This window comes from Streptomyces sp. NPDC001848 (genome assembly GCF_042891915.1).
In the GTDB taxonomy this organism is placed as follows: Bacteria; Actinomycetota; Actinomycetes; order Streptomycetales; family Streptomycetaceae; genus Streptomyces.
The window spans coordinates 222,728-332,567 of record NZ_JBIATP010000008.1; the positions used below are offsets into that span (position 1 = coordinate 222,728).

The 109,840-nt window shown below is 72.6% G+C and carries 110 protein-coding genes and 2 pseudogenes (2 of these 112 cut by a window edge); 58 read left to right on the top strand and 54 right to left on the bottom strand.

Annotated elements, in window-relative coordinates:
- The 3 genes in view from ACFYZJ_RS18600 to ACFYZJ_RS18610 are tightly spaced (at most 47 nt apart) and all read left to right on the top strand, a layout consistent with a single transcriptional unit that may run on beyond the window.
- Positions 1-415 carry the 3' portion of a cyclase family protein gene (locus tag ACFYZJ_RS18600; protein ID WP_388569071.1) on the top strand. It extends 524 nt beyond the left edge of the window, so only the last 415 of its 939 coding nucleotides appear in the window; its start codon lies beyond the left edge, outside the window; the stop codon is at positions 413-415.
- A 47-nt stretch (positions 416-462) separates the two neighbouring features.
- The gene (locus ACFYZJ_RS18605) at positions 463-1,449 is read left to right on the top strand and encodes a DMT family transporter (protein ID WP_388569074.1); all 987 of its coding nucleotides are present in this window, start codon (positions 463-465) and stop codon (positions 1,447-1,449) included.
- Positions 1,450-1,480: 31 nt separating this feature from the next.
- On the top strand, positions 1,481-1,972 hold the full coding sequence (locus ACFYZJ_RS18610; protein ID WP_388569076.1) for a DUF1360 domain-containing protein: 492 nt from the start codon (positions 1,481-1,483) through the stop codon (positions 1,970-1,972).
- A gap of 20 nt (positions 1,973-1,992) precedes the next feature.
- Here the strand turns inward: ACFYZJ_RS18610 and ACFYZJ_RS18615 are convergent, their stop codons facing one another.
- Positions 1,993-3,744, bottom strand: a complete 1,752-nt coding sequence (locus ACFYZJ_RS18615; protein ID WP_388569079.1) for a glycoside hydrolase family 15 protein — start codon at positions 3,742-3,744, stop codon at positions 1,993-1,995.
- Between the two features lie 447 nt (positions 3,745-4,191).
- On the opposite strand from ACFYZJ_RS18615, the gene ACFYZJ_RS18620 reads away from it, so the two are divergent.
- The 10 genes from ACFYZJ_RS18620 to ACFYZJ_RS18665 all read left to right on the top strand — a co-directional run bounded on the left by ACFYZJ_RS18620 (position 4,192) and on the right by ACFYZJ_RS18665 (position 15,319).
- Complete coding sequence (locus tag ACFYZJ_RS18620) at positions 4,192-5,154, top strand: UDP-glucuronic acid decarboxylase family protein (protein ID WP_388569081.1); 963 nt, start codon at positions 4,192-4,194, stop codon at positions 5,152-5,154.
- Between the two features lie 95 nt (positions 5,155-5,249).
- A complete protein-coding gene (locus tag ACFYZJ_RS18625; RefSeq protein ID WP_388569084.1) occupies positions 5,250-6,911 on the top strand; it encodes a carbamoyltransferase in 1,662 nt (553 codons plus the stop codon).
- Positions 6,911-7,999, top strand: a complete 1,089-nt coding sequence (locus ACFYZJ_RS18630; protein ID WP_388569087.1) for a glycosyltransferase family 2 protein — start codon at positions 6,911-6,913, stop codon at positions 7,997-7,999. The genes ACFYZJ_RS18625 and ACFYZJ_RS18630 overlap by 1 nt, the downstream gene beginning before the upstream one ends.
- Positions 7,996-8,673, top strand: a complete 678-nt coding sequence (locus ACFYZJ_RS18635; RefSeq protein ID WP_388569089.1) for a D-glycero-alpha-D-manno-heptose-1,7-bisphosphate 7-phosphatase — start codon at positions 7,996-7,998, stop codon at positions 8,671-8,673. Before ACFYZJ_RS18630 ends, ACFYZJ_RS18635 begins: the two co-directional genes overlap by 4 nt.
- On the top strand, positions 8,670-9,893 hold the full coding sequence (locus ACFYZJ_RS18640) for a glycosyltransferase family 9 protein (RefSeq protein WP_388569092.1): 1,224 nt from the start codon (positions 8,670-8,672) through the stop codon (positions 9,891-9,893). The genes ACFYZJ_RS18635 and ACFYZJ_RS18640 overlap by 4 nt, the downstream gene beginning before the upstream one ends.
- Positions 9,890-10,855, top strand: a complete 966-nt coding sequence (locus tag ACFYZJ_RS18645; RefSeq protein ID WP_388569095.1) for a glycosyltransferase — start codon at positions 9,890-9,892, stop codon at positions 10,853-10,855. Before ACFYZJ_RS18640 ends, ACFYZJ_RS18645 begins: the two co-directional genes overlap by 4 nt.
- Positions 10,852-12,123, top strand: coding sequence for a glycosyltransferase (locus ACFYZJ_RS18650; RefSeq protein ID WP_388569097.1), 1,272 nt, complete (start codon positions 10,852-10,854; stop codon positions 12,121-12,123). Before ACFYZJ_RS18645 ends, ACFYZJ_RS18650 begins: the two co-directional genes overlap by 4 nt.
- Positions 12,124-12,237: 114 nt before the next feature.
- Entirely contained in the window at positions 12,238-12,882 is a 645-nt protein-coding gene (locus ACFYZJ_RS18655; protein WP_388569099.1) for an SIS domain-containing protein, read from the top strand.
- Positions 12,879-14,273, top strand: coding sequence for a D-glycero-beta-D-manno-heptose 1-phosphate adenylyltransferase (gene rfaE2, locus ACFYZJ_RS18660; RefSeq protein WP_388569102.1), 1,395 nt, complete (start codon positions 12,879-12,881; stop codon positions 14,271-14,273). The genes ACFYZJ_RS18655 and rfaE2 overlap by 4 nt, the downstream gene beginning before the upstream one ends.
- A complete protein-coding gene (locus tag ACFYZJ_RS18665) occupies positions 14,270-15,319 on the top strand; it encodes a glycosyltransferase family 9 protein (protein WP_388569105.1) in 1,050 nt (349 codons plus the stop codon). Before rfaE2 ends, ACFYZJ_RS18665 begins: the two co-directional genes overlap by 4 nt.
- Positions 15,320-15,480: 161 nt before the next feature.
- On the opposite strand, the gene ACFYZJ_RS18670 is transcribed toward ACFYZJ_RS18665, so the two are convergent.
- From ACFYZJ_RS18670 to ACFYZJ_RS18680, 3 genes are all read right to left on the bottom strand, one after another.
- Positions 15,481-16,743 carry an MFS transporter gene (locus ACFYZJ_RS18670; protein WP_388569468.1) on the bottom strand — a complete coding sequence of 421 codons (1,263 nt, stop codon included), beginning with the start codon at positions 16,741-16,743 and terminating at the stop codon, positions 15,481-15,483.
- Between the two features lie 416 nt (positions 16,744-17,159).
- Positions 17,160-17,477: a DUF2795 domain-containing protein gene (locus tag ACFYZJ_RS18675; protein WP_388569107.1), complete on the bottom strand. Its 318-nt coding sequence runs from the start codon at positions 17,475-17,477 to the stop codon at positions 17,160-17,162.
- Positions 17,478-17,490: 13 nt separating this feature from the next.
- On the bottom strand, positions 17,491-17,661 hold the full coding sequence (locus ACFYZJ_RS18680) for a hypothetical protein (RefSeq protein ID WP_388569110.1): 171 nt from the start codon (positions 17,659-17,661) through the stop codon (positions 17,491-17,493).
- Between the two features lie 246 nt (positions 17,662-17,907).
- Between ACFYZJ_RS18680 and ACFYZJ_RS18685 the strand changes: the two genes are divergently transcribed.
- From ACFYZJ_RS18685 to ACFYZJ_RS18695, 3 genes are all read left to right on the top strand, one after another.
- Complete coding sequence (locus tag ACFYZJ_RS18685; protein ID WP_388569113.1) at positions 17,908-19,320, top strand: cytochrome ubiquinol oxidase subunit I; 1,413 nt, start codon at positions 17,908-17,910, stop codon at positions 19,318-19,320.
- Positions 19,321-19,368: 48 nt separating this feature from the next.
- On the top strand, positions 19,369-20,391 hold the full coding sequence (locus ACFYZJ_RS18690) for a cytochrome d ubiquinol oxidase subunit II (RefSeq protein ID WP_388569116.1): 1,023 nt from the start codon (positions 19,369-19,371) through the stop codon (positions 20,389-20,391).
- A 141-nt stretch (positions 20,392-20,532) separates the two neighbouring features.
- Positions 20,533-20,727, top strand: a complete 195-nt coding sequence (locus ACFYZJ_RS18695) for a DUF2795 domain-containing protein (RefSeq protein ID WP_200422965.1) — start codon at positions 20,533-20,535, stop codon at positions 20,725-20,727.
- 62 nt (positions 20,728-20,789) lie between these two features.
- Here the strand turns inward: ACFYZJ_RS18695 and ACFYZJ_RS18700 are convergent, their stop codons facing one another.
- Genes ACFYZJ_RS18700 through ACFYZJ_RS18715 form a run of 4 tightly spaced genes read right to left on the bottom strand, consistent with a single transcriptional unit; the run spans position 20,790 to position 23,843 of the window.
- Positions 20,790-21,761 carry a glycosyltransferase family 2 protein gene (locus ACFYZJ_RS18700; RefSeq protein WP_388569118.1) on the bottom strand — a complete coding sequence of 324 codons (972 nt, stop codon included), beginning with the start codon at positions 21,759-21,761 and terminating at the stop codon, positions 20,790-20,792.
- Between the two features lie 26 nt (positions 21,762-21,787).
- Complete coding sequence (locus ACFYZJ_RS18705) at positions 21,788-22,684, bottom strand: glycosyltransferase family 2 protein (RefSeq protein WP_388569121.1); 897 nt, start codon at positions 22,682-22,684, stop codon at positions 21,788-21,790.
- Positions 22,681-22,818 carry a hypothetical protein gene (locus ACFYZJ_RS18710; RefSeq protein ID WP_388569123.1) on the bottom strand — a complete coding sequence of 46 codons (138 nt, stop codon included), beginning with the start codon at positions 22,816-22,818 and terminating at the stop codon, positions 22,681-22,683. Before ACFYZJ_RS18710 ends, ACFYZJ_RS18705 begins: the two co-directional genes overlap by 4 nt.
- The gene (locus tag ACFYZJ_RS18715; RefSeq protein WP_388569126.1) at positions 22,815-23,843 is read right to left on the bottom strand and encodes an NAD-dependent epimerase/dehydratase family protein; all 1,029 of its coding nucleotides are present in this window, start codon (positions 23,841-23,843) and stop codon (positions 22,815-22,817) included. The genes ACFYZJ_RS18710 and ACFYZJ_RS18715 overlap by 4 nt, the downstream gene beginning before the upstream one ends.
- A 278-nt stretch (positions 23,844-24,121) precedes the next feature.
- On the opposite strand from ACFYZJ_RS18715, the gene ACFYZJ_RS18720 reads away from it, so the two are divergent.
- Complete coding sequence (locus ACFYZJ_RS18720; protein ID WP_388569128.1) at positions 24,122-25,132, top strand: Ppx/GppA family phosphatase; 1,011 nt, start codon at positions 24,122-24,124, stop codon at positions 25,130-25,132.
- Between the two features lie 206 nt (positions 25,133-25,338).
- On the opposite strand, the gene ACFYZJ_RS18725 is transcribed toward ACFYZJ_RS18720, so the two are convergent.
- Positions 25,339-26,271 (bottom strand): polysaccharide pyruvyl transferase family protein, encoded by a 933-nt coding sequence (locus tag ACFYZJ_RS18725; protein WP_388569130.1) that lies wholly within the window; start codon positions 26,269-26,271, stop codon positions 25,339-25,341.
- Between the two features lie 199 nt (positions 26,272-26,470).
- Here ACFYZJ_RS18725 and ACFYZJ_RS18730 point away from each other — a divergent pair, with 199 nt between their 5' ends.
- The 4 genes from ACFYZJ_RS18730 (at position 26,471) to ACFYZJ_RS18745 (ending at position 30,351) form a co-directional block, all read left to right on the top strand.
- The gene (locus ACFYZJ_RS18730; protein ID WP_388569132.1) at positions 26,471-27,370 is read left to right on the top strand and encodes a fructosamine kinase family protein; all 900 of its coding nucleotides are present in this window, start codon (positions 26,471-26,473) and stop codon (positions 27,368-27,370) included.
- A gap of 65 nt (positions 27,371-27,435) precedes the next feature.
- Entirely contained in the window at positions 27,436-28,233 is a 798-nt protein-coding gene (locus ACFYZJ_RS18735) for an N-formylglutamate amidohydrolase (RefSeq protein ID WP_388569134.1), read from the top strand.
- A gap of 275 nt (positions 28,234-28,508) precedes the next feature.
- A complete protein-coding gene (locus tag ACFYZJ_RS18740) occupies positions 28,509-29,960 on the top strand; it encodes an alginate lyase family protein (RefSeq protein WP_388569471.1) in 1,452 nt (483 codons plus the stop codon).
- A gap of 184 nt (positions 29,961-30,144) precedes the next feature.
- Positions 30,145-30,351, top strand: a complete 207-nt coding sequence (locus ACFYZJ_RS18745; protein ID WP_388569137.1) for a hypothetical protein — start codon at positions 30,145-30,147, stop codon at positions 30,349-30,351.
- Here ACFYZJ_RS18745 and ACFYZJ_RS18750 read toward each other — a convergent pair.
- The gene (locus tag ACFYZJ_RS18750; protein ID WP_388569140.1) at positions 30,340-30,642 is read right to left on the bottom strand and encodes a DUF5133 domain-containing protein; all 303 of its coding nucleotides are present in this window, start codon (positions 30,640-30,642) and stop codon (positions 30,340-30,342) included. The genes ACFYZJ_RS18745 and ACFYZJ_RS18750 overlap by 12 nt on opposite strands.
- A 239-nt stretch (positions 30,643-30,881) precedes the next feature.
- Here ACFYZJ_RS18750 and ACFYZJ_RS18755 point away from each other — a divergent pair, with 239 nt between their 5' ends.
- The 8 genes from ACFYZJ_RS18755 to ACFYZJ_RS18790 all read left to right on the top strand — a co-directional run bounded on the left by ACFYZJ_RS18755 (position 30,882) and on the right by ACFYZJ_RS18790 (position 38,359).
- Entirely contained in the window at positions 30,882-32,069 is a 1,188-nt protein-coding gene (locus tag ACFYZJ_RS18755) for a hypothetical protein (RefSeq protein ID WP_388569143.1), read from the top strand.
- A gap of 352 nt (positions 32,070-32,421) precedes the next feature.
- Positions 32,422-32,817: an anti-sigma factor antagonist gene (locus tag ACFYZJ_RS18760; protein ID WP_388569145.1), complete on the top strand. Its 396-nt coding sequence runs from the start codon at positions 32,422-32,424 to the stop codon at positions 32,815-32,817.
- 415 nt (positions 32,818-33,232) lie between these two features.
- Positions 33,233-34,132 carry an STAS domain-containing protein gene (locus ACFYZJ_RS18765; RefSeq protein ID WP_388569148.1) on the top strand — a complete coding sequence of 300 codons (900 nt, stop codon included), beginning with the start codon at positions 33,233-33,235 and terminating at the stop codon, positions 34,130-34,132.
- On the top strand, positions 34,129-34,548 hold the full coding sequence (locus ACFYZJ_RS18770) for an STAS domain-containing protein (protein ID WP_388569151.1): 420 nt from the start codon (positions 34,129-34,131) through the stop codon (positions 34,546-34,548). The genes ACFYZJ_RS18765 and ACFYZJ_RS18770 overlap by 4 nt, the downstream gene beginning before the upstream one ends.
- Positions 34,549-34,595: 47 nt before the next feature.
- On the top strand, positions 34,596-34,991 hold the full coding sequence (locus ACFYZJ_RS18775) for an anti-sigma regulatory factor (RefSeq protein WP_388569474.1): 396 nt from the start codon (positions 34,596-34,598) through the stop codon (positions 34,989-34,991).
- Complete coding sequence (locus tag ACFYZJ_RS18780) at positions 34,988-36,073, top strand: SpoIIE family protein phosphatase (RefSeq protein ID WP_388569152.1); 1,086 nt, start codon at positions 34,988-34,990, stop codon at positions 36,071-36,073. The genes ACFYZJ_RS18775 and ACFYZJ_RS18780 overlap by 4 nt, the downstream gene beginning before the upstream one ends.
- Positions 36,070-37,818 carry a PP2C family protein-serine/threonine phosphatase gene (locus ACFYZJ_RS18785; RefSeq protein WP_388569155.1) on the top strand — a complete coding sequence of 583 codons (1,749 nt, stop codon included), beginning with the start codon at positions 36,070-36,072 and terminating at the stop codon, positions 37,816-37,818. Before ACFYZJ_RS18780 ends, ACFYZJ_RS18785 begins: the two co-directional genes overlap by 4 nt.
- Positions 37,819-37,927: 109 nt before the next feature.
- The gene (locus tag ACFYZJ_RS18790; RefSeq protein WP_388569157.1) at positions 37,928-38,359 is read left to right on the top strand and encodes an ATP-binding protein; all 432 of its coding nucleotides are present in this window, start codon (positions 37,928-37,930) and stop codon (positions 38,357-38,359) included.
- 93 nt (positions 38,360-38,452) lie between these two features.
- On the opposite strand, the gene ACFYZJ_RS18795 is transcribed toward ACFYZJ_RS18790, so the two are convergent.
- From ACFYZJ_RS18795 to ACFYZJ_RS18805, 3 genes are all read right to left on the bottom strand, one after another.
- Positions 38,453-38,734: a hypothetical protein gene (locus ACFYZJ_RS18795; protein WP_388569159.1), complete on the bottom strand. Its 282-nt coding sequence runs from the start codon at positions 38,732-38,734 to the stop codon at positions 38,453-38,455.
- A gap of 60 nt (positions 38,735-38,794) precedes the next feature.
- A complete protein-coding gene (locus ACFYZJ_RS18800) occupies positions 38,795-39,313 on the bottom strand; it encodes an ATP-binding protein (RefSeq protein WP_388569162.1) in 519 nt (172 codons plus the stop codon).
- Between the two features lie 260 nt (positions 39,314-39,573).
- Entirely contained in the window at positions 39,574-40,047 is a 474-nt protein-coding gene (locus ACFYZJ_RS18805) for a hypothetical protein (protein WP_388569165.1), read from the bottom strand.
- 187 nt (positions 40,048-40,234) lie between these two features.
- Here ACFYZJ_RS18805 and ACFYZJ_RS18810 point away from each other — a divergent pair, with 187 nt between their 5' ends.
- Both ACFYZJ_RS18810 and ACFYZJ_RS18815 read left to right on the top strand, forming a co-directional pair.
- Complete coding sequence (locus tag ACFYZJ_RS18810; protein ID WP_388569167.1) at positions 40,235-40,465, top strand: DUF397 domain-containing protein; 231 nt, start codon at positions 40,235-40,237, stop codon at positions 40,463-40,465.
- 96 nt (positions 40,466-40,561) lie between these two features.
- Positions 40,562-41,482, top strand: a complete 921-nt coding sequence (locus tag ACFYZJ_RS18815) for a helix-turn-helix domain-containing protein (RefSeq protein WP_388569169.1) — start codon at positions 40,562-40,564, stop codon at positions 41,480-41,482.
- Positions 41,483-41,528: 46 nt separating this feature from the next.
- Here the strand turns inward: ACFYZJ_RS18815 and ACFYZJ_RS18820 are convergent, their stop codons facing one another.
- Positions 41,529-42,347, bottom strand: coding sequence for an SAM-dependent methyltransferase (locus ACFYZJ_RS18820; protein ID WP_388569172.1), 819 nt, complete (start codon positions 42,345-42,347; stop codon positions 41,529-41,531).
- 279 nt (positions 42,348-42,626) lie between these two features.
- On the opposite strand from ACFYZJ_RS18820, the gene ACFYZJ_RS18825 reads away from it, so the two are divergent.
- Positions 42,627-43,094, top strand: a complete 468-nt coding sequence (locus tag ACFYZJ_RS18825; RefSeq protein ID WP_388569174.1) for a peroxiredoxin — start codon at positions 42,627-42,629, stop codon at positions 43,092-43,094.
- 304 nt (positions 43,095-43,398) lie between these two features.
- On the opposite strand, the gene ACFYZJ_RS18830 is transcribed toward ACFYZJ_RS18825, so the two are convergent.
- From ACFYZJ_RS18830 to ACFYZJ_RS18845, 4 genes are all read right to left on the bottom strand, one after another.
- On the bottom strand, positions 43,399-44,073 hold the full coding sequence (locus ACFYZJ_RS18830; protein WP_388569177.1) for a hypothetical protein: 675 nt from the start codon (positions 44,071-44,073) through the stop codon (positions 43,399-43,401).
- A gap of 52 nt (positions 44,074-44,125) precedes the next feature.
- Positions 44,126-46,015 (bottom strand): hypothetical protein, encoded by a 1,890-nt coding sequence (locus tag ACFYZJ_RS18835; RefSeq protein ID WP_388569180.1) that lies wholly within the window; start codon positions 46,013-46,015, stop codon positions 44,126-44,128.
- A 77-nt stretch (positions 46,016-46,092) separates the two neighbouring features.
- The gene (locus ACFYZJ_RS18840; RefSeq protein ID WP_388569182.1) at positions 46,093-46,311 is read right to left on the bottom strand and encodes a hypothetical protein; all 219 of its coding nucleotides are present in this window, start codon (positions 46,309-46,311) and stop codon (positions 46,093-46,095) included.
- 207 nt (positions 46,312-46,518) lie between these two features.
- The gene (locus ACFYZJ_RS18845; RefSeq protein WP_388569184.1) at positions 46,519-46,734 is read right to left on the bottom strand and encodes a hypothetical protein; all 216 of its coding nucleotides are present in this window, start codon (positions 46,732-46,734) and stop codon (positions 46,519-46,521) included.
- Between the two features lie 231 nt (positions 46,735-46,965).
- On the opposite strand from ACFYZJ_RS18845, the gene ACFYZJ_RS18850 reads away from it, so the two are divergent.
- Positions 46,966-47,358, top strand: a complete 393-nt coding sequence (locus ACFYZJ_RS18850) for a helix-turn-helix domain-containing protein (protein ID WP_388569187.1) — start codon at positions 46,966-46,968, stop codon at positions 47,356-47,358.
- A 160-nt stretch (positions 47,359-47,518) separates the two neighbouring features.
- A complete protein-coding gene (locus ACFYZJ_RS18855; RefSeq protein ID WP_388569190.1) occupies positions 47,519-47,779 on the top strand; it encodes a hypothetical protein in 261 nt (86 codons plus the stop codon).
- A gap of 333 nt (positions 47,780-48,112) precedes the next feature.
- Here ACFYZJ_RS18855 and ACFYZJ_RS18860 read toward each other — a convergent pair whose 3' ends face one another.
- Positions 48,113-48,571 (bottom strand): MarR family winged helix-turn-helix transcriptional regulator, encoded by a 459-nt coding sequence (locus ACFYZJ_RS18860; RefSeq protein WP_388569193.1) that lies wholly within the window; start codon positions 48,569-48,571, stop codon positions 48,113-48,115.
- Between the two features lie 89 nt (positions 48,572-48,660).
- Here ACFYZJ_RS18860 and ACFYZJ_RS18865 point away from each other — a divergent pair, with 89 nt between their 5' ends.
- Both ACFYZJ_RS18865 and ACFYZJ_RS18870 read left to right on the top strand, forming a co-directional pair.
- Positions 48,661-49,527, top strand: a complete 867-nt coding sequence (locus tag ACFYZJ_RS18865) for an alpha/beta fold hydrolase (protein ID WP_388569196.1) — start codon at positions 48,661-48,663, stop codon at positions 49,525-49,527.
- Positions 49,528-49,583: 56 nt separating this feature from the next.
- Entirely contained in the window at positions 49,584-50,039 is a 456-nt protein-coding gene (locus ACFYZJ_RS18870) for a hypothetical protein (protein WP_388569199.1), read from the top strand.
- Positions 50,040-50,069: 30 nt separating this feature from the next.
- Here the strand turns inward: ACFYZJ_RS18870 and ACFYZJ_RS18875 are convergent, their stop codons facing one another.
- Positions 50,070-50,600 (bottom strand): hypothetical protein, encoded by a 531-nt coding sequence (locus tag ACFYZJ_RS18875; RefSeq protein ID WP_388569202.1) that lies wholly within the window; start codon positions 50,598-50,600, stop codon positions 50,070-50,072.
- A 227-nt stretch (positions 50,601-50,827) separates the two neighbouring features.
- Between ACFYZJ_RS18875 and ACFYZJ_RS18880 the strand changes: the two genes are divergently transcribed.
- From ACFYZJ_RS18880 to ACFYZJ_RS18890, 3 genes are all read left to right on the top strand, one after another.
- Entirely contained in the window at positions 50,828-51,328 is a 501-nt protein-coding gene (locus ACFYZJ_RS18880; protein ID WP_388569204.1) for a hypothetical protein, read from the top strand.
- Positions 51,329-51,450: 122 nt separating this feature from the next.
- Positions 51,451-53,172, top strand: coding sequence for a phospholipid carrier-dependent glycosyltransferase (locus ACFYZJ_RS18885; RefSeq protein ID WP_388569477.1), 1,722 nt, complete (start codon positions 51,451-51,453; stop codon positions 53,170-53,172).
- A 97-nt stretch (positions 53,173-53,269) separates the two neighbouring features.
- The gene (locus ACFYZJ_RS18890; RefSeq protein WP_388569206.1) at positions 53,270-54,241 is read left to right on the top strand and encodes an ATP-dependent DNA ligase; all 972 of its coding nucleotides are present in this window, start codon (positions 53,270-53,272) and stop codon (positions 54,239-54,241) included.
- 33 nt (positions 54,242-54,274) lie between these two features.
- Here ACFYZJ_RS18890 and ACFYZJ_RS18895 read toward each other — a convergent pair whose 3' ends face one another.
- From ACFYZJ_RS18895 to ACFYZJ_RS18905, 3 genes are all read right to left on the bottom strand, one after another.
- Positions 54,275-54,646 (bottom strand): DUF6479 family protein, encoded by a 372-nt coding sequence (locus ACFYZJ_RS18895; protein ID WP_388569208.1) that lies wholly within the window; start codon positions 54,644-54,646, stop codon positions 54,275-54,277.
- A 333-nt stretch (positions 54,647-54,979) separates the two neighbouring features.
- A complete protein-coding gene (locus ACFYZJ_RS18900) occupies positions 54,980-56,287 on the bottom strand; it encodes an MFS transporter (protein WP_388569210.1) in 1,308 nt (435 codons plus the stop codon).
- Positions 56,288-56,483: 196 nt separating this feature from the next.
- Positions 56,484-57,344: a cache domain-containing protein gene (locus tag ACFYZJ_RS18905; RefSeq protein WP_388569212.1), complete on the bottom strand. Its 861-nt coding sequence runs from the start codon at positions 57,342-57,344 to the stop codon at positions 56,484-56,486.
- A gap of 390 nt (positions 57,345-57,734) precedes the next feature.
- Here ACFYZJ_RS18905 and ACFYZJ_RS18910 point away from each other — a divergent pair, with 390 nt between their 5' ends.
- Entirely contained in the window at positions 57,735-58,937 is a 1,203-nt protein-coding gene (locus ACFYZJ_RS18910; RefSeq protein WP_388569214.1) for an ABC transporter substrate-binding protein, read from the top strand.
- A 49-nt stretch (positions 58,938-58,986) separates the two neighbouring features.
- Here the strand turns inward: ACFYZJ_RS18910 and ACFYZJ_RS18915 are convergent, their stop codons facing one another.
- Positions 58,987-60,474: an FGGY-family carbohydrate kinase gene (locus ACFYZJ_RS18915; RefSeq protein WP_388569216.1), complete on the bottom strand. Its 1,488-nt coding sequence runs from the start codon at positions 60,472-60,474 to the stop codon at positions 58,987-58,989.
- 333 nt (positions 60,475-60,807) lie between these two features.
- A complete protein-coding gene (locus tag ACFYZJ_RS18920) occupies positions 60,808-61,560 on the bottom strand; it encodes a L,D-transpeptidase family protein (RefSeq protein ID WP_388569218.1) in 753 nt (250 codons plus the stop codon).
- A gap of 146 nt (positions 61,561-61,706) precedes the next feature.
- On the opposite strand from ACFYZJ_RS18920, the gene ACFYZJ_RS18925 reads away from it, so the two are divergent.
- Positions 61,707-62,378: an AIM24 family protein gene (locus ACFYZJ_RS18925; protein ID WP_388569220.1), complete on the top strand. Its 672-nt coding sequence runs from the start codon at positions 61,707-61,709 to the stop codon at positions 62,376-62,378.
- Positions 62,379-62,420: 42 nt separating this feature from the next.
- Here ACFYZJ_RS18925 and ACFYZJ_RS18930 read toward each other — a convergent pair whose 3' ends face one another.
- On the bottom strand, positions 62,421-64,196 hold the full coding sequence (locus ACFYZJ_RS18930; RefSeq protein WP_388569222.1) for a M4 family metallopeptidase: 1,776 nt from the start codon (positions 64,194-64,196) through the stop codon (positions 62,421-62,423).
- A gap of 335 nt (positions 64,197-64,531) precedes the next feature.
- Here ACFYZJ_RS18930 and ACFYZJ_RS18935 point away from each other — a divergent pair, with 335 nt between their 5' ends.
- On the top strand, positions 64,532-65,158 hold the full coding sequence (locus ACFYZJ_RS18935; protein WP_388569224.1) for an alpha-ketoglutarate-dependent dioxygenase AlkB: 627 nt from the start codon (positions 64,532-64,534) through the stop codon (positions 65,156-65,158).
- Positions 65,159-65,164: 6 nt separating this feature from the next.
- On the opposite strand, the gene ACFYZJ_RS18940 is transcribed toward ACFYZJ_RS18935, so the two are convergent.
- Positions 65,165-65,746, bottom strand: a complete 582-nt coding sequence (locus tag ACFYZJ_RS18940; RefSeq protein WP_388569480.1) for a TetR family transcriptional regulator — start codon at positions 65,744-65,746, stop codon at positions 65,165-65,167.
- The gene (locus ACFYZJ_RS18945; RefSeq protein WP_388569226.1) at positions 65,743-67,209 is read right to left on the bottom strand and encodes an MFS transporter; all 1,467 of its coding nucleotides are present in this window, start codon (positions 67,207-67,209) and stop codon (positions 65,743-65,745) included. Before ACFYZJ_RS18945 ends, ACFYZJ_RS18940 begins: the two co-directional genes overlap by 4 nt.
- A gap of 403 nt (positions 67,210-67,612) precedes the next feature.
- Here ACFYZJ_RS18945 and ACFYZJ_RS18950 point away from each other — a divergent pair, with 403 nt between their 5' ends.
- Both ACFYZJ_RS18950 and ACFYZJ_RS18955 read left to right on the top strand, forming a co-directional pair.
- On the top strand, positions 67,613-68,059 hold the full coding sequence (locus ACFYZJ_RS18950; RefSeq protein ID WP_388569228.1) for a tyrosinase family oxidase copper chaperone: 447 nt from the start codon (positions 67,613-67,615) through the stop codon (positions 68,057-68,059).
- A 35-nt stretch (positions 68,060-68,094) separates the two neighbouring features.
- Positions 68,095-68,919 (top strand): tyrosinase family protein, encoded by an 825-nt coding sequence (locus ACFYZJ_RS18955; protein WP_388569230.1) that lies wholly within the window; start codon positions 68,095-68,097, stop codon positions 68,917-68,919.
- A gap of 22 nt (positions 68,920-68,941) precedes the next feature.
- Here ACFYZJ_RS18955 and ACFYZJ_RS18960 read toward each other — a convergent pair whose 3' ends face one another.
- Positions 68,942-69,376, bottom strand: a complete 435-nt coding sequence (locus ACFYZJ_RS18960; RefSeq protein ID WP_388569233.1) for a PPOX class F420-dependent oxidoreductase — start codon at positions 69,374-69,376, stop codon at positions 68,942-68,944.
- A 57-nt stretch (positions 69,377-69,433) separates the two neighbouring features.
- Positions 69,434-70,123, bottom strand: a complete 690-nt coding sequence (locus ACFYZJ_RS18965) for a ribonuclease H (RefSeq protein ID WP_388569235.1) — start codon at positions 70,121-70,123, stop codon at positions 69,434-69,436.
- A 204-nt stretch (positions 70,124-70,327) separates the two neighbouring features.
- Between ACFYZJ_RS18965 and ACFYZJ_RS18970 the strand changes: the two genes are divergently transcribed.
- Positions 70,328-71,332, top strand: coding sequence for a zinc-binding alcohol dehydrogenase family protein (locus ACFYZJ_RS18970; protein WP_388569482.1), 1,005 nt, complete (start codon positions 70,328-70,330; stop codon positions 71,330-71,332).
- A 3-nt stretch (positions 71,333-71,335) separates the two neighbouring features.
- Here ACFYZJ_RS18970 and ACFYZJ_RS18975 read toward each other — a convergent pair whose 3' ends face one another.
- The gene (locus ACFYZJ_RS18975) at positions 71,336-72,199 is read right to left on the bottom strand and encodes a Cof-type HAD-IIB family hydrolase (protein ID WP_388569237.1); all 864 of its coding nucleotides are present in this window, start codon (positions 72,197-72,199) and stop codon (positions 71,336-71,338) included.
- Between the two features lie 266 nt (positions 72,200-72,465).
- On the opposite strand from ACFYZJ_RS18975, the gene ACFYZJ_RS18980 reads away from it, so the two are divergent.
- Positions 72,466-73,518, top strand: a complete 1,053-nt coding sequence (locus ACFYZJ_RS18980; RefSeq protein ID WP_388569239.1) for a LacI family DNA-binding transcriptional regulator — start codon at positions 72,466-72,468, stop codon at positions 73,516-73,518.
- 42 nt (positions 73,519-73,560) lie between these two features.
- Here ACFYZJ_RS18980 and ACFYZJ_RS18985 read toward each other — a convergent pair whose 3' ends face one another.
- The 5 genes from ACFYZJ_RS18985 to ACFYZJ_RS19005 form a co-directional block, all read right to left on the bottom strand.
- Positions 73,561-74,079: a DUF1203 domain-containing protein gene (locus ACFYZJ_RS18985; protein WP_388569241.1), complete on the bottom strand. Its 519-nt coding sequence runs from the start codon at positions 74,077-74,079 to the stop codon at positions 73,561-73,563.
- Positions 74,080-74,357: 278 nt separating this feature from the next.
- The gene (locus ACFYZJ_RS18990) at positions 74,358-75,422 is read right to left on the bottom strand and encodes an endo-1,4-beta-xylanase (RefSeq protein WP_388569243.1); all 1,065 of its coding nucleotides are present in this window, start codon (positions 75,420-75,422) and stop codon (positions 74,358-74,360) included.
- A gap of 58 nt (positions 75,423-75,480) precedes the next feature.
- Positions 75,481-76,353: a carbohydrate ABC transporter permease gene (locus ACFYZJ_RS18995; protein WP_388569246.1), complete on the bottom strand. Its 873-nt coding sequence runs from the start codon at positions 76,351-76,353 to the stop codon at positions 75,481-75,483.
- A complete protein-coding gene (locus tag ACFYZJ_RS19000; RefSeq protein WP_388569249.1) occupies positions 76,350-77,348 on the bottom strand; it encodes a carbohydrate ABC transporter permease in 999 nt (332 codons plus the stop codon). Before ACFYZJ_RS19000 ends, ACFYZJ_RS18995 begins: the two co-directional genes overlap by 4 nt.
- A 6-nt stretch (positions 77,349-77,354) precedes the next feature.
- Positions 77,355-78,647, bottom strand: coding sequence for an extracellular solute-binding protein (locus ACFYZJ_RS19005; RefSeq protein WP_388569485.1), 1,293 nt, complete (start codon positions 78,645-78,647; stop codon positions 77,355-77,357).
- 283 nt (positions 78,648-78,930) lie between these two features.
- On the opposite strand from ACFYZJ_RS19005, the gene ACFYZJ_RS19010 reads away from it, so the two are divergent.
- Together ACFYZJ_RS19010 and ACFYZJ_RS19015 are read left to right on the top strand one after the other, a co-directional pair.
- Positions 78,931-81,168 carry a glycoside hydrolase family 3 N-terminal domain-containing protein gene (locus tag ACFYZJ_RS19010; RefSeq protein WP_388569251.1) on the top strand — a complete coding sequence of 746 codons (2,238 nt, stop codon included), beginning with the start codon at positions 78,931-78,933 and terminating at the stop codon, positions 81,166-81,168.
- A gap of 74 nt (positions 81,169-81,242) precedes the next feature.
- Positions 81,243-81,431: a hypothetical protein gene (locus tag ACFYZJ_RS19015; protein ID WP_388569253.1), complete on the top strand. Its 189-nt coding sequence runs from the start codon at positions 81,243-81,245 to the stop codon at positions 81,429-81,431.
- Between the two features lie 138 nt (positions 81,432-81,569).
- On the opposite strand, the gene ACFYZJ_RS19020 is transcribed toward ACFYZJ_RS19015, so the two are convergent.
- From ACFYZJ_RS19020 to ACFYZJ_RS19035, 4 genes are all read right to left on the bottom strand, one after another.
- The gene (locus tag ACFYZJ_RS19020; protein ID WP_388569255.1) at positions 81,570-82,004 is read right to left on the bottom strand and encodes a protease inhibitor; all 435 of its coding nucleotides are present in this window, start codon (positions 82,002-82,004) and stop codon (positions 81,570-81,572) included.
- 378 nt (positions 82,005-82,382) lie between these two features.
- A complete protein-coding gene (grpE, locus tag ACFYZJ_RS19025; RefSeq protein ID WP_388569257.1) occupies positions 82,383-82,907 on the bottom strand; it encodes a nucleotide exchange factor GrpE in 525 nt (174 codons plus the stop codon).
- A gap of 2 nt (positions 82,908-82,909) precedes the next feature.
- Positions 82,910-84,775, bottom strand: coding sequence for a molecular chaperone DnaK (gene dnaK, locus ACFYZJ_RS19030; RefSeq protein ID WP_388569259.1), 1,866 nt, complete (start codon positions 84,773-84,775; stop codon positions 82,910-82,912).
- A gap of 38 nt (positions 84,776-84,813) precedes the next feature.
- Positions 84,814-85,167, bottom strand: a complete 354-nt coding sequence (locus ACFYZJ_RS19035) for a J domain-containing protein (protein WP_388569487.1) — start codon at positions 85,165-85,167, stop codon at positions 84,814-84,816.
- A gap of 208 nt (positions 85,168-85,375) precedes the next feature.
- Between ACFYZJ_RS19035 and ACFYZJ_RS19040 the strand changes: the two are divergent.
- Positions 85,376-85,477 (top strand): annotated as a pseudogene (locus ACFYZJ_RS19040) (Hsp20 family protein); the annotation flags it as partial.
- 108 nt (positions 85,478-85,585) lie between these two features.
- Positions 85,586-85,957, top strand: coding sequence for a hypothetical protein (locus ACFYZJ_RS19045; RefSeq protein ID WP_388569261.1), 372 nt, complete (start codon positions 85,586-85,588; stop codon positions 85,955-85,957).
- On the opposite strand, the gene ACFYZJ_RS19050 is transcribed toward ACFYZJ_RS19045, so the two are convergent.
- Complete coding sequence (locus ACFYZJ_RS19050) at positions 85,921-86,283, bottom strand: MerR family transcriptional regulator (RefSeq protein ID WP_388569264.1); 363 nt, start codon at positions 86,281-86,283, stop codon at positions 85,921-85,923. The two genes, ACFYZJ_RS19045 and ACFYZJ_RS19050, sit on opposite strands and share 37 nt — an antisense overlap.
- A 295-nt stretch (positions 86,284-86,578) precedes the next feature.
- Here ACFYZJ_RS19050 and ACFYZJ_RS19055 point away from each other — a divergent pair, with 295 nt between their 5' ends.
- Entirely contained in the window at positions 86,579-88,174 is a 1,596-nt protein-coding gene (locus ACFYZJ_RS19055; protein WP_388569267.1) for a purine-cytosine permease family protein, read from the top strand.
- A complete protein-coding gene (locus ACFYZJ_RS19060; protein WP_388569269.1) occupies positions 88,174-88,851 on the top strand; it encodes a cyclase family protein in 678 nt (225 codons plus the stop codon). Before ACFYZJ_RS19055 ends, ACFYZJ_RS19060 begins: the two co-directional genes overlap by 1 nt.
- Positions 88,852-88,857: 6 nt before the next feature.
- On the opposite strand, the gene ACFYZJ_RS19065 is transcribed toward ACFYZJ_RS19060, so the two are convergent.
- Entirely contained in the window at positions 88,858-90,027 is a 1,170-nt protein-coding gene (locus ACFYZJ_RS19065) for a PucR family transcriptional regulator (RefSeq protein WP_388569272.1), read from the bottom strand.
- 128 nt (positions 90,028-90,155) lie between these two features.
- Here ACFYZJ_RS19065 and ACFYZJ_RS19070 point away from each other — a divergent pair, with 128 nt between their 5' ends.
- Together ACFYZJ_RS19070 and ACFYZJ_RS19075 are read left to right on the top strand one after the other, a co-directional pair.
- Positions 90,156-91,325: a lactate 2-monooxygenase gene (locus tag ACFYZJ_RS19070; protein ID WP_388569275.1), complete on the top strand. Its 1,170-nt coding sequence runs from the start codon at positions 90,156-90,158 to the stop codon at positions 91,323-91,325.
- Positions 91,322-92,332, top strand: coding sequence for a 2-hydroxyacid dehydrogenase (locus ACFYZJ_RS19075; RefSeq protein WP_388569277.1), 1,011 nt, complete (start codon positions 91,322-91,324; stop codon positions 92,330-92,332). Before ACFYZJ_RS19070 ends, ACFYZJ_RS19075 begins: the two co-directional genes overlap by 4 nt.
- A gap of 68 nt (positions 92,333-92,400) precedes the next feature.
- Here ACFYZJ_RS19075 and ACFYZJ_RS19080 read toward each other — a convergent pair whose 3' ends face one another.
- The 5 genes from ACFYZJ_RS19080 to ACFYZJ_RS19100 form a co-directional block, all read right to left on the bottom strand.
- On the bottom strand, positions 92,401-93,501 hold the full coding sequence (locus ACFYZJ_RS19080) for a glutamate--cysteine ligase (RefSeq protein ID WP_388569280.1): 1,101 nt from the start codon (positions 93,499-93,501) through the stop codon (positions 92,401-92,403).
- A gap of 181 nt (positions 93,502-93,682) precedes the next feature.
- Positions 93,683-95,362 carry an RICIN domain-containing protein gene (locus ACFYZJ_RS19085; protein WP_388569283.1) on the bottom strand — a complete coding sequence of 560 codons (1,680 nt, stop codon included), beginning with the start codon at positions 95,360-95,362 and terminating at the stop codon, positions 93,683-93,685.
- A 532-nt stretch (positions 95,363-95,894) separates the two neighbouring features.
- The gene (locus tag ACFYZJ_RS19090; protein ID WP_200423029.1) at positions 95,895-96,272 is read right to left on the bottom strand and encodes a toxin Doc; all 378 of its coding nucleotides are present in this window, start codon (positions 96,270-96,272) and stop codon (positions 95,895-95,897) included.
- Between the two features lie 3 nt (positions 96,273-96,275).
- Positions 96,276-96,521, bottom strand: a complete 246-nt coding sequence (locus ACFYZJ_RS19095; protein WP_200423030.1) for a hypothetical protein — start codon at positions 96,519-96,521, stop codon at positions 96,276-96,278.
- 113 nt (positions 96,522-96,634) lie between these two features.
- The gene (locus ACFYZJ_RS19100) at positions 96,635-99,730 is read right to left on the bottom strand and encodes a glycoside hydrolase family 2 TIM barrel-domain containing protein (protein WP_388569286.1); all 3,096 of its coding nucleotides are present in this window, start codon (positions 99,728-99,730) and stop codon (positions 96,635-96,637) included.
- Positions 99,731-100,135: 405 nt separating this feature from the next.
- Between ACFYZJ_RS19100 and ACFYZJ_RS19105 the strand changes: the two are divergent.
- A pseudogene (locus ACFYZJ_RS19105) lies at positions 100,136-100,336 on the top strand (ATP-binding protein); the annotation flags it as partial.
- Positions 100,337-100,488: 152 nt separating this feature from the next.
- Here the strand turns inward: ACFYZJ_RS19105 and ACFYZJ_RS19110 are convergent.
- The gene (locus tag ACFYZJ_RS19110) at positions 100,489-102,369 is read right to left on the bottom strand and encodes a ricin-type beta-trefoil lectin domain protein (RefSeq protein ID WP_388569289.1); all 1,881 of its coding nucleotides are present in this window, start codon (positions 102,367-102,369) and stop codon (positions 100,489-100,491) included.
- Positions 102,370-102,719: 350 nt separating this feature from the next.
- Positions 102,720-103,622: a helix-turn-helix domain-containing protein gene (locus ACFYZJ_RS19115; protein WP_388569292.1), complete on the bottom strand. Its 903-nt coding sequence runs from the start codon at positions 103,620-103,622 to the stop codon at positions 102,720-102,722.
- 64 nt (positions 103,623-103,686) lie between these two features.
- Here ACFYZJ_RS19115 and ACFYZJ_RS19120 point away from each other — a divergent pair, with 64 nt between their 5' ends.
- Positions 103,687-104,481, top strand: a complete 795-nt coding sequence (locus ACFYZJ_RS19120; RefSeq protein WP_388569295.1) for a phytanoyl-CoA dioxygenase family protein — start codon at positions 103,687-103,689, stop codon at positions 104,479-104,481.
- Positions 104,482-104,499: 18 nt separating this feature from the next.
- Here ACFYZJ_RS19120 and ACFYZJ_RS19125 read toward each other — a convergent pair whose 3' ends face one another.
- Genes ACFYZJ_RS19125 through ACFYZJ_RS19135 form a run of 3 tightly spaced genes read right to left on the bottom strand, consistent with a single transcriptional unit; the run spans position 104,500 to position 106,690 of the window.
- Positions 104,500-105,387 (bottom strand): alpha/beta fold hydrolase, encoded by an 888-nt coding sequence (locus ACFYZJ_RS19125; protein WP_388569298.1) that lies wholly within the window; start codon positions 105,385-105,387, stop codon positions 104,500-104,502.
- A gap of 53 nt (positions 105,388-105,440) precedes the next feature.
- On the bottom strand, positions 105,441-105,974 hold the full coding sequence (locus tag ACFYZJ_RS19130; RefSeq protein ID WP_388569301.1) for a flavoprotein: 534 nt from the start codon (positions 105,972-105,974) through the stop codon (positions 105,441-105,443).
- A complete protein-coding gene (locus tag ACFYZJ_RS19135) occupies positions 105,971-106,690 on the bottom strand; it encodes an FMN-dependent NADH-azoreductase (protein ID WP_388569303.1) in 720 nt (239 codons plus the stop codon). The genes ACFYZJ_RS19130 and ACFYZJ_RS19135 overlap by 4 nt, the downstream gene beginning before the upstream one ends.
- Before the next feature lie 72 nt (positions 106,691-106,762).
- Here ACFYZJ_RS19135 and ACFYZJ_RS19140 point away from each other — a divergent pair, with 72 nt between their 5' ends.
- A complete protein-coding gene (locus ACFYZJ_RS19140) occupies positions 106,763-107,656 on the top strand; it encodes a sigma-70 family RNA polymerase sigma factor (protein ID WP_388569306.1) in 894 nt (297 codons plus the stop codon).
- 4 nt (positions 107,657-107,660) lie between these two features.
- Here ACFYZJ_RS19140 and ACFYZJ_RS19145 read toward each other — a convergent pair whose 3' ends face one another.
- Together ACFYZJ_RS19145 and ACFYZJ_RS19150 are read right to left on the bottom strand one after the other, a co-directional pair.
- Positions 107,661-107,861: a ferredoxin gene (locus ACFYZJ_RS19145; protein WP_388569490.1), complete on the bottom strand. Its 201-nt coding sequence runs from the start codon at positions 107,859-107,861 to the stop codon at positions 107,661-107,663.
- 21 nt (positions 107,862-107,882) lie between these two features.
- A complete protein-coding gene (locus ACFYZJ_RS19150) occupies positions 107,883-109,079 on the bottom strand; it encodes a cytochrome P450 (RefSeq protein ID WP_388569309.1) in 1,197 nt (398 codons plus the stop codon).
- Between the two features lie 263 nt (positions 109,080-109,342).
- On the opposite strand from ACFYZJ_RS19150, the gene ACFYZJ_RS19155 reads away from it, so the two are divergent.
- On the top strand, positions 109,343-109,840 hold the 5' portion of the coding sequence (locus ACFYZJ_RS19155) for a LysE family transporter (RefSeq protein WP_388569312.1). The gene runs 141 nt beyond the window's last position; the window shows 498 of its 639 coding nt (coding positions 1-498); it begins with the start codon at positions 109,343-109,345; its stop codon lies beyond the right edge, outside the window.

The window sequence follows — 109,840 nt, forward strand, 5'->3', positions numbered from 1 at the left end:
CGAGGAGCTGGCCGCGGCGGAGGCGGCCCAGGGGATCCGGGTCGGCGCCGGTGATCTGCTGTTCGTGCGGGTGGGCCATCGTCGCCGTCGCGGCGAGCTGGGGCCGTGGGAGTCGGGGGCCTCGCGGGCCGGGCTGCATCCGGCCGCGGTGGAGTTCCTGGCCGAGCGGCAGGTCACGGTGCTCGGCAGCGACGCCGACAGCGATGTGGCGCCGAGCGTGGCGGAGGGCGTCGCCACGCCCGTGCATGTGCTGGCGGTGCACGCGATGGGCGTACATATGCTCGACTACCTTCAGTTCGAGGACCTGGTGCCGGTGTGCGAAGAGCTGCGCCGCTGGTCGTTCCTGTGCGTGGTCGCCCCGCTCCGGCTGCCGGGAGCGACCGGCTCGCCGGTCAATCCGGTCGCGGTGTTCTGAGAGCTCCGGGGCCGCCCGCTCCGGGCGTCCGGGGGCATCCTGGAGGGGTGATCCTGCTCGCCGCGCTGTTCGCCGTCATGGGTGCCGCCAGCAATGCGGTCGGTACCGCGTTCCAGCGCAAGGCGGCGTCCACGGTCGCGCACGGCGGCGGCCTGCGGCTGCTCATCGAGCTGGCCCACCGGCCGGCCTGGATGATCGGCATCGGCGGCGTCGTCGGAGCCGCGCTGTTCCAGGCGCTCGCCCTGGTGAACGGCCCGATCTCACTGGTGCAGCCGCTCTTCGTGCTGGAGCTGCCGTTCGCGCTGATGATCGCCGCTCCCCTGATGCAGCGGCGGCTGCCGGGCGCGGCCTGGTGGGCGATCACCGGGGTCGTCACGGGGCTCGCCCTGGTCCTCGGCTCCGCCGCTCCCTCCGGGGTGGCGGACCAGGCGTCCATGGTCCGCTGGATCCCGGTCCTCGCCGCCTGCCTGGGCGCCATGGGCGCCGCGGTCGTCATGGCCCGCCCCGGGCGCCCGCCGCTGTTCCGCGCCGCCGTGCTGGGAGCGGCCTCCGCCGTCGGCAACGCCCTGACCGCGGCGCTGCTGAAGTCCGCCACGGGCAGGTTCGCGGAGGGCGGACTCATCGCTTTCCTGCAGTCCTGGCAGACGTACGGCTTCGCGCTCACCGGGGTCAGCGCCATCCTGCTGCTGGAGAACGCGCTCCAGGCGGGCTGGCTTACCGCGTCGCAGCCGGCGCTCACCATCGGTGATGCCACGGTGAGCCTGGTGCTCGGCATCACCCTGTTCGACGAGCGGATCCGGACCGGCTGGTGGCTGCTGCCCGAGGCCGTCGGCGTGGCCCTGATCGTGTGGGGGGTGCTGAGGCTGAGCCGGGTGGTGTCGAGGGTCCAGGCGGCGGAGGCGGGCACCGGGCGGGCGTTTGTGGGCGGGGGCCACGGGGACTCGGGGCCGCAGGAGGAGGTCTGGGGCAGCCGGGGTCCGCGCGTCCAGCGGATCCGGGAGCCGAAGGGAGAGCGGCCCGCAGGCGAAGGCTGACCTGGTGGCGAGCTGCGAGGGAGGCATGCGCATGACGGTCGAGGCCACACGCTACGACCAGAACGGCGACGCACCGCTGGCGGGCTACGCGCTGCTCGCGACGACGTTCACGACGGGTGCCGCCCTGTTCGCCGCGGTGGCGCGCCGCCGGGGCCTGCGGCTGCCGCAGCAGGTGCCGCCCTGGGACGTCGCCCTGCTCGGAACGGCGACGTTCAAGGCGTCCCGGCTGCTGACCAAGGACAAGGTGACCAGCTTTCTGCGGGCGCCGTTCACCCGGCGGGAGTCGGAGAGCACCGCCAACGAGGTGATGGACCAGCCGCGCGGCAGCGGCCTGCGGCGGGCCGTGGGTGACCTGCTGTCCTGCCCGTTCTGCACGTCCGCGTGGGTGGCCGGGGCACTGGTGTGCTCCTACACCGCAGCGCCGAGGGCCACGCGGCTGGTGTGCGTGGGTCTCACGGCCGTCACGGTGTCGGATCTGCTGCAGTACGGGTGGAGCGCGACGGCCGAGGCGGCCGAGGGCTGACCTCGGGCGCCTTTCCCGGATCAGGGGTTCCCGTCGGGGTCCTCGGCCAGCCGTGCGGCGGTCTCCAGCAGCAGGGCGTGGACGAACGCCTGCGGGAGGTTGCCACGCAGCTGCCGCTGGGCGATGTCGAACTCCTCCGCGTACAGGCCGGACGCCCCGCAGGCTCCACGGTTGCGTTCGAACCAGCGGTGGGCGTCGATCAGCCGGCCTTCTTGGTGCTCGGCGAGCGCCATCACGAACCCGCACAGCAGGAAGGCCCCCTCGGCCTCTTCGAGGGGGCGTTCGTCATGCCGGAAACGGTAGATGTAGTGGTCCTGGGCCAGTCGGCGGCGGCACTCGGCCAGCGTGGCACGGGTGCGGTCGTCGCCCGGGGGCAGAGCGCCACGTGCGGCCGGCAGCAGCAGGGCGGCGTCGACCTTCGGGTCGTCGGGGGTGCGCTGCCAGTGGCCCGCGGGGTTCAGGCAGCGCTGCGCCGCGGTGTCGAAAAGGGTGTCGGCGAGAGCGGCGCAGCGGTCGGAGAGCGGATGGCGGGGGGCCGCGGCGGTCAGTGCGCGCAGCCCGGCGACGCAGGTCAGCCGACTGTGGGTCCACCACTGGGGGTCCAGTTCCCAGATCCCGGCGTCCGGCTCCTGCCAGCGCTCGGTGATGGCGCGCACCGCGATCTCGGCGGCCTTCCACCCGTCGGCGTCCAGCCGCTGCCGGCGCTCGGCCGCCGCGAACAGCAGCAGCGCCTCGCCGAAGCAGTCGAGCTGGAACTGCTCCCTGACCCGGTTGCCGACCCGGCTGAAGCCGCCCGGGTAACCGGGCAGGTCCAGTTCTCGCTGGCCCGGGACCGCGGTGCCGTGCACGGTGTAGGCGGGGGCGAGGCGCGGGCCGTCCTCCCGCAGCCGCTCGCCGACGAAGCGCACGGCCTCGTCGAGGAGTTCGGGGGTGCCGGTGGCGGCCGCGGCCTGCCCGGCGTAGCTCTGGTCGCGGATCCACACATAGCGGTAGTCGTAGTTGCGTCCCGCCTCGGCACGTTCCGGGAGGCTGGTGGTGGCGGCCGCCACCATGCCGCCGCCGTGGGTGGTCAGGCCGCGCAGGACGGCGTAGGCACGGCGGGCGTCGCGCGGGGCGATCGTGTGGTCGAGCGCGGGTACGGCCTCGCGCCAGGCCTGTTCCGTCGCGGCCCAGGCCTCGGCGGCCCGCGGTGCGGTGTGGGGCAGGGGCGAGGCGGAGCACTCCAGCACCAGGTCGTGGCGTTCGCCGGGCTCCAGCACGATCTCGGCCGTCAGGCCCTGGCCGCGGGCGACCGCGAACGGGGCGCCCTGCCAGCGGAGTCGGTGCGGGCCCGAGGTGAGGTACCACACGCCGTGGTCGGTGCGGTGGACGGAGTCCAGGGAAGAGCGGCCGTAGTCGGCGTGCGGTTCGAGCAGGACCTGTACGTGGGCCACCGTGTCGACGGCATGCAGTTGCCGCAACAGCACCAGGCGGCCGGGCTCCCCGGGGAAGGCCAGGGCCTCCCGGCACTCAATGAGACCGTCGGTGGTGACCCAGCGGCTGCGCCAGATGAGGGTGCCCTCCTCGTAGTAGCCGCCGAAGACATGGCGGGCCCTGGGCGTGATGGCGTAGACACCGCCGCCGCCGATGAGCGAGGCGAAGACGGCGTCGTTGTGCCAGCCGGGTGAGCATAGCCAGCCGATGTCGCCGCAGGGGCCGATCAACGCGCCGCGTTCCCCGTCGGCCAGCAGCGCGTAGTCGTGCAGCGCGTGCGGCCGGAACGATGTGCTCATGGGTACTGCCTCCTGGTTCGGCCGACGGACGGCGCGCGGCGTTCGCGGTCACACGGACCTCAGGCCCTACGGCTACCCCGTTTGAGCTGCGGCATTGGCGCCGCAGTGGGTGAGAACCGCCCGGCACGGCGTGAGAGATCCGGTGATTGGGCTGCGACCAGTGGGGAAACCGGTGCCCCATGTCAACGACCCGGCGACGTCCGGCGCCCCCGCCGTGTCCCGCCGCACCGCCACGGCGCGCCCGGCAGCGGCCGCCGTGCCCGTCGGCTCGTGGACGCGCCGCGGGTGCTCACGCCGCGTCACTCACTCGGATGACGTACACCACCGAGCCACCGGCGCCGCGGCGACGGACGCTGATCGGGGTACTCGACGGTCTTCCGCGACGTCAGCGGCCCGGCGCCCGGAACAGGGACCCGACAAGCCGTCCGCGTAGGGAGGAGTTCTTCCATGACCAGCCCTTTGTCACGGAACTGGGAACACGCCGTCGTCACCGGCGGCGCGGGGTTCGTCGGTTCCCACCTGTGCGCCGCCCTGCTGGACGCGGGCGCCGCCGTCACCTGCGTGGACGACTTCAGCACCGGTCGACCGGAGAACGTGGCCGCCCTGCTCGACCGACCCGGGTTCACGCTGGTGCGGGCCAATGTGGCGGAGGGGCTGACCGTCGACCGGAAGCCGGATCTCATACTCCACTTCGCCTCCCCCGCCTCGCCCGCCGACTATCTGCGCCTGCCCCTGCACACGCTGGACACCGGCAGCCTGGGCACGCGCAACGCCCTGGACCTCGCCCACCGCTCGGGCGCCCGCTTCCTGCTCGCCTCGACCTCCGAGGTCTACGGGGACCCGCAGCAGAACCCACAGGACGAGCGGTACTGGGGGCATGTGAACCCGGTCGGTCCGCGCAGCGTGTACGACGAGGCCAAGCGGTTCGGTGAGGCCCTGACCACCGCGCACGCCGAGGCGAAGGGCACCGACACCGGCATCGTGCGGCTGTTCAACACCTACGGCCCGCGGATGCGCGGCCACGACGGCCGCGCGGTTCCGACATTCGTGCGGCAGGCGCTGGCCGGTGAGCCGCTGACCGTCACCGGTGACGGACGCCAGACGCGGTCCCTGTGCTACGTCGACGACACCGTCCGCGGCATCCTCGCCGCGGCGGCGCACGGCATGCGCGGCCCGGTGAACATCGGCAATCCCTCCGAGATCACCATGCTGGACCTGGCCCGTCTGGTCATCCGTCTCGCCGGGTCGACGTCGGAGATCCGGTTCATCGAGCGGCCGACGGACGATCCTGCCGTGCGCTGCCCGGACATCACGCTGGCCCGCGACAAGCTCGGCTGGGAGCCGGAGGTGGACGCCGAGGAAGGCCTGCGCCGCACCATCGACTGGTTCCGCGCCACCGCCGCCGGCTGACCCGCGCGGCCTGGCCTCGTCACCGCCACGCGCCGTTCCGCCCTCCCCACTCCCTTCCGTCCGGCTCACGTATCGCCGAAAGGCCTCGCAACCCCATGCGCATCCTCGGAATCAACGCTCTGTTCCACGACCCCGCCGCCGCCCTGGTGATCGACGGCCGGACCGTCGCCGCCGCCGAGGAGGAACGGTTCTCCCGGCGCAAACACGGCAAGCGGCCGGTGCCGTTCTCCGCGTGGGAACTGCCGGAGAAGGCCGCCGCGTGGTGCCTCGGACGCGCCGGACTGCGCCCCCAGGACCTCGACGCCGTCGTCTACTCCTACGATCCGGACCTCGCCCGGCCCGCCGAGGCCATGGGCCTCGACGACCCCTGGGACCACCTGCGGCAGACGTACGCCCGCGAAGCCCCCGGCTTCCTGAAGACGGCGCTGCCGGGCCTCGACCCCGGCATCCTCCGCTTCGTACCGCACCACATGGCGCACGCCGCGTCCGGCGCCTTCGCCGCGCCCCACGACCAGGACTCCTCCGTGCTGGTCCTGGACGGCCGCGGGGAGCGCGCCTCACACCTGGCCGCGCGCCGGGTCGGGAACCGTCTCGAGCCCCTGTACGCGCAGGAACTGCCGCACTCCCTGGGGCTGGTCTACGAGGACCTGACCGAGCACCTGGGATTCCTCAGGTCCTCCGATGAGTTCAAGGTGATGGCGCTCGCCTCGCACGGCCGCCCGCGCATGCTCGCCGAGCTGCGCCGTTACGTGTACCCCACGGGCGACGGCGGCTTCCACGCCACCGGGGTCCCCTGGCACGAGCTGTGCGCGCCGCGCGGCCCGGACGAGCCGTGGACGCAGGACCACGCGGACGTGGCCGCGAGCGCCCAGGCCGTGCTGGAGGAGACGCTGCTCGACCTGGTGCGCTGGCTGCACGGCAGGACGCACCACAGTGTGCTCACGCTCGCCGGGGGCGTCGCGCTGAACTGCGTCGCGAACTCGCGGATCGCCCGCGAGGGGCCCTTCTCCCGGGTGTGGGTGCAGCCCGCGGCCGGTGACGCGGGCACGGCGCTGGGCGGGGCGCTGCTGCTGGCCGCCGGGCAGGGCGACGAGCCGGAGCCGATGCCGGGCGCCGATCTGGGCCGGGACTGGTCGGACGCGGAACTGGGGGCGTGGCTGAAGACGGCGGCGGTGCCCTTCGAGCGACCCGCCGACATCGCCCGGACCGTCGCCGAGACCCTCGCGGACAACGGGATCGTCGCCTGGTTCCAGGGCCGATCCGAGTACGGACCGCGAGCGCTCGGGCACCGCTCGCTGCTGGCGCACCCCGGGCACGCGGGGAACCTGGAGCGGCTCAACGACGTCAAGGGCCGCGAGCAGTTCCGGCCGGTGGCGCCGATGGTGCTCGCCGACCGTGCCGCCGACATCTTCGACGGCCCGCTGCCCAGCCCGTACATGCTGTTCGTGCACGACGTGGCCGAGGCCTGGCGGGACCGCATCCCGGCGGTGGTGCACGTCGACGGCACGGCCCGCATCCAGACCGTCGACCCGGCCAAGGAGCCGCTGGTCGCCCGCATGCTCGGTGAGTTCGAACGGCTCACGGGTCTGCCGGTGGTGGTCAACACCAGCCTCAACACGGCGGGCCGGCCCATGGTGGACGATCCGCGTGACGCCCTGGAGTGCTTCGGCTCCTCCCCCGTCGACCTCCTGGCCATCGGCCCGTACGCGGTGCGGCGCGGAGACTTCTTCCGCGGCGCCGACGCGAGGGGCACGTGATGACGGAACGCGGAGACGACACGACGGCCACCGCCTACGCCGACGACGCGTACGCGGTGGTGATCCCGACGCTGGGACGGCCGAGTCTGAGTGCGTGCCTGCGGGCGCTGGCCGAGTCGTCCGGGCCCCGGCCGGTGCGGGTGGTCCTCGTCGACGACCGCCCCGGAGACGAGGGCGAGCCGCTCACGGTCGACATCCCGGGGCCGCTGCGCCCGGTCACCACGGTGGTGCGCGGCCGTGCCCGGGGTCCGGCCGCGGCCCGCAACGACGGGTGGCGGGCGGCCGGGCGGATGCCGTGGATCGTGTTCCTCGACGACGATGTGGTGCCCGGCCGTACCTGGGGCGACGACCTCGCCCTTGACCTGGCGGAGGCGACGGAGCGGACAGGCGCGATCACCGCCCGGATCGACGTCCCGCTGCCGGCCGACCGCCGGCCCACCGACTGGGAGCGCAACACCTCCGGGCTCGCCACCGCGCGGTGGATCACCGCCGACATGGCCTACCGGCGTACGGCCCTGGAGGCCGTCGGCGGCTTCGACGAACGGTTCCGGCGGGCTTTCAGGGAGGACGCGGATCTCGCGCTGCGGGTGCAGGACGCCGGGTGGACGGTGACCGACGGGTCCCGCACGACCACACACCCGGTGCGCCCGGCCGACCGCTGGGTCTCGGTGCGCCTGCAGGCGGGGAACGCGGACGACGTGCTGATGACCCGGTTGCACGGACCCGGGTGGTGGAGCAGGGCGGGAGCGCCACGGGGACGGCTGCCCGGTCATCTGGCGGTGACCGGAGCGGCGGTGGCGGCCCTGGCCTGCGCGGCACTGCGCAGGCCCCGGGCCGCCGTGGTCTGTGCCGCCGGCTGGCTGGCCGGGACCGCCGAGTTCGCCCTGGCGCGCATCGAGCCGGGGCCGCGGACCCCGGACGAGATGGCCACCATGGCGCTGACCAGCGTGCTCATCCCGCCCGCCGCCAGCTGGCACTGGCTGCGCGGTCACCTCGTCCACCGGGACGTGCCGCCGCACATCCGGTACGGGGCCGGGGCTCAGCCGCGGGTGCCGCGCCGGGCGCTCGAGGAACGGGTGCACCCATGAGCGGACGTCCCCTGCTGCCCCGTCGTCCCGAGGCAGCCGTACCGTCGGCGACCGGGCCCTGGCTGTTCGACGGACCCCGGGGCGGCCCTCCGCGGGCGGGGGGCGCCCGGCCATCGGCGGTGCTGTTCGACCGCGACGGCACGCTCGTGTCGGATGTGCCCTACAACGGTGACCCGGCGCGCGTCGAGCCGATGCCGACGGCGCGCGAGGCCGTCGGCGCCGTCCGTGCGCGGGGCATCCCCGTCGGGGTGGTCAGCAACCAGTCCGGCGTGGCCCGCGGCCTGCTGACGCGCGCTCAGGTGGAGGCGGTGCGGCGGCGCGTGGAGGAGCTGCTCGGCCCGTTCGACGTGTGGGCGGTGTGCCCGCACGGCCCGGGCGACGGCTGCGGCTGCCGCAAGCCCGCGCCGGGTCTGGTCATGGCCGCCTGCGCGCGGCTGGGCGTCCCGGTGGAGCGCGCCGTCGTCATCGGGGACATCGGCGCCGACATGGGAGCTGCCCGGGCGGCGGGCGCCCGCGGCGTGCTGGTGCCGACCACCGTGACCCGCCCGGAGGAGATCGAGGCGGCCGAGACCACGGCCGGCGACCTGCTCGCGGCGGTGCGCCTGGTGCTGGACGCCGAGGACGGCTCCGGTCACGGGCCGCGCGCCGCCTCACCCGCGGGGGAGGCACGATGACGGACACCCCATGCCTTCCCCGCACCCTGGTCGTGCGTCTCGACAGCGCCGGTGACGTGCTGCTGGCGGGCCCCGCCGTGCGTGCCGTGGCCGCCGGTTCCTCGCACACGGCGATGCTGTGCGGTCCGCGTGGGGTGCAGGCGGCGAAGCTGCTGCCGGGCGTGGACGAGGTACTGGAGTACGACGCCCCGTGGGTGGGCCTGGAACCGGCGCCGGTCTCCCGAGCGGCGACGCGGCAGCTCCTTCAGACCCTGACCGCGGGCTGCTTCGACCGGGCCCTGGTGCTCGTCTCGTACCACCAGAGCCCGCTGCCGATCGCGCTGCTGCTGAAGCTCGCGGGGGTCGGCTGGACGGCCGCCGACTGTGAGGACTACCCGGGTGCCCTGCTCGACCTGCGGCACCGCCGGCTGCCGCACCGGCACGAGGCGCCGGCGGCGCTGGACCTGGCGCGGGACGCCGGTTTCGCGCTGCCGCCCGGCGACGACGGGGCGCTGCGGGTCACCACTCCCCCGGACATGACCCACCTCACCGGGTCGGAACCGTACGTGGTGCTGCATCCCGGTGCCGCGGTGCCGGCCCGGGCGTGGAGCCCCGAGCGGGCGACGCGGGCCGCGGCCGCCCTGGCCGCCGAGGGCTACCGGGTCGTGGTGACCGGGGGTCGCGGGGAGCGGGAGCTGACCGCGAAGGTGGCCGGATCGCACGGGTTGGACCTCGGCGGACTCACCGATCTGCGGCAGCTGGCGGGCGTGCTGGCCGGGGCGCGGGTGGCGGTGGTCGGCAACACCGGACCCGCGCATCTGGCGGCCGCGGTGGGCACTCCGGTCGCCTCCCTGTTCGCGCCGGTCGTACCGGCCGAGCGCTGGGCCCCGTACGGCGTCCCGCACGTGCTGCTCGGTGACCGGGGGGCGGCGTGCGCCGACACCCGGGCCCGGCACTGCCCGGTGCCGGGACACCCGTGTCTTGACGGGGTGAGCGATGCGGAGGTGCTGGCCGCCGTGGCGGCGCTCGGTGAGAGAAGGCCCGCAGCCATGCATGACGGCGATCAGACGCGAAAGACGGACCGGGCGGATCTCGACCGGGAGGCGTCGCCCGGACCGGGTGAGGCGTCCGGACCGGAGGACGTGTCCGGCCCGAAGGACCTGTCGCAGGACGCCTCCGGGCCGCAGGACGTGTCCGGGCCGGGCCGCGGTCCCGAGACGGAACGAGGAGCGACCGTATGAACATCCTGTTGTGGCATGTGCACGGCTCCTGGACGACGGCGTTCGTCCAGGGTCCCCACACCTACCTCGTTCCGGTGACGCCCGGCCGCGACCCCGATGGACTCGGGCGGGCCCGCACGTTCTCCTGGCCGTCCTCGGTGCACGAGGCAACCCCCGAGCAGCTGCGCGACGCGGACGTGGACCTGGTCATCCTGCAACGGCCGCACGAGCCGGCGCTGGCCGAGCGCTGGCTCGGCGGCCGACGTCCCGGCCGCGACATACCGGCCGTCTATCTGGAGCACAACGCACCGGACGGCGACGTGCCGAACACCCGGCACCCGTTCGCCGACCGCGGCGACCTGACGCTGGTTCACGTCACCCACTTCAACCGGCTCTTCTGGGACTGCGGCAGCACGCGCACCGAGGTCGTCGAGCACGGCATCGTCGACCCGGGACACCAGTACACGGGCCGTCTCGCCCGTGGGGCCGTCGTCGTCAACGAGCCGGTGCGGCGCGGCCGTTACACCGGTACGGACCTGCTGCCCGCGCTGGCGGAGGCGGCGCCGCTGGACGTGTTCGGGATGCGCACCGAGGGCCTGGCCGGCCGTCTGGGTCTGCCCGAGGAGCGGTGCTGCAGCGCCGACCTGCCGCAGGCCGAGTTGCACGGGGAGATGGCGCAGCGCCGGTTCTATCTGCATCCGGTGCGCTGGACCTCCCTCGGCCTGTCGCTGCTGGAGGCCATGCACCTGGGCATGCCCGTGGTGGCGCTCGCCACCACCGAGGTGGTCGAGGCGGTCCCGCAGGGCGCGGGTGTGCTGTCCACCCGGCCCGACGTCCTGGCCCGGGCCGCACGGCACTACCTGCACGAACCCGAAGCCGCGGCCGAGGCCGGCGCCCGTGCCCGCCAGGCGGCTCTCGGCCGGTACGGGCTCAAGCGCTTCCTGGACGACTGGGAGCGCGTGATGACGGAGGCGCGCTCATGACCTCGACCCTGCACCCCATCCAGCCCGGCACCGTCGACGCCGACGGCCCCGGCTCCCTGTCGATCGCACTGGTCTCGGAACACGCGAGCCCCCTCGCCACCCTCGGCGGGGTGGACGCCGGCGGGCAGAACGTCCACGTCGCCTGCCTGGCCGGGGCGCTCGCCGACCGGGGGCACCGGGTGACCGTGTACACCCGCCGCGACGACAAGGACCTGCCGGACCGGGTGCCGCTGCGCGAAGGGGTCGAGGTACGCCATGTGCCCGCGGGTCCGCCGGAGCCGCTGCCCAAGGACGAACTGCTGCCCTACATGGCCGAGTTCGGGCGCTATCTGGCCCGGGTCTGGCGGGTGCGGGCGCCGGACGTGGTGCACTCGCACTTCTGGATGTCGGGGCTGGCCTCGCTGCGGGCCGTACGCGAGCTGGGGCTGCCGCTGCTGCACACGTACCACGCGCTCGGCACCGTGAAGCGACGGTACCAGCAGCTGGCGGACACCAGTCCGCCGCGCCGGATCGCGTACGAGACGGAAGTGGGCCTCGGCTGCGACCGGGTGATCGCCACGTGCCGGGACGAGGTCGTCGAGCTGGGCAGGATGGGCATACCCGCCGGGAAGGTCAGCATCGTGCCGTGCGGGGTGGACACCGAGCTGTTCACGCCGAAGGGTCCGGTCGCCGAACGCGGCACCCGCCGGCACCGGCTGCTGCAGCTGGGCCGTCTGGTGCCGCGCAAGGGCGCGGCGGTGTCCGTCGCCGCGCTCGCCCTGCTGCCGGAGACGGAGCTCGTCGTCGTCGGCGGACCGTCGGCGGACCGAGTGGACGACGACCCGGAGGTGCGCCGGCTGCGCCGCATCGCCGAGGAGCACGGCGTCGCCGACCGGGTGATCTTCATGGGCGGGGTGGCGCCGCGCGACGTGCCGCCGCTGGTGCGCGCGGCCGACGTGGTGGTGTGCCCCGCGGACTACGAGCCGTTCGGCATCGTCCCGCTGGAGGCCATGGCCTGCGGCAGGCCGGTCGTGGCCAGCGCGGTGGGCGGCCAGTTGGACACCGTCGCGGACCCGACCACCGGGCGCCTGGTGCCGCCCCGGGACCCCGAGGCGCTCGCCCGGGCCGTCGGTGAGCTCCTCGCCGATCCCGAACTGCGGGAGGCGTGCGGCGCGGCGGGCCGCCGCCGTGTGCTGCGCAGGTACGGCTGGGGGCGGGTCGCCGCGGCGACCGAGGCGACGTACTGCTCGGTCCTGGACGCCCAGCCCGCCGCCACGGGGGTGGTGTGAGCACGTACCGTCCGCCCGGCCCCCGACAGCGTTCCCGACCCACCGCGGAGCTCCGACGTCCGAAGGAGGTGCGGGTCCGGCCGCCGTCCCCGTGACGCGGTACGCCCGATCAACATGACCGATTCTTCTGCATTTACACTCGATGCCGCGCACCTGCACTGCCGTTCACTGGAGCAGGCGCTGGTCCGCCTACGCCGGGACGGTCTGCACCGGATCGCGGAGTGGGGCGGCCGGCTCGCGATCGTCCTTCCCGCCGGCGGCCGACTGCTGGCCGCGGGCAACGGCGGCAGCGCCGCCCAGGCCCAGCACCTGACCGCCGAGCTGGTGGGACGTTACCGGCAGGAACGGCCGGCCTACTCGGCGATCTCGCTGCACGCGGAGACCTCCAGCGTGACCGCGATCGGCAACGACTACGGCTTCGACCAGGTCTACGCCCGGCAGGTGGCCGCACACGGCCGCCCGGGTGACGTCCTCGTGCTGCTGTCCACCTCCGGCCGCAGCGCCAACCTGATCAGCGCGGCCGTGACGGGCCGGGCGGCGGGGCTGCGCGTGTGGGCGCTCACCGGCCCCGGCCCGAACCCGCTGGCCGAGGCGGCCGACGAGGCGCTGTGCATCGACGTCGGCAGCACCGCGACCGTCCAGGAGGCCCATCTGGTGGCCGTGCACCTGCTCTGCGAGAGCTTCGACGCGGCGCTCGGTGCCGCCACCCGGCAGACCGCAGCGCCGCGTACGGTCGCGGCGCACGGCAGGGCGTCGTGACGGCGCGGGGTCCGCTCGTGGTCGTCGGAGACGTGCTGCTCGACGAGGACATCGAAGGTGTCGCCACCCGGCTGTCGCCGGACGCCCCCGCCCCGGTCGTCGACGTCACCGAGGACCGGCGTCATCCCGGCGGTGCGGGGCTCGCCGCCGCGCTGGCGGCCCGCGGCGGGCGTGAGGTGGTACTGGTGACCGCGCTTGGCGACGACTCGGCCAGCGAGGCGGTACGCCGTGCTCTGCGCGGCCGGGTGCACCTGGTGGAGATCCCGCTGAGGGGCAGTCTGCCGGTGAAGACGCGGGTGCTGGCCGGCGGGCGCCCGCTGGTGCGGATCGACCGGGGCGGCGGCACGCCCGGCGAGCCGGACGCCGCGGTGCGGGAGGCGCTGGCGCAGGCGCACGCCGTGCTGGTCGCCGACTACGGACGGCACACGGCCGGTGCCGTGCGGGAGCATCTGGCCACCGTCGTGCCGCGTACGCCGCTGGTGTGGGACCCCCACCCCCGGGGCGAGACCCCGGTGCCGGGGGCGCGGCTCGTCACCCCGAACGCGGCGGAGGCGTCCGCCCTGTGTCCCGGCGACGGCAACTCGCTGCGCGCGTACGCCGACCGGGCCGCGCAGCTCGCGGAGCGCTGGCAGGCGGCCGGTGTCGCCGTGACCCTCGGGGACCGCGGGGCGCTGCTGGCCAGGCCGGGCAACGGCACGCCGATGCTGGTGCCGCCGCCGTACCGGGCCAGTGGGGATCCCTGCGGCGCGGGCGACTGTTTCGCGGCCACGACGGCGGCGGCGCTGGCCGACGGCGCGCTGCCGGAGGAGGCCCTGCAGCGGGGCGTGGCGGAGGCCGCCGCGTTCGTGTCGGCGGGCGGGGCCGGGAATCCGGCGCTGTGGCGCACCTCGCCGCCTCGCGTGGCGGCCACTCCCCGCACCGACGCCTTCGCGGTCGCCGAGCACGTCCGCGCGCGGGGCGGCACCGTGGTGGCCACCGGTGGCTGCTTCGACCTGCTGCACGCGGGGCACGTGGGTCTGCTGGAGAGCGCGCGGCGCATCGGTGACTGCCTGATCGTCTGCCTCAACTCCGACCCTTCGGTCGCCCGGCTGAAGGGACCGGGGCGCCCGCTGAACACGGTGGCCGACCGGGTGCGGGTCCTGGAGGCCCTCGGCAGTGTGGACGCCGTCGCGGTCTTCGAGGAGGACACCCCGGAGACGCTGCTGAAGCGGTTGCGGCCGGATGTGTGGGTCAAGGGCGGCGACTACTCCGTCCAGGACCTGCCGGAGGCGGAGGCGCTGCGGGCATGGGGCGGGCAGGCGGTCGTACTGCCCTATCTCGACGGCCGCTCCACGACGCTGCTGGCCCGCCGGGCGGCGCGGGCCGCCGTGCCCCCGGTGCCGCCGTCGTGAGGACGGCCGAGGCGCACCCGCCGCGGGTGCTGGTGCTGCGGGCGCTCGGACTCGGCGATCTGCTGACGGCGGTGCCGGCACTGCGGGCGCTGCGGCGGCATCTGCCCCGCCACGAGATCGTGCTGGCCGCGCCCGGGCGGCTGGTGCAGGCCGCAGCGGCGACCGGCCTGGTCGACCGGCTGCTGCCCGCCTCCGCTCCCGGCCGGGCGGTGCCCGCCGAGCTCGCCTGGACCGGGCCCGCGCCGGATCTGGCGGTCGATCTGCACGGCAACGGCCCGCCCAGCCATCTGCTGCTGCGGCGGCTCGGGCCGCGGCGGCTGTTCGCCTACGCGCACCCGGACACCCCCGACATCCCGGGTCCGGTGTGGCGGGAGGACGAGCACGAGCGGGAAAGGTGGTGCCGCCTGCTCGCCTGGTACGGCGTCCGCGCGGACCCGGAGGACCTGTCGATCCCGGGACCGGCGACCCCCTCCCCCGCACCCGGCGCCGTCGTGGTGCACCCGGGGGCCGACGCCGCCGCGCGGTGCTGGCCGCCGGAGCGGTTCGCGGCCGTTGCGCGGGAGATGCGCCGCTCGGGGTACGACGTCGTGGTGACCGCGGGCACCGGGGAGGGCACGCTGGCGCGGAACGTGGCGGCTCGGGCGGGCCTGCCGCCGGTCGCGGTCGTGGGAGGCGACGGCGACGTGCCGTTCGACCGGTTGGCCGCGCTGGTGGCCGGGGCCAGCTGCGTGGTGGTCGGCGACACCGGACTCGCGCATCTGGCCACGGCAGTGGGCACCCCCTCGGTGGTCCTGTTCGGCCCGGTCGCTCCTCGACTGTGGGGGCCACCGGCCGACGCACGGCACCGGGTGCTGTGGCACCCGGGGGACGACGACGCGGCGAGGCCGGGCGACGCACACGGGAGGGTGCCGGACGAGCGGCTGCTGAGGATCACCGTGGCGGAGGTCACCGAGGCGGTGCACGCACTGCTGGAGCCCGGGACCGGCCGTGGGATGCGGGGTGAGGGGTCCGGAGCACCGACGACGGGTCTGAGGGTCCACGGCTGACGAAGGGCGGCGGCAGCCCCGGCGAAGGCCGCCGACATTGCGATCCCGGCCCCCACCGCTCGGTGGCGGCCGGGGCCGCGTGACGCCCTGTCGGTGGTGGCGCGGGAGCGCCCCGGCAACGGACGGCGGCCCTGGGGCCTTGCGGCCGCCGCCCGGACGGCTCAGGCCGCGGTGCTCAGGTCCGGCACACCGCAGTGCTCCGTGCGGAGCACCACCGCCGGAGCGGTGCCACGACGGCGCAGGGCGAAGCCCGCTCCGATCGTGCCCGCGATGATCAGCCCGCCGCCGATCAGGGCGCCGCGGGCCCCGGCCGTCTGCATCAGGAGGCCCAGCGCCGGCGGGCCGCCGAGGCCCCAGGCCGTGCTGATGGTCCGCCACACGCCGAGCACCCGGCCGCGCAGATGGGCGGGCGGATCGGTCTGCAGGACGGTCGTGCCGGCGGTGTCGGAGACGGACTCCACCACGGCCATGGGCAGGACGAGCACCAGCAGGACCGCGAGCGAGGGCGAGAGCCCCGCCAGGATCTGGAGCAGGCCGCCTGCCGCGGCCATCGCGCCGACGTGCCGCACGGAGGGGCGGCGCAGCCGGGCGCCGAGGACCGCGCCGAGGATGCCTCCGACGGCGAGGACGGTGGAGACCGTGCCGAACGCCCCGGCGCCGCCCGCGAGCGGGCCGGTGACCAGGACGGCCAGGGTGAGGCCGTAGTTGCGTCCGAAGACCGCGCTGATCCCGGTGATGCCCGCGAGGGCCACCAGCCGCGGACGGCGCGCGAAGAACGCCAGGCCCTGTCGGACGGTCATGTCCGAGCCGGCGGGTCGCCGACTGCCGCGCTGGGCGGGGATGGCGGGCCCGCCGCCCGCGGGAGCCCGTACGGCGCCGGGTGCCGGGCGCAGGAACGGGATGACCGCGGCGACGAACAGGAAGGAGACCCCGTTCGCGGCATAGGCGGCGGCCGTGCCGAAGAACCCGACGGCCACACCGGCGAGCGCCGTCCCGGCGAGCCGGCCGGCGCTGTGCACCAGCGAGCCGACGCCGATGGCGGAGGGGACGTCCTCCGGCCGGACCAGGTCGTTGCCCAGCAGGGCGCACGCGGGCCCGTCGACGGTGGCGATCAGACCGGTGACGGCGGCCAGCACCATCAGCACGGGCACGTCGAGCCGGCCCAGTGCGACCAGCACGGCCGTCACGAAGGCGACGGCCCCGAGGAGCGCCTGGCTGACGGTGGCGGTCAGCTTCCGGGGCAGACGGTCGACGGCGGCGCCGCCCGCCAGGCTCACCAGCAGGGCGGGGGCGGCCTGGACGGAGATCGACAGACCGGTGGCGGCGGCCGACCCCGTGATCTTCAGGACCAGCAGGTTCTGCACCGTGAGCTGCATCCAGGTGCCGGCGTTGGAGACGAAGTTCGCCAGGGACCACCAGCGCATGCTGCGGTACTTCAGGGATCTCCAGGGCGAGGACGACTCGGCCGCCGAGGCCGCGGAGGCGGCGTCGGGCGCGGGAGCAGCCGGCACGGGGGCAGGGGAGGGCGCGGAAGCGACAGGGGAAGAAGGCACAGTGATCTTCGGGGAGGGGTCCCCCGGGGGGACTCACACGGAACATCGGCGGGAGCGGTACACCGGCTGCGCTGCGCGGTCGCTCCGCCGGATCTGGCGGGTGCCGTGCCGCCGGGAGCCGCGGCGCGGGTCCCGGAAGGACGACGTCGACCATCGTGGCAGACAGGACCGGCGAGTCGCCGCCGCCGGCTCGGGACCCGGTGCCGCACGCACGCCAAGTCCCCGACCGCGTCGGGGACTTGGCGCTCCTGTGCACTTGCTCACAGCATCCGTGACCGCCGTGGGGTTCAGTCCTCCAGTTCCTCCTGGATCGGCGTCCTGGGCTCGTCCCGCAGGTGCTGCGACAGCCCGGGTTTGCCGCCCTGGCGCGCCTGCTCGGCCCGCTGTGCGGCGGTGTGTCCGAGGTCGGAGTCCGGGTCCACCCGGACCGACCGGGCCACGTCCTCCCGGCTGGTGTACTCCTCGGGCGGGATACCGCGCAGCGCCTTGACCACCTCGTCCGAGGCGCCGGCCGCGCGCGCCGCCGTCAGCAACTGGTCCTTGTCGGCCGGAAAGTCGACGTCCTCGAGCGCGCCGAGCACCTCCGGCACGTCGGTGTGTGCCATGGGGGCCTCCCTGCTACCGCTCTTCGTAGTCCTCCCGCTGGATCCCCGCCTCCTCCATCGCCTCACGCATGGTGCGGCCGGACGGACCGGTGGGGGCGGGCTCCCCGGCCTTCTCCTCCGCCGGCTCCATGACCACGTCGTCGGTGGTCTCGGTCTTCTGCCGGTTCTCCTCGGGAACGGTCATCGCGACGATTCCTCACGTACGCCTTTCGCTTCCTGAACGACGGCGAGTACCCGAAGACCACGCCGTGAACACGCGACCCACCCTTTCGACCCTTTTGCGTGTCGCACGACACATACGGCGGACCGTGCCGCGAAGCTGACTGGGCGGGGCCTGTGGCGGCGGCGCCCGGTTCCCGTCGGGCATGCCCGGGGGCGGTGCGAGAGCCCGCGGGAGCGCACGGTCCCGGTCTGAGAGAGGAAGTGTTCGATGCAACCGGTCGCCTCGGGGCCGCGGGCACTGGCCGCCACGGTGGTCAACCAAGGGGATCTCGACGCGGCCCGGGCCCAGATGGGTTTCTCCCTCGCCTGGCACATCGTGCTGGCCTGCCTCGGTGTGGGCCTGCCGCTGCTGACGCTGGTCGTGGAGTGGCGGGGGGTGTGGACCGGGGACCCCTCGTACCGTCTGCTCGCCCGCCGCTGGGCCCGCGCCATGGGAGTGCTCTTCGCCGTCGGCGCGGTGTCCGGCACGATTCTCAGCTTCGAGATGGGCCTGCTGTGGCCGGGTCTGATGGGGACCTACGGCCAGGTCATCGGGTTGCCCTTCGCCATGGAGGGGATCGCCTTCTTCATCGAGGCGATCTTCCTGGGCATCTACCTGTACGCGTGGGACCGGCTGCCGCCCCGGACCCATCTGCTGACGGGGGTGCCGATCGTGGTCGCGGGTGTGGCGTCGGCGTTCTTCGTGGTGTGCGCCAACGCCTGGATGAACCAGCCCCGCGGTTTCACGTTGCGCGACGGCAAGGTGGTGCACGTGGACCCCTGGGCGGCGATGTTCAACCCGGCGACCCCGCCGCAGACCACGCACATGATCCTCGCGGCCCTGATGGTCGCGGCCTTCCTGACCTCCAGTGTCTACGCGGTGGCGCTGCTGCGTGGCCGCCGGGACCGCTACCACCGGCTCGGCTTCACCGTGCCCCTGGCCCTGGGCGCGATCGTCACCCCGGTGCAGTTGGTCGTCGGGGACTGGGCGGCGCGTTTCGTCGCCCACTACCAGCCGGTCAAGCTCGCCGCGATGGAGGGTGTCTACCGCACCGGTGACCACGTGCCGCTGACCATCGCCGGCATCGCGAGCCCGAACGGCCTGCGGTACGGGCTCAGGATCCCCGACGGGCTGTCGCTGCTGGTCGGCTACAGCCCGAACACGGTGATCAAGGGCCTGGAACAGGTGCCGGCGGACCAGCGCCCACCGGTCACCGGGGTCCACCTGGCCTTCGACCTGATGGTGGCCTGCGGCCTGTTCCTGCTCGCGGTGAGCGTGTGGCTGCTCGTGCTGGGGCTGCGCCGCAGGCGCCGTGGCGGCCCCTGGCTGGCGGGCGAGAGCCGCCCGCTGCGTGCCTTCCTCGCCCTCGGGGTCCTGACCGGGCCGGCAGCGGTGGTCGCCCTCGAGTGCGGCTGGACCGTGACCGAGGAGGGGCGTCAGCCGTGGATCGTGTGGGGGCTGCTGCGCGTCCACGACGCCGTGAACGTGGCCCCCGGGCTGATGGCCGGGCTGTGGCTGGTGGTCGTCGTCTACGTCCTGATGACCGTGGCCACGGTCTACGTGCTGCGCCGTCTGACCCGCGACCGGCCCGTTCCGCTCGCTCCCCAGGAGCACGACGTACGGGAGTACCCCGTTGTCTGACCGCTCGCCCTTGCCGTGTGTCCGCACCACTGTGACGGGGGGATGCTGATGCTCGCCAACACCGCCCTGGCCGCCATGTGGGTCGGCCTGACCTGCTACGCCCTCTTCGGCGGAGCCGACTTCGGGGCGGGTCTGTGGGACCTGCTCGCCGGGGGCAGCGAGCGCGGCAGGGCGCCCCGACGGCTCATCGAGCACAGCATCGGCCCGGTCTGGGAGACGAACCACGTGTGGCTGATCTTCGTCGTCGTCATGCTGTGGACGGGGTTCTCACCGGTGTTCGCGGCGGTGATGTCGACCCTCTACATCCCGCTGACCCTCACGGCGCTCGGGATCATCGCCCGGGGTGCCGCGTTCGCGTTCCGCAAGGTGAGCACGGAGGTGTGGCAGCAGCGCCTGTTCGGCGGCTTCTTCGCGCTGTCGTCGGTGGTGACGCCCTACTTCCTCGGCTCGGTCGCCGGAGCCGTGGCCTCGGGGCGCGTTCCGCCCGGGTTGGCGAAGGGGAACCTGGTCACCAGCTGGCTCAATCCCACCTCCGCGCTGGGCGGCGTGCTGGCGGTGCTGACCTGCGCGTTCCTGGCGGCCGTCTATCTGAGCGGGGACGCGGCGCGGACCGGGGAGGAGGACCTGGCGGTCTACTTCCGGCGCCGGGCCGTGGTCACGGGGATGGTGACCGGTGTGGTGGCGCTGGCCGGGATCGCCGTCCTGCACGCGGACGCGCCGCAGCTCTTCCACGGCCTGACGCACCGGGCGCTCCCCCTGGTGGTGGTCTCGGCCGTGCTCGGGCTGGTCAGCCTGGCCCTGCTGGTGCGGGCGAGGCTGACGTCGGTGCGGGTCACGGCGGCCACGGCCGTCGCCGCGATCCTGTGGAGCTGGGGAGTCGCCCAGTACCCGGCGATGCTGCCCCCGTCGGTCACCGTCGGTGACAGCGCCTCGCAGTCGTCCGTCCTCGAGGCGAGTCTCGCGGCGCTGGCGGCCGGTGCGCTGCTGCTCGTCCCGTCGCTGGTGTGGCTGTACTCGCTCTTCCAGCGCCGCGAGGCGCCCGCGGGAGGGGACGGCGGGCGCGGCGCCTGAGCGCCCCTGCCCCGGTCGTGGCGGCACGGCCGGGGATCGCGCGCCCGGCCTGCGCATGGCCGGGCCGGGCCACGGGTACTCGGGGGTCCGGCGCTTTTGGCGGCGCCGTGTCAACCGAACGTCTCACCGCCTGGAGGAGCCATGGCGGGTGTCAGCCCCACAGATCTGCAGAAAGCACTGTCCGGCGCGGAGTACCCGGCCGACACCGAGCAGCTCAAGAAGGTCGCCCGGGACAATCGTGCTCCCAAGGAGATCACCGAGCGTATAGATCACCTCGGGAAGAAGAAGTTCCAGAACCCGGCCGAGGTGAGCAAGGCGGTGTTCGAGAACGAGTGACCCGATGTCCGGGTGCGGCGGCCGGGGCCCCGTGCCCCGGCCGCGGTGCGTGCGGCCGAAGGTCAGCCGACGTAGCGGCGGGCCGGGGAGGTCCGCCTCGCCTCCTCCAGGGCCGCCAGCCGGGCCTCGAGGTCGGCGGGCACGGGATCGCGCTGTTTCAGGACCCAGGGAAGCCCCGCCACCGCCCGCGCGAACGCGCGCATGGACGCCGGGTCCCGGGGGACGGTGCGCATCAGGTACCAGGTGCGGCGCAGCGCCGACGGCCAGGGGCGGCGCAGCCAGGTGAACCAGAGGGTGTTGCGCAGTCCGAGGACGCGCCGTTCGGTGCTGTCCCGTACCCGGGACGCGGCGTGATGGATGGTCAGTTCCGGGACGTAGCTGAGCCAGTGGCCCCGGCGGAGCAGGTCGGTGGCGAGGAGTTCCTCCTCACCGCCCAGCCACAGTCCGGGGTGGAAGCCGCCCACGGCCCTGAAGGCGCTGACACGCATCACGGTGGCGGCGGCGAGGAACGACCCCAGGGCGGGGCCGGGCAGCCAGTCGGGGCCGGTGAGGGGTGAGTCGCGCAGTTCGGCGACGACGGGGTCCTCCTCCCCCGACGGCTCGACCACGATGCGGGCGGTCACGGCCGCGAGCCGGGGATGGGCGTCGAGGAGGTCCGCGGCCCGCCGCAGGGATCCCGGTTCCCACCAGGTGTCGTCGTCGCAGAACGCCACATAGGGCGTGCGTACCTGACGCACGGCCAGGTTGCGGCCGACCGCTCCCAGGTTGCGTCCGGGGCACAGCAGCCGGACCTCGGGGAAGTCCCGGGTGACGGCGTCCGCGGTACCGTCGCTGGATGCGTTGTCGGTGACGACGACCGGGGGCCGCTCGGGAAGGTCCCGCAGGGTGCGCAGGGTGCGCAGCAGTTCCGGGCGGCGGTCGCGGGTGATCACCACGACCGTGGTGCGGGGATCGGGTTCGAGGTCGTCGCCGTGCGGGGTTGCGGTGTCGTTGCGGGGTGTCGTGGCGGGCACGTGTGGGGGGTCCTGGGGCATGTCCGCTCGTCCTCGGTCGTCGGTGCTCATGGGGTGACCCGCTCCAGCAGGCGTACGGCGTGCTCGACCCGTGCGGGCAGCGGTTCTCGGTCCCTGAGGGCCGCGGGGAGCCGGGCGATCGCGCCGCGCAGCGCCGCCGCGGCCTCGCGCTCGCCGCGGGCAGCCGCGGCGGCGAGGCGGGCGGTGTGGCCCAGTGCCACTGTGGCGGGCCGGCGGAGCCATGCGGTGAGCAGGGCGTTGCGCCGCTGGACCGCCGAGCGGCCGGGGCGCTCACCGGGGTCCGGGTGGTGATGGGCGGTCACCGAGGGCACATAGCTGACGCCCCAGCCGCGCGCCGCGAGGTCGTAGGCGAGCAGGGTCTCCTCACCGCCGAAGAACAGCACCCGGTGGTAGCCGCCGGCGTCGAGGAAGGCCCGGCGGCGGACCACCGCCGCACAGGCCAGGAAGCCGAGCACCGGGCGGCCGGGCAGGTCGGGGTCGGGTGGCAGCGGCGAGTGCGCGAGGGCGGAGTTCAGCGGATCCTCCGCGGCGTCCGGGCCGACCAGGGTGCGGGCGGCCAGCAGGCCGAGCCGCGGGTGGGCGTCGAGGACGTCCGCGGCGGTGTCCAGGGCACCCGGCGCCCACCAGGAGTCGTCGTCACTGAAGGCGACGTAGGGTGTGCCGGCGTGCCGTACCGCGAGGTTGCGGCCCAGCGCGCCGGTGTTGCGTCCGGCGGTCAGGACGCGCGCGCCCAGCGGGTGGTCGCGTACGGCGGCCACGGTCGCGTCCGTGGAGCCGTTGTCCACGACGATGACAGGGGGCCGCTCGGGCAGCTCGGCCAGCCGGTCCAGGGTGCGCAGCACGCTGTCGCACCGGTCACGGGTGATCACGGCGACGGTGACCCGGGAGGCGTGCCGCCCGCGCGGCGTGACGCTGTCCTTCACGCGCCCTCCCGGAGGAGCTTGTGCACGCCGCGCAGCACGTGGTGGGCCGCGGTCCCGTTCGGACCCGGATGGACGCCCGGTCCGGTCAGCAGGAAGCCGCCGAAGCCGCCGAGCCGCACGGCGAGCGCCTTCAAAGTGGCCCTCCCCGGCACGCCACTCCCCCCGGGGCCGGGTCCGCGAAGGCGGCGATGGTCCGCTTGAGCCCTTCCTCCCAGGTCACTTTCGGCACCCAGCCGAAGAGTTCGCGGGCGAGGGTCGTGTCGGGTCGGCGTCGCGCGGGATCGCCCGGATCGCGGTCGACGAACGTCGGACGAGAGTCCGAGCCGGTGAGGGCGATCACCCGGCGCGCGATCTCTTCGACCGTGGTCTCCTCCTCGCCGCCGATGTTGACGGGCCGCACGGACCGGCTGGCGGCGACCCGCAGGATGCCGTCGACCGTGTCGTCCACGTAGCACAGGGAGCGGGTCTGGCGGCCGTCGCCCTCGATGGTGACGGGTTCTCCGGCCAGTGCCTGCCTGATGAAGGTGGGGACGGCCTGGCGGCCGTCCGCCGGCATCCGGGGGCCGTAAGTGTTGAACACTCGTACGATTCCTGCGTCGGTGCCCCGGGCGCTCACGTGGGCGGTGGTGAGCGCCTCGGCGAACCGCTTGGATTCGTCGTAGGCGCTGTGCGGTCCCACGGGGTCGACGTCGCCCCAGTGGTCCTCCCGCTGCGGGTGCACCGCCGGATCGCCGTAGACCTGACAGCAGGAGCCCAGCAGGAACCGGGCGCCGTCGCGGTCGGCGACGGCCAGCGCGTTGCGCGTGCCCGCGCCGCAGGCGTCGAGCGTCTCCAGGGCACGGCCCCGGCCGTCGGCGGGCGAGGCGGGACCCGCGAAGTGCAGCACCACGTCGTACGGGCCGGTGAGGGCTTCCCGGCTCTCCGGCCGCGCGATGTCGCACGCCACGAACCGGAAGCCCGGCCGGCCGGTCAGATGGGCGATGTTGGCCACCGATCCCCACGTCAGGTCGTCCACGCAGTCGACGTCGATCCCGCTGTGCAGGAGACGTTCGCACAGGTGAGAGCCGACGAACCCGGCGCCTCCGGTCACCGCGGCCCGGCCCCAGAAAGGCCGGGCCGTCGGGAGCGGGGAGAACGTGGTCGTCGGCGTCGTCAGCACGTGGTTCCTTCCGCCTTCCTTCCGCCGATGGGTGGATGCCCGCCGGATGCACGCCTGCGCGCGGCGGCCGGTCGAGTGCCCCGGCGAGTCGTTTTCATGCTCCGGCCTGCGGTGAGGGCGTGCCACAGGGGTGCGGTTTCGTACCGCCGGCCGCGTGGCGGACCGGCCGGCTCGTCGTGGCTCGTCGGAGTGAGCTCCTGGGAAGCTCGCAGGGGTGAGTCCGCGCGGTCGGACGGACCGCCCGGCATCCCCCGGGCCGAACGGGGTACTCCGCGGCCATGCGGGTGAGCGTGATTGATGTGGGTTCGAACACGATCCGTCTGATGGTCGCGGACGCGGAGCGCGGTGTGCCGCTTCCGGTGCACACCGCGAAGTGGAAGCAGCGGCTGTCCGACCAGACGGACGCGGACGGGCGGATGGCGGACGCGGCCGTGGAGCAACTGGCCCGGTCGGTCGCCGAGGCAGCCGCGACGGCTGAGCGGTGGGGCTCCGGGCCGCCCCTGGCGTTCGCGACCGCGGTGGTGCGCGCCGCGCCCAACCGCCGGGAGGTCCTGGAGGCGGTGCGCGGCGAGACGGGTGTGGCCCTGTGCACGCTGCCCGGTGAGACGGAGGCGGAGCTGACGTTCCTCGCGGCTCGGCGCTGGATGGGCTGGCGGTCCGGACCGCTCGCGTTGCTCGACATCGGCGGCGGTTCCCTCGAGGTCGCGCTGGGCCGGGGCAGCCTGCCGGACTTCGCCGCATCGCTGCCGCTCGGGGCGAACCGGCTGACCCGTGAGTTCTTCGCCGAGAACGATCCGCCCACCCCGGCCGACATCAAGGCGCTGCGCCGCAAGGTGCGCCACCAGCTGCGGGACGTGGCCACGCGCGCCCGTTGGGAGAGCCCGTGCACGGCGGTGGCGACCTCCCGCACGTTTCAGCAGCTGGCACGGTTGTGCGGGGCCCCGCCGGGGCGGCACGGCCCGTTCGTGCACCGTGAGTTGCGCCGGGTCGATCTGCGGCGGGCCATCGACGACCTGGCCGCCCGCCGATCGGCGGAACGGGCCGACCTCCCGGGTATCTCCGCGCCACGGGCCCGCCAGAGCCTGGCCGGTGCCCTGGTCGGGCACACCGTGATGAAGCTGGGGAACTTCAGGACGGTGACCATCTGCCCCTGGGCGGTCAGGGAGGGAGTGCTGCTGCGGTCCATCGAGGACGGCCTCGACTGGTGGTCGAAGGTCGCGCGGGACGGCGCCGAGGAGACGTCGTCGGGTGCCGCCGTCCGGCTGCGAGTGGCCGAACCGACGGCCTGACCGGGACACCGGCAGGGTGACGCCCGGACCGCCCGGGCGGGGGGCTGGAGCCTCCAGGCGGTCGACGCCCTGGGCGCGGCACCCTCGTCTCCGCGCGCCGGGCCACCCCGACTCCGCGTGCACGAGACATCCCGACTCCGGCGCACCACGCACGGGGCCACCTCGCACGCACGGACCACCCAAAGCAGGCGCCCCGCGGTGTGTGGTCACCCCGGAAGCCGAGTGACCTCGCCGGTCATATCCATCAGGGTTGCCACGAGTGCCGGGGCGTTGTCGTCGTCCGGGTCCTCGAGGAACTCACGGCGCACCTGCCGGGCCGCGACCCGGCCGGAGGTCAGGCACCACTGCCACCAGTGGTCCAGCCGCCGGACGGTGAGGCGGTCCACCGGAACCAGGGCGGGCCAGCCGCAGGCCTCGGCCTGGGCGGTCAGCTTGGCGCCGCCCTCCACGGGGTCCACGGCCAGGGCGGGCACTCCGCCGCGCAGGGCGAGCACCAGCCCGTGCAGCCGGTCGGTGACCACCAGGTCCATCCGGGACAGCACGGACTCGAACTGTCCGGGCGTGGCGCACAGCCGCCAGTCGTGGCTGTCGAGCCGGGTCTCCAGCTCCACGCGCGCGCAGTCCTTGCCGGCCAGCCACCGGGTCACCGTCGCGGCGGCTTCATCGTGCCGACGCCTCTGCCCGTACTCGTGCTGCCCGTGCGTGAGGATCACCCCGACGACGGGCGTGGTGGTCTCGCTCGGCGCGTGGGTGGACAGGTCCGGCACCGGACCCATGGCGGGCGCGTCCCGCGGCAGGACCCGGTGGAATCCGGTGACGGCCGGGTCGTCGGCGTCCAGAACGGAGGTGCCGACCGCGATCCGAACGCAATGCGCGAAGCGCCGGTGCAGTTCCTCGATCCCGGATCCGTGCAGCGGTCCGCAGATGAAGATCAGATGCGAATAGGAGGCGGGCCGTACGTCGTCCAGGTGCAGCGCCGACGGCCGGAAGCCGGGGCTCCACGCCACGTCGTAGGGGATCCCCTGGTGACGCAGCACGTCCTCGACCCGCCGCAGGGCCAGCACATCCCCCGCGGTGGCCTCGCCGTCCAGGAAGCTGAACCATCCGGTCAGCAGAGTCCTCAGATTCCTCGCACACACAACGCCTCACGAGTGCCCCCTCGTCACATGCTCACTCATCCCGCTCGCTCATCGTCGTGGGGCTGCACGGCATCCCGTCGGCGGTCACGGCCACCGAGCCGGCGCTCCGGGCGGCTGCGGTATCGTGCGGGCCGTCAGGGGGGAGCCCGTACGGCGCGGGCGGGGGAGTCCACGGAGTTCTGTCGACGAGGTGCCCGCCATGACCGAAGCCGATCAGGGACCCGGAGCCGCGGCGGCCCGGTTCACCGGGCGCCCGGTGACCGGTGAACGCCCGGTGTCCGGGGCGCTCACGGAGGTCGTCCTCGACGGTGGCCGGGTGGTGATGGTCAAGCGTGGCGACGCCCCCGGCTCCCTGCGGGCCGAGGCGGCCGGGCTGCGCTGGCTGGCGGACGCCGGTGCGGTGCGGGTCCCCGCCGTGCACGGTCACGACGAGCACTGGCTGGTGACCGACCGGGTCCCGCCCGGGCGGCCGAGTGCCGAGGCGGCGGTGCGCTTCGGCCGCGATCTGGCGGCCCTGCACGCGGTCGGCGCGCCCGCGTTCGGCGCCCCGCCGCCCGACGGCCCCGAGGACGCGTACATCGGCCTCGCCCCCATGCGCAACGCCACCGGAGGCGACTGGCCGGGCTGGTACGCCGAGCACCGGGTGCTGCCCTATGTGCGCCGTGCGGTCGACGACGGCACACTGCGGTCCGCAGAAGCCGCCCTGTTCGAACGTGTCTGCGAGCGACTGCCGGACCTGGCCGGTCCCGCCGAGCCGCCCGCCCGGCTGCACGGCGACCTGTGGAACGGCAACGTGCTGTGGGGCGCCGACGGCCACGCCTGGCTGATCGACCCGGCCGCGCACGGCGGACACCGGGAGACCGATCTGGCCATGCTGCACCTGTTCGGCTGCCCGTACCTGGACCGGGTGCTGGCCGGATACCAGGAGGCGGCTCCGCTCACGGACGGCTGGAGGGACCGGATCGGGCTGCACCAGCTCTTCCCGCTGCTGGTCCACACGGTGCTGTTCGGCGGCGGCTACGCGGGACAGGCGCTGGCGGCGGCCCGCGCGGCCCTGGGGCGCGCCGGATGCGCGCCGGATCGCCCGGGCGGTGTCTGACCCGGCGCACACGTGCCTCCGACGCCGGGTACGGTCTCCGGGTCACCGCACCCGGAGGAGCCGCCATGTCCCGCGCCACCGACGCCTCGTTCGACCTGTTGCCCGGCGCCGACGACTCGCCGGTGATCCTGCATGTGCCGCACGGCGCGCGGGAGATACCGGCGGACGTGCGTGAGGGCATCCTGCTCGACGACACGGCCCTCGCCCTGGAGCTGGACCACATCACGGACGCCCACACCGGCGAACTGGCGGGGCTCGCCGCGAAGGCGGCGACCGTCACACCCTGGCGGTTCGTCAACCGGCTGTCCCGGCTGGTGATCGACCCCGAGCGGTTCCCCGACGAGCGGGAGGAGATGCTCGCCGTGGGCATGGGGGCCGTCTACACCCGCACCACCCACCGCGAACCCCTGCGAGGGCCCGGCACCGACCCCGAACCGCTGCTGCGGCGCTATTTCCACCCGTACGCGCGGGCGATGACGGAGGCGGTCGCGGACCGGCTGGCCGCCACGGGGCGGGCCGTCGTCCTGGACGTCCACTCGTACCCGACCGCCCGTCTGCCCTACGAACTGCACGGCGACGGCCCCCGGCCGCCCGTCTGCCTGGGCACGGACTCCTTCCACACCCCGCCGGAGCTGCTCGCCCTGGCGCGCGAGGCGTTCGCGGGGATCGGCGGAACGGCGGTCGACAGCCCGTTCTCCGGGGCGTACGTCCCCCTGGAGTACTACGGCACACATCCCCGGGTCACCGCCCTGATGGTGGAGATCCGCCGCGACACCTACATGAGCGAACCGGGCGGTGCGGCGGGCCCCGGCCTTCCCCGCCTCGCGTCGGCCCTGGCAGCCCTGGTGGACGCGGTGTCCTGACGGCCGTCCCCGCGCGGGTCGGCGCGGCGGCGGCAGCCGCTTTCCACGAGCCTGCCGACGCGGCTGCGCCGTCCCCCGATGTTCACGGCGCGCTGGAGGAGATCGTCGGTGGCGGTCCCGCCGCGGCCTTGCCGTGTGCGCCGGGGCCGTCGGGGCGGCGCACTTTTTGTTATCGACCGCGGCCACGGCCGTCTCCTGTGCGTAGTCGTCCGCATCGGAACACCTGACGAGACCGAGGACCCACGCACGTGAGAGCACAGATCAGCCGCCGGAGCATGCTGAAGATCGCCGGTACGGCCGCGGGCGCGGCCGCCGTCACCGCCGCCGTCCCCGCACCCGGTGCGTCGGCGGCGGGCACGGCCTTCGCGCACCCCGGGCTGCTGCACACCCGGGCCGACCTCGACCGCATGGCGGCCAAGGTGAAGGCGGGCGCCGCTCCCTACACGGCGGGTTTCGCCAGGCTCACCGCCAACCGGCACGCGCAGAGCACCTGGACGGCCCGCCCGGCCGCGACCGTCTACCGGGGGTCGGGCACGCCGGAGAACTACTCGGTCCTGTACAACGACGTCCACGCCGCCTACCAGAACGCCCTGCGCTGGCACGTCAGCGGCGACACCGCGCACGCGGACACCGCCGTGGCGGTCCTCAACGCCTGGTCCGCCACCCTGACCAAGCTGGACGGCACGGCGGACCGGTTCCTCGCGGCCGGGTTGTACGGCTACCAGTTCGCCAACGCGGCCGAACTGGTGCGCGACCGCGAGGGGTTCGAGCTGGCCCGCTTCCAGAAGATGATGCGGTCCGTCTTCCTTCCGGTCAGCTCCGACTTCCTCACCCGCCACAACGGCGCCTACGTCAGCAACTACTGGACCAACTGGGACCTGGCCGCGATGGCCTGCGTCCTGGCCGTCGGCATCCTCTGTGACGACCGCACCGCTGTCGACCAGGCGGTCTCCTACTTCGGGCACGGCGACGGCATGGGCTCGGTCAGGAACGCGATCCCCGTGGTGCACCCCGACGGCCTCGCCGAATGGGCGGAGGCCGGCCGCGACCAGGGTCACGCGCTGCTCGGCGTGGGCCTGATGGGCACGGTGTGCGAGATGGCCTGGAACCAGGGCATCGACCTGTACGGGTACGACGACAGCCGCTTCCTCAAGGGTGCCGAGTACGTGGCCAAGTGGAGCATGGGCGGATCCGTGCCCTACACGGCGCTGACCCGGAGGAAGGGCGCACCGGGCGTCTGGTCCGGCAGCGAGACGACCGACAGGGCGGCCGCCGTGGACCCGGCCATGACCCGCCCGATCTGGGCCATGATCGCCAACCACTACACCAGGCGCCGCGGGCTGGACGCCCCCTACGTCACGCGGATCGCGGCCCGGACGGCCCCGGAGGGCGGCGGCGGGGACTACGGACCCAACAGCGGCGGATACGACCAGCTGGGCTTCGGCACGCTGACGTTCACCCGCGACCGGGCCTCCGTGGCCGAGGCGACGGCGTCCCCGACACCCGCCTCCGGTTCCGGGACCGGAGGCGGGACCGGTGCCGGTGCCGCGGCCGGGTCCTCCGCGCCGTCGTCCACCGCCGCTCCGCAGGGCGGCCGGGGCAGGGACCTGGCGAACACCGGCTCCTCGGACGTGGCCGCCTGGACCACCGCAGCGGGCGTCACCGCAGTCGCGGGCGGACTGCTCCTGCTGCGCCGCCGCGGGCGCTCGGGAGGCGAGAGCTCGTGAGTCGAAGGGCCGGCGGCCGGCGCGGTACGACCGTCGGCATCCCGCGCACGCACACGGTGAGCTTCCGCCCCGCGACGCCGCGTATATATGCCGTCGATTTCCATTGATTCCTTTCCTTTTCGGGATGCGCTCTGCGCCATCTGGGGGAAAGGTGAGGGGAGAATCGACTCGCAGAGGAGACAGAATGTCGACGTCACAGCCCGATGCGTCGCGTCGTCCGGCCGATGACCGCGCCACGCCGGACGAGCTGCTGCACGCGTGCCCGCTCGAGACCTCGGCGGAGGATCTGGTCCTCGCCTCGGGGCGGGACATCACCCCCAGGACCCTGGCCTGGGCGGAGCGGAAGCTCGCCTCCGAGGGGCGCGCCGCGCTGGACAAGCTACTGCCTTAGTGCCTCCCGGTCCGGAATCACCGCGCCGGGGAGGGGGACGGGCCCCGGGGCCGTGATTCCGGACCGGTGCGGCTGCCGGGAGGCGTGCTTCGGGCTGTCCTCCAGGAGCAGCGCGTCCGCGGCGGCGATGGCGTCGCTCACGTCCCGGGTTCCCGTCATGACGCACAGCGTGTAGCTGACGTCCGCCAGCTCCCGTGCCGCTTCGGGTGTCTCCTGCTCGGCGAGCGCGATCCGCAGGGTCGCGTACCGGGTCAGCAGTCTTCTGATGGCCTTCGGATCCGGAACGAGCACAGTGGGGCCCTTTCTCTGGTTTTTCCGTCCCGGCTCCCCCGTCTCGGGTGAAGCATGCACAACTCGTCCCACACGACCCGCTTTTGGCGCGATCTCGTCCCTCCCTGCCCCCACGGCCCTCCTCGGCGGACGGGGCGGGAGCGCGACACGCGATCATCACCCACCCTGCCTTCCTGGCCCTTGACGTGCGCGGACCATACTGGGAGGCGCCCCCTTGTCCCCTTTCCCCAGAGTGATCCATGGCAAAGTCCCCCACCGCCCACGCCGCGGCTCCCGACACCGTGTGGCTGGCCCGCGGGCGGCATCCCGGCCCGGGCGCCGAGGACGCCGTCCGCCGTCGCCTGCGCGAGTTGAAGAGCGAGAACGTCATCCAGGACGAGACCGAGTTCGACGGTTCCCGGGACGGGGTGCCCGCGCGCGCCTTCGAGGCGCGGTGGCTCGTCGCGGACGATGTCGTCGTACGGGCCCGCCTCGACGTCGGGGCGCCCGACGACAAGGACGGCGCCCAGGAGTGGGTGCTGGTGGCCGAGGCGGACCGGGCCTGGGAGCTGCACTGGCCCTCACCGGCCACCGTCTTCTGGCCCGACGACCCGGACGTGCCCTGGGACCACGACGTGGTGGCCGGGCTGCGCTTCAGGGGGATCAACCCGCTGCCCGCGGAGGACCGGGCGCTGCGGCGCCTGCTGAAGGACTGCGCGCGCCACTCGTGGAGCATCCACGTGGTCGTCCACGAGGCGATGACCCCCGACGAGCGCGGGCTGCGGCCCCTCGCGCCGCTGCTGCCGCCCAGCCTCAGGCACCGCGTCGTGGAACACCGGGCCGCGCCCGAGCAGTTCCAGGTGGTCAACTGGGCGCTGTACGACCTCGGCGCACGGGTGCCCCGAGGTGGTGCCGTGGTGCTGCCCGCGGCGCCGTCCGCCCCCGGAGCCGACGACAACGGGTTCAGCGTACGCACGGTCTTCCTCGACGGTTCGCGCCCCACCGAGCTCATCGACACCGTGCGACGCTTCGCGGAACAGCCCGCGCCTCTGCCCGAGGGCGCCGAGGAAGCCCTGTCCGCGCTGCGCGAGCAATGGCATCTGACCACCCTTGAGGAGGAACTGGCCATGGCGCGCCGCCAGATCGCCGCCTACGCCGAGGCGCTCGAGGCCATGACGAAGTCGCGGGACATGTACAAGGAGGCGGCCGAACTCGCCCACGAGGCGCTTGCGGCCTACCAGGAGTCCGGCGGGCTGCCCGCACCGCGCCGACCACGCAAGGGGGAAGGTTTCTCCTTGCGTACCCTGGCCAAGCCCCTGGAGCGCGTGGTGGACGGGGTGAAGTCGCTCGGCGTACCGGGCCCGCAGGACCGTGACGCCGCCTCGGAGGCGAAGCCGTCCGCGGAGACACCTCCGGCCGGGCCACCGGACGCCGGGGACCCGAAGTAGCCGCCCGGCCCCGCGCCCGCGTGCCGTCGGCACAGGGGGCCCCGCCGTATGCCGGGGGAGGGACATCGGCGGGGCCGACGGCTCGAGGCGCCAGGGGGAGGGCGCCGACGAGCGGTCCGAGGTGCTGCTGCCCGGCTTCCCGGGAAGTATGCGTGGGCGGTTCCACCTCGTGTCCGCCATTCGTGACGGCCAGGTGTAGGCGGAGGTCATCGGGGTACTCGGCGCCGAACTCGCTGTCGGATGCCGCTCCGACAGCGAGATGTTGATCACCTCCGGAGCGCGGGTCGCGGTGCATCGGTCGCCCGCCCCGGGGTAGGCGAGCCCCGCCACGCCGTACGGATGGGAGGACATTGTGTCGGCTGAGCAGACGCCGCTGTCCATCGATGTGACGATGCCCCGGGAGGATGTCGCGCTGGTCACTGTGAAGGGTTACCTGGACGTCGACACGGCGACGGAGCTGCACCACCATCTCGCCAACCAGATGCACCACGGCCGGCAGCATCTGCTGCTCGACCTGTCGGAGGTGCCGTTCATGGACTCGTCCGGCATCAACATCATTCTCAACGCCTACAAGGAGACCCGTCAGGTCGGCGGCTCGATCGGCCTGATCGACCCGGCCCCGGCCGTGCAGCGGATCCTCGACCTGACGGGGGTGAGCCTGACCGTTCCGTCCTTCAAGACCGTTCAGGACGCGCTGGACGCCACGGGGGACGCTCTGATCCGACACGAATTGTCGGACACGCCCTAGTGCTGTAGTGGGAAGGGTTCACCGGCAGACCTTTCCAGCCACAGTGCCGGCGCGCACCGGGCCCCCGTAGGCGGGATGTTGCTCAGGGCGCCGGGCCGTGGGCGCACCGACGAGACCGGTCACCGTGCGAGGTGACCGGCTCGGTGTGCTGACGGCCGCTCAACTGGCGCACCGGTCACGGGGAACGTCGTCCGCCCGGGTGGTCTCGTGTTCGTCGTCGCCCGCCGCGAACGGCCCGACGCCGTGGATACGGACGGCAGTTGGCGAGGTCGCCCGATCGTTGGACGATCTCCGAGGCGGCCTCGGACGCCCAGGGGGATCTCCCATGATTACAGTGGTCGCGCGACAAGGAACCGCGCTCTCCGGGCAGGCTCCCCGGCCGTCGGGGGAGGGTACGTACGAAGGAGACAGGGACGTGACGGACCAGGAGTCGGCAACGAACCCAGGCGTGTCGACAAGGGTCGTGGGGGACTTCCTGCTGCGACGTCGGGAGCAGATCTCCCAGCGCTGGGCCGACCAGACACTGTTCCGTACGGTGTTCACGGTGTCCCGGGACGAGGCGGTGGAAGCCGCCGGCTCCCTGGTGGAGGCGCTCGCCGCGGTGGCCGCCTCGGGACGGATCGAGGATCTGCGGGCCCCGGGCTTCGGGGGGATTCGCGAGCAACTCGCGCGCATGGCGGCCTCGCGGGCCCGTGCGGGAGCGACGCCGTCCCAGATCGCCGACGAGGTGGCGGCCCTGGGCCCCTCGATCAGGGAGCTGCTGAGCGCCGAACTGTCCGGGTCGGACGGCGAGGGAAACGGATCGCACGCCGTCGCGCTCACCGCTCTGCTGGGCACGCTGCGGGTGCTCGTCATGGAGACCGCCCTGAGCACGGGCGAGGAGATCATCGAGCGGCAGCGGCTGCAGCTGCTCGAAGTGGCCACGCCCGTCATCAAACTGTGGAGCGGTATCGTCGCCGTGCCGCTCATCGGCACCCTGGACAGCGCCCGCAGCCAGGTGGTGATGGAGAGTCTGCTGGACGCCGTCGTCGCCCAGCGGGCCCGGTTCGCCATCCTGGACATCACCGGAGTGCCCACCGTGGACTCCCTGGTGGCGCAGCACCTGATGAAGACGGTCGCGGCGGCCCGCCTCATGGGCGCGGAGTGCATCGTCTCCGGTATCCGGCCGGCGATCGCCCAGACCATCGTGCATCTGGGAATCGACCTGGGGTCGGTCCTCACCCGGGCGAGCCTGGCCGATGCCCTCGCCTACGCCCTGCACGAGCTGGGCGCCGTGATCGTCGACCGGGCGGGCCAGGGAGGGGGCCAGCGGTGACCGGCGGTTTCCAAAACCCGACGGGTCCCTCCGTCCCCGTACTCAAGCTCGGTGACGTGCTCCTCGTCACCCTCCAGGGTGAACTGGAGGACAAGGCCGCCGAACAGCTGCAGCAGGACGTCAGCGAGGCCATCGCGGGCAGTTCCGTCACCGGAGTGGTCATCGACGTGTCCGGTGTGGAGATCGTCGACTCGTTCCTCGGGCGGGTGTTCGCGGAGATCGCGGCGAGTGCCAAGCTGCTCGCCGCGGAGACCGTCGTGGCCGGCATGCGCCCCGCGGTGGCCATCACCCTGGTGGAACTCGGCCTCACGCTGCCGGGTCTGCGCACCGCGCTCGACACCGACGCGGCCCTGAGGATGCTGACACAGTCGTCCACGCCCGTGTCCCAGGGTCCGGCACGCCAGGAGAACGCGTGACGGAGACATCGGGCCGCGTCACCACATGCCTGCCCATCCGCACGGACATGGATCTGGCGTGGGTGCGGCAGCATGTGCGGCAGGCGGCTGCCGAGATCGGTTTCGGTCTGGTGGAACAGACCAAGCTGATCACCGCGGCCAGCGAGCTCGCACGCAACACACTCGTCCACGGCGGAGGCGGACAGGTGGAGTTCGCCTTCCTCGACAACGGCCGCGCCCGGGGCCTGCGCCTGTCCTTCGTCGACGAGGGGCCGGGCATCCCCGACATCGAGCGGGCCCTCACCGACGGCTACACCTCTGGCGGCGGCCTCGGCCTGGGCCTCGGCGGAGCCCGGCGGCTGGTCCACGAGTTTTCGATCGACTCCCGTCCCGGCAACGGCACCCGGGTCACCGTGGTCTGCTGGGCCGCCGCACCGCCGCGGCCCCGGGAGGAGTTCCGATGACCCGCGTCTGGGACGTGCCCGTGCACGACTCGACCCGGGTCCGGGACGTCGCGGTGGCGGCACGTGAGGCCTGCGACCACGCGGGGTTCGACGACGGCCGTTCGGCCGCCGCCGTGCTCGTCGCCACCGAGCTCGCCACCAACCTGCTCAAGCACGCGGGCGGCGGCCGGATCCTCATCGACACGGTGGACGCGGACCTCACTCCGGAGGCGGCCGCCGGCGAAACGGCACTGCAGATCGTCGCGATCGATCACGGCCCCGGCATCCCGGACCTCGCGGCCGCGCTGGGCGACGGCTTCTCCACCACGGCCTCGCTGGGTGCCGGTCTCGGCACCTGCGGGCGCATAGCGGACGACTTCGACCTGCACAGCGCACCCGGACGGGGCACCGTCGCCCTGGCCCGGATAAGGGCCTCGTCCGGTCGCCGGCGGTACGGGCACGCCCGGCAAGTGCACGCCCGGCACGACCACGCCCCGGTGTGGGCCGGCGGCGTCAACATCCCCCTGACCGGACTTCAGTCGGGTGATGCCTGGGCGTGTGTGAGGTTCGGGGAGCGGATCACCATGCTGCTCGCCGACGGACTCGGGCACGGCCCGGCCGCGGCCCAGGCCTCCGACGCGGCCGTCCGGCAGTTGCGGGAGAGCGCACACCTGCCGCCGGCGGAGCTGCTCGGCGTTCTGCACACGGTGCTGCGCAGCACCCGGGGCGCCGCCGTCGCGGTCGCCCAGCTCGACCTCGCGCAGGGGAGTCTGGAGTTCTCCGGTATCGGCAACATCGGTGCCCGGTTCCGTTCCGACGGCGGCTGGCAGCACCTGCTGTCGCATCCCGGCATAGTCGGCGCCCACCGCCCCGCCCACATCCCCCGCCGACGGCTGCCCTGGTCGCCCGACTGTCTCCTCGTCCTGCACAGCGACGGGCTGCCCAGCCGGTGGTCGCTGCGGGACGACGTGCCCACCGCGGAGCTGGACCCCGGGGTGACGGCCGCCGTGATCGTGCGGGACGCCAGCAGTGCCGCCCGGCCCGTCCGCGACGACACCACGGTGACCGTGCTGTCCCCCACACCGCCGAAGCGTGAACCATGACCCACACCTGGCAGATCATCACCGTCGTCGACGCCGCCCGGGCCCGGATCGCCACTGCCCGGCTCGCGGCCGACCTCGGTGTCTCCGTCATCGAGCGCACCCGCCTGGTCACCGCGCTCACCGAGCAGCTGCGCCAGTGCCTCACCAAGGGCGGCGCCTGGCGGCTGGCCCTCGGGACCACTCCCCCGTCGCGGCACGAGGAACAGCCACGGCTGTGGGTCACGGTCCGTCCCGACCCGGACGAGCGCCCTGACGAGGAACCGACGTGGCAGGCGCGGGTCCCGGCGCCGGAGCGGGGCGGCCGGGCCGACGCGGTGGCGGTGCGCGCCTCCCCGCCGGCCCTCGCCGAGGCGCTCTTCAGCGCCGACGACGACACCGCGCGCGTCCTGGACGCGCTGACGGAGCAGGAGGCGCTGGTCGCCTTCCACCGTGAGGAGCTGCACCAGACGAACCAGGGCGTCCTCGCCCTGCACGCCGAGCTGGACGCCGCCGGGCAGGCGCAGCGCGAGCTGTTCGCGGCCGAGCGGGCCGCGCGCACGGAGGCCGAGGAGGCGCGCCGCCGGCTCACCTTCCTCGCCGACGCCAGCGCGGCACTGACGGCGTCCCTGAACCACGGCGAGATCGTGCGCCTGCTCCCCGAGCTGCTGACCCCGACGTACGCGCGCACCGCCGACGTGTGGCTGCTGGGCGACGAGGAGGCGGAGCCGAGTCACGCGCCCCGCCCGGCCGCCGCCGTGCTCGCCGCCCGCACCGGCCGTCCGCAGTACGCGGCGCCCCATCCGGGCGGTCTGCCCGGCGTGGACGACCGGCCGCCCTCCGCCCTGCACCCCACCCGGCCGCTGCTGTGCCTCCCGCTGTCGGCGCGGCAGGTGCCGCTCGGCGTGATCACCCTCACCCCGCCCGGCGACCGGTGGGACCCCGACGACGCCGTGATGCTGATCGAACTGGCCCGCCGGGCCGCCATCGCGATCGACAACGCCCAGCGCTTCGAGCACAGCCGTGACATCGCCGAGACCCTGCAGCGGGCGCTGCTCACCGAGCTGCCCGCCACCCCCGGGCTCAGGCTCGCCGCCCGCTATCTGCCCGCGACCCACGGGCTCAACATCGGCGGCGACTGGTACGACGCCTTCCTGCAGCCCGACGGGAGCCTGATCACGGTGATCGGTGACGTCACCGGGCACGGGCTGCACGCGGCGGTGATGATGAGCCAGCTGCGGACGGCCCTGCGCGCGTACGCCGTCGACGGGGGCAGCCCGGGCCGGCTCCTCACCCGGCTGCACCTGTTCCTGCACCATCTGCAACCGGATCTGTACGCCACCGCGGTCATCGCCCGCTTCCGGCCCGGTGAGCCGGTGCTGACCTGGGCCGCTGCCGGTCATCCGCCCCCGGTGCTGCGCACGCCCGACGGCCGGGTGCACACCCTCGACGCCAAGCCGGGCGCCATGCTGGGCGTCCCGGTGCAGCAGGAGATCGAGGACCACACCGCGCCCCTGCCGCCCGGCTCCACGCTCGCCCTGTACACGGACGGCCTGGTGGAGCGGCGGGTGTACGGCATCGACCCGGGCATCGAGCGGCTCGCCGAGGCGATGTCCACGCTCGCCGTGCCGGACCGGGACGGCGGTCTGGAGAGCGCCGCGGATCGGGTACTCGAGCCGATGCTGCGGGACTCGGCGGGCGAGGACGACGTGTGCCTCCTGTTGTGCCACATCGACGGTGAGACGGACGGGGAGCCGCCGGTGCCGTGATCCTGGATGCGTATCCTCCGGCTTTCTGGCAACCGTCATAAGGGGGGCCGGGCGACGGCGCGACGAACGACGACAACCGGCCGGAGTGCCGGCCGGTGGGAAGGACGGCATGGCAACCGAGCCGCGTTGGGACAAGGCCTGGCCGTTCGAGACGGTCGAGGCCCTGGTGGCCGATTTCGGCGGTGACCTGCCCGACGTCACCGGGGCACGGCTGGCCGCCGAGGAGTTTCTGCGACGGCTGGCCCGGGCTTCGCCCCCGACGAGTCCCGAGTACTGGAACGACATACTGCTGGTGGTCGACGAGCTGGCGGCGAACGCCGTCCAGTACGCGCCCGGGCCGTTCGGCCTGCGGATGCGTCCGACGTACGACGGTGTCCATGTGACGCTGCACGACACCAGTACGACCCCTCCCGCACCGCGCCCCTTCAAACCGGGCCAGAGCGGAGGCATCGGCTGGCACCTGGTGCACACGCTGTGCCACCAGGTGAGCGTGGTCGTCCAACCGGACGGCAAGGACGTCCATGTGTTCCTGCCCTGGTAGGGCGCGGGGTCTCTCGGCCCGCGCCCTGCCGAGGCGGAAGCCCCCGCGCTCACCGCCGGTCGACCTACGGTGAGCGCGGGGCGGCTCGTGGGGTCAGGCCGCCCGCCACCGCGAGCCGGAACCGTCCGGCGCGGTGCTGCCGGGGGCCCGGGTGCGTCCGGCTTTCTGGGCGGTGGGCTTCTCGGGGGCCCGCGGCACGGTGCCGGTGCCGTCCGCGTGGTCCGGGGATGAGTGGGGCACAGCGCGCAGCCGGCGGCGTGCCGCGCCGCGCGCCTTCCTGGTGCGGCCCGGGGTGAGCAGACGTTCCTCGTAGCTGCCGAGCGCCAGCACGAGGCACAGCATGGACACCGGCATGAGCAGGGCTACGGCGATCATGTGGGCTCCTTCACAGGCGTCCCGTTCCGCGTTGCCCGGCTTCGCCCGTGGAAACACGATTCAGCCGAGTGGCACGAGCACGCTGACGGCCTTGCCGTCCGCGTGGGGCTCGATGACGATGTCGCGCGCCAGCTTGATGATCAGCGGCCAGCCGAACCCGCCCCGGTCGTGCCTGTTCGGCAGCTCGCCGGTGCCGAACGCCACGGAGGGGACGTCCGGGCTGCGGTCGTGCACGACGAGCCGCACGCCCTCCCGCGTCGGGACGGCCTCGAAACCGACGAGCCCGCCGCCGTGGCGGATGGCGTTGGACACCAGTTCGGAGGTGACGAGCAGCAGGTCGGTGACGGCCTGCTCGGCCGGCTGCACGGGGGCGGCCTCCCAGTGGCTCCGGACGACCGCGAGCACGCGCGCGCGCGCCGTGGCCGCGCTCGTCACCGGGCCACCGGGTGACGATGGATCGCTCTGCCGCACGCCGTCGGGCGGGTGCGCGTGCTGCCGCCGTACGACGGCACCGGTGCCGCGCTCGTCGGTGGCCTGCCGGTTCCCGTCGTCCCGCGAGGAAAGGTCGACCGGTTTCATCGCGCGCGCAAGGAGTCGGGCAGGCCTGCGGGGCCCGTGGCGTCGCCGAGACGGCACTGGGCCTGAGGGACGGGCGTCGGAGTGGCGTCGTGTCGTTCGTTCATCGACCCACGCCTACCCGTCCGTGGGCGAGCCATGAGTACGAAATGATGCTCCGCGCGGGATCCGCCGGCGCGGAGTGGCCGCACCCGGACGCTTCGACCCCGGCCCGGGCGCTTCGATCGGCCGACCCGGAGCTTCGGCCGACCGGCCCGAACGCCTCAGCCGGCCAGTGTGGAAGCGAGTTCGCTCGCGGCCTCGACGAGGTCGGCGTCCTGTTCCGCGAGCAGTTGACGCAGCACGCCCCGGTCGGCGCGTACGGCGCGGCGGGCCGCGCGCTCCCACCCCACGTAGTCCTGGGGGTAGTTGAGCAGTTTGGGGTAGGCGGAGGCGGTGCTCTCCCACTGGTGGGCGTCGGCGATGCTCCTCAGCAGGCGCAGGATCTCCACGCGACAGGTCACCTGGGGAAGCCGGGCCAGCTCCCACAGGAACGGGACCGTGGCCGCGGTGGCCTGGTCGACGACGAAGCCGTACTGGCAGATGCGCTCCCGCAGATGACCGAGGGCGGCCCGGGCGGTGGGCTCATCGCCCCGGGCGACGTCGTGGAGCAGGACCGGGATGGCCTCGGCGGAGCCGCTGGAGTCCTTGATGGAGTCCCACGGCACGTGCCCCAGGTCCTTCAGTGGTGTGGCCATTTCCACTCCCGCAAACAGTGTGGGGCCAAGAACGACACGGCATTGCTACGGCACACGGCACCGCTCTGATGCGACGTCAGCACCCGGCGTCTGTGAAGCGATGGACGCCGCCGCTATTATCCACGCAGTCAGTACCGTCGTGCAATTGCATGGAAAATTGCACGACGGGGAACGGAAGGAGACTGCGGTGCCTTCAGTGCCGAACGGAGTGCGGGCGGGGTCGCTGGACGCCCGCTGGGTCAAGAGCGGGCGCAGCAACGCCGAGGGCAACTGTGTCGAGCTGGCCCGTCTGGCCGACGGGGCCATCGCGGTGCGCAACTCGCGCGATCCGGAAGGGCCCGCGCTCGTGTACACGCCTGCCGAGGTGGCCGCGTTCCTGGCCGGCGCCAAGGACGGGGAGTTCGATCACCTGGTGTGAGCCGGGATCCGGTCGGTCGGATGCCGTCCCCTGCGACGGGGCGCGGGAGAATGCGATAATGCGGGCCTCAAGTCCGTCGGCCTGCTGGGAGTCAGGATGTCCGCCTCGTCGCACCGCGTCTCCCGTCTCGAACCGTATCTCACCCGGAGCCAGCCCGCTCCGACTCTTCTGAAGATGCTGGTCGGCGTGCAGTTGGCGGGTATGCGCGAGGACGCCGGTCTCTCCCAGGAGCAGGCGGCGCGGACGCTGGGGTTCAGTCCGGCGAAGCTGTCCCGCATCGAGGCGGGCAAGGGCCGCAAGCCGCCCACGGAAGACGACGTCCGCGCGCTGCTGCGGCTGTACCGGGCGGACGACCACGAGGCGTCGGTGCTGGTCCAGTTGCTGCATCGGGCCGGAGAGCCGGGGTGGTGGCAACGCTACGACAAACGGCTGATGCCCGAGTGGTTCGACCGCCTGGTCGGGCTGCAGGAGGCGGCCACCGCGATCCGTACCTTCGAAATCCAGTACGTGCCGGGGCTGTTGCAGACCCCGGCCTACACCCGGGCCGTGGTGGAGCGTGGTCTGCCGACGGCGTCGGCCGCCGAGGTGGAGCGCCGGGTGGAACTGCGAATGCGGCGGCGTGAGCTGCTGTCGCGTCCGGACGCGCCTCAACTGTGGGCCGTCGTCGACGAGTCGGTGCTGATGCGGGTGCTGGGCGGCCGCGAGGTGATGCGTGAGCAGCTCGAGCACCTGGTGGAGATGGCGCAGCGGCCCCATGTGACCGTGCAGATCGTGCCGTTGGACGTGACGAACGCGTCGGCCCCGGCGATCCCGGTCACGTATCTGCGCTTCGGCGGCGCGGATCTGCCGGACATCGTCTACCTGGAGCACATCAGGAGCGCCAACTTCCTGGAGGACCGGGACGAGACGGAGGAGTACCGGGTGGTACTGGACCGGCTCGCCGACGAGGCCCTCGACCCGCGCGAGTCACTGGCCCTGTTGCGCAGGACCCTTCGGGAGCGTTACCCGGCCGGGTGACCGGTGCGTGGACGTCGGTGGACGCCCCCCCGGTGCGGCTGACGTGTCAGCGGATGCGTCCCACCCCCCCGAACTCGATCCACTCCTGGGTGAGTTGGCGGGGAGCGACCTCGGAGTCCGGCCGCCAGGTGGAGACCTCCACCAGACCGGGTTCGAGGATGTCCATCCCGTCGAACCAGGCTTCCACGTCCTTCTCCTGGCGTACTCGCCCCCAGTGCCCCTGCGTGGCACGGTCCATGAAGTCGGTGACGAAGTCCCGGACTTCGGCGTCCTCGCTGACGAGCTGGCACATCACCATGAAGCTGCCGGGCACGAGGCGCTCGGCCACGCGGCGGACCAGGGCGGGCGGTCCGTCGGTCTCGCCGTCCGGGATGCAGTGCATCACCGAGTTGAACAGCACGGCGACCGGCTGTGAGAAGTCGATCAGGCGCCGGGTCTCCGGGTGAGTGAAGACCGTCTCGGTGTCCCGCATGTCGGCCTGGATCACGGCGGTGCGCTCGTCCTGCTCCAGGAGGGCCCGGCCGTGCACCAGGACCATCGGGTCGATGTCGACGTACACGACGTGGGACGCGGGGTCGACGCGCTGGGCGACCTGGTGGACGTTGTCCTGGGTGGGCAGCCCGGAACCGTGGTCGAGGAACTGGCGGATGCCGTACTCCTCCGACAGCGTCCGCACGACCCGCTGCAGGAACCGCCGGTTGTTCAACGCGAGCGCCCGCGTGCTGGGCACGACCTTGTCGAGTTCCTCGCAGGCGGCACGGTCGGCCGCGTAGTTGTCCTTGCCGCCCAGGTAGTAGTCGTACATACGGGCGGCCGTCGGCACCGTGGCGTCGATCGACGTGGACCACTGCCTGCCAGACTGCATCGTTCCCCCAGATTTGGGCCGCGCCCTCGAACCGGCTCGGCGGGCACACCATCCTAGGGAACCGGCGTTCGGCGATTCCAGTCCCCGAACGAAGGACACCGTGCCAACTCAGCTCCCATTCCCCCGTGTTACGGAAGAGGCTCACAGGATCCGTCGTGGCCAGGCTTGCGAGCCGACGGCACCGGCCCCCGGCGCACGCCCGGCGGACCGTCCCCGTAGGATCGGCGCGGGCAGGCCCGGGACGGGCGCCGGTACCGGCGAGGACGAGGAGATCCAGTGATGGCGGGTCGTGTCGAGGTGGGCGCCAAGGTCGAGGACTTCACCCTGCCGGACGAGACGGGCACCGGGCGACGCCTCACCGAACTCCTCGCCGACGGGCCGGTCGTGCTGTTCTTCTACCCCGCCGCCCTCTCCCCCGGCTGCACCGCAGAAGCGTGCCATTTCCGGGATCTGGCCGCCGAGTTCGCGGCCGTCGGCGCGCGGCCGGTCGGCATCAGCGGGGATGCGGTCGACCGGCAGCAGGAGTTCGCCGGACGCCACACGCTCGGCTTTCCTCTGCTGTCGGACGAGGACGGCACCGTCCGGGAGCGGTTCGGGGTCCGGCGGGGCCTCTCCCTGGCACCCACCAAGCGCGCCACCTTCGTCATCGACCAGGACCGCACCATTCTGGAGGTGGTGCGCAGCGAACTGCGCATGAGCGCGCACGCCGACCGGGCGCTGGCCGCGCTGCGGGCCCGCAGCAGCTGACGGCCGGCGGATCGGTCCGCCGCCAGCCGGCACAGGAGCGTCGACCGGCCCGGGCCGCTCGACCGGAGAGCGGCCCGGGCCGGTCCGCGTCCGGGCCGGCATCGGCGCTCCCCCTTCCGCAGGCCGACTCCTCGCGCAGGAGTCGGCCGAATGTGTTCTGCGTCAAGCGTTGACCAGAAAGCGCTTACCCTCTACGGTCCGTTCAGCAGCGTGAACCGACTGTCGTCGCCTAGCCCGCTTTCCTCCCCCACAAGGAAGGCCCGCCGCTCCGGTGGTTCGGGGCGGCGGGCCCGGGCCGGCCCGGTCAGTGGGCGGGCCAGCCGTCCAGGTGGCGGTGGAGGGTGACGGTGGGACGCTCATCGCCCTTGGGAGCGTGCGCGACCGCGTCGTGGAGCACGGTGTTCACCTCGGCGGCCAGGGCGTCGGCGCGCGTCTTGAGGTCGGTGGCCGGCAGGGTCGAGCGGGTCAGCGCGTCCAGCCGCCGGTGGATGTCGGCAAGCCTGCGCCGGGTCCCCTGGTCCAGCGTGAAGGGGCGGGGCGTGGAGACGACGAACTGGTAGGCCCCGGCGAGGGTCTGGCAGCCGTCGCAGTGCTCGTTGACCGCGTCACCCCGGTTGAGCGCGGTGAGATGCGTGTGCTCTCCGGCCATGGTGACGATCTGGAAGGACAGCGCGACCGAACGGCAGTGGTCGTCGACCGAGCAGCCCACCCCGACGGCGTTCGCCTGGTTGCGTACGCTCGCGGCGTCGACCGTGCCGAGTTGGCGCACGGTGAGGGAGTCCCTGGTCTCGGTGTGGTGTCGGAAGTCGGCGCGGCTGAACGTCTGGTCGGTGGCGACCGCGGTGTGGTGCGGCGTCCCGGTCGCCGCCTGCGCCGGTACGGCGGTCGCGAGTCCGGCCGCCCCGGCGGCGAACAGCCCGACGCGCACGGCGCGCCTGGTGAGGGCGGATTGCGAACGGACTTTGCGATGCTGGTTCATATGGTCTCCCGCTGGAGTGGTGTCGTCGGACCCCGGGCCCTGGCCGGGGCGATCAGGAGGCGGTGGGCGATGGCGATCCGGCCGGCGGCCCGCTGGAACTGGCTGACGTGGACGGGCTGGCGGACGGGGACGACGGCGCGGACGGCGAGCCGGAGGCGGAAGCCGCGGGCGAGGAGGTGGGCGGCTGCCCGCTCCCAACCGGGCTGCCGGAAGGCCGGCCTGCCGTGCCCTGCGGCGACGCCTTGGAATCGCTGGGGCGCGGACTCGCCGAAGTCGAGGGACCGGTCGATGCCGAGGGATCGGCCGAGGCGTTCGGGGACGCCGTGCCGGACGGCGCGGTGGTGACCGTCGCCGACGGTGCGGTGGTGTGGCGGTCCGGGGCCGTGGCATGGCGGGCGGGCGGGGCCGAGGTGGACACCCCGGGCTGCAGGATCGGGGCGATCGGCGGCTGCTTCGGCAGCGGGCGCGGGGTCACACCCGAGACCCAGGCGTAGCTCAGGCCGCCGAGGCCGGCCAGCAGCAACGCGCACAGCGCCAGGCGCAGCCGTGGCCGCCCGGCCGTCGCCTTGGCGCCTCCCCGCCACAGGCGTCCGCCGAGCTTCACCGACAGGTAAACCACTCCGGCCATCGGGCACAGCAGCATGACGCAGCCGACCACGCCCATGAGCCCCGCGGCGATCTGCCCGTGCGCGAACGCGCCGCCGGTGCCGAGGAGTTGTTCGGTCAACGAGCGGATCATCGTGGTGGTGATCCGGGGCAGGTTCCACAGCGCGTAGCCGAGCTCGCCGATGATCAGCGGCACCATCGTCAGCACCCAGGCGGCGACGATGGTCCGCGCGGACTTCTTCAGCGCTGCGACCTCGGCGCGGGCCCTGCGCCCCGCCGTCCCCGGCACCAGGCTCAGCAGGATCGGCTTGATCTTGCCGTAGAGGTCGGGGACTCCGGCCAGGTCGCCGAGGATGTAGTAGCCGTCGAGACGTACGGCCGGCATGAGCTGTTCGAGGATCTCGAAGTGGCCGAGATAGACGGCCGCCAGGAAGAAGGCCTGGCCGCTCAGGGCGTACGCGCCGGCCATGGCCAGCATGAAGACGACGTTGAAGTAGACGCCGCCGAGGTCGGTGCGGAGCCGGCCGGCCCTGCCGATGCGGTAGACATCGGTGACGTCCGTGTACATCGAGGGCCAGATGAGGAACAGCCCGCAGCCGATACAGCCGGGCCGGGCACCGCCGTAGCGGCAGGCGGAGGCGTGGCCGAACTCGTGGAACACCAGGGATGCCACCGTCAGCACGAACACGACCAGCAGCAGGACCGGTTGGTCCAGCACCTGGAGCACAGGTGTGATCGCGCCGAAGAAGACGAAGAGCCACACGTCCAGGACGGCGATGCCCGCGAGGACGGCCGCCACGACCACGGGGCGGTGCAGCCAGGCGAGCGCGCGGGCGATCTTCGCCACCCGCCGCTCGTTGAACAGGACGCGGTGGCCCTTGAGCGCGAGGAGCAGGTCCGACCGGGGCGCGGAGACCTGGTCGTCCTCCTGGCCCTCGGGGACCGTCACGCCGAGTGGCTCCAGCTTGTTCTCGATCAGATAGCGGATGTTGTCCGCGCTGACCTCGCGTCCGAACCGGGCGCTGACCCGGTGGGCGATCGTCTCGGTGTCGCGGCTGCCGTCGATCGACGAGGCGACCAGATGCAGCAGCCGCGTGAGCTGCACGACCTGCCCGTCCCCCCGACGGGCGATGTACCTCGGCTCGGTGAACCCCGACCCCTGGTACTCGCCGTGCAGTTGGAGCCCGGCGCTCAGCCGCGGTACGAGCGGCTCCTTCGGGCCGACGGCCGCGAGGCCGCCGGTGGCGACCTGCTCGTACGTCACCGGGACTCCCCCGGGTCCCGGCACCGGTCCGGTGTCGTACAGTGCCGCGGCGTTGTCCCCCAGCAGCGTCATGTGCGCCTTCCTCCCCCCGGTGCGGACCGCGCCTGCCCCAGACGCGGTCCGCCGAACGTGCCCTCGTGGTGCGGGGGTTACTGGTGGATCGTGATGGACTGCGTGGCCTGGGACTCGGCGACCGACCACGCGGAGTGGTCGTTGAGCGCGGCCGACTGGTTGTCCGCGGCGACGTTGGCGACGTGCTTGGTGACGTTCACCGTCTTGCCGAAGCTGAACTTCAGCCGGCCCAGGGCCTCACGGCCCGGCAGCAGCTCCGCGGTCTCGGCGTCCAGCTCGTGGGAGTTCATGCTCATGGCGTGTCCTTTCTCAAAGACGTTCGTTGTACGACGTGGTGGGGCCGGGCGGACGCGGATTGCCGCCCGGCCGATGCAGGGTGACAAATCGTCAGGTATTGCCGCCCGGTGGTGGTACCACCGCGGCGAGCGGAGGTGTGGTGAGGTGTCGCCGCGGCGGTACCGGGTGCCGCACGGCGCCGGGGCGCCGGGCCGTGCGGCACCGGATCACTGGGTGATGGTGATGGACTGGGCGGCGCCGGAGTCCGCCACCGACCACGACGAGTGGTCGTTGACCGCGGCCGACTCGTTGTGCGCGGAAACGTTGGCGACGTGCTTGGTGACGTTCACCGTCTTGCCGAAGCTGAACTTCAGCCGGCCCAGGGCCTCACGGCCCGGCAGCAGCTCGGCGGACTCGGCGTCCAGCTCACGCGGATCCATCATGGTCGATTCCCCCTCGGGGTTCGCAATGCGGTGCCGTCGGACACGGTCAGGTCCCCCCGGGTCGTGTCCAACTCCGTCGGACGGGCTGTCCAACGAGATTGGACACTAGGGGCCGAGGCGGGTGTGACGCAAGCGGTTCGGGAGAACACCTTCCGTCACGCACCCAAGTCGCCCCTAGAATGATCCGACGCGGAAGAGTTCCGCCCGGCGGCGAGCAGGAAGTGACCATCGGTGGCCAACGCACTGCAGCAGATCATCCGCGACCGGCTGGACAGTGAGCGCTGGTCGTACGGCGACGTCGCCCGCCGCGGAGGCATCCCCCGCTCGACGGTGCACCACCTCGCCACGACCGATCACATGGCCCGGATGCCGCAGCCGGCCACCCTTGAGGGACTGGCCCACGGCCTGGGTCTGCCGCTGGACACGATCCGCCGGGCCGCCGCCGAGGCCTGCGGCATCCACCTCTACGCCCCCGGCGCCGAACCGGCGCCGGCGTCCGAGGCCTCCGGCGACCCCGAGGTCGACGTGCTCATCGCGAGCGTGCAGCGCCTGTCCGCCGAGGACCGCCGCCATGTCGCGGCGCTCGTCGAGTCACTGCTCGGCCGGTCCTCGGACGCGTCCTGAGCACGACGCGGACGAGCACGGGTACGCCGACCGGGCTCCGTCCCACCGGTCACATGCACCAGAAGACGTCACTTCCGCCCGAAGACGCATGATCCGCCGCTAGTCTCTCCTCCTGCCCGGGGCCCGAGAGCCGCACGCCCCGGGTCTTCTGGGGGGAACTTTGCTCTTCGTACACGGCGGCCCCACCACCGCCATCGTCAAGGGACCGACGGGAGAATCCGTGGTCCTGCTCTCCGGCGAGCTGCCGGCCGACCTCACCGACGCCGCCATCGGGGAACTCCTCGATCTCGCGGCGGCCGTGCTCTGCGAGGACGAACTGGCCCTCTTCGACCAGTGCCTCGCCCTGCTGCGCCGCGGTGAGGGCCCCACGCCGCAGCGCATCGAGATCAACGGGGCCGTGCTCACCGTCTACCGCGAGTGAGTCGCACCCGGGGCCGCCGGGTGCCCGGGTGACCCGCTCGTACACAATTCCAGGCGTCCAGAGCATGGCACCGCGCGCCGAACAGAGGCACGATCAAGCCATGGCAACACCCCCGCACCGTCGCCGCGTTCTCCTGGCACGCCGATGAGTCCGGCCCGCATCCCCGGCCTGATCGTGCCGCTGGTCCTGCTGTCCGCCCTGGTGGCCGGTGCGGTGTGGTACTGGCGGCATCGCGGTGACTAGGTGGACTGATCACGAGTGTCGCGGCCGCCCGGCGCGCCGGCGGAGCACCGCGGTTCACCGGCGGTGCGCCCCGGGAGGCGATACCGGCGGCTACTGCTCCTGACGCGCCGTCACCAGGACGGACTGCGTCGTCTGCAGGAAGCGGCGGACGGCGTCCAGTTCGCTCTCGTCGAACTCCCCTTCGGCCGCGACCAGCCTGCCGATCAGCGGACCGAAGAAGGACCAGCCGAGGTCGGTCGCCTGGTCGGTGACGGCGAGGAGGACCCGGCGCCGGTCGCGCGGGTCGTGTCCGCGGTCGACGAGGCCCCGCCGCTCCAGCCGGTCGATGACGGCCGTGACGGCCGATGAATTCAGTCCCAGCTGCGCGCCCAGCCGACCGGGCGTGGCGTCGGTCCCCGTCCGGTCGAAGTCGAGCAGGTGGATCAGTGCGCGCAGATCGGTGGGGTGCAAGCTGTTCCGCGCGGCGAATTCCGCGCCGAGCAGGTCCAGTTCGACGGTGATGCCGCGCAGCAGGTGCACCAGTTGCAGACGCGGGTCGCGGTGGTCCACGTGGCGCCCTTCCGTTGCAGATACCTCAGTGAGTGAGTATATCATTCAGTGAGGTAGTCTCGAATGCCATTTCGACCGGGGAAGGTCCCATGTCCACTGCGCCGCGTTTCCGCAGTTCGGAAGCCCAGGAGCGCTTTCTGTCGGCGTACGACGCCGTACTGGGCAGCTGGCCGGTGCCGGTCGAGTCCGTCGACGTACCCACCACGTACGGGACGACGCGCGTGAACTCCTGCGGCCCGCACGACGCACCGGCGCTGGTCCTGCTGCCCGGCGGAGGCGCCACGTCGACGGTTTGGCTCGCCGATGTCGAGAGGCTCAGCGCGCGGTACCGGGTCCACGCGGTGGACACCATCGGCCAGGCCGGACGGAGCATCGCGGACGGCCGCGTGGCGCGCGGCACCGGCGATCTGACGGCATGGCTGGACGAGGTGCTGGGTGAGCTGGGGATCGAGCGGGCAGCGTTCTGCGGGCACTCGTACGGGGCCTGGCTGTCCCTCACCTACGCCCTGCACGCGCCGCAGCGGGTGAGCGGGGCCGTGCTGCTGGATCCCACGCGCTGCTTCGGCGGATACCGGGCGCAGTACCTGCTGCGGGCCGCGCCGCTGTTCCTGAGGCCCGGCGAGCGGGCGGCGCGCGGGTTCCTGGAGTGGGAGACGGGTGGGGCGACGGTGGACGAGGGGTGGCTGGAAGTGACCGCTCGCGGCACGGCCGGATACGTCCCGAAGATCGTCGATCCTCGCCCGCCCGGCCCGGAACTCCTGCGCCGCTCGGCGGTTCCCCTGCTGGTGGTGCTGGCAGCCCGCAGCCGCGCGCACGACACCCGCACGATCCGTGAGCGCGTACGGGAACGAGCGCCGCACGCGCGGATCCATGTGCTGCCCACAGCGACCCATCACACGCTGCCCCTCGCCCATGCGCAGGAGATCGACCCACTGGTCCTCGACTTCCTCGCCTGAGCGCCGTCCGCCTTCGCCGAGTGGCACGGCGACGCCACCCGCTACTGTGACGGGCCATGACGCATCCGCATCTGCCCACCACCGAGTCGGCCGTCACGGCGATACGTGAGATCGCGAAGGAGTACGGCCTGGCGATGACCGCCACCCACGACATCGGCGCGGACCAGACTTCCCACCGCGCCGCGGCCGGGGCGTTCGCGGTTCTCGATCCGGACGGTTCGCTGCCACACGAGGCGTTCGTCGAGCTGGGAGGCTCACCGGCCGTCACGGTCCAGCTCTTCCCCGACGACGACGTGAAGATCACTGTCGACGACGTGGATTTCGAGGATCTCCCCCGGGACGTGGTCCCGGCGTTCCTGCGGTCCGTCTACGGCGGTCTGGCCTATGTGACGGGGCGGTTCTTCCCGCCCGGCCAGTGGCTGATCGTGCCGCTGCCCGGGGACGAGACGTACAAGGAGCTGATCCTGCGCACCTCCCTCACCCCGTGGCTGGCCCGCTCATTCCGGAGCTAGTGCCCCAACAGGCACCGAAACCTCCGGCGCTCAGTGCTGGCCGCGCTCCGCCTGCTCGCGCAGGAACGTGCTGATCTGGCCCGCCAGGGTCTCGGAGATGCCGTCGGTGCGGGCGGACGTGCCCGGCAGGCCGTGCGGGACGGTCATGTCGCCGGACCACAGATACCGGTCGGTCCATTCGTCGTCCGCCTTCAACTGGACCTGAATGTCCACGAGGCTCAGAGCGGGCTCCGGGGCGGCGGCGTACAGGACGGCGGTGGCGCGGCGCAGCGGATACACGTCGAAGCCCTCGATGAAGTGCGAGTTGCGCCAGTCGAGAAATGCGCTCTCGCCGTCGGGGCCGGTCCTGACGTCGAGTTGACCGTCTTCGAGATGGATGCCGACCGGTTCCGCCGCCCGGTTTTCCACGGTCACCCGGAAGCGGAAATAGGTGAGGCCTTCGGCCGCCTCGTCACGCCCACGCGGCGGCTCCGCCTTTTCCAGTCCGTGGACACGGACACGCAGACCGGCATGCTCGTCCGCGCATTCCTGCCAGTCGCCGATCACATGGGGCTCGTGCACGGTCCACCTCTCCACTTCCGGCCATGTTCCTATCCGCGCTCGCAACAAAGTGTCAAATGCAAGCAAGATCCGACGGCCGATGGATTTGCCTGGCTAGATCACCGATCAAGCGGTGCCCAGCATGAATCGCTTCGAGGCCGCACGAAAGGCGATCGCGCACGTGTCGCACATCACGTGCTCGGCGGGCCCGGGAACAGGGCCCCGGGACCACTGGCAGACTGCACGTCATGGCCCCGATCACGCCCGCCCGCGCTCTTCTTCTCCTCGTCACCGGGCTGGTCTGTCTGAGCACCGCGAGCGGTGCCCTCATCGGCTCCCTCCTGGGTGGCGCGCGGGCCGCCCTCGTGGCTGCGGTGTGTGCGGGCGCGGCGGGCGCACTCGGCGCCCTTTTCTTCCGCCGGCGTGCGCTGGCGCACTTCGCCGCGGCCCGGCGGCAGGCGGGGATGCGGGGCTACGCGGAAGGGATCGCGCACGGGGTGCTGGTGCACGTCGCCGCGTATGAGGCCGCGGTCTTCCCCCGGACGGGCCCCCTCGGGGTCACCCCCGAGGAGCGTGCCGCACGGCGCACCCTCGCCTATCGGATGGCCGCCCTGGAGGAGGTGCCCCAGCCGGTCCGGGAGGCTGCGGCGGACGCGCTGGCGGTGCTCGACGCGGCGGACCGCACGCGCGCCGAGGAAGCCCTCGCCCAACTCGCCGCCGTCGTCCGGAAGGAGTACGCCCGCCCCTGACCTTCCGATCCCGACACGCGTGTGATTGAGCAAGGTCGTGCCGTGCCGACGTAGCAAGGGTCATGGCAGCATGCAGGGGCACGGACGGCTCGGACGCGGCACACGAACCGGGGGCGCGGACGATGACGTACGACCGGCCGTCGCCCGTGACCCCCCATGGTGACGGGCCCCCGGGGCCGGCCGCCGCCGCCTCCGAGACGGACACCAGCGGCCCGGGCCGCTGGGCGGGGCTGCGGCGGCACCGGCGGCCGCTGCTCGTGCTCGCGGTGTGCGCGCTGCTGGTCCAGATGGCGTTCGCCATGGCCACCACAGCGGTGCGGCAGACCCCGACCATCGACGAACCCGTGTACGTCGGCACGGCGGTCGTGTATGTGCGGGAGCACAGTCTGCGCTTCAACCCCGAGCACCCACCGCTCGGCAAACTCGTCATCGCGGCCGGCACGGTCTTCGCGCACCCGCACCTCAAGCCCGGTTTCCAGGGCGACCAAAGCCGGTTGGGGCGGCGACTGCTGTACGAGTCGGGCAACGACCCCTGGCGGGTGATGTTCTGGGCCCGGCTGCCGGTGATGCTGGTGACACTGTTGTTCGGGCTGGTGGTGTTCGGTTTCGCCCGCGAACTGGCCGGTCCCGTCGGTGGGTTGGCGGCGCTGGCCCTGTACGCGTTCTCGCCCGACCTCATCACGAACGGCTCCCTGGCCACCCTGGACGTGCCCGCTGCGGGGTTCGTGGTGACGGCGGCCTGGATGCTGTGGCGGGCGCGGCGACGGCCGCTGCCGTACCTGCCGCTCGCCGGGGTGGCGACCGGGGCGGCCGTGGCCACGAAGATGAGCACGCTGCCCGCGGTGCCGGTACTGCTGGCGCTGGCCGGGTGGTCGTACTGGCGGGCACAGGGCGCCGGCGTGCCACGACCGGGGCGCGCGGCGCGTGCCGGGGCGGCGGCCGTCGGGGTCGCGCTGGTCCTGGTCGCCGTCGTGTGGGCCGTCTATCTCGTCGTCGACCCCCGGCTGCGGTGGACGACGCCCGCGCACACGCCCGCGGTGCACGGTCTGCGGGCCCTGCTCGTCGACGTGTTGCCGTTCCCGGAGCCGTACCGCGACGGGATGCGGATCCAGTTCGGGTTCGAGAGCACGCAGTGGCGCGGCTATCTGTTCGGCCGGCTGTACACCGGGAACCGGTGGTACTACCTGCCGGCCGCGCTGCTGGTGAAGACACCGCTCGGCATGCTCGCGCTGTGGCTCGGCGGTGCGGTGGCCATGGCGGCGGTGCCCCGGCTCCGCCCGGCCGCCCCGTACGCGCTGCTCGTGCCGGGGGTGCTGCTGGCCGCGGCCATGCAGGGCTCACGCGACCTCGGCGTGCGCTATGCGATCTTCGTTCCGGTGTTCCTGGCCGTCGCGGCCGCCTGCGTGCTCGCGCTGCGGCGGCGGTGGGTGTACGCGGTGACGGCGGTTCTGGTCGCCTTCGTGGCGGTCAGTTCGCTGCGGACGTACCCGTACTATCTGCCGTACTCCAACGAGGCGTTCAGTGGATCGGCGAAGACACATCTCAGGCTGCACGACTCGAACGTCGACTGGGGCCAGGACCTCGGACGGCTGGCGGACCGGCTGCGCGAGCACTACCCGGGCGAGAAGAGCGTCTGGCTCGTCTACAAGGGCAGCGGTGTGCCGTCCTGGTACGGCATCCACGGGCGCGACCCGCTGAAGGTGCCGCCGGTCCGGGTGCACGGGCTGCTCGTCGTGTCCGACACGTCGATCGCCAAGGCCGATGACCGGCTGAAGCGGCTGATCCACGGCAGCAGGGCGATCGACGACGTCGGCCACTCCATCACGATCTTCCGGCGGCCCTAGGCTCAAGGCCGATCTGGTCCGGACGGCGAGGCCCCGTTCGGGGGAAATCGCCCGGCCGGGACGCGTGGGGGTGCGCGGTGGTGTCCACAACTCACCCGTGAGACTGCCGCTGATCGCCCCCATGCTCGCCTGCCCCGGCACGCTGCCGCCCGCCGCGCAGGACGCGCAGTGGGCGTACGAGACCAAGCAGGACGGCCAGCGGGTGGTGGTCTATCTGCCCGGTGACGGCAGCCTGGAGTTGCGGGCCCGCTCGGGTGAGGTCATCACCGGCGCGTATCCCGAACTGCGGCCGCTGGGCGGCGTGCTGGGCGCCACGCCCGCGGTCCTCGACGGGGAGGTGGTGGCGCTGGACGAGCGGGGGCGGGGTGACTTCCAGCGGCTGCAGTCCCGGATGGGCCTCGCCCACTCCCCCGCGCTGGCGGCGCGCCGCGCGGCGCAGATCCCGGTACACCTGGTGCTGTTCGACGTGATGTTCCTGCGCGGCGAGCGCCTCGTCCCGCTTCCCTACGCCCGGCGGCGGCAGCTGCTGGAGGGGCTGGCGCTGGCCGGGGCGCACTGGTCGACGCCGGGCGCGATCGTCGGCCACGGGGCGCGGGCGCTGGAGGCGACCCGGGAGGCCGGTCTGGAGGGGCTGGTGTGCAAGCGGCTCGACTCGGTCTACGAGCCCGGGGTGCGGTCCCGTTCCTGGATCAAGATCCGCAATGTGCGGGCCGTCGATGTGATCGTCGGTGGCTGGCTGCCCGGCCGGGGACGCCTGCGGGGACTGCCCGGGGCGCTGCTGGTGGGGCAGCGGGCCGAAACGGGGCGGCTGCGCTATGTCGGGCGGGTGGGTACCGGCTGGAGCGAGGGCGAACGGGCCGAACTCGCCCGGCTGCTGGAAGCGGTGAAGACCTCGGTGTGCCCCTTCGAGCGCGATCCGCGGGTTCCCGGGACCCGCTGGGTCCTGCCGAGACTCGTCGGCGAGGTCCGCTACACCACGCGCACCCGTTCGGGGCTGCTCAGACAGGCCTCGTGGTTGCGGCTGCGCCCGGACCTGGCTCCGGAGGACGCGACCGCCGATCTGCCATGACAGGGTCGGCGGTGAGGTGGTCGGGGGCCGGCCTCACACGTGGCCGGGGCCGCCGCTGCCGAAGCCGCCGCTGGAACCCGGCAGCCAGCGCCTGCGGTGCTGGTCGTCGCACCGCTTGGTCGCCGCGTGGTGGAGCTGGTACGGCATGAGCCGCTCGCTCTCCTGTCCCGCGTGCGGCATCTCCTCGGGTTCCCGGACCTCCCGCTCTTCGTGGATCGGCCCACCGTCGGGCAGGTGGGGCTGCTCCTCCGGGCGGGGCGGGGCCGGTTCCCGGTCGCGTACGGACATGCCGAGCCGAACGGCCCAGATCAGTGCGCCTGCGACGAACATACCGCCGAGGAAGGCCCAGAACACGTTGAGTTGTTGCTGCGAAACAGCCAGTATTTCGAAGCTCACCGTATTCATGCCATGAAGATACCCCCGTGGGGTCGGAATCGCCCCCCGGAGAATTATCTGGTCCAGTGCCGGGAATGGCTTTTTCCGCGTTCTTGCCGTTCCCGCGGCTCCCTCCGTTCGAGCGGTTCCGCGGTGACCGCCGTTCCCGCAGTTCCAGCGCCTCCGCGGTTCCCGCCGTTTCCGCGGTGACCGCCGTTCCCGCAGTTCCCACCGTTCATAGCGTTCTCGCGGTTCTCGTGTTCTTGATGTTCCCGCGTTCCAGCCGTTCCGGTGTTCCCGCAGTTCTGGAGTTCCCGCCGTGCCGGGTGGAACGGCAAACCGTTCTCGGGTGGGGCCGAGCGGTCAGATCCGGTAGGTGCGCAGCGCGGGTGTCGCCAGGGCCAGGACCAGGGTCGCCGCGATGACCAGCAGGCCGCCGCCCACGATGGCGGCACGAGCGCCGAGGACCGAGCCGACCGTTCCGTGCAGGGCGTCGGCGAGGCGCGGTCCGCCGGCCACGACGACCGTGAACACGCCCTGCATCCGGCCGCGCATCTCGTCGGTGGCGGCCGACAGCAGGATCGCGCCGCGGAAGACCATCGAGACCATGTCGGCCACTCCCGCGAGCGCCAGGAAGGCGACGGCCACCCAGAGGTTCGTGGTCAGGCCGAGGCCGACGATGGCCGCGCCCCAGCCGATCACCGCGGCGATCACCATGAGGCCGTGGCGGCGGGCGCGGGAGAACGTCCCGGACAGCAGGCCGCCGAGCACCGCTCCGATGGGAATGGCCGCGAACAGCAGGCCGAGCGCGAGTCCTTCCCCGTAGGGAGCGAACGTCCGCGCGGCGAGCTGCGGAAACAGGGCGCGGGGCATGCCGAGCACCATGGCGATGATGTCGGCGAGGAAGGAGAGCAGCAGTACCTTGTGGAGCGAGATGTAGCGGAAGCCTTCGGCGATCGCCCGCCAGCCCGCCCGGCTGTTCGCCGCGCCCGCCTGGGGCGGCAGGGCGGGGAGCCGGACGACCGCCCACACCGTGACGCACAGGGCCAGGGCGTCGATCAGGTACAGCTCGGACAGGCCGATGACGGGGATCAGGGCGCCGGCGAGGAGGGGTCCGGCCACCAGGCCGGTCTGCATGACGGTGGAGCCGAGGGCGTTGGCCGCGGGAAGTTCGTCCGCCGGGACCAGGCGGGCGATGGAGGCGTTGCGGGCTGGGGAGTTGAGGCCGAAGAAGGCCTGCTGGAGGGCGAGCAGCACCATCAGGACGACGACCGATTCCAGGCCGGTGACGGCCTGGAGCCAGAAGAGCACGGATGTGACGGCGAGGCCGGAGTTGGTGATCAGCAGCAGCCTGCGGCGGTCCATGCTGTCGGCGATCGCGCCGCCCCACAGTGCGAAGAGCGCGAGCGGCAGCAGGCCGGCCAGGCTGGCGTACCCCACCCACGCCGACGAGCCCGTGATGTCGTAGATCTGCTTGGGCACGGCGACCGCGGTGAGCTGGCTGCCGACAGCCGTGACGATCGTCGAGGACCACAGGCGGCGGTAGCCGGGCCGGCGCAGCGGGCGGGTGTCCATCGCCCAGCGCCGCCAGCCGCGGGCCCTGGCCTGTGCCGGTTGCGGGCCCGCTTCCGGGGTCGCTCCGTCGTCGGTCGTGCTCTCACTCGTGTCCACGGACATCCTTGCCTCGTACATCTTTCAATGCCGGGCTCACTATCACCGATGCGCCCTGCGGACGGACACGCGGGTCGCTCCCGGCGCCGCGGAGGGTGGGGGTGGGGGTGCCTCGGGCACCGGCGAGGAGCGTGGCGTCGGTCGTGGATGCCAAGGGCGCACCGGGCAACGGCTGACGCGCCGGGCGGCGGACCCGTCAGGCCTCCGCCACGACGAGGACGAGCGGGATGTCGTCGCACGGGACCAGGCGCAGCCCTTCGTGGCGGCCCGGTCGCGCCCCGGCGAGGAGGGCGCCGAAGTCGGGGCCCTTGGTGAGGGAGCCGACCAGGTGGGCCGGGTCGGCCGAGGCCGCCACCCGGCCGCGGGCGTTGACCAGGTGGGCCGGTGCGGGCAGCCGTCGCAGCAGGGGCATCACGGCCGCCTCGAAGTGCCGCAGATACACGTCGGCGGCGGCCACCCCGGCGAAGCGGCCCTCGACGTGGACCGGCGCGGACAGGGTCAGGCTGTACTCGTCGGAGCAGAGGTAGTCGACGTAGGGCCCGGCGACCGCGCGACGGCCGGTGTCGCGGGGGAGGGCGAACCAGTCCCAGTGCGTGTAGTCGGAGTACGCCGACTGCCGAGGGTCGAGATCGAGCAGCAGTGGGCGCACCGATCCGTCGGCGCGCGTCTGCCACCACTCCAGCCAGGCCGGAACGTCGGTGAGCAGACCCGGTGCCGCGATGAAGCCGACACCGGATACCAGGTCCTGGCGGGTGAGGTGGCGATGCAGGCCCGGGCGCAGCGCCGCGAGGTCGGCGGTCGCCGGGCGGCTGCCCCGGGCGCCGATCCGGGTCAGCAGCGCGGTGGTGTCGGCCCGGACCTGGGCGACGGTGTCGAAGACGGCCTCCAGGGTGCCGCGGACCCGGGTCGCCACACCTGTGTCCGTGGCCGGGTCGAGTGTCGCGGTCGCCGCGCCCGTGCGGCTGCCGCCGACGCTCGCGACCGTGCTCCGACCCGTCGGGACGGAGGGCGGGACGAGCCAGGGCGAGGAGCCGGGCTGCTTCAGGGAGTCGGACATGACCGCGACCGTATACGCCCGGTTCGCCTCGCCGCATCTTGACGCGATGTCAACTCCCTTGTCAGCTTCAGAAGTTGAACCGGACGGCAACGCTCCGTAAGGTGTTGGCCACATCGTTCGCCGGAAGGCGTCACCCCGACCTGCGGCGAACCCTGGGCAGGGTCACCGACCCACCCGCCGACCTGGAGCGTCGTCCGCGCGTCACCGCACCCAGTGGCGACCGGAGCCGCGCCCGGTCATCACGCCACCCCCACTCCGGGTGCGGCGCGCGGCCCGACCGCCGTGCCGCTCGCCCGGGTCGCATCCTGTACGTCCGCGCACCCGCTGTCACCCACCGTCACACTTCCCTTCCCCGATTCCCCCCACTCCCCCACACCCGTGGAGATTTCCTTGCGTCTGAACAGATCCCTCAAAACGACGGCCGTCGCCAGTTCCCTTCTGCTCGTCAGCGCCTGTGGGCTGTTCGCCGAGTCGGGCGCGTCCTCCTCCTCGTCCGGCTTCAACCCGCCGGCCCTGAAGGCGCAGTCGGAACTGGGCCGGACGGAGGGGCAGGTGAACCTGATCTCCTGGGCGGGCTATGTCGAGGACGGGTCCACCGACCCGAAGGCCGACTGGGTCACTCCCTTCGAAAAGCAGACAGGCTGTCAGGTCCACAACAAAGTCGCCGCCAGTTCGGACGAGATGGTCAAACTGATGAAGACCGGCGACTATGACGCCGTCTCCGCGTCGGGCGACGCCTCCCTCCGGCTCATCGCCTCCGGCGAGGCGGCCCCGGTGAACACGGACCTGGTGCCCAACTACAAGGACGTCTTCTTCGGACTGAAGAACCAGAGGTGGAACTCGGTCGACGGCACTGCGTACGGCATCCCCCACGGCCGCGGCGCGAACCTGCTGATGTACAACACCAAGGAGGTCTCGCCCGCCCCGGTCTCCTGGTCCGCGGTCTTCGACGACGCGGCCAGGTACAAGGGTCACCTCACCGCGTACGACTCCCCGATCTACATCGCGGACGCGGCCCTGTACCTGCGCGGGACCCAGCCGGGACTGGGCATCCACAACCCCTACGCGCTCGACGAGAAGCAGTTCGAGGCGGCCGTCGCCCTGCTGAAGAGGCAGCGCGCCAACGTGGGCGAGTACTGGAGCGACTACCTCAAGGAGATCGCCGCCTTCAAGAGCGGCGACTCCGTCATCGGCACCACCTGGCAGGTCATCGCCAACCTCGCCCAGAGCGAGGGCGCCAAGGTGAAGGCCGTGCTGCCGCAGGAGGGCGCCACGGGGTGGTCCGACACATGGATGCTCTCGTCCAAGGCGAAGCACCCCAACTGCGCCTACAAATGGATGAACTGGATCATCTCCCCGAAGATCAACGCCGAGGTCGCCGAGTACTACGGCGAGGCGCCCGCCAACATCAAGTCCTGCGACCAGACCAGCGATCCGGCCTTCTGCGACACCTTCCACGCCACCGACGAGAGCTACTGGAGGGACATCGCGTTCTGGACGACGCCCATCGAGCAGTGTCTGGACGGCCGTACGGACGTCAAGTGCGTGCCGTACGCGAAGTGGGTACAGGCCTGGACCGAGATCAAGGGCTGAGCCCGTCGTCCGAAGCGGTGTGCGCCGTGCCTCCACGGCGCGGCGGGCCTCACGTCGGCGGGGTCTTCCCGGTCGCGCGCTGGTGGCGGGCCAGCGCGTGCGCGATGTCACGGGTCGCCGGGTACAGCCGCAGATACAGGTCGTAGAGGTCGTCGTAGCGGGAGCGCGGGCGGGTGTCGGGGGTGATGCGCTCGCGCACCGGGTTCCAGGTGTCGATGTCGGTCTCACCGATCGCGCTCGCGGCCAGGAACGCGGCGCCGTAGCTGGCGCCGAGCGTCACGGTCCTGATCTCCTGTTCGAGGCCGGTGACATCGGAGACGATACGGGTCCACAGGCCCCCGCGGGTGCCTCCGCCGACGGCGACGACCCGGCGGATGTCGGCACCAGCCGCGCGCATCGCCTCGACGTTGTGCCGTACACCGAACGCGGTGGCCTCCAGCGCGGCGCGGTAGAGGTCGCCGCGGGTGTGCTCCACGGTCAGTCCGGCGATCACTCCCCGGGCGTCCGGGTCGGCGACCGGAGTCCGCTCCCCCGCGAAGTAGGGCAGCATGAGCAGGCCCCTGGCGCCGGGTCCCGATGCCTCGGCCTGCGCGAGCAGTGCCTCGGGGTCGCCCTCGTCGAGCAGGTCCCGCAGCCAGTCGGTGATCATCCCCGAGGTGGCCATACCGCCCGCCAGACTGCGCGTTCCCCGCAACGCGCCGACGGTGCTCCACAGTTCGGGCACGAGCAGCCGCTCCGACATGGTGTTGATCAGGAACATGGTGCTGCCATACATGAGCATCAGGTCGCCGGTGTGCTGGGCGCCGACGCTCAGCGCCTCCGACCAGGCGTCGATGGTCCCCGTGACGACCGGGATGCCGGCGGGGAGCCCGGTGGCCGCCGCCGCGTCGGCGGTGACCTGGCCGGCGATGTCACCGGGCCAGCGCAGGGGCGGCAGCTCGAGGTCCGGCGCGATCCGGCGCGCCCAGGGCCGGTACCACGCCTCGGCGGTGGAGTCGTACAGCGGCACGGACTGGCTCGCCGAGTGGTGGTCGAGGACGTACTGGCCGGTGAGCCGGTTCACCAGGTAGGAGCTCGGCATGTACAACCGCCGGGCGCGGGCGGCGACATCGGGGCGGTGCTCCGCGAGCCAGGCGATCTTGGGGCCCACCGCCTGGGTGGACAGCAGCGATCCGCAGCGCCGCAGCACGGCGTCGCGGCCCAACTCGGCCTCCAGGCGGGCGATCTGGGCGGTGGCGCGGGTGTCGACGCCGTAGAGGATCGCCGGGTGCAGCGGGGTGTCGGCCTCGTCGGCAAGGGCGACGCAGGGGCCCATGCCGCTGACCCCGACCGCGTGCACCACGGTGCCGGGGGCCACCAGTTCACGGGCGAGCGAGACGAACTCGTCCCACCAGACACGGGCGTCCATCTCGACGTGGCCGGGCGTGGGACGGCTGACCGTGTGCGGGCGCGTGGCCGTGCGGAGAACCGTTCCGTCCCCGTCGACCAGCACGCCTTTGCCGCTGGACGTTCCGATGTCGACCCCGAGCACCGTCATGCGTTCCCGTCCTCCCGCCTGATGACTCCCGGGACATCGTTCCCCGCTTCGTCGCCGATCACCGGTCGAACCGGAGAAGCCACCGCACGGCGGCGTGGCGCCAACAGCGGCGTGGCACCCGCCCCGGACACGCCGAAGTGGCGTGTCCGGGGCGGCACGGGTGTGCCGGACGTCCTCGGGTGCGGGCGTCGCAGGCACCCCGAGGGTGAAGACCGAGCCGGCGCCGACCTCGGCGCTCCGGTGTCCGCTGCGCCTGAGCGCCAAGCGGATGCGGATGCGGATGCGGGCCATCAGCTCGCGCGGACGGTATGCGGATCCCGGTCGCGCGGCTGTTCAGCGCGCCAGCGACGTGGCGTCGCCCATCACGACCACCGGGTGCCGGTCCGGGTCCAGGGCCCGCAGCAGCGCCTTCATGTCGGCCTCGTCGAGCGTGACGCAGCCGTGGGTGGGACCGCCGTGGTCGACGTGGAACCAGATGCCCCCGCCCCGGCTCTCCCCGAGCGGGCGGGTCCAGTCGCGCGGTGAGGTGCCCGGCTTGCGGTTGTAGTTGATGGCCACGACGTAGTCGAAGGCGCCGGCCAGGGACTCGCCCTCGAACCCGGTGCCGAGGGCGGTGAAGCCCTGGGAGTGGTCGTACGGCAGCCGGGTGCCCGGGTCGGGCAGCAGCCCTCCGGCGTCGGTGAGGGTGTAGACGCCGATCGGTGAGTGCAGGTCACCGGACATGTGGTGGTCGGTCCAGCCCCTGAGGGCGTTGTGCGCGGGCCACTGCCGGCCGGCCTTCCAGCCGGAGTCGGTCCGCTCGTACAACACGACGGCGGAATCGGGCGAGTTCCGGGCCTTCCCGGTCACCACCAAGACCTGACGGGCGTTCGAAGGTATCGCGGCGCGGGTCGTGGGCCCGAGGCCGGGAAGTTCCCGAGGCGCGTCCGGCGTCGCCGCGGGAGAGGACGTGGGTGCGGGCGTGCCCTCGGCCCCGTCGGCGACGACGGCCGCGCGCGCCTGTGCCGCCCCGCCACCCCACTGGCACCCGGCCGGCAGCAGGGAGACGGCGAGCACGGCCGCCGGTAGACGTAGTGCTGTGATCATGGTTCGACATTGACTGAAACATGTAAGGAAGCAGTCAGGAAACGACTCATCAGCACCGAACTGCTCATGGCCGCACATGAATTGTTGCGGTTCCAGGACTTTCGGCGATCTTGGCGGAGGGGAGCCGTCCGGGGCAGGATGCCCGTATGAAGGGTGATCTCTTTTCCAGTGACCACATGGTGCAGCCCGCCGCCGCCCCGGGCATGTCCCTGCAGAACGCCAAGTCCATCCGGTACGTCGTCAGCGGCGAGATGTTCGCACGGCAGGGCTCGATGGTCGCCTACCGCGGGGACCTCGCCTTCGAACGCAAGGGCCAGGGCGTGGGCGGGATGCTCAAGCGAGCGGTCACCGGTGAGGGGCTGCCGCTGATGGCCGTGCGGGGGCAGGGCGAGGCCTGGTTCGCGCACGAGGCGCAGAACTGCTTCATCGCGGAGGTCGAGCCGGGCGACGAGTTCACCGTGAACGGGCGCAACGTGCTCTGCTTCGACGCGACCCTGTCGTACCAGATCAAGACCGTGAAGGGCGCCGGGATCGCCGGCGGCGGGCTGTTCAACAGCTTGTTCACCGGGCATGGCAGGCTCGGTCTGGTCTGCGAGGGCAATCCGCTGGTGATACCCGTCTCGCCCGGGCTGCCGGTGTTCGTCGACACCGACGCGGTGGTGGGGTGGACGGCCCGGCTGCACACCTCGCTGCACCGGTCGCAGTCCATCGGCTCGATGCTGCGCGGCGGTTCGGGTGAGGCGGTGCAGCTGAAGCTCGAGGGCGAGGGGTACGTCGTCGTACGGCCCAGTGAGCAGACTCCGCAGAAGGAGCACTGACGGGAAGGGCCCCGCTCGGAGAGGCGAGCGGGGCCCTGCCGGTCAGCGTCCGGCCGGCGACGGGGCGTTGGCGGCCGTCACGTTGACCGCGGCCCAAGCCTTGTCGACCGCCCTGTACTCGGTGCTGGTCGTGCCGTACATGTCGGCGGCCGCCTTCAGCGTCGCGGTGCGCGCGTCGTGGAAGTCCGTCGTGGAGACCATGTACCGGGTCAGCGCCCGGTAGAAGATCGCCAGCGCCTTGCCCCGACCGACACCGGTCACCCGCGAGCCGTCGTAGGTCGGCGAGTCGTACGCCACACCACCGATGGTCTTCCTCCCGCTGCCCTCGGCGAGCAGGTAGAAGGCGTGCGAGGAGACACCCGATCCGGCGTGCACCTCGGTGTCGTACGCCGCCACCGACCAGTAGTCGACCGTGCCCTCCAGCTTGTCCAGGGACGGGTGGTCGAGGCGGCGCAGGAACTTCTGCCGCAGTCCGAGCTTCTCGCCCATCAGGTAGTTCGGGGGGTTCTTCGGGTTGTCGGCGGCGAACTCCACCCCGCTCCCGAAGATGTCCGCGAGCGACTCGTTGAGCGCGCCGGGCTCTCCGTACTGGGTGCCGTCCTCGCCCACCCGGGTCGGCTCCAGGCCGGCGGTGGCGTCGACGACGCCGTGGGTCAGTTCGTGGCCGGTGACGTCGAGGACGACGAGCGGCTTCTTGAACAGGTCACCGTCCCCGTCGCCGTACAGCATGCAGCCGCAGGTGGAGTCCCAGAAGGCGTTGCCGACCTTGTTGCCGAAGTGGACCATCGCACGGGCACCCGCGCTGTTGTTCCCGATGCCCTTGCGGCCGAAGGTCTTCTTGTAGAAGTCCAGCGTCTTGGTGATGCCGTACTGGGCGTCGACCGCCGCGGTGGCCCGGTTGGACGTGGTTCCGTTGCCCCACTTGTTGGTGGTGCTGGTGAACGCGGTGCCGCGCGAGAAGGTCTCCAGCGCCCGGCCCTCGGCGTCCCGGGTCTCGGTGCCCCAGCGGGTGGGGTCCTTCAGCAGGTAGCCGGTGCGGGCGGTCCGGGTGGTGGTCAGCGGCACCGTCCCGACGAAGAGGGAGGCGCCGGTGCCGTTCGCGGTGGACGGGTAGCGGGCGGCTGCCGATCCCGTCGCCGCGAGGCCCGGGAGAGCGGCGGGCCCGTCGGTCTGCGGGGTCGCCGACTCGCCCCGCCTGCGCAGGGTCTGCGCGAGGGACGGCGAGATGAACTCGTCGCTGTCGGGCGTGTCGCTGCGGATCCGGCCGGTCAGCGCGTCCACGACGACCGTGCGGGCGCCGCCCGCCTCCACCGTGCGGCTGTCGGTGACATGCACCCGATAGGCGAGGGCGGTGCCGCCGTCGCGGGCGTCCACGACGAGTTCGGCGGTGCCCGCATCGCCCTGCGCGGCGGCTGCCGCCTTCTGCTCGGCCTGAGAGGCTGTCAGCTCGGCCCGTGTGGTGGCGGGTACGACAGCGTGGTCGACGGCGCGCGTCACGCCGAGATACCCGCCCCGCTTGTCGAGGTGGACGACGAGGTCGCCGCCGAGGACGGGCAGGCCCTGGTGGGTGCGGACGAACCGGACGTGCTGCTTGCCGTCCGGGTCGGTCATGACGTCCTTCGCCAGCAGGGTGTCCCCCCGGGTGACACCGGTGGCGGAGGCGTGCGTGAACGCGGCGGCCCGGGCCGCGTCGACCGGCGAGAAGGCCGTGGCCGCCGCGACGGCGCGGGCGTCGGCGAGCGCCGGGACGGCCGGGAGTGTGGCCGCCGTCGTCACGGTGACGGCGACGGCCAGCCTGCGTATGTGGGGTCTACGCACATGGTTCCTTCGTACGGGGGCGGCCGGGTCGCCAACCGCCCGCAGGCACGGCGCCGTTGGGCGCCGTGGGGGCTGGTCGGGCCCCGGTGCGCCACCCTCACGCATTCGCCATGTACATGTAAAGCCGGAAAGATCCCTTTTCCGAACTTCAAGGCGATCTCTTTACGAATGCTCGCGTTTGAGCGACCGCCCGATGACCGTGCGTCGCAGGGAGAGATGCCGGACGGGCGCGTCACGGTTGCCCACACAGCCGCGCCACAGGGCGGATGTGATCGACATCGCACCGCGGGGGCAGGACTGAACAGATATTCGAATAAGCGGAGTACGCTGCCCGTATGGCCACGCACCTCCAGGGCTCGCTGTTCGACCAGACCGACGACATCCGGCTCGGCCCGCTCGACGGGCTGCGGCGGACCCATCTGGGCGCCGGGGCGTGGATCGATGTGCTGCCGGGCTGGCTCAGCGGGGCCGACGCGCTGTTCGTGCAGCTGGCCGCAGAGGTGCCCTGGCGCGCCGAGCGGCGGCACATGTACGACCACACGGTGGACGTGCCGCGGCTGCTGGCCTTCTACCACGCCGGGGAGCCGCTGCCGCACCCCGTCCTGGAGGAGGCGCGCGACGCCCTGTCCGCGCACTACGCGACGGAGCTCGGTGAACCGTTCGTGACGGCCGGTCTCTGCTTCTACCGGGACGGCCGCGACAGCGTCGCCTGGCACGGCGACCGCATCGGCCGAGGCGCACGCGAGGACACCATGGTCGCCATCCTGTCCGTGGGCGCGCCCCGCGATCTGGCACTGCGGCCGCGCGGCGGCGGGCACGCCGTCCGGCATCCGCTCGGGCACGGGGACCTGATCGTGATGGGCGGCTCCTGCCAGCGGACGTGGGAGCACTCGATCCCGAAGAGCACCCGGGCGTCCGGGCCCCGGATCAGCATCCAGTTCCGGCCCGCCGGGGTGGGCTGACCGGGATCACGGAGTCAGTTGCGCCTGCACGGCCGGTGCCCAGCGGTCGGTGATGTCGTCGAGGTCCGCCGCGCGCAGGTGGGCGCCGCGCGCGATGCCGAACATCACGCCGAGGCCCAGCAGCGCGCTCACCGCGAGCTCGGCGCGCAGGCCCGCGTCGGGACCGCTCAGGCGCGCGGCGAGGCGGTCGCCGACCTGGGTGCGGAAGTTGGCGCGCAGGATGTCGCCCTGTTCGCCGTGCAGGGGCGCGAAGACGATGCGCAGGAGCGGGTCGGCGCCCTGGCGCGTCTGGCCGAGCAGCACATGGCGGACCATGTGCCGGCCGAGGTCCGCGAGCGGTGCGTCCAGCAGGGCGGCCGCGTCCGCCTCGAAGGACATCACCTGGGAGAAGAGCGCGTCCTTGGTGCCGAAGTACTTGAGGATCAGCGGCGGGCTGACCCCGGCTCGGTCCGCGACCGCCCTGAGCGTGATGTCCGCGTGCGCGTGCCGGGCCAGCAGATGGCGGGCGGCGCGCAGGATGGCCGCCTTGGTGGTCTCGGCGTCGCGGCGGGCGGGGGCGGTGGGCGGTGACGTGGTCACGGTCCTCAGGCTCCTTCCAGCGCGGTGTCGGGGGCCGGTGTGCTGCGCCCGCGGGTGCCGCCCGGGGTACGGTCGCCCGGGATGGCGAGGGCGGTGGCACATGCCACGAGGGCGACCGTACCCGCCATCGCGAACGCCAGCAGATAGCCGTGCAGCGTGGGGACGGGGGCGCCGGCCACCAGGCTGGTGTGGTGGACCAGGACGGCGGCGACACAGGCGCTGCAGGTGGCCTGGCCGATGGTGCGCATCAGTACGTTGACGCCGTTCGCGGAGGCGGTCTGCCCGGCCGGCACTGCGCGCAGGATGAGGGTGGGCAGCGCCGAGTAGGCGAGGGTCGTGCCGGTGGCCACGATGGACGCGCCCACAATGATCATCCACAGGTCGCGGCTGTCCGCGATGCGCACGGCGTATCCGAGGGTCAGCACGGCCGCGCCGACGGCGAGGGTGATCCGGGGTCCCCGGGCCGCCGAGATGCGGGCGGAGACCGGGGAGAACAGCAGCATGATCACTCCGCTGGGCAGCAGACACAGGCCGCCGCCCACGATGGACAGGCCGAGCCCGTAGCCGGTGGCCTTCGGGGCCTGGACGAGCTGTGCCGTCACGAGCGAGTTGGCGTAGAAGCCGAAGCCGACCAGCAGGGCCGTGAGGTGTGGCAGGGCGACCCGGGGGCGGGCGGCCAGCCGCAGGTCGACGAGGGGGCGTTCGGCGCGCAGTTGTTGCAGGCACCACAGCGCCAGGATCAGCACGCTGCCCGTGAACAGGCCCAGGATCCGCGCGCTCGCCCATCCCCACTGGCCGCCCTGCGACACGGCCAGCAGCAGACAGACCAGTCCGGCGGCGAGGCCCAGCGCGCCGAGGACGTCGAAGCGTCCTGGGGCGCGTACGGGCGACTCGCGCACCGCCCACCGGGCGAGGGTGAGACCGGCGGCGCCGAGGACGGTGGTCACCCAGAACATGGCGTGCCAGTTGACGTACTGGATGACGAGCGCGGCCAGCGGCAGGCCGAGGGCCGCGCCGATGCCGACGGTGGAACTCATGAGGGCGACCGCGGATCCGGTGCGCTCGGGCGGCAGTTCGTCGCGCAGGATGCTGATCGACAGCGGGACGACCGCGGCGGCCGCGCCCTGCAGGGCCCGTGCCGTGATGAGCACGCCGATGTCGGACGAGAGCGCGCAGAGCACCGAGCCCAGCGTCATCAGCGCGAGTGCGGTCACCAGCACGCGTCGCTTGCCGTACATGTCCCCGGCCCGCCCGAGCACCGGGGTGAGCACCGCACCGGACACCAGGGTGGCGGTGACCATCCAGGAGACGGTGCCCGGGGAGGCGCCGGTGAGCCGGGGCAGGTCGGGCAGCAGGGGGACGACGACGGTCTGCATGACGGCCATGAGGATGCCGCCGAAGGCCAGTACGGGGACCGTCAGACGGTCGCGCACTCCCGGCCGCCCGGCCGGTCCGGCGGGTATGGGGACCATGCGCACTCCAGTGGGTCGACCGACGGAATTGTGGTGAATGGCCATTCACCGTAGCGGGTGAATGGCCATTCACCAAAAGGCATTGCCTTCCGACGACGTCACCCAGTGCCTCAACGACCCGACCGCGGGCGGCTGTTCACGTCACATGTGAGCCGTGAGCCGGGCCACGGGACGGACGCGACGAGAGAAAGATCCACTTCGAGACCCTCCGGAGAGGGCGGAATTTTCTGTTCCGGCGCTCCCACGGCGGCCGGAACAACAAGATCATCTTGGTTCAACTTTGTAGGACATGACGCCAATTGTCCTGATCGTAGCCAACCACCTTCCGGCGATTTCCGGGACGCGTCCGCCGGCGGATAGGCAGGACGCGACACACCAACCCCCTTTGACCCGGAGGACTCGTATGCCCCGACTCACCCGCCGCCGCGCCCTTGCGGCCGGCGCCGCCGCCACCGTCACCGCCGGCCTGCCCGTCCCGTCGGCCGCAGCACCGGCACACAGCCACGGACACGACCACGGCCACGACCACGGCCACGGCCACGGCCACGACCACGGCCACGGCCACGACCACGGCCACGGCCACGGCCACGGCCACGGCAAGAGCGCACCGGAAGCCTTCGACGAGGTCTATCTGGGCCGCCGGATACAGGGCCGCCCCCTGGCCGGCGGGCACCACCACGGTGCGGGATACGGCGTGTTCATCGACGGAGTCGCGTTGCACGTGATGCGCAACGCGGACGGCAGCTGGATCAGCGTGGTCAGCCACTACGACCCGGTGCCGAGCCCGCGTGCCGCCGCCCGCGCGGCCGTCGTGGAACTGCGGGGAGCCCCGCTCGTCCCCCTCACCTGACCGCCCGCACCCCGAACCCTCGGAGCCTGCCGCACATGACCGTACGCAAGAACCAGGCGACCCTCACGGCCGACGAGAAGCGTCGGCTGGTCGCCGCGCTCCTGGAACTCAAGCACAGTGGCCGCTACGACGCCTTCGTCACCACCCACAACGCCTTCATCATGGGCGACACCGACACAGGGGAACGGACGGGGCACCGCTCGCCGTCGTTCCTGCCCTGGCACCGCAGATTCCTGATCGAGTTCGAACAGGCCCTCAAGTCCGTCGACTCCTCGGTCGCCCTGCCGTACTGGGACTGGACCGCCGACCGCTCGCCGCGCTCCTCGCTGTGGGCACCGGACTTCCTCGGCGGCACCGGGCGCGCGCTGGACGGGCGGGTGATGGACGGGCCGTTCGCCGCGTCCGCCGGGAACTGGCCGATCACGGTGCGTGTGGACGGCCGCACGTTTCTGCGGCGCTCGCTGGGCGGCGGCGGACGCGACCTGCCCACCCGGGCCGAGGTCGACTCCGTGCTCGCGGTACCGACGTACGACATGGCGCCCTGGAACAGCGCCTCGGACGGTTTCCGCAACCATCTCGAGGGGTGGCGGGGCGTGAACCTGCACAACCGTGTCCATGTGTGGGTGGGCGGTCAGATGGCCACCGGGGTCTCCCCCAACGACCCGGTCTTCTGGCTGCACCACGCCTATGTCGACAAGCTGTGGTCCGAGTGGCAGCGCCGCCACCCCGACTCCGGCTACCTTCCCACGGGCGGCACGCCGGACGTCGTCGACCTTCAGGAGCCGATGAGGCCGTGGAACGACGTGCGCCCCGCCGATCTGCTGGACCACAGGCCGTACTACACGTTCGACACCGACTGAGGACTCGGGCGCGGAGGCCCTTTCAGCGCGAGGCCTGCGCCCAGGGCCCGACGCCGCCGACGCGCTCGATCGTGTAGCGCACGATGTGGCCGGGCCCCTTCGGTGCCGGGAACTCGGCGTCCGGGGCCATGTAGACCTTGGCCAGGCGGTTGAGCAGGTCCCAGGCGCCGTCGCTCGGCTGCACCGCGGCCCGCGCCCGCAGCACGGCGTATTCGTTCAGGAAGGCGCCGGGCACCCGTGGGGCGTCGAAGGACAGCACGACCCGCGGGTCCCGCTCGATGTTGCGCAGCTTCACATGCCGCGCCATATGGCCGCTGACGACGTCGTCACCGTCCAGCCCGATCCAGATGACGGTCACCTGAGGGCTCCCGTCCGGGTTGATGGTGCTCAGATGCGCCATGGGACCGGACTCGATCAGTTCCCGCAGCTCACGCGGCAGACGGCTGTTCCCGTTCATGGCTCAGGAACCTACCGCCCGGCACACAACGGCGCCCGGATGTCCCGGAATGTCACCTCAGGTGTCGCCGGCCGTACGGCACTCCGGGTGGCCCCATCCCTGGGCGTTCTTGGCGATGGGCTCTCCCGCCGCGTACGGACGGCCGCAGACGCAGCGGCCCGGGAACTTCGCCTTGATCGTGCGCGTGGTGGTCCGCTTCCGCGCGGGCGCGCCACGGCGGGCCGGGGCGGCGCCGGCCGGCTCCGGCGACGGCGGCGGCTCCGGGGAGCCAAGGGCGCTGCCCGCCGGTTTCTGCACGGTGGCCGCCTGGCTGGCGGCGCGGTCCGCGAAGTCGTTGAGGCGGTCGCCGCCGACCTGGTGGGCGGGCACGTAGCGGAACTCCACCTCGCGGCCGGCGAGCAGCTCGTCGATGCGGACGACCAGTGCCTGGTTGGCGACGGGCTTGCCTGCGGCCGTCTTCCAACCCTTTCGCTTCCAGCCGGGCAGCCAGGTGGTGACCGCCTTCATCGCGTACTGGGAGTCCATGCGGATCTCCAGCGCGATCCCCGGGTCGACCGCGCTCAACAGCCGTTCCAGCGCGGTGAGTTCGGCGACGTTGTTGGTCGCGGTGCCCAGTGGGCCGGCCTCCCAGCGGCTCGGGATCTCGTCGTCGTCGGCGACGACCCAGGCCCATCCGGCGGGTCCCGGGTTTCCCTTCGAAGCCCCGTCGCAGGCGGCCACAACACGTTCAGGCATGCCCCTGATCATGCCACGCGCCGGCCACCGCCCAGGTCCCGGGCCGGGACCCCCTCCGACGGCTGCCGTCCCGGCAGGGTCGCGGCCGTGGAAGCCGCCGGGCCCGGCGCCCCGACGGTCCCGCCCGGCCCCTGTCGCGCAGGGCCTGTGACGCGCGCCGGACCGCCGGCGTGGCGACACTGGAAGCAGGCAGTCGTGGACGGGACGGGGCACGTGATGCGCGCATGGGTGGTGGACCGGCCGGGGCCCGTCGAGCGGGAGCCGCTCGCCTTCGTGGAGCGGCCGGTCCCGGTGCCGGGCCCCGATGAGCTGCTGGTGCACGTGCGGGCCTGCGGTGTGTGCCGTACGGATCTGCACGTGGCCGAGGGTGACCTGCCGGCGCGCCGGCCGGAGGTGACGCCCGGGCACGAGGTGGTGGGCGTGGTGACCGGGGTCGGCGGGGGCGTGAGCGGGTGGGCGAGCGGCGACCGGGTGGGCGTGGCGTGGCTGCGCCGTACGGACGGCACGTGCCGGTACTGCGTGCGCGGCGCCGAGAACCTGTGCCCGGGCTCCGAGTACACCGGCTGGGACGCCGACGGCGGCTACGCCGAGTACACCACCGTGCCGGCGGCCTTCGCCTACCGGCTGCCGAAGGAGGTGGACGATGTCGCGTCGGCACCGCTGCTGTGTGCGGGCATCATCGGCTACCGGGCGCTGCTGCGGACGTCGCTGCCGCCAGGTGGGCGCCTCGGGCTGTACGGGTTCGGCGGAAGCGCGCATCTGTGTGCGCAGGTGGCGCTGGCGCAGGGGGCCACGGTGCATGTGCTGACCCGGGACGAGGCCTCGCGGCGGCTCGCGCTGGGTCTTGGGTGCGCGTCGGTGGGCGGTGCCCACGACCTGCCGCCGGAGCCGCTGGACGGCGCGATCCTGTTCGCCCCGGTCGGTGATCTCGTGCCGGTGGCGCTGCGGGCGCTGGACCGGGGCGGGGTGCTGGCGGTCGCCGGCATCCACCTGAGCGACGTCCCTGCGCTGCGCTACGAGAGCGAGCTGTTCTACGAGAAGGAGTTGCGCAGCGTCACCTCGAACACGCGCGACAACGGCCGGGAGTTCCTGGATCTCGCCGCCCGGTACGGCGTACGGGCGACCACGCACCCGTACCCGCTCTCGGAGGCGCAGCAGGCCCTCGGCGATCTGAAGGCGGGCCGTTTCGACGGGGCGGCTGTGCTGGTGAACGATCTGTGAGCGTCAACTCGTGGGCAGGTGCAGCAGGCGGGTGATGGTACGCAGGACGCCGTTCTCGGTGTTGGGCGGCGCCAGGTAGCGGGCCCGCCGCCGCACGTCGGGGTGGGCGTTGGTCATGGCGAAGGACCACTCGGCGGCGTCGAGCATCTCCAGGTCGTTGTGGTAGTCGCCGAAGGCCAGCGTCTGCGCGGGTGTGATGCCGAGATCGCTCTGGAGCCTGCGCAGGGCGGCGCCCTTGTTGGCGGTGCGGTTCATGATGTCGACCCAGTGGTCGCTCGAGACGACGACCTGGTGGGTGGAGGTGAGGGGTTCCAGGGCGGGGGCGGTGGTCCGTGCCACGGGCCCGAAGTCGTAGAGGGCCACCTTGAGGAACTCGTCGTCGACGGTGGTGAGGTCGTCGACAGTGCGCAGCAGGGCGTAGTACCGCCTCACCTCGGTCAGGAAGGCCTCGTCGGTGCGCTCGACGTAGGCGGACTTCTTTCCGCACAGGACAGCACCGACGTCCACGCCGTCGGCCACCAGCCGCCGGGTGGTCGCGACGACGCGGGCGGCCACCGTGGGGTCCAGGGGGTCGGAGCTGAGCTCCACACCGTCGCGCACGACGTAGGTGCCGTTCTCCGCGACGAACACCATGCCGTCGCCGGCCTCGGCGAACTGCCGGGCGAGGGTGGCGTACTGGCGTCCGCTGGCCGGGCTGAACAGCACATCGCGTCGGCGCAGTTCGGCGAGGAGGGGCCACAGCCCTTCGGGGAGACGCCCGCCGCCGTCGAGGAGCGTGCCGTCCATGTCGGTGACGACGAGCCGGATGTCGAGGGGCTCGCCCGGGAGCTCCGAGGCGGTGAGGAGGCACGAGGGCGTGGTGGACATGTCCTGCCTTCTGTCGGTGTGTCGTCCTCGGCTCCATTGCCTCGTCCGTCGGCCCCCATCGTAGGGGCCCCCTTCCCGTGGCCCGATCGAGGGGGCCCCGCACGCGCCGAAGGATCCTCCACCGGCCTCGGTCGGGGTTTCGAACCCGCCCTGCGTAAGCTCGGGCCCGCAGGACGTCCCGCGCACGGCTTCACACGGCCGCCGTTCTTCCGGAAGACTTCTGCAAAGTTTCGAGAGGGCGTCCCGGAGCAACGGAGGTGGGGCAAGTGGCAGCGCACGAGGCCGGCGCCGAGGAGGCACACGAGGAGCGCGGCAAGGTCACGATCACGGAGATCGCCCGGCAGGCGGGGGTCTCGGTGCCCACCGTGTCCCGGGTCGTCAACGGCCGCTCCGACGTGGCCCCGGGCACCCGCGCCCGGGTCGAGGACCTGCTGCGTCGGCACGGCTACCGCAAGCGCGCCTCGGCGGCCGGGACCCGTGCCGCCCTGCTCGACCTGGTCTTCAACGACCTGGACAGCCCCTGGGCCGTCGAGATCATCCGGGGGGTCGAGGAGGTCGCCCACGCCGCCGGGATGGGCACGGTGGTGTCGGCGATCCACGGGCGCTCCGGCGACGCCCGGGAGTGGATGCAGAACCTGCGGGCGCGGACCTCCGACGGGGTCATCCTCGTCACCTCGGTGCTCGAACCGGTCCTGCACGCGGAGCTGCGCATCCTGGGGGTGCCCATCGTGGTCGTCGACCCGGCGGGCTCGCCCGCGCTGGACGCGCCCACCATCGGCGCGGCCAACTGGTCGGGCGGCATGGCGGCCACCGAGCATCTGCTGGGCCTCGGGCACCGCCGGATCGGCCTGGTGGCGGGTCCGCCCCGGCTGCTGTGCTCGCGGGCCCGGCTGGACGGCTACCGGGCGGCGCTGGAGGGCGCCGGGATCGCCGTGGACGAGTCGCTCATCGTGCCCGGGGACTTCTACCACGAGTCCGGCTTCACCGGCTGCAACACCCTCCTGAACCTGTCGGAGCCACCGACCGCCGTCTTCGCGGCGAGCGACCAGATGGCGCTGGGCGTGATCGAGGCGCTGCGGCGGCGTGGGCTGCGGGTGCCGGAGGACATGAGCGTGGTGGGTTTCGACGACCTTCCGGAAGTCCGCTGGTCGGCTCCGCCGCTGACCACCGTGCGCCAGCCGCTGGCGGAGATGGGCAAGCTGGCCGTGCGTACGGTGCTGCGGCTGGCCCGGGACGAGCAGCCGGACTCACTGCGGGTGGAGCTGGGCACGGAGCTGGTGGTGCGAGCCAGCACCGCGCCGCCGCGCAAGGAGAGCTGAGGGAGAGGCCGGGTGACCACCGTCACTCAGGTGGCATGGCCGCTACCGCTCCTCACCGCAGGGCCGTCGCACCTCGAACTGGAAGCATCCGTACTCCAGTGCCCGGACGTGCACGAGCACCACGTCCGGGTCGCTGAACGCATCGTCGAAGGCTGCGTCGAAGCCGGCTGTGGCGTCGGCAGGAATCTCCAGCAGGCGTCCACCGGTGATATGGCCCCGGGCGTCGTAGCGGCGCACGGTACGCAGGGCGCCCGGCCGATCGAAGGGGTAGGTCTCGCCGGGAGCGAACCCGCCGCAGTCATCGGCGTGGATGAAGACGGGCCCCTGTTCGTCGTACGCGCCCGGACGTACCCCCCTCGCGGCGGCCCAGCGTCGCAACGGGGCGTAGGAAACCAGGGCGATCCGCTCGCCGATCGTGAGGGGACGCAGGCAGCAGCGCAGCGGGGAGCCCGCGTCGTCGCGCGTCGCGATGTACGGGGCGCAGGGACGGCCTGCGTCGTCGGCAACCCGCAGTTCCTTGAGGGCGGCTGTGTCGATGGGGAGCACGGTGTACCTGGTCATGTGCCCATGCTGGCCCGACGCATGTGTACATGCTGGCAGGAAACCGACGTTGCGCTGCCGCGCGCCCACGCCGAAGGCTGACCGGGAGCGTCACACCCACTGAAGGCAGGCCCCCGGATCGGGACGCTGTCGGCACTCGCTGAGCTCCGGCGCGGGCTCAGCGAGTACGGACACGAACGACGGGCTCACCCTTCGCGCGCCCCGGGGCCGCGTCGGCGGGCGCCGACCGGGCCAGGACTCCGGGGCCGAGACCGCCGGGCCACGACGCGGGGGCGCCCCTACTTCTCGCTCAGCGCCTCGCGCAGTGCGAAGTACGCCGGCTTCGGCCGCAGTTGCTCGTCCCACGGCAGGGCGGCGCCCTCGCCGGGGAAGACCGCCGGGATCCACGAGTACCTGTCCGTGTAGTCCCACACCGTGATCCCGACGCACCGCCGCACCGTGAGGCACGCCTTCGTCAGGTCCTGGTACCAGGTCGCCTGCTCGGCCAGTTTCTCGTCGGTCGCGGGCAGTTGCATGCGGACGTCGACCTCGGTGAGCGCGGTGTCGAGGCCGAGGCGCGAGAAGCGGCGCAGGTTGTCCTCGAGTGTGGACGGATAGCCGTACTGCAGGGCGAGGTGGGTCTGGAAGCCGATGCCGTCCAGTGGGACGCCCTGCACCTTGAGGTTTTGGGCGAGTCGGTGGTAGGCGTCGCTCTTCGGGCCGATGCCCTCGATGTTGTAGTCGTTGAGGTACAGCTTGGCGTGTGGGTCGGCCTGGTGGGCCCAGCGCAGCGCGTCGGCGATGTAGCCGGGGCCGAGCGTCTGGTACCAGAGGGTCTCGCGGTAGGTGCCGTCCTCGTTGAACGCCTCGTTGACGACGTCCCAGGAGTAGACCTTGCCGCGGTAGTGGCGTACCTCGGTGGTGATGTGCTTCTTCAGCACGGCGCGCAGTTCGTCGGGCGTCCACGTGCGCGAGGTGAGCCAGTCGGGCAGTTGGCTGTGCCAGACCAGGGTGTGGGCGCGGACCCTCTGGTGGTTCTTCCGGGCGAGGTTCACGATCTCGTCGCCCTTGGTCCAGTCGAAGACGCCCTGCTCGGGCTCGGTGGCGTACCACTTCATGCCGTTGCCGGGGGTGATCATGTCGAACTCGCTGCCGAGGAGCGCGGTGTAGGCGCTGTCGGTCAGTTCGGGGTTGTCCGTCGCACTGCCGAAGTAGCGGCCGTGACGCTGGGCGAGTTCGGCCAGGGTCGGCGGTTTTTCCTTGGCCTGGGCCGCCGGGCCGGTGGCGAGGCCCGCGCCCACCAGGAGGGCCGCGAGGGCGCCGGCCAGTCTGAGCCGGGTGCGGGACGGGGTGGTGATGCGCATGGTGCGACTCCTCACAGTCAGGTGTGTGCTTGAGCCGTACGTTCGCGGGAAGAGTGGGTCATCCCTTGGTGGCGCCCGTGGTGAGTCCGCCGACGAGCTGGCGTTCGGCGACCGCGTAGAAGGCGAGGGCGGGGACCATGGCCAGCACGAGGTAGGCGAAGACGCGCGCCGTGTCCGAGGCGTACTGGCCCTGGAACTGCTGGACGCCGACCGGGATGGTCCACCAGGTCGGTTCGTTGAAGACGAGCAGCGGCAGCAGGAAGTTGTTCCAGCTGCCGACCACGGCGAGGACGGAGACGGTGCCGAGCGCGGGCCGCGCCATGGGCAGCAGCACCCGCCAGAAGAAGCCGAACGGACCGCAGCCGTCGAGGGTGGCCGCCTCCTCCAGTTCGCCGGGGATCTGGCGGAAGAAGCCGCGCAGGATGACGATCGTCACCGGCAGCCCGAACGCGGCCTGCGGCAGGATCACGCCGAGCGGGTTGTCCAGCAGGTCCATGGAGCGCAGCAGCAGGAACAGCGGCAGGACCGCCACCGCGAAGGGGAACATCAGCCCCACGGTGAACAGGGTGAACAGCACCTCCCGGCCGCGGAAGGCGAACCGGGCGAAGGAGAAGGCGGCGAGCGCGGAGACCGCGACGACGAGGACGGTCGTCGCCACCGCGATGAACGTGCTGCTGCCGACCATCCGCCAGAACGAGCCGGAGCCGAGGATGCCGGTGTAGTTGGACGTCACCCAGGGGGCGGGCAGTCCGATCGGGTTGCGGGAGAGCTGGTCGGTGGACTTGAAGCCGGACAGCAGCGCGTACAGCACGGGAACGGCCATCACCGCGCCTACGACGACCAGCACGGCGTGCACCGGCAGGGTGCGCGTCCGGGTGGCGCCCTTGCGCGGCGGCCGGGTGGTGGGACGGCCGGTCCTGGTGAGCGTCATGCGCCGCCTCCTCGCATCGTGGTGGTGGCTCCTTCCAGGTCGCGGCGCAGTACGAACCGCTGGTAGGCGAGGGCGAAGACCAGGCTGATGGCGAACATGACCACGCTGATCGCGCTGGCGTAGCCGACCTGGTAGCGCTTGAAGCCGTACTGGAACATGGTCACGGCCATGGTCTCCGAGTGGTGGTCGGGGCCGCCCGTGGTGACCACCCACACCAGGTCGAAGAGCTGGATGGAGCCGATGACCGACAGAAACGCGCTGATGCGCAGGGTGGGGGCGAGCAGCGGCAGGGTGACGCTGCGGAACCGCTGCCAGGGACCCGCGCCGTCGATCAGGGCCGCCTCGGTCAACTCGGCCGGGATGGCCTGCAGTCCGGCCAGGTAGAGCATCATGTGGAAGCCGAAGTACTTCCACATCATGACGAGGAACAGGGTCGCCATGACGGTGGAGGGGTCGGAGAACCACTTCCCGCCGAGGCTGCCGAGGCCGATGTCGCTGAGCAGATGGTCGGCGAGGCCGTCGTCGGGGGCGAAGAGCATGCTGAACAGCACGCCGGTGATGGCCTCGGACAGCACGTAGGGGGCGAAGAACAGCATCCGGTAGACGGCCCGGCCGCGCAGCCGCTGGTTGAGCAGGACGGCCATGGCGAGCGCGAACGGCAGTTGCAGCGCGAGCGACAGGACGACGAGGACCAGGCAGCGCCACAGGTCACCGAGGAACACCGGGTCCTGGAAGAGGCGGGTGAAGTTGTCCACGCCAGCGTAGTCGGAGGGCATGCCGAAGCCGCCCCAGCGGAAGAACGCGGCGTAGACGGCGAACAGCAGCGGCAGCAGCACCAGCAGGCCGAACAGCACGAGGGCGGGCAGCTGGAAGGAGACCGCGGTGAGCCAGTGCAGCGCGCGTCGCCGGGTCCGCCCGCGGGCCGCGGAGGCGGTCGGGGGCGGGGCGATGACACCGGGGCCGGAGCGTTCGTCCGGGAGGAAGGTGGAGGTCATCGCCGGTTACTGCTCTTCCTTCGCGACCTTGGTGATCGACTGCGTGACCTGCTCGGGCGACGTGGAGCCGGCGATGAGGGCGGCGACGCTGTCGTTGACCTCCTGGCCGACGGCGGGCGCGTACGCCTGGTCGAGGTAGAGCTGGAAGCCGGTGGCGCTCTTCAACTGCTGGTTGACGGCTTTGAGGTTGGGGTCGGCCAGGGCGTCATCGGCCGCGGTGACCACCGGGATGGTACCGGTCTTGGTGACGAGGGTACGGTCGGTGGCGGCGGAGGCGAAGAACTTCAGGAAGTCGACGGCCGCCTGCGGGGCGCCCTTGCGCACGGCGTGGCCGCCGCCTCCGCCGAACACCTCGGTGAGGGAGCCCGTGCCGCCCTCGACCGTGGGGAAGGGGAAGAAACCGAGGTCCTTGCCGATGCCCTTGCCCTCGCTCTTCTCCGTCTGGGGCGCCCACTGGCCCATCAGCTCCATGGCCGCCTTGCCGTTGCCGACGGCGGCTGCCTGGCCGGTGGGGGTGGAGTAGGCGGCGCCGAGGAAACCGTTCTGGAACGGCTGGAGTTGGACCAGGTCCTTCAGATGCCGTCCGGCCTCCACGAACCCGGCTCCGGTGAAGTCCTTGTTGTCACTGGCCTTCTGGAGCGCGTCGATGCCGGCGGTGCGCATGGCCAGGTAGGCCCAGTAGTACATGCCGGGCCACTTCTCCTTGCCCGCCAGGGCGATGGGGGTGATGCCGGCGGACTTCAGCTTGCGCACCGCGTCGAGGAAGGCGCTCCACGTGGTCGGGGGCGCGTCGACGCCCGCCTGCTTGAAAAGTCGCTTGTTGTACCAGAAGCCGATCATCCCCATGTCGAACGGGATGCCGTACACCTTGTCGTCCAGCAGGTACGGCTGCCGCGCCACCGACAGCAGCGAGCCGCTCCAGGCCTTGGTGCTGTCGGTGAGGTCCTCGACGAGCCCGGCGTCGACCTGCTGTTTGAGGACGCCGCCTCCCCAGGTGTGGAAGATGTCCGGCAGCTTCCCGGAGGCGGTCAGCGCGGTCATCTTGGACTTGTACGCCTCGTTCTCCAGCGCGACTATCTTGATCTTCACCTTGGGGTTCTGCGCCTCGAACTGCCGGGCGAGGGAGGCCCAGACGCTCTTCGCGGGCTCCGTGGTGGTGATGTTCCACCACTCGATCGTGGTCGTCCCCGACGATCCTCCGTCCGAGCCGCCACCTCCGCAGGCGCTCAGTGCCGTCATTCCGAGACCGGCGGCGGAGGCGGCCAGGAAGCCGCGGCGGGACAGAGCCGGGTCGCCCATCATGAGCTCCTTGGGGTTCGGGACGGAACGTCCACATCCGTCCGACGAGGTGATCACAACAGCCAGGACTGAAAAGTTTCCGAAATGCTCCGGAAATGGGGCTGCTGCCGCACCCTAGAGACAGCCCCTGAAGGGTGGCAACCCCCTGTACGCCGCGAATTCTCAGCGCATCGGAAGCGCTCCCAGGGCCGTTGACAGCCTCTGCGCCGCCCCGTAACTTCCGAGCACATCCGTCCGAGAGTTTCTGACGAATTCCGGAAACCCCCTGGGATCAAGGAGTTCCATGGTCCAGCCCTGGCAGGACACGACGCTGCCCGCCCCCGTACGCGCGGCCGATCTGCTGACCCGGATGACCCTGGAGGAGAGACTCGCCCAGCTGTACAGCGTCTGGCCCGGCTCCTCCGCCGGCGGCGAGGACGTGGCGCCCCTCCAGCACGAGGTGTCCGAGGACGTCGACCTCGATGCCCTGCTCCGCCATGGACTCGGCCAGCTGACCCGCCCGTTCGGCACCGCTCCGGTGGACCCGCCCGAGGGGGCCGCGCGTCTGGCGGACTTCCAGCGCAGGGTCGCGGCAGCGAACCGCTTCGGCATCCCCGCCCTGGCCCACGAGGAGTGCCTGACCGGGTTCACCGCCTGGCGCGCCACCGTCTTCCCCACGCCGCTGGCGTGGGGTGCGTCCTTCGATCCGGCGCTCATCGCGGAGATGGCGGCCGGCATCGGTGACGGCATGCGCGAGGCCGGCGTCCACCAGGGACTCGCGCCCGTGCTGGACGTGGTGCGCGACCCGCGCTGGGGCCGTACCGAGGAGTCGATCGGCGAGGACCCCTACCTGGTCGGAACCATCGGCACGGCGTATGTGCGCGGGCTGCAGTCGGCCGGGATCATCGCCACGCTGAAGCACTTCGCGGCCTACTCCGCGTCACGCGGCGCCCGCAACCACGCGCCCGTGTCGATCGGTCCGCGGGAACTGGCGGACGTGATCCTGCCGCCGTTCGAGATGGCGGTGCGCGACGGCGGGGCACGGTCGGTGATGCCCGCCTACAACGACCTGGACGGGCTGCCCGCCCACGCCCACACCCCGCTGCTGACCGAACTGCTGCGGGAGGCATGGGGGTTCGAGGGCACGGTCGTCTCCGACTACTTCGGCGTGTCCTTCCTCGAGTCCAACCACCACGTGGCCGACTCCGCGGGCGGGGCCGCCGCCCTGGCCCTGGCCGCGGGCGTCGACGTGGAACTGCCCGCCGTACGCTGCTTCGGCGCCCCTCTGCTCGAGGCGGTCCGATCCGGTGAGGCCTCCGAGCCGGTGGTCGACCGGGCCGTGCAGCGGGTGCTGACCCAGAAGTGCGAACTCGGGCTGCTGGACCCGGACTGGGAGCCGCAGCCGCCACCGGTGCTCGACCTGGACCCGCCGCGGCTGCGGGAGTTGGCGGCGCGGGTCGCCGAGGAGTCGGTGGTGCTGCTCGCGAACGCGGACGGTGTGCTGCCGCTCGCTGACGGGGGGCGGATCGCCCTGGTGGGCCCGCTCGCCGACGACCCTGCCGGAATGATGGGCTGCTACGCCTTCCCGCGCCACGTGGGCGTGGAACACCCGGACGTGCCGATGGGGGTGACGGTGCCGACCGTACGGGAGGCGCTGGCGGCCGAGTTCCCGGGCGCCCGGTTCGTCGACGACCCCGCCGGGGCGGATCTGTGCATCGCGGTGGTCGGGGACCGCTCGGGGCTGTTCGGACGCGGCACCTCCGGGGAGGGCTGTGACGCTCCGGACCTGCAACTGCCGGAGGGCCAGGGCGAGTTGCTGGACTCTCTGCTGGAGACCGGGACTCCGGTGATTCTGGTCCTGCTGACGGGACGGCCCTACGCGCTGGGGCACTGGGCCGACCGGCTCGCCGCCGTGGTGCAGGCGTTCTTCCCCGGCCAGGAGGGCGGCCGGGCCGTCGCGGGGGTGCTGTCCGGCCGGGTCAATCCGTCCGGGCGGCTGCCGGTGAGCGTGCCGCGGGACCCCGGCGGGCAGCCGTGGACGTATCTCACCCCGCCTCTGGGACTGGTGAGCGGGGCGAGCTCCATCGACCCGACACCGTTGTTCCCGTTCGGGCACGGGCTGTCGTACACGCGGTTCGACTGGGGGGCACCGCAGGTCGACGACCCGGCTCCGGCCACGGACGGCGAGACGTCGCTGCGGCTCACGGTCCGCAACACCGGGGATTGGGCCGGCACCGAGGTCGTGCAGATCTATCTCCGCACCCCGGTTGCCCGGGTGGCGCGTCCGGTGACGCGGCTGATCGGCTACGCGCGGGTGCCCCTGCGGCCGCGGGAGTCCGCGATGGTCCACGTCACGGTCCCGGCCGACGTGGCCGCGTACACGGGCCCCGACGGCTCACGGATCCTGGAGCCGGGCCCCCTGTTCGTCGATCTGGCCGCGTCCAGCACGGACACCCGCCACACCGTCGAGCTGACGCTGACGGGCGAGAAGCGGGTGGTGGGGCACGACCGCAGGTTCGGGTGCGAGGTGAGCGTGAAATAGCCGAGCCGTTCCGGCCACTTGGGTGGAACGATGACCGCAGGCCCACATCGTCACCATGAAAGGGAGGCGCCCGCGTGAAGTTCGTCCTCGAGGTCGACATGGGCGAGAACGGCTGGGACGGGACTGCCGCCGAGGAGCTGGGGCGGATCCTGCGGTACTGGGGCGGGAACCTGAAGCACTACGAGATGAAGCCCGGAGACGAGTCGGCCGTATACGACTCCGCCTACCGGGAGGTGGGGCGCTGGGCGGTCACGCCCGAGTGATTCCGGGGGCCGGCCGGCAGCCCCACTCTGTCCGGCCGGCCCCCGGCAGGGGATCGCGTGGCGTGCCGCGACAGGGCTCGCACTCCCCAGTCACGAGCCTTGGATCCATACTCGCGGCAGTCCGCGCGATCCCCGGTCTCAGAAGGCGAACACGGGGTTCCCGTACGAGTCCTTCATGCACTCGTTGGCGAAGGTGCGCTGGTAGTCGACGCGCTTGCCCTGCCAGACGCCCTGGACGGTGACGACCACCGGGTTGTACAGCTTGGTACACATGACGCCCTGCTGGTACGGCAGGGCATCGAAGTCGCCGCCGACGGCGCGGAGTTGGGCGCAGGCGTCGGTGGCGTCCGGATGGCTGCCGGAGGCGGCCGGGGCGCAGTTCAGGGTGACGGCGCGCTCAGGGGTCGCGGTGGCGGCCTGCTGACCGTGGCCCACGGTCAGCACGAGCGCCGACGGGGCGTAGAGGGTCGCGGGGGCGGCGGTCGGGGCGGCGAGCGCGGACCCCGTGAGGGGACCGCAGACGGCGGTGGCCGTCAGGGTGAGGGTCGCTGCCCAGCGCGCGGTGTTCGGCATTGTGTGCATCCTTCCGCTCGGGTCGGGTCGACGGCACAGCTCCGACGGAGCGTGTGCCGGAGCCGTCCGGTCGGGTGCCGGTTCGGCGTGCGCGAGTCTGCCGACTCCGGACACGAAACTCACATCGACCCCTCACATTTCAGTAACTTTGAGTGTTGAAGCAGTGGCGTGATGTCACAGAAATCGAACGCTCGGGGCCTGGAACTGAGCGGTTGGGGGCCGCTGGAATCGGTCGGATGGCCGGATTCCCCCACCTCGGCAATCGGCCTGAAACATTCCGCTTAGTGGCTCGGGCAAGCGCTGTCTTCCGTCCGTCCGACAGAAGCGGAGTGGGCCGAACCCCGCAGGGGCCGGCCCACTCCCCCATGGACTTCCCTGTCACCCTGCGGCCGGACCGCCCCGTTCGCTGCCGGCCCGCTCCTGTGCGCTGCTCACGTCGACCCGGGCCGCGCCGGACGGAGGCGGTCCCGTGACGGTCACACGGGCCGGGCGCAACAGGCGGTCGCCGACCCGGTAGCCGGGGGTCAGGATCTCCGTGCAGGTCAGGCGGTCGGCGTCCGGGGCGACCACATGCGTGACCGCCTCGTGCCACTCCGGGTCGAAAGGTTCGCCCTCCTCCCCGAACGCCAACAGGCCCACCGAGCCCAGCTGGGTCTCGAGGACCTCCGCGACGGCTTTGAGACCCGGCGTCATCGCCTCCTGTCTGCGGGCGGCCTCGACCGCGTCCAGCACGGGCAGCAGCGCGCGCAGGACGTTCTCGGCGGCGATCTCGCGCACCGCCATGCGGTCGCGCCGCACCTGCTTGCGGTAGTTGTCGTACTCGGCCTTCACCCGCTGCAGGTCGGCGGTGCGCTCGTCGAGCAGACGTCGCAGCTCCGTGCTCTGCGTGCGGCTCCGGTCCATGGTCAGCCCGCCCGGGACGTGTCGTCGTCATCCACGATCTCGGCGTCCACGACCTCCTCGTCGGCCTTGGCTCCGCTGCCCGCCGCACCCTGCTCGGAGGCCGCGTCGCCGCCCTGTGCGCGCGCCTTCTCGTACATGGCGCTGCCGATCTTCTGGGCCGCGGCGGCGGCCTTGTCGACGGCCTGCCGGATCGCGGCGGTGTTCTCGCCCTTGAGCTGCTCCTTCAGTTCGGCGATGGCACTCTCCGTCTCGCTCCTCGCGTCGGCGGGGATCCTGTCCGCGTTGTCGGCGATGAGCTTCTCCGTCTGGTAGACGAGTTGCTCGCCCTGGTTGCGGGTCTCGGCCGCCTCACGCCGCTTGCGGTCCTCCTCGGCGTGCTGCTCGGCCTCGCGGACCATGCGGTCGATGTCGTCCTTCGGCAGGGCGGAGCCGCCGGTGACGGTCATCTTCTGTTCCTTGCCGGTGCCGAGGTCCTTCGCCGTGACGTGCATGATGCCGTTGGCGTCGATGTCGAAGGACACCTCGATCTGCGGCACTCCGCGCGGAGCCGGCGGCAGACCGGTCAGCTCGAACATGCCGAGCTTCTTGTTGTACGCCGCGATCTCGCGCTCGCCCTGGAAGACCTGGATCTGCACGGACGGCTGGTTGTCCTCCGCCGTCGTGAAGATCTCCGAACGCTTCGTCGGGATCGTGGTGTTGCGCTCGATCAGCTTGGTCATGATGCCGCCCTTGGTCTCGATACCGAGGGACAGCGGGGTGACGTCGAGGAGCAGGACGTCCTTGACCTCACCCTTGAGCACACCCGCCTGCAGCGACGCGCCGACGGCCACGACCTCGTCCGGGTTGACGCCCTTGTGCGGCTCCTTGCCGGTCAGTTCCCGGACCAGGTCGGTCACGGCGGGCATCCGGGTGGAACCGCCCACCAGGATCACGTGGTCGATGTCGGACAGCTTGATCCCCGCGTCCTTGATCGCCTGGTGGAAAGGCCCCTTGCAGCGGTCCAGCAGATCGGCGGTGAGCTGCTGGAGCTGGGCGCGCGTCAGCTTCTCGTCCAGGTGCAGCGGGCCTTCCGAAGACGCGGTGATATAGGGCAGGTTGATGGTCGTCTCGGAGGAACTCGACAGCTCGATCTTGGCCTTCTCCGCGGCCTCCCGCAGCCGCTGCACCGCCATCTTGTCCTTGGCCAGGTCGACGCCGTACGCGTTCTTGAACTGCTTGACCAGGTGGTCGACGATCCGTTGGTCCCAGTCGTCACCGCCCAGGTGGGTGTCGCCGTTGGTGGCCTTCACCTCGATCACGCCCTCGCCCATCTCCAGCAGGGACACGTCGAAGGTGCCGCCACCGAGGTCGAAGACGAGGACCGTCTGGTCGTTCTCCTTGTCGAGTCCGTACGCCAGCGCGGCCGCCGTCGGCTCGTTGATGATCCGCAGGACGTTCAGCCCCGCGATCTCGCCGGCCTCCTTGGTGGCCTGCCGCTGAGCGTCGTCGAAGTACGCCGGCACGGTGATCACCGCGTCGGTGACGTCCTCACCGAGGTAGGCCTCCGCATCCCGCTTCAGCTTCTGCAGGACGCGCGCGGAGATCTCCTGGGCCCGGTACTGCTTGCCGTCGATGGTGCCGCTCTCCGGGAAGCGCCAGCTCTGGTCGCCCATGTGGCGCTTGACGGAGCGCGCGGTGCGCTCGACGTTGGTCACCGCCTGCCGCTTGGCGACCTCGCCGACCAGCACCTCGCCGTTCTTGGCGAAGGCCACGACCGAAGGCGTGGTCCGGGCGCCCTCGGTGTTGGTGATGACGGTGGGCTCGCCGCCCTCGAGGACCGAGACCACCGAGTTCGTGGTGCCGAGGTCGATACCGACCGGACGTGCCATGAGGCTTCCCTCCTCGTCGTCCGTTTTCCTCCAGCGGGTCAGAGGGTCCGTCGCACCCGGACCGAGCCCGCGCGCAGCAGCGGCGTGGGGTCAGGGATCCGCCATGTGCCGGTCGGCACGACGACCGTGTCACGGCGCACCGGCGCCGGAGCGGCGGCGGAGCCGGCACCGCGCCGACGGTCGAGGGCCGCGCGTGCGGCGGGGTCGCGGAGCGTCTCGTAGGCGGCGAGGACCCGCGCGAGCGCCTCCTCGGTCACCTCCTCCGACCGGGTGTCGGGGTGCAGTCGGCGCACCAGTCGCCGGTACGCGGAGGTGATCCGCTCGGCCGAGGCCGAGGGGTCCACCCCGAGGACGTCGTAGGGGTCCGGCGCGGCACCGGTGGCCCTCCGCATGTCCACCGTCCCACCTCCTCGCCGAGTGCGAGCGGCCCGGCGGCTGCCCCTCCGGGCTGCGGTTTTGCACCTGACTTCCTCACTAGTCTGAATAAAACTTGAGTCCCCTCTTGTCAAGACTGGCCGGGCGCGGTATAGGAGTGTCCGTAGGCACTCCGGGCTCCCGGAGCCCGGGGCGAGTGGTTCCCGCTACCGGAACGAGGGTTCTTTCATCGTCCGCTTCGATCCGCCGGGCGTCGATCCGGAGTCCATCGACGTGAACGTGGAACGCAACGTCCTGACCGTCCGGGCCGAGCGTCCCGCCCCCGATGTCATCACCCGCGACAGACACCGGGCGCGGCGGGCGACCGCGGGCAGGCGGTGCCCGGGGGCACCGCCTGGGCGTCCGCCCGCTCCCGACCGACCGGAGGTGGTGTGTGTGATCACCGAACTGGCCGTCGAACGTGTCGAGTTCACCTGTGGCTCCTGCTGGCACCGGTGGAGCGTCGACTACGACGTCCAGCGGTCCGTGGACGGCCACGGGGACGAGTGGGAGTACTTCTACCGCGACAACACCCCCGTGCCCTCCCCGTACACGCTGGAGGGTGCGCCGCCGTGCGTGCACTGCGGCCGCCGTTGGGTCGGCCGTCTGGTGGCGCGCCGCCCGGTACCCCTGCCCGGCGGCCACGAAGCGCCGCGCAGCCCGGTGCCCGGGGACGGCAGCCACCGCCCGGAGCGGCACGACGCGCCGCTGCTGTCGGCCGACGCCCATCCTCAGCCGGAGGCGGCTCCAGGCCGTTCGTCCGGGTGACCGTCCGCCCGGCGCCGTGCCTCGGGCGGTGCGGTCCCGGCGCGCGCGGCGGCCAGGTGCTCCTCCAGGACCCCTACCCGCTCGCGCAGCGTCAGCACGCGCCGCACCCCGGCGAGGGTCACCCCTTCCGCGACCAGGTCCATCACCTCGGCGACCCGGTCGATCTCCCGCCGGGAGTAGCGGCGCTGGCCGCCCGCGGAGCGGGCCGGGACCACGATGCCATGGGCGTCCAGCCGCCGCAGGAAGGCGGGCTGGACGCCCAGCATCTCGGCGACCTGGCCGATGGTGTACAGGGCGGCATCGGCATCGTCGATGGAGAGGACCATCCTCGACTCCTCGGTCCGACGACCAGACCTCCACCTCAGGTTACAGATTTCCTGTCTGTCCCAGAACAGGGTGGAAGGCCATCGGGTGGCGTGGCCCGTGGTGGAGGATTCATCCAGCGAGCGCTCCCAAGATGGACTAAGAGTCCTCTGGTGCGGGCCGTGTCCGCGGATTTAGCGTCGGCGAATCCCCATGGGACGGCCTCCTCGCGCCCGCACACCCCGGCGGTGACCCGGAGCCGTTCGGCCCCGCAGCGCCACGAACGCGCTCCACCACCCCTGCCCCGCTGGAGCCCCGTTGCCCGAGAATCCCGCCCCTTCCTCCCCCGCCGCCGCGCCGCCTTCCCTGACCGAGGTCGAGACGTACGGCGTGGAGCGCATCCCCGACGCCGACCGCACCGCCACTCCGCTCGATCTGTTCCGGGTCGCCTTCGGCGGCGCGAACACCTTCTCGACCTGCGTCCTCGGCGCCTTCCCGATCCTGTTCGGTCTCTCCTTCTGGCAGGGGCTCGCCGCAACGGTCCTCGGCGTGGCCGCGGGCGCGCTGATCCTGTGCCCGATGGCGGTGTTCGGCCCGGTCAACGGCACGAACAACGCGGTCTCCTCGTCCGCGCACCTCGGGGTGCACGGCCGCGTGGTCGGCTCGTTCCTGTCGCTGCTCACAGCCATCGCGTTCTTCTCCATCTCGGTGTGGAGCTCCGGCGACGCCCTGGTCGGCGGCGCGCACCGGCTGTTCGGGCTGGAGCGCAGTACGCCGTCGTACGTCGTCGCGTACGCGCTGTTCGCGGGCCTGGTGCTCGCGGTGTGCGTGTACGGCTTCCGGTTCATGCTGTTCGTCAACAAGATCGCGGTGGCGTCGGCGACCGTGCTCTTCCTGCTCGGCGCGATCGCGTTCGCCGGGGACTTCGACCCGTCGTACGCGGGTGTCTTCACCGCTTCGGCGGATCCGGCGACCCAGGCCCTGTTCTGGCCCTCGTTCATCGGCGCCGCGCTGATCGTGCTGTCGAACCCGGTGTCGTTCGGCGCGTTCCTCGGCGACTGGTCGCGCTACATCCCCGCGGACACGCCGCGCCGCAAGGTGGTCGGGGCCGCGTTCCTCTCGCAGATCGCGACGCTGCTGCCGTTCGTGTTCGGCCTGGCCACGGCGAGCATCATCGCCAAGCAGGCGCCGAAGTACGTCGATCCCTCGGCCCCGGACTTCGTCGGTGGACTGCTCGCGATCTCGCCGACCTGGTTCTTCCTGCCGGTGTGCCTGCTCGCGCTGATCGGGGGCATGTCGACCGGCACGACATCGCTGTACGGGACGGGTCTGGACTTCTCGTCCGTCTTCCCGCGCCTCACGCGGGTGCAGGCGACGCTGGTGGTGGGCGTGCTGTCGATCGCGTTCATCTTCATCGGCCGTTTCGGACTGAACCTGGTGCAGTCGATCTCCACCTTCGCCACGATGATCATCACCTGCACCACTCCGTGGATGGTCGTGATGATGCTCGGCTTCCACACCCGGCGCGGCTGGTACGACCCGGACGCCCTCCAGGTCTTCAACCGCCGTCAGCGCGGCGGCCGTTACTGGTTCGCGCACGGCTGGAACTGGCGGGGCATGACCGCCTGGTGGGTGGCGGCGGTGACCGGGGTGCTGTTCACCAACATCCCGGGCCAGTTCGTCGGCCCCCTCGGAAACCTGGCGAACGGCGTCGACATCAGCCTGCCGCTGTCCCTGGCCGTCGCCGCGGTGCTGTACCTCGCACTGCTGCGGCTCTTCCCGGAGCCACGGGCGGCGTACGGACCGCAGGGCGCGCGCCTGGCCCGTACGGTCGATGTGCCGGTGCCGCCGATCACCGGCCCGGGTGCGCCGCAGGGCGACTCCGCTCCCGCGCTCGCGGCGGAGGGCAGCTGATGGAGTCCTGGCTCGACCTGTCGGTGCCCGTGGTCACCGGGATGCCCGTGTATCCCGGTGACCCGCAGGTCGAGGTGGAGCGGGCGCTGCGGGTGGCGACGGACGGCGTCAACGTGCTGGCGCTGCACCTGGGTTCGCAGTCCGGGACGCATGTCGACGCGCCGTACCACGTCGACTCGGCGTGGCCCGCGCTGGACGCGCTGCCGCTGGAGCGGTTCGCGGGCCCGGCGGTGGTGGCGGACGTACGGGGCCTGCCGGCCCGCACGCCGATCACACCCGGGCTGCTGGCGCCCGCGCTGAGCCTGCTGCGGCTGCGGCCGGGTGCGATCCTGCTGGTGGCCACCGGCTGGTCGGCGTACTGGGGCACGGACGCCTACCTGGCCCATCCCTGGCTGACGCCGGAGGCGATGGAGGCGGTGGTGGGCGCGAGCGTCCGCACGGTCGGCGTGGACGCGCTGAGCGTGGACCCGACCGGCGACCCGGACCTGCCCGCGCACCGGGTGCTGTGCGGGGTGGGTGGCGTGATCGCGGAGAACCTCACCGCCCTGGACCGGGTCGCCGCCGCCCAGACGGCGGGCCGCCCGGTGGACGTGTTCCTGTTCCCCCTGCACCTCCCGGGCGCGGACGGCGCACCGGTCCGGGCGGTGGCCCGTGTGGGCACCGCGGCCAGGGCCTGACGCCGGTCAGGGCCTGAGTGCGCGGGCGATGTCCAGGGTCAGGCGCTGCCAGGGGTCGCGAGGGTCACGGGACGTCAGGCTGCGCACACGGCGCAGGCGGTAGCGCAGGGACTGGGGGTGGAGGTGGAGGGCGCGGGCGGCGGCGGTGGCCGAGCCCGCGTCGAGGTACGCCGTGAGGGCCTGGAGCAGGTGGCGTTGTTCGGGGTCGGTGAGCGGGCCGAGAACGAGACGGGCGATGTGGTCCGGGGTGGCCGCCGGGTGCCCGGCGAGCAGGGCGAGGACGTGTGCGTCGGCGTCGTCGAGGACGCGGCCGGGCCGGTGGGCGTGCGCGGGGGCCGTGTCCAGGGCGTCGGCCGCCAGCCGGTGGGCGACGGCGACCCGGTCCAGGCCCTCGCCCGTGATCGCGCAGCCATGCCACGCCCGGGCGTCCAGGAGGGCCGGTACCCGGCCTGTGGCTGTCGCGGGCATCAGCAGGACGGCGCGGGAACCGCGCACCGTCGACAGTGCCGCGGCGCCGTCGTCGAGCGCGTCGAGGAGACCGGAGGCGGCCTCGTACGACATGTCGGGGCCGCCTCCGGTCATGGGCTCGGCCACCAGCAGGCAGTAGGGGTCGGGGAGTTGGACGCCCAGCCGGGCCGAGCGGTCCGTCAGCGCGCCCACCGAGGCGTGCCGGCCGGCGATCAGATCGTCGAGCAGCAGCCGCAGCGCGCGGTCCCGGTCCCCGGCCAGGTCCTCGGCGGTCGCCGCGTACGCCGTGGCCATCTCCTCCGACAGGGTGTCCAGGGCCGTCAGCAGAATGCGTGCCAGTGCGAGGCCGTCCGCCGCCGTCAGGGCGCGGGCACGGGCGGCGACCTCGTCGGTGAGGACGGTGGCGGCCACCCGGTAGGCGCGCAGCACGGCCTGCACGGGCCGTCCGTCGGCCGCGCGGGCCGCCGCGATCCCGCGGACGCGGCGCAGATCGGCCGGCCCCAGGGTGCCCTGGGTGGCCCACAGGTGCAGCAGCCGGTCCACGCCCCAGGCCGCGATGGCCCGCACCTCGGCCAGCCGGCCGTCGTCGAGCGCCGCGTACGCCGGCACCGTGGCGTGGACGGCGGCGACGACCGCCGCCACGACCCGCGGGTCGGCGACGATCTCCGCCCGGACGGCGCTCCGGACCTTGGGTGGCTCACTTGTCACAGAGTGATGATTCCAGCCGTGTGATGTGCGCACGTCGGTGGACGGGCCTTGTCATGGTCGCCAGGATCATCGGCGTACAGCGCGGTCGACAGCGGTGGTCGTGGCGGACGAGAGGCGGGACGTACGGGATGGCGAAGCACTGGGCGGACTTCCAGTACGAGATCTATCTGAACGGCATGACGGGCGCCCTACCGCGGCTGCCCACCGATCTGACCCGGTTGGAGGAGCTGACCGAGCGGCGGCTCGGACCTGGCCCGGTCGGTTATGTGGCGGGCAGCGCGGGCACCGGTAGCACCGCCCGGGCGAACCGGGCCGCGCTCGAGCGTCGCCGGATCGTTCCGCGCATGCTGCGGGACGTGCACGAACGCGACCTGTCCGTCGAGGTGTTGGGGCGCAGGCTGCCCGCGCCGCTGGCCCTGGCTCCGATCGGAGTGCTGTCGATCATGCATCCGGACGCCGAGCCGGCGGCGGCGCGGGCCGCGGCGGCGCAGGGTGTGCCCTACATCCTGTCCTCGGCGTCCAGCACGCCGATGGAGCAGGTCGCCGAGGCGTCGGGCGACGGTGAGCGCTGGTTCCAGCTGTACTGGGCCAAGGATCGCGAGGTCACCCGTAGTTTTCTCACCCGGGCGAAGGCGGCCGGGTTCACGGCGCTGTTCGTCACGCTGGACACGCCCCTGCTGGCCTGGCGGCCCCGCGATCTGGACCAGGCGTATCTGCCGTTCCTGCGTGGGGTGGGCACCGCCAATTACTTCACCGACCCGGCGTTCCAGGCGGGGCTGGCGAAGCCGGTGCACGAGGATCCCAACACAGCGGTGCTGCACTTCGTGAGCATGTTCGCGGACCCCGGCAAGACCTGGCCGGATCTGGCGTTCCTGCGGGAGAACTGGGACGGGCCGATCGTCCTGAAGGGCGTCCTGCACCCCGACGACGCCCGCGAGGCCGTCGACGCCGGTATGGACGGTGTGGTGGTCTCCAACCACGGCGGCCGGCAGGTGGCCGGTTCCGTGGCCGCCGCGGACGCGCTGCCGCGCGTGGTGGAGGCTGCCGGGGACCGGCTGACCGTGCTGTTCGACAGCGGGATCCGTACCGGCGACGACGTGTTCAAGGCGCTCGCGCTGGGCGCGCGGGCGGTGCTCGTGGGACGGCCGTACGCCTACGGTCTCGGGCTCGACGGCCAGGCGGGCGTCGAGCACGTGATCCGCTGTCTGCTCGCCGAGTTCGACCTCACCCTCGCCCTGTCCGGGCACTCCCGCCCCGCCACGCTCGCCCCCGCCGACCTGATCGAGGAAACCGCATGACCGACACGAACGGCACGAACGGCACGAACGGCACCACCCGCACCACCAACGTCCTGGCCGTCGTCTCGCCGCACGTGGGCGGTCGGCAGGCGGGCGCAGCGCTCGCCACCGTCTTCCCCGGCGACGCCCGGGTGACCGTGGTGGAGCGGACCGACGAGGACCCGGCGGCGCTGCGCGCGGCTCACGTCATCGTCACGGGGCTCGGTCCGGTCACCGCCGAACACATCGCCGCAGCACCGGGGTTGGCGCTGATCCAGTGCGCGAGCCATGGCTTCGACTACGTCGACCTCGACGCGGCCCGCGCCCGGAACATCCCGGTCTGCAACATCGGCTCCAGCGGCGCCGAGAAACAGAACGTGGCCGAGCAGACCTTCGCACTCATGCTCGCCCTGGCCAAGCAACTGGTCCCGGCGCACACCGCACTCGTCGACGCCGACTGGGCGCTGCCGCGGCTGCAGCAGTCCATCACGGAGTTGTCCGGGAAGACCCTCGGCATCGTGGGGCTCGGCCACATCGGCCAGGAGGTGGCGCGTCGGGCGACCGCCTTCGACATGACGATCCTGTACGCCGGCCCGGAGCCGGTGGACGCGGCGACGGAGGCCCGACTCGAGGCCCGGTACGTGGGCCTGGACGAGCTGCTGCGCACGTCCGACTACGTGACGCTGCACGCGCCGCTCACCGGGACGACCCGGCATCTGCTGAACGCCGAGCGTCTCGCGCTGCTGAAGCCCACCGCGTTCGTGATCAACACGGCGCGGGGCGCCCTGATCGACCAGGACGCGCTGGCGGACGCGCTGGAGCGGGGCGCGATGGCCGGGGCCGGGATCGACGTGTTCGACCCCGAACCGCCCACCTCGGCCCTGAGGTTGCTGAAGGCGCCGAACGTGGTGCTGTCCCCGCATGTCGCCGGAGTGACCCGGGAGACACTCGTGCGGATCGCGCTCGCGGCGGTCCGCAACGCGGCGGACTTCATGGCGGGAGGGGAACTTCGGGACGTGGTGACCTGACGGCATACGGAACAGATGTCAGGAGCCCTGCTTCCTGATGCTGCGTCAAGAGCGGGGTTGATGCCGCGTCAGGAGCGAGGCTTGCCCTGGGTGTGGTGTACGCACTCCAGGACGACGTCGCGCAGGCTCCCGGTCCGCTCCATCAGTTCCCGCTGCACCCGGGCGCCGTTGCCCCGCTCCAGCAGCCCGGTCACGGCCTGGTCCGCCCGGTCCAGGTCACCGGTGCCGGCCAGCGCGTCACCGACGTGGTCGAGCAGGTCCCGCACCACCGACTCCGCCGGCATGCGCCGCATGGTCCTCGGGTGCAGCAGCTCGCTCGCCAGGCCGGCCCTGGCCGCCTGCCAGGCGGCCAGCCGCAGCAGACTCACGCTGTGGTCCACCGGCTCCCGGCCCGCCCGCCACTCCCGCGCCGCGGTCTCCACCAGCCCGCGGGCGAGGGTGGCGACCAACTGTGCGGTGTCCGCGTGCAGGCAGACGTCGGTGACCCGGATCTCCACCGTCGGGTACCGCGGGGACAGACGTGCGTCGAAGTAGACCATCGCCTCGTCGAGGATCACTCCGGTGGCGACCATGTCGGCCACCCGCCGGTGGTACCGCTCGGTCGACCCGAACAGTTCCGTCGGCCCGGCGGAGGGCCAGCGCCCCCACACCCGGCTGCGGTAGCTGTCGTAGCCGGAGTCCCTGCCCTGCCAGAACGGGGAGTTGGCGCTCAGGGCCACCAGTACGGGCAGCCAGGGCCGCACGCGGTCGACCACCGCGACGGCCTCCTCGTCCGATGCGACCGAGACGTGCACATGGCAGCCGCAGACCAGCTGTTCCCGCGTGGCGATGCCGTACTGCTCGGCCATCCACTGGTAGCGGCGGTTCACGCTGATGGACGGGCTCACCGGGAGCGGTGAGGTGGCCAGCGCGGCCACGGCGCAGCCGATCTCCCCGGCGTGTTCGGCCGCCTCCCGGCGGCAGCGGACGATCTCGGCGCCGAGTTCCGCCATGTCCGTCTGCGGATGCGTGGCGAACTCCAGCATCTGGCCGTACAGCTCCTTCTCGAACAGGCCCTCGTCCGCCTTGTCCTGCGCGGCGCGGGCGAGGACGGCGGCCGACAGCGCCTTCGGCTCACCGGTCTCCGGGTCGACCAGGAGGAGTTCCTCTTCCACTCCGACGGTCCGCACGTGATGCCGCCTCTCTGTCCCTCTGTCGCGACCACTGGTGATCCCGGGGTCATCCGCCCACCCCGACTACCCTCCCGGAGGGACGGTAGTCGGACATCCGGATGCGGCCCTCGGCCGCGGTGGCCGGCTCTCCGGTGTGTCGCTCGGAGCAGCGGGGTGGCTCGGACCGGCGTCGGGGCCGTCAGGCAAGGGCCGCCGACTGCCCGTACGGACGGCCGGCGGGTCGCCGGGCCGGCGCCGTGGGCGGTGGTTCCGTGCCGGCCGGTGTGGTCCGCGTCCCGACCGTCCCGGTGATGGAGAGTGACCGGGGTGCGGCGGACCGGCCGTCGGTCGCCCACCGCTGGGCGTCGGAACCGTCGCGGCCCCTGACGACGATGTCGGCGTCCGGTTCGTCGTTCGCGGGCGTGACGGCGAGGCCCGCGCCCCACCGCGGGAGCAACTCGCCGCCCACGGTGAGGTCGTAGCGGACGTCGTCGGCGTGCGCCTGGCCCGGCTCGACACACGGGGCGAGGGTGACGGCCCTGTCGCCGACGTGGGAGTCGAGGCACAGCCCCGGGTCGGCGACGCTGCGCAGCAGGCCGTCGCTCTCGTACGACCACTTCTGGGTCCACGCCGACGAGCAGGTCGCGAGCCGGGTGCCCGCGCCGACCCGGACCGTGCCGCGGATGTCGAGGCAGAGGCCGGCGGCGACGGCGCGCAGCCGGGTCTCCTGCGGGGCTGCGGGCAGTCCGGCCGTGCCGGGCGGCGCCTGGGAGCCGGAGCGGGGCGAGGGGGTGCTCGGGCCGCCGCTCGCGCTGGTGGAGGCGACCGGGTCGGCGCCGCTTCCGTCGTCGGTCCAGACCCCGGTGACCAGCAGGGTCAGCAGGACGGCGACGGTGGCGAAGCCGACGCCGGTCAGCAGGGTCCTCGTGTTCCGCTCCCCGGCCGTGATCCTGCGGCCCGCCGCGGGGATCCGGGTGAGCAGCCGGTGGCGTCCGCCGCCGCCCGGGTGACGGCCCTGGGAGCCGGTGCGTGCGGGGTGCGGGGTGCGGCCGTGCCGGGAGTCGAGGTAACGCCGGGCGCCCCAGCCGAGGACCGCCTCGGCCAGCAGTCCGCCGAGGCCGTCCTCGAACCGGCTCAGCTGCTCGGCGGCGAAACCGCAGTGCCGGCACTGCAGGACGTGCTGGTGGACCTCGGGCAGCAGGTCGCCGCCGCGGCGCAGGGGGACGTCCAGCAGGCGGTTGTGGAAGCGGCATTCGGCGCTCGGCGCGAGTTCCCGGTGGGCGCGTACACAGCCCGCCCGGAATTGTTCCCGTGCCTGTTCCAGTGCGGCCGCCGCGGTCTCGGAGTCCATGCCCAGCAGAACTGCCGGGACGGAGATGTGCTCGGCTTCGACCTCGATGTGCCACAGCAGAGACTGGGAGAGCGGGGGCAGAGCGCGGAAAGCGTGTTCGGCGAGGGCGCCGCTTTCGGGCGTCAGGGACTTCGCGGCCCGCATACCGCGACCTCCGGCGGGTTTCCTCAACTGCGGCAGAACACCGGATATCCGGTCCTCCGCGGCCCATTGCGCGACCGTGTCCCGGACCGCCACGAGAAGTCTCGGGCGCAGCGCCACCACGGAACGCGAGCGGGTCAGGTCACCGAGGACCCGGTGGAAGGCGGCGGCGGTGGCCATCGCGGCGACGTCGCCGGAGGAGGCGAGGCAGATGACCGCGTAGTCGTACGCCGCCTGCCAGTGCCGGGCCATCAGCAACGCGACGGGCAGGGTGGTCTCGCCCACGGGCCGGTCCCTGAGCCGGGCGGCCAGGTTCTCGTCGGATTCTTCCCGTGCCGCGCCGGGACGGGGTGGATAGGGCGGTCGCTGGGGGTGGGGGGTGTGCACTGAGCGGGTTCCTTCCAGGGCGCAAGGCCGCACGCGGATTTCTGCTCGCCGAAAGGGCCGATGGGTGGCCATTTCGGTGCCGGCGCCGGGAAAAGGCCACGGGTGACGGCTGCACGGCGGTCGTCGGCGGATGAGCCTTTTGAGCTCGCCGACGGCCCGGAATAGCGAGCAGCGATGTCGCCCCGGCCATTGCCCCTGCGCAGACAGGTCACCTTTGCACAGGTCGCTGATGGCCAACAAGGCACTTGAACAACATCGGCAGCAGGAAAAGGGCACGGGTAACCCTCGCCGTCAACTCGCTGTTTTCGTAACCGCTTTCACCGTCCCACGCGCCCCGTGTGAACCACGCGCCCGCGCCGACGCCGCTCGCACGCTCCCGCCGCGGCGGAGCACCGTGGTCCACTGGGGCCGGCCTTCCCTTCGGCCCCGCGCGGCACGGCGGCACTGCCGCGCGCAACGGGCCGCCGACCCTGATCCACCGCCCTCGGTCGGCGGCCCCGAAGGCGGGCCGGACAGGGGGATGCGGGCGCCCTCAGATCTGCCAGGACCGCAGTCGGTCCGCGGCGCCGTACACGTCGGCCTTGCCGGAGATCAGGTCCCGGGTGAGGTCGACGAGGGCGCCGTAGGGCGGGTCGATACCGACGCCGCTGACGAACATGTAAGCCACCGCGGTGGCGCAGGCGAAGCGGGCGTTCGCCGACGGCAGTGGCTTGAGCAGCGCGAGCGTGTGCAGCAGGGCGGCGGCGCGCCAGGCCGGGTCGGAGTCCACACCGAGGCGGGGCGGGTCCACGCGGTGCCGGGCGACCGCGGCGACCAGCGCGGAGAAGTCGTTGATGACAGGCTGGTCCGGCAGGACCTCTTCGTGGCGCTGGAGCAGCCAGGGCACGTCGATGTGGATGACGGAGGTCATCGGTCAGGCGTCCTGCCCCTCGCCCTTCACGGGTGGCTCGTCGTCGGGGAAGGCCGCCGCGAACTCGTCGGCGTGCGTGGCGAAGAACCGGCGGAAGGCCTCGGCGCCCTCCTGAAGGGCCCGGTGCCGCGCGATGTCGGCCGCGGCGGCCTCGCGCACCAGGGCCTTCATCGACGTACCGCGCTCCTTGGCGATCTGCCGCAGGTCCTCTAGCTCCCGATCACTGAACTCCACGTTGAGGGCTGGCATGCCGGTAACGGTACCGCGAGGGTACTTACTCGTAAATACCCCCAGGTCAGCATGGGGAGAGCACGGTACCGGCGACAGCACGGCGCAGTCGCCGGTACCTGGAGGGCCCCGGTTCAGCCGGCCGGGACCTCCAGTCGGCTGATGCGGACCGCGCCGTCGGCGGCGCCCGGGCGGGCGCTGGTCACCGTCAGGCGGAGGCCGGAGCCGCGGACCGCGTCGAAGGTGATCACGGTCGGGGTGTCGGAGGCGGTGGCCCAGTCCACGGCGGCCCCGGTCACCGGCACGTATCGGTTGCCGTCCCGGACGGAGACCTCGACCGAGGCGGGCCGGGCGTGCATCGCGTCGACGGTGAAGGAGACCTCGACGCGGTCCATGGTCCGCCGGCGCCCGAAGTCGACCGACACCCAGTCCTTCGGCCGGGCGCCGTTGAAGACGGGCAGCAGGGCGGTGGCCGACTTGTAGAAGGCGTTGGACCATCCGGTGGCCGGGTCGTCGTCGAGCATGGCGGCGGGGAGGGTGTCCGGGCGCCCGGAGTAACTGGCGTCTGCGTGGGGGTAGGTGGGAGCTGCCGGGAGGTCGGGCCTGAACACCGGCGCCGGTGTGAGCGCGGTCGATCGCGCGGGCGTGGTGCGGACGGTCACGGTGGCGGTACTCAGGCCGTCCGCCCGGGCCGTCAGCTTCAGGGTCCCCGCCCTGGTGCCCGAGCGCACGATGGCGAGTGCCTTGCCGTGGAAGGCGGTCCGGGTGGTGGCCTGGTAGCGCTCGGCGCTCTCCTCCCGGCCGTTGTCGAGCCCGGCGAGGGAGCCGCCCTGCACGTCGAAGGTCATCAGGTGCTCGGCGTCGGGCACCACCACGCCGTGGACGTCGACCACTTCGGCGGTCACGAAGACGAAGGAGCGGCCGTCGGCGGCCAGGGACGTGCGGTCCGGGGTGAGGCGCAGGGCGTGCGCGGGCCCGGCGGTGCGCAGGACGTCGGTCGCGACCGCCTTGCCGTCCCGCCGCGCCACGGCCTTCAGCTCGCCCGGCTCGAAGGGCACCTTCCAGGTGAGGTGGAGTTTGCCCGCGCTGCCGTTGGGGCTGGTGTAGCTGCCGGGGTAGGGGCCCGTGGTGAAGGTCTTGTCGTCGCCGGTCGCCTCGGTGGTCTCCAGGTAGGTTCGCCCGTCCGTGGTCTTCTTGGTGTCGAACTTCCGCGTGCCGAGGGACTTTCCGTTCAGGAACAGCTCGACGGTGTCGACGTTGGCGTACGCCCAGACCTCGACCGTGTCGCCCTTCTCGTGGTTCCAGGTCATGGGCACCAGGTGAACCATGGGCTCGCTGGTCCACTGGCTCCGGAACAGGTGGTACATGTCCTTGGGGAAGCCGGCCGTGTCGACGGCGCCGAAGAAGGACGCCTTCACCGGGAAGACGTCGTACGGCGTGGGCTCCCCGATGTAGTCGATGCCGGACCACAGGAACTGCCCGGCGAACCACTTCCGGTCCCTGTCCTTCTTGTGCCCGTACTCGCCGCTCATCGTCCAGGACGCGAGGTTGTTGTCGTAGGACGAGGTGGCGCGTCTGCCGGGGGTGTGGTTCTCGCCGGTGTTGAGGTGCTCGGGCTCCTGGTAGGTGCCGCGTGTCGAGGTCTCGGAGGACGACTCGGACTCGAAGAGGAACAGGTGCGGGTAGGCGGCGTGCAGGGCGTCCACCGACTTGGCGGTGTTGTAGTTCAGGCCGAGCCCGTCGAGCTTGGCGAGCATGAGGTCCGCCGCCGAGCCCTTCTGCGGGACGCTGCGGTATTTGTCCGAGCCGATGACGAGCGGGCGGGTGTCGTCGGCGGCCTTGATCGCGCCTATGATCCGGTCCGCCATGGCGAGCCCGGCGGTGGACGTGGAGTCGGGGATCTCGTTGCCGATGGACCACAGGACCACCGCGGGTGAGTTGCGGGCCGCGAGCACCATCTCGGTGGCGTCCTTCTCGCACCAGTCGTCGAAGAACCGGTGGTAGTCGTACGTGGTCTTGCCGGTGTGCCAGCAGTCGAAGGCCTCGACCATCATCACGATGCCCAGTTCCTCGCAGACCTGGATCATCTGCGGTGAGGGCGGGTTGTGGGAGGTGCGGAAGGCGTTGACGCCCATCGACTTCATGATGGTCATCTGCCGGCGTACGGCGTCGATGCTGATCGCGGCGCCGAGCGCGCCCTGGTCGTGGTGCAGGTCGACACCCTTGATCTTGGTGTGGGTGCCGTTGAGGGAGAAACCCTCGTCCGGATCGAACCGGAAGGAGCGGATACCGAAGGTGGTGTCGTAGGTGTCGACGCCCCGGCCGCCGACGCGTAGTTCGGTGTGCACGGTGTACCGGTGGTGCGGGGTCGCGAAGTCCCACAACCGGGGCCCGGGGACGGTGAGTTCGTGGGTCTCGGCCGAGGTGCCGGTGACGGTGACCGTGGAGGACGTCCGGGCGACGGTACGGCCGTCGGGGTCCGTGACCGTCGAGCGGATCTGCACGTCGGCCGCGGCCCCCGACTCGTTCACCACGGAGGTCCGCACCCGGACGACGGCACTCGCCTCGGTGATCTCCGGCGTGGTGACGTAGGTGCCCCAGCGCGCCACGTGCACCGGCTCGGTGATCACCAGGCGGGCCTCGCGGTAGATGCCGCTGCCCGAGTACCAGCGGCTGCTCGGGAGCTGGTTCTGCACCTTGACCGCGAGGACGTTCTCGGTGCTGCCGTCGGTGTGCAGCAGATCGGTGAGGTCGAAGGCGAACCCGGTGTAGCCGTAGGGGTGACGGCCGACCTCGGTGCCGTTGCAGTAGAGGGACGAGTCCATGTAGACGCCGTCGAACTCCACCGAGATCCGCTTGCCGGCGAGCGCCGGCGGCAGGGTGAAGGCGATGCGGTACCAGCCGAGACCGCCGGGGAAGAAGCCGGTGCCGCTGGTGGTGCCGTGTTCGGTGGTGGGGGTCTGCTCGATGCTCCAGTCGTGCGGCACCACCACCTCGCGCCAGGCCGAGTCGTCGTACCCGGGCGCGGCGGCGTCGTGGTACGCGCCCGTCGGGTCGGTGATGCCGCCCGGGTCGACCAGCGCGAACCGCCAGCCGTCGCGGAGGGCGACCGTGCGGCGCCCCGGGGTGGCGGCGGCTGCCGCCGCCGGGGCGGTCCCGGCGCCGAGGAGTGCGCCGGCCGCCGGGGCTGCCGTGCCGGCGATCAGGACCGATCTGCGTGTGACCGTCATGGGCGGCTCTCCCTCATCAGGGCCCAGAAATACTCACAACTCATCGTGAACAAACAGATTCTGACGGCGTGGCACACAGACCCGTCAAGGGTGCGGCAGCTTCCTTCTGCCCCACCCGTCACCTCGATCCGGAACCGCTCCCTCCCTCCGACGGAGCGCGCGGGTTCACGGACGCGGGGTTGGCACTACGCTGGAACACCAGTGACGCGCTCTGCTCGCTGTGGGTGCGCAATGGAGTGGCGACGATGAGCTCCGGCTATCCGTTCGACGATGCCGACACGGCACGGGCGCTCATCGACGACGAGGGCGTCCCGGTCGGGTGGAACGAGGGCGCGCGCAAGCTGCTCGGCTACGCTCCGGCCGACGTCGTGGGCCGGCCCGCGGCCGATCTGCCGGCCGCCGGAGCGAGGAGTCCACGACTCCGCGACCCTCATCTGCGAGGTCTCGGACACCAGCCACACCGCGCCGCACCTGCGCCGGGCCAGGACCTACGACGAGGGCGGCCGGGGTCTGCTCCTGGTGGCCCAGCTCACCCAGCGATGGGGCAGCCGCCACACGGCCGACGGCAGGACGATCTGGGCGGAGCTGAACCTGACCCAGATGTGACGCGCGGCCGCCGCCCGGTCAGCGCCCACCGCCCCCGTCGCCGTAGGTCCCCGGCCCCCGTATCCACCGTAACCGCCGTAACCGCCGTCTCCGCCCGAACCCCAGTATCCGCCCTGCCCGTTCGGAGAGCAGTACGGTGTGGAGCAGGTTCCTCATCCCTGGGAGGAGGGCCAACTCTCCCCAGGGGTGGGCCGGGTGGGCGTGGGAGTCGGCTTCGGCGCGCTGTGCGTCGTCGAGGTGGTCGTACGGGAGGGTGCGGCGCTCGGGGGTGCCGGGGTGGCCGTCTCGGCACCGGTGCCCCAGTTGACCGTCTGCATCCGCAGCGCGTTGGGCGTGTCGGTGAGCCAGCGCCGGCTGCCGTCCTCCGTGCGCGGCTTGACCACGAGCCCTGCGCCGGTGGCCGGCGAGGCGGGGGTCAGGGCCAGGTCCTGGTTCCAGCGGGGGACGATCGCGCCCTGCACGGTGAAGTCGTAGCGGACGTTCTTCCCCTCGGGCCGGGACTGTCCCGCGCACGGGGCGAGCTGCACCGAGTAGCCGAGGTGGGAGTCGAGGCACAGTCCGGGCGCGGCGACGCTGCGCAGCAGTCCGTCCGTCTCGTACGCCCACTGCTGGGTCGCGGACGAGGTGCAGGAGACGAGCACGGCCTCGGCGCCGGCCACCGCCTGGGTCCGGTCCAGGCCGATGCACAGCCCGCTGTCCTGGTTGCGCAGCCGGCCGTGGAAGGCCCCGGTGGGCACCTCGGCGGCGGCGCCGACCCAGGAGGGCGATCCGGATGCGCTCGCCCGTGCTCCGGGGCTCGGCGCACCGGACGGCGCGGCGGTGCCGGACGGGGCGCCGCCGCCGGAGCGGGCACCCGACCACACCACCAGCGGCAGCAGGACGAGGGCGCTCACCGTCGCCACGGCGAGGGCGAGCTGCCGGCGCTGCGGGGAGCGGCGGGGGGCCTTGTGCGCGGCGGTGGAGCGGGGGCCGGGCTCGGCCGAGGCGGCCCGGGTGGCATGGCCGGGGCCGTTGCCGGGTGCGTCCGTCGCGGGCCGGAACGCGGCGTCGGCGGGCAGCAAGGGCTCGGCGGTGAACCGCCGGTCCCTGCCGGCGGGGTCGGCCGCCGGTTCGGCGGTGGTGAACCACCGGTCCGTGTCGGCCGGGTCGACCAGCGGCTCTCCGCCCACCGGCGCCGCCGGGACCGGTTCGGTCGCCCGGCTGCGCGCGGCCGCGTCGTCGAGGTACGCCTGGGCGCCCCAGCCGAGTACGCCCTCGGCGAGCAGGAGCGGAAGCCGGGCGCGGAAGCCCTCCAACTGCTCGGCGGCGTGGTGACAGTGCGCGCAGCCGTCCATGTGCAGGCGCAGGTCGGGGTCCAGCACGGGGCCGTCCCGGCGCAGCGAGACGTCCAGCAGACGCACGTAGCGGCGGCACTCCTCGTCGGGTGCGGACTCGCGGTGGACGTCGAGGCATGTCTCGCGCAGCTGCTCGCGCGCCCGCTCGAGCCGCACCTCGGCGTCGCCTGTGTCGATTCCCAACAAGGCTGCGGGAACAGCGAGTTCCTCACGCTCGACCTCGACGTGCCACAGCAGGCAGCGGGCCGGTTCGGCGAGCCTGAGGAAGGCGCGGGAGACCAGGCGCCGGTTCTCGGGCGGCAGCAGCCGTGCCGTCGCGCGCTCGCCCAGGGCGGGGTCCGAGCGGAGGTCGGGGTGCAGCAGCTCGCGCCGGTGGTCGGTGTCCCATTCGGCCGCCAGGCGCCGTACGGCGACCAGCAGTTGGGGCCGCCAGGCCGCCGTGGGTCCGCCCTGGCGCGCGGAATCCTCGAAGAGCCGGGTGAATGCGGCGGTGGTGAGCATGCCCGCGGGGTGCGCACCGTCCGTGCACAGCAGGGCATAGGAGAAGGCGGCTTCCCAGTGCCGGTCGAGGAGTTCGCCGACCGGATGGTGCACGGGCCTCTTCCCGGCGGACTTCTTCAACTCGGCGGCGAGTTGTTCGTCGGTGACGTCGTACGCCGGAACGGGCTCGGGGGAATGGTGCAGGCCCCCACCTTTCACGTCCACGTTCCTCCAAAAAAGCCACGCAGGGATTCTTGGTGCATACCAATGGAGGCACGACCCGGCCGACAGCGCGCGGGGGCGTCCATGGAGGGTTGTCCAGCAGGCCGAACTCCGCCCGGGGCAGCTCTGCTGGAGCGAGCGAGGATCGACTGCGCCTGCGTGCGTCACGGTGAAAGCAATGGTCCGCGCGCTGACGGGGAACACACTTGCACAGGTCACCGAGCCCGAACAAGTGACTCCCTCTCTTTTCATTTCTTCCTTGGCATAGCGGCCTGTTGACGAAATGTCAGTCAACTGCGGACCGGTAGCCGTGAATTCACTCCCGTCGGCCCGGGCGCGCCCGGAATTCAGCCCGGGATACCCCGTTGTGCGGCCCGGTAGGCGCCCGGCGGTGTTCCATAGCGCCGGCGGAAGAGACGGTTGAAGTGGAACGGGCTGCGGAAACCGGAGGCGGCGGCCACCCGTTCCACCGGGAGTTCGGTCGCTTCCAGGAGACGGGCGGCGTGCCGCAATCGGGCTTCGCGCACGGCGGTCATCGGGGAGTGGCCCAGTTGCTCGGTGAAAAGGTGTGCGAAACGGGACGGGGAGAGGGAGACACCCTGGGCCAGGGACCGCACGGTGTGCGGCGCGGCCGGGTCGGCCGTGATCAACGCCTCGACGAGGCGGATCCGTTCGTCGATCCCGGAGGGGGGCGGGTCCACCCGGCCGGTGGCGAGCAACACGATCTCCTCGAGGCAGCACAGGGCCAGCTCGCGGGCGAGGGTGCCGTGTGCCACAGCGACCTCGCCGTCGGCGGGCGGCACCGGCTCGGGCGGTGTGCCGAGCCCGCCCCAGCGAGCGTCGGCCAGCATGCGCCTGAAGGCCGTCTCCATACGGTCCCGCCCGTGTCCGGCGCCGACCGTGTACAGACGGTCTCCCACCTCGTGGGGCCCCAGCCGGCCGACCCACGAACTCCGCGCCTGGCAGTGCACCCACCAGAACGCCCAGTGCCGGGCAGCGGACGCGGTCCCGTACCGGTGGGGCAGCCCGGGCCCGAGCACCACCAGGTCCCCGGCGCCGGCCGTCACCCGGGCGGCGCCCTGGCCGAGCGTGCCCCGCCCGCCGGTGGTCCAGGTGAACAGCCAGCTGTCGGCTCCCCGCGGCCGGTTGATGCCGTATCCCGGCGGCTGGTCGAAACGTCCGACGGTCACCAGGCCGGGCGGCGGGGCCGGGACAGCAGTCCCGGGCAAGTCGTCAGCACGCACAGGCATCCTCCCCACGAGGGCTCCGGCCTAGCGTGAGGCACACAGCAGACCGTTGCGAAGGGACGGCCCCATGGCAGGCACCGGCATGGAGGGGTTCGAGGAGGACGGGTGCGCGGTGGCGCGCGGGCTGTTCTCCCGGGCGGAGATCGACGCCCTGTGCGCGGAGTTCACGGCGCTGAAGGAGGCGGGACCGGTTCCGGGTCACTTCGAGCCCCGTGCGTCCGCGTCGGACGAGGCCGCCGATCCGCTGCACGTCCACCCCCGTGTGATGCACCCGCACCGCATCAGCGACCTGTCGCTGCGCTTCCTGCTGGATGCGAGGCTCGGGGAGATTCTCGAGACGCTGCTGGGCGAGGAGGTGCTGGCCGCGCAGAGCATGTTCTACTTCAAGCCGCCGGGCGCCCGGGGGCAGGCGCTGCATCAGGACAACTTCTATCTGCGGGTCGAGCCGGGCACCTGTGTGGCCGCGTGGATCGCCTGCGACGTGATCGACCGGGACAACGGCGGCCTGGAGGTGGTGCCGGGCACGCACCGGATGGACCTGTTCTGTCCGGAGGAGGCGGACAGCGAGCTGTCGTTCGCCCGCGAGTACGTGCCACCGCCGCCCGGCCTTGAGCCGGTGCCCGTCGCCATGGAGCCGGGTGACGTGCTGTTCTTCAACGGCAGCCTGGTGCACGGCTCCGCTCCCAACCGCAGCTCCGACCGCTTCCGCCGCTCCTTCATCGGCCACTACGTGGGCCGTTCCGCGGAACGCATCGGCGCCTACTACGACACCCTGACCATAAACGGCACCCCCGTCGCGCTGCCCGCGAGCGAGGGCGCGGGTCCCTGCGGCACCGAGTTCGCCGCCGTGGGCCCGCACTGAGGGCACCGAGCCACGTGCTCAGGAAGTGAAGGCGAGGACGGCGTCCGCGACCGCCCGGGGGTTCTCCAGCAGCATGGCGTGGGTGCCGTCGATCGGGGCGACGGTCACGTTGGGCCGCTCCTCGGCGAGAGCGGCCAGGTCCCGGGCGAGCCCCCTGGCGTAGGCGAGCATCATCGGATCGAACCAGTCCAGGCCGGGGACCGAGGGCACCTGCCGCTGGGCGCGGGCGAGCAGAAGCGGTGCGGTCATCCGGCGGAACAGGGCGAACAGGTCGAGGGAGTCGATGACCTCGAGCATCTGCAGCGCCTGCTCCCGTCCGGGCCGCAGCTCCAGCTCCCCGTCGTTCCGCTCCCGCACGGACCGCCGGACACCGGCCTCCAGCAGTTCGTAGGGGATGCCGAGGCGTTCGGAGATCGCGCGCTGTTCGGCGAGGAGGTCCTTGAGCCCGTCCCGGGGCAGCTTCCTGCCCTGGCCCGCCGCGTTCAACTCCCGTACCTGGGCCAGGTGCTGAGCCACGTAGTCGGGGTCCAGGCCGACGTACTGGTCCGGGCGTCCCCAGCCGAACCCGTCGAGGTTCACGGCTCCGGGGGTGACGCCCTGGTGTTCCAGCGCGTACAGCACGGCGAGTATGCCGCCGAAGGAGTGCCCGACGGGGAGAGCGCCCGGCATGCCGTGCGCCGCCAGGACCTCCTCGAGGTCGCCGAGCACCTCGGGCAGGCGCCAGGGTCCGTCCGGCGAGAGTCCGTGGCCGCGCAGGTCGACGGCGAGCACGCGGTGCCGGGCCACGAGGAGGGGGGCCACGGCGGCCCAGTCGGCGAGCGTGCGCCCGGCGCCGTGCAGGAGCAGCAGCGGCGGGCCATCACCCCCGTGGTCGTGGACGGCCAGCGCGATACGGTCTGCGGTCATGGCACGACAGTAGAGCGTCGGGTCGGCGTACGCCCTGGTGGACGGGCCCCCGATCAGGGGCGCGGCGCGAGCAGGTCCAGGGCCCGCTCCCAGCGGAACCGGGGGCGGGTGCCGTCCTCGGCCACCTCTCCGGCGTACGGGTCGCCGAACCGCACCCCCATGCCGGTGAGCCGTTCGAGGCTCGCGCGGTAGGCGGGGTGGGCCGCCAGCGCCTCGCTCACGCAGGGCAGGACGGCGATCGGGACGCCGAGCCCGTACGCCTCGCACAGGGTGCCGAGCGCGAGGGTGTCGGCTATGCCTGCGGCCCACTTGTTGATCGTGTTGAAGGTGGCGGGGGCCACGACGACCGCGTCGGGATCCGGGAAGGGCCGGGGGTCCCCCGGGGCGCGCCACGCGGACCGGATCGGGCGGCCGGTCCGCGCCTCGACGGCGGCCGTGTCGAAGAACCGGAGGGCGAGCGGGGTGGCGATGACGCCCACCTCCCAGTCCCGTTCCTGGGCGGCCGTGATCAGTTCGGGGACGCCCTGCGCGACGCCGGCGGCGCAGACGACGACGTGGAGGAAGGGTTTGTTGTCGTGTCGGGTCACGCCCGCACCTTAGTGATCAGGGGCGGCCGTGTGGCCAGTTCGGCCAGTTCCTTGCGGGCAGCCGCGAGCGAGGCGTCCGCCTGGTCCCGGAAGCGGGCCAGGTGGGACACGAGGGAGGCGAGGGCCATCTCGGCCTGGACGAAGTGGAGGTTGTCCTCGGCCACACCGTGGTCCGTGAACCAGGCCCGCAGATAGGGGCGCTGGAAATCGAAGGCCGCCCGGGGCGTGCCCGGCCCGTAGGCCCCGCCGCGAGCCATGACCACCACGACCCGGGTGTCGCTCAGCGCACTGCCCCCGGTCCCCGGGTCGAGGAAGGCGCCGGGGAAGGTCACCCGGTCGATCCAGGCCTTGAGCGCGGCGGGCACGGAGAAGTTGTACATCGGCACCCCGAGCAGCACGGTGTCCGCGGCCCGTAGTTCGCTGATCAGCGGCAGGGTGAGCGCCCACTCGCGCCGCTCGTCCGGAGTTGCGGTGAGGGCGCCGACCTGCTCGGGCGGGACGGCTCCGCGGCGTTCCAGGCGTCGGCCCAGGGCGACGTAGGCGGGGCCGAGGGGCGCGACCGGGTCGGTGGCGAGGTCGCGGTGGCGGTAGCCGTCGGTGCCGTGACGGTCGCACCAGATGTCCGCGAAGAGCGTGGTCAACCGGCGGGTGAGGGACTCGGCGGCGGGGCCGGCGCTGGAGTCCAGGTGCAGCAGCCGGGGTCGTGTGTCGGCCATGATCTCTCCTGTCACTTCCTGGGGTGCGGGTACGTCAGGTAGGTGACGGAACGCGGCGGGGAAGGGTGACCGATGAGTGGACAGGACGAGCTGGCCGAGCGATTCGAAGCGCACCGCGGCCGGCTGCGGGCGATCGCGTACCGCATGCTCGGTTCGCTCGGCGAGGCGGAGGACGCGGTCCAGGAGACCTGGCTGCGGCTGGCCCGGACCGACCCCGACGAGGTGGAGAACCTGGCCGGCTGGCTGCGGACCGTGATCTCGCGGATCTGTCTCGACATGTTGCGCTCGCGCGCGTCCCGGCGGGAGGACTTCGATCCGGTCTCCGACGAGGTGGGGGCGGACGGCGGTGGGTCCGGGCCCGAGGAGGAGGTGCTGCTCGCGGACTCGGTGGGTCTCGCGCTGCTCGTCGTGCTCGACCGGCTCTCCCCCGCGGAGCGGGTGGCATTCGTGCTGCACGACTCGTTCGGCGTGCCGTTCGAGCAGATCGCGCCCGTCGTCGGCCGCTCGACCGTCACCACCAAGAAGCTCGCGAGCCGCGCCCGGCACAAGGTGCGCGGCATCACCGCGCCGCCGACGGCCGAGCTGGACGGGCACCGCCGGGTCGTCGAGGCGTTCCTCGCGGCGGCGCGCGGCGGTGACCTCGGCGGGCTGCTGGCGGTGCTGGCGCCCGATGTCGTACGGCGGGCCGATGCGGCGGCGCTGCCGCCGGGCGGGACGCCGGAGCTGCGCGGGGCCCGGGCCGTGGCGGAGCAGACGGTGCTGCTGCGCGAGCGGGCCCGGTTCGCCGAGGTCGCGCTGGTGAACGGGGTCGTGGGGGCCGTGGTGGCACCACGCGGCCGATTGCGTCTGGTGCTGAAGGTGACGGTCGAGGACGGGAGGATCACCTCCTACGAGGCAATCGCCGATCCCGTACGGCTGCGCGGGCTCGCGATCGCGGCGTTGGACATGGGAATCGCCGCGCGGTGAGGGATCAGCCTCCCTTCTCGGAGAGGTTGATGGCACCCACCGGGCAGGCGCGGGCCGCCTCCCGCACCAGTGGGTCGCCGCCGCCGTCCTCCTTGCCGGGCAGCACCTGGCTGAAGCCGTCGTCGTCCTGGGTGAAGACGCCCGGGGCGGTCAGGGCGCACTGGCCGGCGCCGATGCAGACGTCCGGGTCGATGGAGATGGAGATGTCGGTCATGGCCGCAGCCTCCTACCAGCTCACGGGGAGTTCCAGCATCCCCTGCACCGTGTCGCCCGGTTTGAAGGGGATCTCCTCCGCCGGGGCGGCGAGCCGCAGTCCGGGCAGTCTGTCGAAGAGTGTGCGCAGGGCGATCTCCAGCTCGGCCCGTGCCAGGTTCTGGCCGAGGCACTGGTGGATGCCGAACCCGAAGGCGACGTGGTGACGGGACGGGCGGTGCCAGTCGAGGGTGTCCGGTTCGGGGAAGGCGGTGGTGTCGCGGTTGATGACGGACGTGGAGAACAGGACGCCCTCGTCGGCCCGGATTCTGCTGCCCGCGATGTCGATGTCCTCGGTGGCCACCCGCACCAGCCCGTCGGCGATGGACAGGAAACGGAGCAGCTCCTCCACCGCGGTGGACATCAGACCCGGGTCGGCGCGCAGTTCGGCCAGCTGTTCGGGGTGGTGCAGCAGGGTGAAGGTACCGAGGGAGATCATGTTGGCGGTGGTCTCGTGTCCGGCCACCAGCAGGAGCGTGGCCAGGGAGACCAGCTCGTCCCGGTCCAGCGCGCCCTCCCCCAGCCGCTCCCGGATCAGCTCGTCGAGCAGTCCGTCCCCCGGCTCCACGCGCTTGCGGTCGATCAGCTCCTCGAAGTAGGTGTTCAGCCGGTCGCGGGCGGCCTGGGTGTCGGCCACGGACGGGCCGCGCAGCAGCCTGCGGGACTGCTCCTCGAAGAAGTCGTGGTCGGCGTAGGGCACGCCGAGCAGCGCGCAGATCACCATCGACGGCAGCGGCAGCGCGAAGGCGGCCACGAGTTCGGCCGGCGGGCCCGCGGCCTCCATCGCGTCCAGGAGCCGGTCGACGATGGCCTGGATGCGCGGGCGCAGCGCGGTGGCCCGCTTGAGGGTGAAGCTCGGCACCAGCATGCGGCGCTGGGTGCGGTGCTCGGGGTCGTCGAGGCCGAGCAGGGCGAGCCTGCGGTTGCGGGCGGCGGCGAAGCGTGCGGTGACGGCGGGGAACGCCGCCCGGGTCCGGTCGGAGGACAGACGCGGGTCGGCCAGCAGCGCACGGGCGGTGGCGTGCCCGGTGACCACCCACACGTCGCGGCCGTCGTAGAGGGTGACCCGGGTCAGGGGCCGGGCCGCGCGGAGCGGGTCGTAGGCGGCCGGCGGGTGGTAGGGGCAGGTACGGTCCTGGGGGAAGGCGACGGTCGTACCGGTTTTCGTCATGAGTGGCCTCGCACGCAGAAAGTCCCTTTGCCGATCACTCATTAGATGCCTCGGGCACCTACAGGACCACTCGAAGTTCGGCCAGATGGGCCAGGTGCCGCATATGGCCAAAGTAATTCGCTTGCCCGTGCGCCGCCGCTCGTCCAGGCTCTGCGCATGCCGATCGCCGAAGCCCTTCTGCCGCCGTCCGCAGCTTCCGTCCGCCGGACAGGGGCGCGACAGCAGCGGGCCGGCCGGCCGGGGAGGCCCGCGACTCACCTGCCGTGACCGCCGCACTCCTCGCGGGCCTGGTCGCGGGCTACGGCATCGCGGTGCCCGTCGGGGCGGTCGGGACCTACCTGGTGTCCCTGACCGCCCGTACGTCCCTGCGGACCGGGGCGTGCGCGGCGCTCGGTGTCGCCACCGCCGACGGGCTCTACGCCCTGGTGGCGGCCGTCGGCGGCAGCGCTCTCGCCGCGGCGCTCCAGCCGGTGCTGGTCCCGCTGCGCTGGGCGGCCGCCCTGGTGCTGGCCGCCCTCGCCGTCCACGGCGGGGCCCGCGCCGTGTGCCGGTACCGCTCGCCGGGGACCGTGGCGACCGCCGACGCGGTGCCGCAGGGGCCCGCGCGGGCGTATCTCGGTCTGCTGGGCGTCACGCTGCTCAACCCGGCCACCGTCGTCTACTTCGCCGCGCTGGTGGTCGGCGGCCGCGCCACGGGCACCGTACGGCTCCTGGACCAGGCCCTGTTCGTGCTCGCGGCGTTCGCCGCGTCCGCGAGCTGG

Coding starts and splice junctions, on each gene's coding strand:
- ACFYZJ_RS19095 (WP_200423030.1), bottom strand. CDS start 96,521: ATGCCAGCCCTCAACGTGGAGTTCAGTGATCGGGAGCTAGAGGACCTG.
- ACFYZJ_RS19140 (WP_388569306.1), top strand. CDS start 106,763: ATGAGTGGACAGGACGAGCTGGCCGAGCGATTCGAAGCGCACCGCGGC.
- ACFYZJ_RS18785 (WP_388569155.1), top strand. CDS start 36,070: ATGACCCACACCTGGCAGATCATCACCGTCGTCGACGCCGCCCGGGCC.
- ACFYZJ_RS19035 (WP_388569487.1), bottom strand. CDS start 85,167: ATGCGGAGGGCCACCGGTGCCGCGCCGGACCCCTACGACGTCCTCGGG.
- ACFYZJ_RS18840 (WP_388569182.1), bottom strand. CDS start 46,311: ATGAGCATGAACTCCCACGAGCTGGACGCCGAGACCGCGGAGCTGCTG.
- ACFYZJ_RS18745 (WP_388569137.1), top strand. CDS start 30,145: ATGTCGACGTCACAGCCCGATGCGTCGCGTCGTCCGGCCGATGACCGC.
- ACFYZJ_RS18920 (WP_388569218.1), bottom strand. CDS start 61,560: ATGATCACAGCACTACGTCTACCGGCGGCCGTGCTCGCCGTCTCCCTG.
- ACFYZJ_RS18615 (WP_388569079.1), bottom strand. CDS start 3,744: ATGAGCACATCGTTCCGGCCGCACGCGCTGCACGACTACGCGCTGCTG.
- ACFYZJ_RS18755 (WP_388569143.1), top strand. CDS start 30,882: ATGGCAAAGTCCCCCACCGCCCACGCCGCGGCTCCCGACACCGTGTGG.
- ACFYZJ_RS18895 (WP_388569208.1), bottom strand. CDS start 54,646: ATGAATACGGTGAGCTTCGAAATACTGGCTGTTTCGCAGCAACAACTC.
- ACFYZJ_RS18925 (WP_388569220.1), top strand. CDS start 61,707: ATGAAGGGTGATCTCTTTTCCAGTGACCACATGGTGCAGCCCGCCGCC.
- ACFYZJ_RS18650 (WP_388569097.1), top strand. CDS start 10,852: ATGACCTCGACCCTGCACCCCATCCAGCCCGGCACCGTCGACGCCGAC.
- ACFYZJ_RS18790 (WP_388569157.1), top strand. CDS start 37,928: ATGGCAACCGAGCCGCGTTGGGACAAGGCCTGGCCGTTCGAGACGGTC.
- ACFYZJ_RS18885 (WP_388569477.1), top strand. CDS start 51,451: ATGACGTACGACCGGCCGTCGCCCGTGACCCCCCATGGTGACGGGCCC.
- ACFYZJ_RS18820 (WP_388569172.1), bottom strand. CDS start 42,347: ATGCAGTCTGGCAGGCAGTGGTCCACGTCGATCGACGCCACGGTGCCG.
- ACFYZJ_RS18735 (WP_388569134.1), top strand. CDS start 27,436: ATGTCCCGCGCCACCGACGCCTCGTTCGACCTGTTGCCCGGCGCCGAC.
- ACFYZJ_RS19090 (WP_200423029.1), bottom strand. CDS start 96,272: ATGACCTCCGTCATCCACATCGACGTGCCCTGGCTGCTCCAGCGCCAC.
- ACFYZJ_RS18975 (WP_388569237.1), bottom strand. CDS start 72,199: ATGTCCACCACGCCCTCGTGCCTCCTCACCGCCTCGGAGCTCCCGGGC.
- ACFYZJ_RS18825 (WP_388569174.1), top strand. CDS start 42,627: ATGGCGGGTCGTGTCGAGGTGGGCGCCAAGGTCGAGGACTTCACCCTG.
- ACFYZJ_RS18830 (WP_388569177.1), bottom strand. CDS start 44,073: ATGAACCAGCATCGCAAAGTCCGTTCGCAATCCGCCCTCACCAGGCGC.
- ACFYZJ_RS18805 (WP_388569165.1), bottom strand. CDS start 40,047: ATGGCCACACCACTGAAGGACCTGGGGCACGTGCCGTGGGACTCCATC.
- ACFYZJ_RS18685 (WP_388569113.1), top strand. CDS start 17,908: ATGCAACCGGTCGCCTCGGGGCCGCGGGCACTGGCCGCCACGGTGGTC.
- ACFYZJ_RS18620 (WP_388569081.1), top strand. CDS start 4,192: ATGACCAGCCCTTTGTCACGGAACTGGGAACACGCCGTCGTCACCGGC.
- ACFYZJ_RS18610 (WP_388569076.1), top strand. CDS start 1,481: ATGACGGTCGAGGCCACACGCTACGACCAGAACGGCGACGCACCGCTG.
- ACFYZJ_RS18970 (WP_388569482.1), top strand. CDS start 70,328: ATGCGCGCATGGGTGGTGGACCGGCCGGGGCCCGTCGAGCGGGAGCCG.
- ACFYZJ_RS18800 (WP_388569162.1), bottom strand. CDS start 39,313: ATGAAACCGGTCGACCTTTCCTCGCGGGACGACGGGAACCGGCAGGCC.
- dnaK (WP_388569259.1), bottom strand. CDS start 84,775: ATGGCACGTCCGGTCGGTATCGACCTCGGCACCACGAACTCGGTGGTC.
- ACFYZJ_RS18965 (WP_388569235.1), bottom strand. CDS start 70,123: ATGATCAGGGGCATGCCTGAACGTGTTGTGGCCGCCTGCGACGGGGCT.
- ACFYZJ_RS18675 (WP_388569107.1), bottom strand. CDS start 17,477: ATGGCACACACCGACGTGCCGGAGGTGCTCGGCGCGCTCGAGGACGTC.
- ACFYZJ_RS18985 (WP_388569241.1), bottom strand. CDS start 74,079: ATGACCAGGTACACCGTGCTCCCCATCGACACAGCCGCCCTCAAGGAA.
- ACFYZJ_RS18625 (WP_388569084.1), top strand. CDS start 5,250: ATGCGCATCCTCGGAATCAACGCTCTGTTCCACGACCCCGCCGCCGCC.
- ACFYZJ_RS18960 (WP_388569233.1), bottom strand. CDS start 69,376: ATGAACGGGAACAGCCGTCTGCCGCGTGAGCTGCGGGAACTGATCGAG.
- ACFYZJ_RS18670 (WP_388569468.1), bottom strand. CDS start 16,743: ATGCGCTGGTGGTCCCTGGCGAACTTCGTCTCCAACGCCGGCACCTGG.
- ACFYZJ_RS19125 (WP_388569298.1), bottom strand. CDS start 105,387: ATGACCGCAGACCGTATCGCGCTGGCCGTCCACGACCACGGGGGTGAT.
- ACFYZJ_RS18880 (WP_388569204.1), top strand. CDS start 50,828: ATGGCCCCGATCACGCCCGCCCGCGCTCTTCTTCTCCTCGTCACCGGG.
- ACFYZJ_RS18845 (WP_388569184.1), bottom strand. CDS start 46,734: ATGATGGATCCGCGTGAGCTGGACGCCGAGTCCGCCGAGCTGCTGCCG.
- ACFYZJ_RS19005 (WP_388569485.1), bottom strand. CDS start 78,647: ATGGGCGACCCGGCTCTGTCCCGCCGCGGCTTCCTGGCCGCCTCCGCC.
- ACFYZJ_RS18655 (WP_388569099.1), top strand. CDS start 12,238: ATGACCGATTCTTCTGCATTTACACTCGATGCCGCGCACCTGCACTGC.
- ACFYZJ_RS19075 (WP_388569277.1), top strand. CDS start 91,322: ATGACCGACACGAACGGCACGAACGGCACGAACGGCACCACCCGCACC.
- ACFYZJ_RS18635 (WP_388569089.1), top strand. CDS start 7,996: ATGAGCGGACGTCCCCTGCTGCCCCGTCGTCCCGAGGCAGCCGTACCG.
- ACFYZJ_RS19020 (WP_388569255.1), bottom strand. CDS start 82,004: ATGCCGAACACCGCGCGCTGGGCAGCGACCCTCACCCTGACGGCCACC.
- ACFYZJ_RS19120 (WP_388569295.1), top strand. CDS start 103,687: ATGGCAGGCACCGGCATGGAGGGGTTCGAGGAGGACGGGTGCGCGGTG.
- ACFYZJ_RS19070 (WP_388569275.1), top strand. CDS start 90,156: ATGGCGAAGCACTGGGCGGACTTCCAGTACGAGATCTATCTGAACGGC.
- ACFYZJ_RS18645 (WP_388569095.1), top strand. CDS start 9,890: ATGAACATCCTGTTGTGGCATGTGCACGGCTCCTGGACGACGGCGTTC.
- ACFYZJ_RS19050 (WP_388569264.1), bottom strand. CDS start 86,283: ATGGTCCTCTCCATCGACGATGCCGATGCCGCCCTGTACACCATCGGC.
- ACFYZJ_RS18630 (WP_388569087.1), top strand. CDS start 6,911: ATGACGGAACGCGGAGACGACACGACGGCCACCGCCTACGCCGACGAC.
- ACFYZJ_RS18700 (WP_388569118.1), bottom strand. CDS start 21,761: ATGCCCCAGGACCCCCCACACGTGCCCGCCACGACACCCCGCAACGAC.
- ACFYZJ_RS18795 (WP_388569159.1), bottom strand. CDS start 38,734: ATGATCGCCGTAGCCCTGCTCATGCCGGTGTCCATGCTGTGCCTCGTG.
- ACFYZJ_RS18720 (WP_388569128.1), top strand. CDS start 24,122: ATGCGGGTGAGCGTGATTGATGTGGGTTCGAACACGATCCGTCTGATG.
- ACFYZJ_RS18945 (WP_388569226.1), bottom strand. CDS start 67,209: ATGGTCCCCATACCCGCCGGACCGGCCGGGCGGCCGGGAGTGCGCGAC.
- ACFYZJ_RS18690 (WP_388569116.1), top strand. CDS start 19,369: ATGCTCGCCAACACCGCCCTGGCCGCCATGTGGGTCGGCCTGACCTGC.
- ACFYZJ_RS19115 (WP_388569292.1), bottom strand. CDS start 103,622: ATGCCTGTGCGTGCTGACGACTTGCCCGGGACTGCTGTCCCGGCCCCG.
- ACFYZJ_RS18730 (WP_388569132.1), top strand. CDS start 26,471: ATGACCGAAGCCGATCAGGGACCCGGAGCCGCGGCGGCCCGGTTCACC.
- ACFYZJ_RS19150 (WP_388569309.1), bottom strand. CDS start 109,079: ATGACGAAAACCGGTACGACCGTCGCCTTCCCCCAGGACCGTACCTGC.
- ACFYZJ_RS18905 (WP_388569212.1), bottom strand. CDS start 57,344: ATGTCCGACTCCCTGAAGCAGCCCGGCTCCTCGCCCTGGCTCGTCCCG.
- ACFYZJ_RS19100 (WP_388569286.1), bottom strand. CDS start 99,730: ATGACGGTCACACGCAGATCGGTCCTGATCGCCGGCACGGCAGCCCCG.
- ACFYZJ_RS19010 (WP_388569251.1), top strand. CDS start 78,931: ATGGTCCAGCCCTGGCAGGACACGACGCTGCCCGCCCCCGTACGCGCG.
- ACFYZJ_RS18870 (WP_388569199.1), top strand. CDS start 49,584: ATGACGCATCCGCATCTGCCCACCACCGAGTCGGCCGTCACGGCGATA.
- ACFYZJ_RS18640 (WP_388569092.1), top strand. CDS start 8,670: ATGACGGACACCCCATGCCTTCCCCGCACCCTGGTCGTGCGTCTCGAC.
- ACFYZJ_RS18955 (WP_388569230.1), top strand. CDS start 68,095: ATGACCGTACGCAAGAACCAGGCGACCCTCACGGCCGACGAGAAGCGT.
- ACFYZJ_RS19000 (WP_388569249.1), bottom strand. CDS start 77,348: ATGACCTCCACCTTCCTCCCGGACGAACGCTCCGGCCCCGGTGTCATC.
- ACFYZJ_RS18680 (WP_388569110.1), bottom strand. CDS start 17,661: ATGACCGTTCCCGAGGAGAACCGGCAGAAGACCGAGACCACCGACGAC.
- ACFYZJ_RS18995 (WP_388569246.1), bottom strand. CDS start 76,353: ATGACGCTCACCAGGACCGGCCGTCCCACCACCCGGCCGCCGCGCAAG.
- ACFYZJ_RS18815 (WP_388569169.1), top strand. CDS start 40,562: ATGTCCGCCTCGTCGCACCGCGTCTCCCGTCTCGAACCGTATCTCACC.
- ACFYZJ_RS18775 (WP_388569474.1), top strand. CDS start 34,596: ATGGATCTGGCGTGGGTGCGGCAGCATGTGCGGCAGGCGGCTGCCGAG.
- grpE (WP_388569257.1), bottom strand. CDS start 82,907: ATGGACCGGAGCCGCACGCAGAGCACGGAGCTGCGACGTCTGCTCGAC.
- ACFYZJ_RS19060 (WP_388569269.1), top strand. CDS start 88,174: ATGGAGTCCTGGCTCGACCTGTCGGTGCCCGTGGTCACCGGGATGCCC.
- ACFYZJ_RS18695 (WP_200422965.1), top strand. CDS start 20,533: ATGGCGGGTGTCAGCCCCACAGATCTGCAGAAAGCACTGTCCGGCGCG.
- ACFYZJ_RS18835 (WP_388569180.1), bottom strand. CDS start 46,015: ATGACGCTGCTGGGGGACAACGCCGCGGCACTGTACGACACCGGACCG.
- ACFYZJ_RS18935 (WP_388569224.1), top strand. CDS start 64,532: ATGGCCACGCACCTCCAGGGCTCGCTGTTCGACCAGACCGACGACATC.
- ACFYZJ_RS19135 (WP_388569303.1), bottom strand. CDS start 106,690: ATGGCCGACACACGACCCCGGCTGCTGCACCTGGACTCCAGCGCCGGC.
- ACFYZJ_RS18740 (WP_388569471.1), top strand. CDS start 28,509: ATGCTGAAGATCGCCGGTACGGCCGCGGGCGCGGCCGCCGTCACCGCC.
- ACFYZJ_RS18915 (WP_388569216.1), bottom strand. CDS start 60,474: ATGACGGTGCTCGGGGTCGACATCGGAACGTCCAGCGGCAAAGGCGTG.
- ACFYZJ_RS18950 (WP_388569228.1), top strand. CDS start 67,613: ATGCCCCGACTCACCCGCCGCCGCGCCCTTGCGGCCGGCGCCGCCGCC.
- ACFYZJ_RS18780 (WP_388569152.1), top strand. CDS start 34,988: ATGACCCGCGTCTGGGACGTGCCCGTGCACGACTCGACCCGGGTCCGG.
- ACFYZJ_RS18865 (WP_388569196.1), top strand. CDS start 48,661: ATGTCCACTGCGCCGCGTTTCCGCAGTTCGGAAGCCCAGGAGCGCTTT.
- ACFYZJ_RS18990 (WP_388569243.1), bottom strand. CDS start 75,422: ATGCGCATCACCACCCCGTCCCGCACCCGGCTCAGACTGGCCGGCGCC.